This window comes from Erythrobacter cryptus DSM 12079 (assembly GCF_000422985.1).
In the GTDB taxonomy this organism is placed as follows: Bacteria; Pseudomonadota; Alphaproteobacteria; order Sphingomonadales; family Sphingomonadaceae; genus Erythrobacter; species Erythrobacter cryptus.
Map to the genome: position 1 here is coordinate 223,338 of NZ_AUHC01000002.1, position 113,349 is coordinate 336,686.

The 113,349-nt window shown below is 68.6% G+C and carries 101 protein-coding genes, 3 tRNA genes, 1 pseudogene and 2 riboswitches (2 of these 107 running past the window's edge); of the genes and pseudogenes, 66 read left to right on the top strand and 39 right to left on the bottom strand.

Annotated features, from left to right (window positions below):
• The 4 genes in view from ftsE to G524_RS0103940 are tightly spaced (at most 9 nt apart) and all read left to right on the top strand, a layout consistent with a single transcriptional unit that may run on beyond the window.
• Positions 1-111, top strand: partial view of a cell division ATP-binding protein FtsE gene (gene ftsE / locus G524_RS0103925; RefSeq protein ID WP_027442542.1) — the 3' end only. The gene continues 627 nt to the left of window position 1, outside the view; only the last 111 of its 738 coding nucleotides appear in the window; the start codon falls outside the window, past its left edge; the stop codon is at positions 109-111.
• Positions 108-1,070, top strand: coding sequence for a cell division protein FtsX (locus G524_RS0103930; protein WP_084625039.1), 963 nt, complete (start codon positions 108-110; stop codon positions 1,068-1,070). Before ftsE ends, G524_RS0103930 begins: the two co-directional genes overlap by 4 nt.
• A gap of 9 nt (positions 1,071-1,079) precedes the next feature.
• The gene (locus tag G524_RS0103935; RefSeq protein ID WP_027442544.1) at positions 1,080-1,613 is read left to right on the top strand and encodes a YdcF family protein; all 534 of its coding nucleotides are present in this window, start codon (positions 1,080-1,082) and stop codon (positions 1,611-1,613) included.
• The gene (locus tag G524_RS0103940) at positions 1,610-2,314 is read left to right on the top strand and encodes a lysophospholipid acyltransferase family protein (RefSeq protein ID WP_027442545.1); all 705 of its coding nucleotides are present in this window, start codon (positions 1,610-1,612) and stop codon (positions 2,312-2,314) included. The genes G524_RS0103935 and G524_RS0103940 overlap by 4 nt, the downstream gene beginning before the upstream one ends.
• Positions 2,315-2,327: 13 nt before the next feature.
• On the opposite strand, the gene G524_RS0103945 is transcribed toward G524_RS0103940, so the two are convergent.
• Positions 2,328-3,230 carry a prephenate/arogenate dehydrogenase family protein gene (locus G524_RS0103945; protein WP_027442546.1) on the bottom strand — a complete coding sequence of 301 codons (903 nt, stop codon included), beginning with the start codon at positions 3,228-3,230 and terminating at the stop codon, positions 2,328-2,330.
• Positions 3,227-4,342, bottom strand: a complete 1,116-nt coding sequence (locus G524_RS0103950) for a pyridoxal phosphate-dependent aminotransferase (RefSeq protein ID WP_027442547.1) — start codon at positions 4,340-4,342, stop codon at positions 3,227-3,229. The genes G524_RS0103945 and G524_RS0103950 overlap by 4 nt, the downstream gene beginning before the upstream one ends.
• Before the next feature lie 127 nt (positions 4,343-4,469).
• Between G524_RS0103950 and metX the strand changes: the two genes are divergently transcribed.
• Positions 4,470-5,567, top strand: coding sequence for a homoserine O-acetyltransferase MetX (metX, locus tag G524_RS0103955; RefSeq protein ID WP_027442548.1), 1,098 nt, complete (start codon positions 4,470-4,472; stop codon positions 5,565-5,567).
• Positions 5,564-6,151 (top strand): methionine biosynthesis protein MetW, encoded by a 588-nt coding sequence (metW, locus tag G524_RS0103960; RefSeq protein WP_027442549.1) that lies wholly within the window; start codon positions 5,564-5,566, stop codon positions 6,149-6,151. Before metX ends, metW begins: the two co-directional genes overlap by 4 nt.
• Positions 6,152-6,153: 2 nt before the next feature.
• Here the strand turns inward: metW and G524_RS0103965 are convergent, their stop codons facing one another.
• Positions 6,154-6,546, bottom strand: a complete 393-nt coding sequence (locus G524_RS0103965) for a VOC family protein (RefSeq protein ID WP_027442550.1) — start codon at positions 6,544-6,546, stop codon at positions 6,154-6,156.
• A gap of 110 nt (positions 6,547-6,656) precedes the next feature.
• Between G524_RS0103965 and G524_RS0103970 the strand changes: the two genes are divergently transcribed.
• The 4 genes from G524_RS0103970 to G524_RS0103985 all read left to right on the top strand — a co-directional run bounded on the left by G524_RS0103970 (position 6,657) and on the right by G524_RS0103985 (position 10,498).
• On the top strand, positions 6,657-7,004 hold the full coding sequence (locus tag G524_RS0103970) for a hypothetical protein (RefSeq protein ID WP_027442551.1): 348 nt from the start codon (positions 6,657-6,659) through the stop codon (positions 7,002-7,004).
• Positions 7,005-7,071: 67 nt separating this feature from the next.
• Complete coding sequence (locus tag G524_RS0103975; protein WP_027442552.1) at positions 7,072-7,740, top strand: glutathione S-transferase family protein; 669 nt, start codon at positions 7,072-7,074, stop codon at positions 7,738-7,740.
• Between the two features lie 72 nt (positions 7,741-7,812).
• On the top strand, positions 7,813-8,220 hold the full coding sequence (gene msrB, locus G524_RS0103980; RefSeq protein ID WP_211219275.1) for a peptide-methionine (R)-S-oxide reductase MsrB: 408 nt from the start codon (positions 7,813-7,815) through the stop codon (positions 8,218-8,220).
• 130 nt (positions 8,221-8,350) lie between these two features.
• A complete protein-coding gene (locus G524_RS0103985) occupies positions 8,351-10,498 on the top strand; it encodes a transglycosylase domain-containing protein (RefSeq protein ID WP_027442554.1) in 2,148 nt (715 codons plus the stop codon).
• Positions 10,499-10,592: 94 nt separating this feature from the next.
• Here the strand turns inward: G524_RS0103985 and G524_RS0103990 are convergent, their stop codons facing one another.
• From G524_RS0103990 to hflK, 3 genes are all read right to left on the bottom strand, one after another.
• On the bottom strand, positions 10,593-12,122 hold the full coding sequence (locus G524_RS0103990; protein WP_156894002.1) for a Do family serine endopeptidase: 1,530 nt from the start codon (positions 12,120-12,122) through the stop codon (positions 10,593-10,595).
• Positions 12,123-12,301: 179 nt separating this feature from the next.
• On the bottom strand, positions 12,302-13,147 hold the full coding sequence (hflC, locus tag G524_RS0103995; protein ID WP_027442556.1) for a protease modulator HflC: 846 nt from the start codon (positions 13,145-13,147) through the stop codon (positions 12,302-12,304).
• Positions 13,148-13,160: 13 nt separating this feature from the next.
• Positions 13,161-14,240: a protease modulator HflK gene (gene hflK, locus G524_RS0104000; protein WP_027442557.1), complete on the bottom strand. Its 1,080-nt coding sequence runs from the start codon at positions 14,238-14,240 to the stop codon at positions 13,161-13,163.
• 132 nt (positions 14,241-14,372) lie between these two features.
• Between hflK and G524_RS0104005 the strand changes: the two genes are divergently transcribed.
• The 4 genes from G524_RS0104005 (at position 14,373) to G524_RS0104020 (ending at position 20,270) form a co-directional block, all read left to right on the top strand.
• The gene (locus G524_RS0104005) at positions 14,373-15,374 is read left to right on the top strand and encodes an Mrp/NBP35 family ATP-binding protein (RefSeq protein ID WP_051220886.1); all 1,002 of its coding nucleotides are present in this window, start codon (positions 14,373-14,375) and stop codon (positions 15,372-15,374) included.
• Positions 15,375-15,379: 5 nt separating this feature from the next.
• The gene (locus G524_RS0104010) at positions 15,380-17,665 is read left to right on the top strand and encodes a molybdopterin cofactor-binding domain-containing protein (protein WP_027442559.1); all 2,286 of its coding nucleotides are present in this window, start codon (positions 15,380-15,382) and stop codon (positions 17,663-17,665) included.
• 79 nt (positions 17,666-17,744) lie between these two features.
• On the top strand, positions 17,745-18,779 hold the full coding sequence (gene hemH, locus G524_RS0104015; RefSeq protein ID WP_027442560.1) for a ferrochelatase: 1,035 nt from the start codon (positions 17,745-17,747) through the stop codon (positions 18,777-18,779).
• Positions 18,780-18,845: 66 nt separating this feature from the next.
• Positions 18,846-20,270 (top strand): cytochrome P450, encoded by a 1,425-nt coding sequence (locus G524_RS0104020; protein WP_027442561.1) that lies wholly within the window; start codon positions 18,846-18,848, stop codon positions 20,268-20,270.
• 135 nt (positions 20,271-20,405) lie between these two features.
• On the opposite strand, the gene G524_RS16510 is transcribed toward G524_RS0104020, so the two are convergent.
• Positions 20,406-20,564 carry a DUF1674 domain-containing protein gene (locus G524_RS16510; RefSeq protein ID WP_084625042.1) on the bottom strand — a complete coding sequence of 53 codons (159 nt, stop codon included), beginning with the start codon at positions 20,562-20,564 and terminating at the stop codon, positions 20,406-20,408.
• A 57-nt stretch (positions 20,565-20,621) separates the two neighbouring features.
• On the opposite strand from G524_RS16510, the gene G524_RS0104030 reads away from it, so the two are divergent.
• Positions 20,622-21,872: an RsmB/NOP family class I SAM-dependent RNA methyltransferase gene (locus G524_RS0104030; protein WP_027442562.1), complete on the top strand. Its 1,251-nt coding sequence runs from the start codon at positions 20,622-20,624 to the stop codon at positions 21,870-21,872.
• A 195-nt stretch (positions 21,873-22,067) separates the two neighbouring features.
• On the opposite strand, the gene msrA is transcribed toward G524_RS0104030, so the two are convergent.
• Positions 22,068-22,613 carry a peptide-methionine (S)-S-oxide reductase MsrA gene (gene msrA / locus G524_RS0104035; RefSeq protein ID WP_027442563.1) on the bottom strand — a complete coding sequence of 182 codons (546 nt, stop codon included), beginning with the start codon at positions 22,611-22,613 and terminating at the stop codon, positions 22,068-22,070.
• 110 nt (positions 22,614-22,723) lie between these two features.
• On the opposite strand from msrA, the gene G524_RS0104040 reads away from it, so the two are divergent.
• The 4 genes from G524_RS0104040 to G524_RS0104055 all read left to right on the top strand — a co-directional run bounded on the left by G524_RS0104040 (position 22,724) and on the right by G524_RS0104055 (position 25,107).
• On the top strand, positions 22,724-23,605 hold the full coding sequence (locus G524_RS0104040; protein ID WP_027442564.1) for a class I SAM-dependent methyltransferase: 882 nt from the start codon (positions 22,724-22,726) through the stop codon (positions 23,603-23,605).
• 18 nt (positions 23,606-23,623) lie between these two features.
• Positions 23,624-24,502, top strand: a complete 879-nt coding sequence (gene aguB, locus G524_RS0104045; RefSeq protein ID WP_027442565.1) for an N-carbamoylputrescine amidase — start codon at positions 23,624-23,626, stop codon at positions 24,500-24,502.
• Positions 24,477-24,992 (top strand): 2-amino-4-hydroxy-6-hydroxymethyldihydropteridine diphosphokinase, encoded by a 516-nt coding sequence (folK, locus tag G524_RS0104050; protein ID WP_211219285.1) that lies wholly within the window; start codon positions 24,477-24,479, stop codon positions 24,990-24,992. Before aguB ends, folK begins: the two co-directional genes overlap by 26 nt.
• A gap of 39 nt (positions 24,993-25,031) precedes the next feature.
• Positions 25,032-25,107, top strand: a tRNA-Lys gene (locus G524_RS0104055).
• Positions 25,108-25,167: 60 nt separating this feature from the next.
• On the opposite strand, the gene G524_RS0104060 is transcribed toward G524_RS0104055, so the two are convergent.
• Positions 25,168-26,643, bottom strand: a complete 1,476-nt coding sequence (locus tag G524_RS0104060; protein ID WP_027442567.1) for an ADP-ribosylglycohydrolase family protein — start codon at positions 26,641-26,643, stop codon at positions 25,168-25,170.
• A 120-nt stretch (positions 26,644-26,763) separates the two neighbouring features.
• Here G524_RS0104060 and G524_RS0104065 point away from each other — a divergent pair, with 120 nt between their 5' ends.
• Positions 26,764-27,384, top strand: a complete 621-nt coding sequence (locus G524_RS0104065) for a recombinase family protein (protein ID WP_027442568.1) — start codon at positions 26,764-26,766, stop codon at positions 27,382-27,384.
• A 22-nt stretch (positions 27,385-27,406) separates the two neighbouring features.
• On the opposite strand, the gene G524_RS14900 is transcribed toward G524_RS0104065, so the two are convergent.
• A complete protein-coding gene (locus G524_RS14900; protein WP_036857324.1) occupies positions 27,407-27,727 on the bottom strand; it encodes an MliC family protein in 321 nt (106 codons plus the stop codon).
• A 66-nt stretch (positions 27,728-27,793) separates the two neighbouring features.
• Complete coding sequence (locus tag G524_RS14905) at positions 27,794-28,534, bottom strand: queuosine precursor transporter (RefSeq protein ID WP_084625043.1); 741 nt, start codon at positions 28,532-28,534, stop codon at positions 27,794-27,796.
• Positions 28,535-28,774: 240 nt separating this feature from the next.
• On the opposite strand from G524_RS14905, the gene G524_RS0104080 reads away from it, so the two are divergent.
• The 3 genes from G524_RS0104080 (at position 28,775) to G524_RS0104090 (ending at position 34,799) form a co-directional block, all read left to right on the top strand.
• A complete protein-coding gene (locus G524_RS0104080; protein ID WP_245561282.1) occupies positions 28,775-30,253 on the top strand; it encodes a NupC/NupG family nucleoside CNT transporter in 1,479 nt (492 codons plus the stop codon).
• Between the two features lie 41 nt (positions 30,254-30,294).
• On the top strand, positions 30,295-31,248 hold the full coding sequence (locus G524_RS0104085; RefSeq protein ID WP_027442570.1) for an isopenicillin N synthase family dioxygenase: 954 nt from the start codon (positions 30,295-30,297) through the stop codon (positions 31,246-31,248).
• Between the two features lie 260 nt (positions 31,249-31,508).
• Positions 31,509-34,799, top strand: a complete 3,291-nt coding sequence (locus G524_RS0104090; RefSeq protein WP_027442571.1) for a TonB-dependent receptor — start codon at positions 31,509-31,511, stop codon at positions 34,797-34,799.
• 115 nt (positions 34,800-34,914) lie between these two features.
• Here G524_RS0104090 and G524_RS14910 read toward each other — a convergent pair whose 3' ends face one another.
• Positions 34,915-37,767 carry an ATP-binding protein gene (locus tag G524_RS14910; RefSeq protein WP_051220887.1) on the bottom strand — a complete coding sequence of 951 codons (2,853 nt, stop codon included), beginning with the start codon at positions 37,765-37,767 and terminating at the stop codon, positions 34,915-34,917.
• A 434-nt stretch (positions 37,768-38,201) separates the two neighbouring features.
• Here G524_RS14910 and G524_RS0104100 point away from each other — a divergent pair, with 434 nt between their 5' ends.
• The 3 genes from G524_RS0104100 to G524_RS0104110 all read left to right on the top strand — a co-directional run bounded on the left by G524_RS0104100 (position 38,202) and on the right by G524_RS0104110 (position 40,888).
• A complete protein-coding gene (locus tag G524_RS0104100; protein WP_036857402.1) occupies positions 38,202-38,933 on the top strand; it encodes an energy transducer TonB in 732 nt (243 codons plus the stop codon).
• Positions 38,934-39,035: 102 nt separating this feature from the next.
• Positions 39,036-40,079, top strand: coding sequence for a mannose-1-phosphate guanylyltransferase (locus G524_RS0104105; protein WP_027442573.1), 1,044 nt, complete (start codon positions 39,036-39,038; stop codon positions 40,077-40,079).
• 35 nt (positions 40,080-40,114) lie between these two features.
• Positions 40,115-40,888: a class I mannose-6-phosphate isomerase gene (locus G524_RS0104110; protein WP_051220914.1), complete on the top strand. Its 774-nt coding sequence runs from the start codon at positions 40,115-40,117 to the stop codon at positions 40,886-40,888.
• Between the two features lie 102 nt (positions 40,889-40,990).
• Here G524_RS0104110 and G524_RS0104115 read toward each other — a convergent pair whose 3' ends face one another.
• The 5 genes from G524_RS0104115 to G524_RS0104135 form a co-directional block, all read right to left on the bottom strand.
• Entirely contained in the window at positions 40,991-43,555 is a 2,565-nt protein-coding gene (locus tag G524_RS0104115) for an HWE histidine kinase domain-containing protein (protein ID WP_027442575.1), read from the bottom strand.
• Entirely contained in the window at positions 43,552-44,160 is a 609-nt protein-coding gene (locus tag G524_RS14915) for a heme oxygenase-like domain-containing protein (RefSeq protein ID WP_156894004.1), read from the bottom strand. The genes G524_RS0104115 and G524_RS14915 overlap by 4 nt, the downstream gene beginning before the upstream one ends.
• Before the next feature lie 173 nt (positions 44,161-44,333).
• On the bottom strand, positions 44,334-44,633 hold the full coding sequence (locus tag G524_RS0104125; RefSeq protein WP_027442576.1) for a polyhydroxyalkanoic acid system family protein: 300 nt from the start codon (positions 44,631-44,633) through the stop codon (positions 44,334-44,336).
• 4 nt (positions 44,634-44,637) lie between these two features.
• The gene (locus G524_RS0104130; protein ID WP_027442577.1) at positions 44,638-45,453 is read right to left on the bottom strand and encodes a hypothetical protein; all 816 of its coding nucleotides are present in this window, start codon (positions 45,451-45,453) and stop codon (positions 44,638-44,640) included.
• Positions 45,453-46,670, bottom strand: coding sequence for a toxic anion resistance protein (locus tag G524_RS0104135; protein WP_027442578.1), 1,218 nt, complete (start codon positions 46,668-46,670; stop codon positions 45,453-45,455). Before G524_RS0104135 ends, G524_RS0104130 begins: the two co-directional genes overlap by 1 nt.
• A 200-nt stretch (positions 46,671-46,870) precedes the next feature.
• Here G524_RS0104135 and G524_RS14920 point away from each other — a divergent pair, with 200 nt between their 5' ends.
• A complete protein-coding gene (locus G524_RS14920; protein ID WP_051220889.1) occupies positions 46,871-48,382 on the top strand; it encodes a DUF389 domain-containing protein in 1,512 nt (503 codons plus the stop codon).
• A 3-nt stretch (positions 48,383-48,385) separates the two neighbouring features.
• On the opposite strand, the gene G524_RS0104145 is transcribed toward G524_RS14920, so the two are convergent.
• A complete protein-coding gene (locus tag G524_RS0104145) occupies positions 48,386-50,134 on the bottom strand; it encodes a fatty acyl-AMP ligase (RefSeq protein WP_027442579.1) in 1,749 nt (582 codons plus the stop codon).
• A gap of 146 nt (positions 50,135-50,280) precedes the next feature.
• Here G524_RS0104145 and G524_RS0104150 point away from each other — a divergent pair, with 146 nt between their 5' ends.
• The 4 genes and pseudogenes from G524_RS0104150 to G524_RS17335 all read left to right on the top strand — a co-directional run.
• Positions 50,281-50,919 (top strand): RecX family transcriptional regulator, encoded by a 639-nt coding sequence (locus tag G524_RS0104150; RefSeq protein ID WP_027442687.1) that lies wholly within the window; start codon positions 50,281-50,283, stop codon positions 50,917-50,919.
• Positions 50,907-51,446 carry a DUF192 domain-containing protein gene (locus tag G524_RS0104155; protein WP_027442580.1) on the top strand — a complete coding sequence of 180 codons (540 nt, stop codon included), beginning with the start codon at positions 50,907-50,909 and terminating at the stop codon, positions 51,444-51,446. The genes G524_RS0104150 and G524_RS0104155 overlap by 13 nt, the downstream gene beginning before the upstream one ends.
• Positions 51,447-51,523: 77 nt before the next feature.
• Positions 51,524-51,955 (top strand): NADH:ubiquinone oxidoreductase subunit NDUFA12, encoded by a 432-nt coding sequence (locus G524_RS0104160; RefSeq protein ID WP_027442581.1) that lies wholly within the window; start codon positions 51,524-51,526, stop codon positions 51,953-51,955.
• Between the two features lie 171 nt (positions 51,956-52,126).
• Positions 52,127-52,363 (top strand): annotated as a pseudogene (locus G524_RS17335) (DUF2155 domain-containing protein); the annotation flags it as partial.
• 35 nt (positions 52,364-52,398) lie between these two features.
• Here the strand turns inward: G524_RS17335 and aat are convergent.
• Positions 52,399-53,211 carry a leucyl/phenylalanyl-tRNA--protein transferase gene (gene aat / locus G524_RS0104170; RefSeq protein WP_027442583.1) on the bottom strand — a complete coding sequence of 271 codons (813 nt, stop codon included), beginning with the start codon at positions 53,209-53,211 and terminating at the stop codon, positions 52,399-52,401.
• A 90-nt stretch (positions 53,212-53,301) separates the two neighbouring features.
• Here aat and G524_RS0104175 point away from each other — a divergent pair.
• Positions 53,302-53,377: transfer RNA gene (locus tag G524_RS0104175), tRNA-Trp, on the top strand.
• 64 nt (positions 53,378-53,441) lie between these two features.
• Here G524_RS0104175 and G524_RS0104180 read toward each other — a convergent pair.
• Together G524_RS0104180 and G524_RS0104185 are read right to left on the bottom strand one after the other, a co-directional pair.
• Entirely contained in the window at positions 53,442-55,163 is a 1,722-nt protein-coding gene (locus G524_RS0104180; RefSeq protein WP_027442584.1) for an N-acyl-D-amino-acid deacylase family protein, read from the bottom strand.
• A gap of 4 nt (positions 55,164-55,167) precedes the next feature.
• The gene (locus G524_RS0104185; RefSeq protein WP_169447828.1) at positions 55,168-55,593 is read right to left on the bottom strand and encodes an MAPEG family protein; all 426 of its coding nucleotides are present in this window, start codon (positions 55,591-55,593) and stop codon (positions 55,168-55,170) included.
• A gap of 80 nt (positions 55,594-55,673) precedes the next feature.
• Between G524_RS0104185 and G524_RS0104190 the strand changes: the two genes are divergently transcribed.
• The 6 genes from G524_RS0104190 (at position 55,674) to G524_RS0104215 (ending at position 63,459) form a co-directional block, all read left to right on the top strand.
• Positions 55,674-56,570, top strand: a complete 897-nt coding sequence (locus G524_RS0104190) for an NAD(P)H-binding protein (protein WP_027442586.1) — start codon at positions 55,674-55,676, stop codon at positions 56,568-56,570.
• A gap of 75 nt (positions 56,571-56,645) precedes the next feature.
• Complete coding sequence (locus tag G524_RS0104195) at positions 56,646-57,641, top strand: ArsR/SmtB family transcription factor (RefSeq protein WP_027442587.1); 996 nt, start codon at positions 56,646-56,648, stop codon at positions 57,639-57,641.
• Positions 57,638-58,585 (top strand): methylenetetrahydrofolate reductase [NAD(P)H], encoded by a 948-nt coding sequence (metF, locus tag G524_RS0104200; protein WP_027442588.1) that lies wholly within the window; start codon positions 57,638-57,640, stop codon positions 58,583-58,585. The genes G524_RS0104195 and metF overlap by 4 nt, the downstream gene beginning before the upstream one ends.
• Positions 58,582-59,625 (top strand): homocysteine S-methyltransferase family protein, encoded by a 1,044-nt coding sequence (locus G524_RS0104205; RefSeq protein ID WP_027442589.1) that lies wholly within the window; start codon positions 58,582-58,584, stop codon positions 59,623-59,625. Before metF ends, G524_RS0104205 begins: the two co-directional genes overlap by 4 nt.
• 20 nt (positions 59,626-59,645) lie before the next feature.
• Entirely contained in the window at positions 59,646-62,243 is a 2,598-nt protein-coding gene (gene metH, locus G524_RS0104210) for a methionine synthase (protein WP_027442590.1), read from the top strand.
• Positions 62,244-62,274: 31 nt separating this feature from the next.
• Entirely contained in the window at positions 62,275-63,459 is a 1,185-nt protein-coding gene (locus G524_RS0104215; RefSeq protein WP_084625058.1) for a serine hydrolase domain-containing protein, read from the top strand.
• A 238-nt stretch (positions 63,460-63,697) separates the two neighbouring features.
• On the opposite strand, the gene G524_RS0104220 is transcribed toward G524_RS0104215, so the two are convergent.
• On the bottom strand, positions 63,698-64,897 hold the full coding sequence (locus G524_RS0104220) for a cation:proton antiporter (protein ID WP_027442592.1): 1,200 nt from the start codon (positions 64,895-64,897) through the stop codon (positions 63,698-63,700).
• Between the two features lie 139 nt (positions 64,898-65,036).
• Positions 65,037-65,137: riboswitch (glycine riboswitch) on the top strand.
• A gap of 171 nt (positions 65,138-65,308) precedes the next feature.
• On the opposite strand from G524_RS0104220, the gene gcvT reads away from it, so the two are divergent.
• From gcvT to gcvPB, 5 genes are read left to right on the top strand one after another with little or no spacing between them, the layout of a single operon-like run.
• Positions 65,309-66,442 (top strand): glycine cleavage system aminomethyltransferase GcvT, encoded by a 1,134-nt coding sequence (gene gcvT / locus G524_RS0104225; RefSeq protein ID WP_051220892.1) that lies wholly within the window; start codon positions 65,309-65,311, stop codon positions 66,440-66,442.
• A 4-nt stretch (positions 66,443-66,446) separates the two neighbouring features.
• Positions 66,447-66,818, top strand: a complete 372-nt coding sequence (gcvH, locus tag G524_RS0104230; protein ID WP_027442594.1) for a glycine cleavage system protein GcvH — start codon at positions 66,447-66,449, stop codon at positions 66,816-66,818.
• Between the two features lie 13 nt (positions 66,819-66,831).
• On the top strand, positions 66,832-67,668 hold the full coding sequence (locus tag G524_RS14925) for a glycosyltransferase family protein (RefSeq protein ID WP_156894005.1): 837 nt from the start codon (positions 66,832-66,834) through the stop codon (positions 67,666-67,668).
• A gap of 34 nt (positions 67,669-67,702) precedes the next feature.
• Positions 67,703-69,079 (top strand): aminomethyl-transferring glycine dehydrogenase subunit GcvPA, encoded by a 1,377-nt coding sequence (gcvPA, locus tag G524_RS0104240; protein ID WP_027442595.1) that lies wholly within the window; start codon positions 67,703-67,705, stop codon positions 69,077-69,079.
• Positions 69,076-70,638, top strand: coding sequence for an aminomethyl-transferring glycine dehydrogenase subunit GcvPB (gene gcvPB, locus G524_RS0104245; RefSeq protein WP_027442596.1), 1,563 nt, complete (start codon positions 69,076-69,078; stop codon positions 70,636-70,638). Before gcvPA ends, gcvPB begins: the two co-directional genes overlap by 4 nt.
• Here gcvPB and G524_RS14930 read toward each other — a convergent pair whose 3' ends face one another.
• Positions 70,639-71,964 carry a lipopolysaccharide biosynthesis protein gene (locus tag G524_RS14930; protein ID WP_051220894.1) on the bottom strand — a complete coding sequence of 442 codons (1,326 nt, stop codon included), beginning with the start codon at positions 71,962-71,964 and terminating at the stop codon, positions 70,639-70,641.
• Between the two features lie 158 nt (positions 71,965-72,122).
• Here G524_RS14930 and G524_RS0104255 point away from each other — a divergent pair, with 158 nt between their 5' ends.
• On the top strand, positions 72,123-72,857 hold the full coding sequence (locus G524_RS0104255; RefSeq protein WP_027442597.1) for an Nmad3 family putative nucleotide modification protein: 735 nt from the start codon (positions 72,123-72,125) through the stop codon (positions 72,855-72,857).
• A 2-nt stretch (positions 72,858-72,859) separates the two neighbouring features.
• On the opposite strand, the gene G524_RS0104260 is transcribed toward G524_RS0104255, so the two are convergent.
• Together G524_RS0104260 and G524_RS0104265 are read right to left on the bottom strand one after the other, a co-directional pair.
• Positions 72,860-74,353, bottom strand: a complete 1,494-nt coding sequence (locus G524_RS0104260) for a CoA-acylating methylmalonate-semialdehyde dehydrogenase (protein ID WP_027442598.1) — start codon at positions 74,351-74,353, stop codon at positions 72,860-72,862.
• A gap of 128 nt (positions 74,354-74,481) precedes the next feature.
• Positions 74,482-75,267: a citryl-CoA lyase gene (locus tag G524_RS0104265; RefSeq protein WP_027442599.1), complete on the bottom strand. Its 786-nt coding sequence runs from the start codon at positions 75,265-75,267 to the stop codon at positions 74,482-74,484.
• A 90-nt stretch (positions 75,268-75,357) separates the two neighbouring features.
• Between G524_RS0104265 and G524_RS0104270 the strand changes: the two genes are divergently transcribed.
• The 10 genes from G524_RS0104270 to G524_RS0104310 all read left to right on the top strand — a co-directional run bounded on the left by G524_RS0104270 (position 75,358) and on the right by G524_RS0104310 (position 83,575).
• Positions 75,358-76,518 carry a CaiB/BaiF CoA transferase family protein gene (locus tag G524_RS0104270; protein ID WP_027442600.1) on the top strand — a complete coding sequence of 387 codons (1,161 nt, stop codon included), beginning with the start codon at positions 75,358-75,360 and terminating at the stop codon, positions 76,516-76,518.
• Positions 76,499-77,317 carry an IclR family transcriptional regulator domain-containing protein gene (locus tag G524_RS0104275; protein ID WP_027442601.1) on the top strand — a complete coding sequence of 273 codons (819 nt, stop codon included), beginning with the start codon at positions 76,499-76,501 and terminating at the stop codon, positions 77,315-77,317. Before G524_RS0104270 ends, G524_RS0104275 begins: the two co-directional genes overlap by 20 nt.
• A 240-nt stretch (positions 77,318-77,557) precedes the next feature.
• Positions 77,558-77,731 carry a hypothetical protein gene (locus tag G524_RS17165; RefSeq protein WP_245561284.1) on the top strand — a complete coding sequence of 58 codons (174 nt, stop codon included), beginning with the start codon at positions 77,558-77,560 and terminating at the stop codon, positions 77,729-77,731.
• Between the two features lie 18 nt (positions 77,732-77,749).
• Positions 77,750-79,501, top strand: a complete 1,752-nt coding sequence (locus G524_RS14935; RefSeq protein ID WP_281170487.1) for a TonB-dependent receptor — start codon at positions 77,750-77,752, stop codon at positions 79,499-79,501.
• The gene (wrbA, locus tag G524_RS0104285; RefSeq protein ID WP_027442602.1) at positions 79,404-80,006 is read left to right on the top strand and encodes an NAD(P)H:quinone oxidoreductase; all 603 of its coding nucleotides are present in this window, start codon (positions 79,404-79,406) and stop codon (positions 80,004-80,006) included. The genes G524_RS14935 and wrbA overlap by 98 nt, the downstream gene beginning before the upstream one ends.
• 17 nt (positions 80,007-80,023) lie before the next feature.
• The gene (locus G524_RS0104290) at positions 80,024-80,572 is read left to right on the top strand and encodes a VOC family protein (RefSeq protein ID WP_027442603.1); all 549 of its coding nucleotides are present in this window, start codon (positions 80,024-80,026) and stop codon (positions 80,570-80,572) included.
• A gap of 28 nt (positions 80,573-80,600) precedes the next feature.
• The gene (locus tag G524_RS14940; protein WP_027442604.1) at positions 80,601-81,014 is read left to right on the top strand and encodes an alpha/beta fold hydrolase; all 414 of its coding nucleotides are present in this window, start codon (positions 80,601-80,603) and stop codon (positions 81,012-81,014) included.
• Positions 81,001-81,417 (top strand): alpha/beta fold hydrolase, encoded by a 417-nt coding sequence (locus G524_RS16255; RefSeq protein WP_156894006.1) that lies wholly within the window; start codon positions 81,001-81,003, stop codon positions 81,415-81,417. The genes G524_RS14940 and G524_RS16255 overlap by 14 nt, the downstream gene beginning before the upstream one ends.
• On the top strand, positions 81,414-82,553 hold the full coding sequence (locus G524_RS0104305) for a cobalamin-independent methionine synthase II family protein (RefSeq protein ID WP_027442606.1): 1,140 nt from the start codon (positions 81,414-81,416) through the stop codon (positions 82,551-82,553). The genes G524_RS16255 and G524_RS0104305 overlap by 4 nt, the downstream gene beginning before the upstream one ends.
• Positions 82,554-82,603: 50 nt before the next feature.
• Positions 82,604-83,575 carry a zinc transporter ZntB gene (locus tag G524_RS0104310; RefSeq protein WP_027442607.1) on the top strand — a complete coding sequence of 324 codons (972 nt, stop codon included), beginning with the start codon at positions 82,604-82,606 and terminating at the stop codon, positions 83,573-83,575.
• 40 nt (positions 83,576-83,615) lie between these two features.
• Here G524_RS0104310 and G524_RS0104315 read toward each other — a convergent pair.
• Positions 83,616-83,689, bottom strand: a tRNA-Gly gene (locus G524_RS0104315).
• Between the two features lie 416 nt (positions 83,690-84,105).
• Between G524_RS0104315 and G524_RS0104320 the strand changes: the two genes are divergently transcribed.
• On the top strand, positions 84,106-86,739 hold the full coding sequence (locus G524_RS0104320) for a TonB-dependent receptor plug domain-containing protein (protein WP_027442608.1): 2,634 nt from the start codon (positions 84,106-84,108) through the stop codon (positions 86,737-86,739).
• Positions 86,740-86,761: 22 nt separating this feature from the next.
• Here G524_RS0104320 and G524_RS0104325 read toward each other — a convergent pair whose 3' ends face one another.
• From G524_RS0104325 to G524_RS0104335, 3 genes are all read right to left on the bottom strand, one after another.
• Positions 86,762-89,056 (bottom strand): penicillin acylase family protein, encoded by a 2,295-nt coding sequence (locus G524_RS0104325; protein WP_027442609.1) that lies wholly within the window; start codon positions 89,054-89,056, stop codon positions 86,762-86,764.
• 132 nt (positions 89,057-89,188) lie between these two features.
• Positions 89,189-90,172, bottom strand: coding sequence for a TorF family putative porin (locus tag G524_RS0104330; protein ID WP_084625046.1), 984 nt, complete (start codon positions 90,170-90,172; stop codon positions 89,189-89,191).
• 238 nt (positions 90,173-90,410) lie between these two features.
• Positions 90,411-91,205, bottom strand: coding sequence for an SDR family oxidoreductase (locus G524_RS0104335; RefSeq protein ID WP_027442611.1), 795 nt, complete (start codon positions 91,203-91,205; stop codon positions 90,411-90,413).
• Between the two features lie 210 nt (positions 91,206-91,415).
• Here G524_RS0104335 and G524_RS0104340 point away from each other — a divergent pair, with 210 nt between their 5' ends.
• The 6 genes from G524_RS0104340 to G524_RS14950 all read left to right on the top strand — a co-directional run bounded on the left by G524_RS0104340 (position 91,416) and on the right by G524_RS14950 (position 96,164).
• Complete coding sequence (locus tag G524_RS0104340) at positions 91,416-92,456, top strand: phytase (RefSeq protein ID WP_051220896.1); 1,041 nt, start codon at positions 91,416-91,418, stop codon at positions 92,454-92,456.
• 10 nt (positions 92,457-92,466) lie between these two features.
• Positions 92,467-93,834, top strand: coding sequence for an alkaline phosphatase PhoX (locus G524_RS0104345; RefSeq protein WP_027442613.1), 1,368 nt, complete (start codon positions 92,467-92,469; stop codon positions 93,832-93,834).
• A gap of 16 nt (positions 93,835-93,850) precedes the next feature.
• Entirely contained in the window at positions 93,851-94,414 is a 564-nt protein-coding gene (locus G524_RS0104350) for a hypothetical protein (protein ID WP_027442614.1), read from the top strand.
• A 121-nt stretch (positions 94,415-94,535) separates the two neighbouring features.
• On the top strand, positions 94,536-94,997 hold the full coding sequence (locus tag G524_RS0104355) for a Dps family protein (RefSeq protein ID WP_027442615.1): 462 nt from the start codon (positions 94,536-94,538) through the stop codon (positions 94,995-94,997).
• A 70-nt stretch (positions 94,998-95,067) separates the two neighbouring features.
• The gene (locus tag G524_RS0104360) at positions 95,068-95,688 is read left to right on the top strand and encodes a 6-phosphogluconolactonase (RefSeq protein WP_027442616.1); all 621 of its coding nucleotides are present in this window, start codon (positions 95,068-95,070) and stop codon (positions 95,686-95,688) included.
• Complete coding sequence (locus G524_RS14950; protein WP_036857330.1) at positions 95,688-96,164, top strand: NUDIX hydrolase; 477 nt, start codon at positions 95,688-95,690, stop codon at positions 96,162-96,164. The genes G524_RS0104360 and G524_RS14950 overlap by 1 nt, the downstream gene beginning before the upstream one ends.
• On the opposite strand, the gene dinB is transcribed toward G524_RS14950, so the two are convergent.
• A complete protein-coding gene (dinB, locus tag G524_RS0104370; protein ID WP_027442617.1) occupies positions 96,161-97,285 on the bottom strand; it encodes a DNA polymerase IV in 1,125 nt (374 codons plus the stop codon). The two genes, G524_RS14950 and dinB, sit on opposite strands and share 4 nt — an antisense overlap.
• 112 nt (positions 97,286-97,397) lie before the next feature.
• Between dinB and G524_RS0104380 the strand changes: the two genes are divergently transcribed.
• Positions 97,398-98,672 carry a multidrug effflux MFS transporter gene (locus tag G524_RS0104380; protein WP_036857331.1) on the top strand — a complete coding sequence of 425 codons (1,275 nt, stop codon included), beginning with the start codon at positions 97,398-97,400 and terminating at the stop codon, positions 98,670-98,672.
• Here G524_RS0104380 and G524_RS0104385 read toward each other — a convergent pair whose 3' ends face one another.
• From G524_RS0104385 to crtY, 7 genes are all read right to left on the bottom strand, one after another.
• Entirely contained in the window at positions 98,673-100,223 is a 1,551-nt protein-coding gene (locus tag G524_RS0104385) for an acyl-CoA carboxylase subunit beta (protein ID WP_027442619.1), read from the bottom strand.
• Between the two features lie 109 nt (positions 100,224-100,332).
• Entirely contained in the window at positions 100,333-102,213 is a 1,881-nt protein-coding gene (locus tag G524_RS0104390) for an acetyl/propionyl/methylcrotonyl-CoA carboxylase subunit alpha (protein WP_027442620.1), read from the bottom strand.
• Positions 102,210-102,704 (bottom strand): Cif family virulence factor, encoded by a 495-nt coding sequence (locus G524_RS0104395; protein WP_027442621.1) that lies wholly within the window; start codon positions 102,702-102,704, stop codon positions 102,210-102,212. The genes G524_RS0104390 and G524_RS0104395 overlap by 4 nt, the downstream gene beginning before the upstream one ends.
• 106 nt (positions 102,705-102,810) lie before the next feature.
• Positions 102,811-103,785 carry a phytoene/squalene synthase family protein gene (locus tag G524_RS0104400; protein ID WP_027442622.1) on the bottom strand — a complete coding sequence of 325 codons (975 nt, stop codon included), beginning with the start codon at positions 103,783-103,785 and terminating at the stop codon, positions 102,811-102,813.
• Positions 103,786-103,795: 10 nt separating this feature from the next.
• A complete protein-coding gene (locus G524_RS0104405; RefSeq protein ID WP_027442623.1) occupies positions 103,796-104,377 on the bottom strand; it encodes an LOG family protein in 582 nt (193 codons plus the stop codon).
• Complete coding sequence (locus tag G524_RS0104410) at positions 104,374-105,936, bottom strand: phytoene desaturase (protein WP_084625047.1); 1,563 nt, start codon at positions 105,934-105,936, stop codon at positions 104,374-104,376. Before G524_RS0104410 ends, G524_RS0104405 begins: the two co-directional genes overlap by 4 nt.
• Positions 105,933-107,201 (bottom strand): lycopene beta-cyclase CrtY, encoded by a 1,269-nt coding sequence (crtY, locus tag G524_RS0104415; protein ID WP_027442625.1) that lies wholly within the window; start codon positions 107,199-107,201, stop codon positions 105,933-105,935. The genes G524_RS0104410 and crtY overlap by 4 nt, the downstream gene beginning before the upstream one ends.
• Before the next feature lie 148 nt (positions 107,202-107,349).
• Here crtY and G524_RS14955 point away from each other — a divergent pair, with 148 nt between their 5' ends.
• Positions 107,350-108,369: a MipA/OmpV family protein gene (locus tag G524_RS14955; RefSeq protein WP_051220897.1), complete on the top strand. Its 1,020-nt coding sequence runs from the start codon at positions 107,350-107,352 to the stop codon at positions 108,367-108,369.
• 18 nt (positions 108,370-108,387) lie between these two features.
• On the opposite strand, the gene G524_RS0104425 is transcribed toward G524_RS14955, so the two are convergent.
• Positions 108,388-109,143 (bottom strand): DUF2059 domain-containing protein, encoded by a 756-nt coding sequence (locus tag G524_RS0104425; RefSeq protein ID WP_027442626.1) that lies wholly within the window; start codon positions 109,141-109,143, stop codon positions 108,388-108,390.
• 161 nt (positions 109,144-109,304) lie between these two features.
• Between G524_RS0104425 and G524_RS0104430 the strand changes: the two genes are divergently transcribed.
• The 3 genes from G524_RS0104430 (at position 109,305) to G524_RS14960 (ending at position 113,169) form a co-directional block, all read left to right on the top strand.
• Entirely contained in the window at positions 109,305-110,579 is a 1,275-nt protein-coding gene (locus G524_RS0104430; RefSeq protein WP_027442627.1) for a metal-dependent hydrolase family protein, read from the top strand.
• Between the two features lie 34 nt (positions 110,580-110,613).
• Positions 110,614-110,722, top strand: a riboswitch (TPP riboswitch).
• Between the two features lie 45 nt (positions 110,723-110,767).
• A complete protein-coding gene (gene thiC, locus G524_RS0104435; protein ID WP_027442628.1) occupies positions 110,768-112,663 on the top strand; it encodes a phosphomethylpyrimidine synthase ThiC in 1,896 nt (631 codons plus the stop codon).
• 152 nt (positions 112,664-112,815) lie between these two features.
• Positions 112,816-113,169: an HPF/RaiA family ribosome-associated protein gene (locus G524_RS14960; RefSeq protein WP_245561286.1), complete on the top strand. Its 354-nt coding sequence runs from the start codon at positions 112,816-112,818 to the stop codon at positions 113,167-113,169.
• A gap of 23 nt (positions 113,170-113,192) precedes the next feature.
• Here the strand turns inward: G524_RS14960 and G524_RS0104445 are convergent, their stop codons facing one another.
• Positions 113,193-113,349: the 3' portion of an FAD-binding domain-containing protein gene (locus G524_RS0104445; RefSeq protein WP_027442629.1), read on the bottom strand. Its footprint extends 1,094 nt past the window's final position; the window shows 157 of its 1,251 coding nt (coding positions 1,095-1,251); its start codon lies off the right edge, out of view; the stop codon is at positions 113,193-113,195.

A 113,349-nucleotide genomic window follows, 5' to 3' on the forward strand; every position in this document is an offset into this window, starting at 1 on the left:
AAGGTGCCCGATTCGCTGATCATGCGGCTCCACAAGGGCCAGCTTTCCGATCCCACCGGAGCGCTGCGCTATCCGCCGCGCCCGGCCGCGCCCGGCAGGAGCGGGGCATGAGCCTGCCGCCGCGCGCGTCCGAGGAGGCCGCGGCGCTGCCCGAGGGGGGCGAGCCGCAGGCCGCCGCCGCCGCATCGCCGCGCCGTTCGGGCGCCCCGCCGCTGCTGCCGGCGCGGCGCCTTTCCGGGCCGATGCCCTGGGTGATCGCGATCCTCATCGCGCTGGTGGTGATCGCCGCGGCCGGGGGCCTTGCGCTCAAGAACCTTGCCGCCGGGGCGCGCGCCGAGCTTGCCAGCGCGCTCAGCGTGCAGGTGATCGAGCCCAATCCCGAGCTGCGCGCGGCGCGCAGCGCCGAGGCGGTGCGCTTGCTCACCCGGATCGAGGGCGTGCGCGCGGTGCGGCCGGTGAGCGAGGCCGAACTCGTCGCCCTGCTCGAGCCTTGGCTCGGGGCGGGCGCGACCAGCGGCGAGGTGCCGATCCCGGCGCTGATCGATGTCGAACTGGCCGGGCCGGCCAGCGCGGCCGCGATCGCGCGGATCGAGGCGGCGCTGGCCCGGAGCATCCCCGGCGCCCGGGTTGACGCCCAGGCCGCATGGCTGGCGCCGGTCTATGATGCGCTGGCGGCGCTGCAATGGCTTGCGCTCGGCCTCATCGCGCTGGTGGCGCTTGCTGCCATTGCCGCGGTGTGGCTGGCGGCGCGCAGCGCCTTTGGCGGCGCGCGCGAGACGGTCGAGATCATGCACCTGCTCGGCGCCAGCGATCGCCAGATCATCGCCGTGTTCCTGCGCGCGGTGCGCAGCGAGGCGCTGCTCGGCGCAGGCCTTGGCGGGGTGATCGGGGCGGCGGCGGTGTGGCTGCTTGGCCGCCAGTTCGCCGCGCTCGACAGCGGCATGGGGGCGGGCGGGGGCCTGATGCCCGCCGACTGGCTGGTGATCGCGGCGATCCCGCTGGCCGGGGTGGCGCTGGCGCTGGTGACGGCGCGGATCACCATTGCGCTCGCGCTCAAGGACATGCTCTAGGGGCCGGCGATGCTGCGGCGCTTCTTGTCCGTGCTGTTCCTTGCCTGGGCGATCGGCTTTCTCGCCTTCGTCGTGGCCCTGCCGCGCCCGCTCGCCACGCCGCACAAGACCGACGCGGTGATCGTGCTCACCGGCGCGGCCGGGCGCATCGCCCATGGCCTTCACGTGCTCGAGCAGGGCGCGGCGCGCCGGCTGCTGGTCAGCGGGGTCGATCCCGAGGTGCGTCCGGGCGAATTTGCCGCCGAGTTCAAGGTCGCCCCGGGGCTGATGGCCTGCTGCGTGACGCTGGGTTACGGGGCGGTCGACACCCGCTCCAACGCCGCCGAGACCGCGCGGTGGGTGGCCGCAAACAAGGTGCGCTCGCTGAGGCTGGTGACGAGCGACTGGCACATGCGCCGTGCCGCGGGCGAGCTGGAAAGGGCCTTGCCGGAAAATGTGCAGATCCTGCGCGATGCGGTGCCCTCGCAGCCCGATTTCGGCACGCTGCTGCTCGAATATCACAAGTTTCTCGCCAGCCGCGCGGCAGGATTGGTGTCGCTGTGAAGACGCTTGCCGCGGCCGCGCGCTCGCTCGCCTTCTATCTCGTGTTCTATGGCGGCACCGCGCTGCTGGTGCTCGCCGCGCTGGTGGCGGTGAGCCTGCGGCGCGGCTGGCTGCACGCGCTGGTGCGGGTGTGGGGCGCCTTTCACCTGTGGTGCGTGCGCCGCCTTGCCGGGATCGAGGTGGTGATCGAAGGCGCGCTGCCGCGCACAGCGGCGCTCATCGCGATCCGGCACGAAAGCTTCTTCGAGGCGATTGATACTGCCCGGCTGTTTGATCGCCCGGCGGTGTTTGCCAAGCAGGAATTGTTCCGCATTCCCGGCTGGGGCTGGCTGGCGCACCGTTACGGACTCATCCCGGTGGCGCGCGACCGGGGCGCGGTGGCGCTGCGGGCGATGCTTGGCGAGGCCAAGGCGCGCCTGGCCGAGGGCCGGGCGCTGGTGATCTTCCCCGAGGGCACGCGCGTGCCCCATGGCCGGCGCGTGGCCCTGCAGGCGGGCTTTGCCGGGCTTTACAAGCTGCTCGGCCTGCCGGTGGTGCCGATCGCGGTCGATAGCGGGCCGACCTATCACCGCCTGATCAAGCGCCCCGGGCAGATCACCTACAAGGTGGGCGAGACCATCCCGGCGGGCCTGCCGCGCGAGCAGATCGAGGCCCGGGTGGAAGCGGCGATCAACGCGCTCAACCCGCCCCTGCGCCCCTGAGCCGCCCGGCGCTTCAATGCTCGCGCCCGAAATCGGGGCGGCTGTCGTCCTGGCCCTGCTCGATCACCGCGCGGCGGATCGCCCGGGTGCGGGTGAAGAGGTTGAACAGGGTCTCGCCATCGCCCGAGCGGATCGCGCGTTGCAGCGCGGTCAGGTCCTCGACGAAGCGGCCGAGCATTTCCAGCACCGCGGTGCGGTTGGTGAGGAAGACATCACGCCACATCACCGGGTCAGACGCGGCGATGCGGGTGAAATCGCGGAAACCCCCGGCCGAATACTTGATCACCTCGCTCTGCGTCACTTCCTCGAGGTCGCTGGCAGTGCCGACGATGGTATAGGCGATGAGGTGCGGGATATGGCTGGTGACCGCGAGCACCAGATCGTGGTGCGCCGCGTCCATCCGCTCGACCCGCGAGCCGAGCGCGGTCCAGAACCCCGCCACCGCCTCGATCGCTGCTTCATCGGCATCCTCGGAAGGGGTGAGGATGCACCAGCGCCCGGCAAAGAGCGTGGCAAAACCGGCATCCGGCCCGCTCTGTTCGGTGCCGGCCACGGGGTGGGCAGGGACGATGCGAAAGCCGGGCAGGGCCTCGGCCAGCGCCGCGGCCACGGCCTGCTTGGAAGAGCCGACATCGCTGATGATCGCCTGAGGCCCAAGCCCTGCGCGGATGGCGCGGGCGGCCTCACCCATGGCGCCCACCGGCACGCACAAGATCACGAGATCGGCCCCGGCGACTGCCGCCTCGGCGGTCTCGCACACCTCATCCACCAAGCCGCGTGCGGCGGCGCGGGCGCGCACGTCCGGGTTCTGGTCCCAGCCCCTGGTGGCAATCTCGGGCACGCGCGCCTTGACCGCCAGCCCGATCGAGCCGCCGAGCAGGCCAAGGCCAATGATCGCGAGGCGCTCGATCCTCATGCCGGCTCTCCGCACAGGCGCTTGAGGGTGGCGATCACCGCGCGCATGGCCTCGCTTGTGCCGATGGTGATGCGCAGCGCATCGGGCAGGCCCTGCCCCGGCAGGTGGCGCACCGCATAGCCGGCCTCGGCCAGCGCATCGCGCGCAGCCGTGGCGCTCACCTCCCCCTTGAAATGGACGAGCAGGAAATTGGCCTCGCTCGGCGAGGCGCTGATACCGTGGTTGCCAAGCGCCGCGATCGCTTCTGAAAGGCGCGCGCGCTCGCGGGCGTTGTGAGTGCGCGCGGCGGCGACGAAGTCCTGATCGCCCAGCGCTGCCAGTGCCGCCCGCTGCCCGCTGGCCGAGACATTGAAGGCACCGCGCAGGCGGTTGAGGATATCGATGAGCGCGGGCGCGCCGGTCATCCACCCCACCCTTTCGGACGCCAGCCCATAGGCCTTGGAAAAGGTGCGGCTGACGAGCACGTTGTCATGCGCCGCGGCAAGGGCAAAGCCGGCCTGCTGCAAGGCCGGATCGAGATATTCGGCATAGGCCTCGTCAATCACCAGGAGCACGTGCGGCGGCAGGCCGGCGTGGAGGCGCGCCAGCTCTGCCGGGGGCAGGTAGCTGCCCACCGGATTGTTGGGATTGTCGAGCAGCACCACCCGGGTGCGCGCGGTGACCGCGGCGAGCAGATTGTCAACGCTGGCACCAAAGGCGCCCTCGGCAGGCGCGGCCAGCACCGGGGTGGCCCCCACCTTCATGGCAAGGAGCGGATAGAGCGAGAAGGAATAGCGCGCGAACAGCACCTCATCGCCCGGCCCGGCAAAGCCCTGCACCGCGCAGTGCAGCAGCTCGCCCGAGCCGGTGCCGCACACGATCCGCGCCGGATCAAGCCCGTGCAGCGCGGCAAGGCCCTCGCGCAGGGCGCGGGCATCGGGATCGGGATAGTCGGCAGGCGCGTGGCCCTCGCAAAGGGCCGCGAGCGCCGCGGGCGCGGTGCCGAGCGGGTTCTCGTTGGCCGAAAGCTTGACGAGCGGCCGCCCGCTCGCGGTGCGCGACTGGCCCGGCACATAGGGATGGATCGCCGCGATCCAGGGCTTGGGAGTAGGCTGCGAGATTGGCTGCGACATGGGACGAGCGCGATAGCCAGTTTGCCAGGGCGAATACAGCGCGAAAACGTGGGGGGCGGGCGCGCGGGGGCGATGGGCGAGCGGCGATTGACATGCGCCGGGCCCTCCCCCAAGTCGCGCAAGCCCGATGAACAGCGTGCCCCTCTCCAAGGCCTATGCCCTCCCCCACCCGCTGCCGCTCGACAGCGGGCAGGTGCTCGAGGCCTGCCAGATCGCCTATGAGACCTATGGCACCCTCGCGCCGGGCAAGGACAATGCGGTGCTGGTGTGCCACGCGCTCACGGGCGACCAATATGTCGCCAGCCCCCACCCGATCACCGGCAAGCCGGGCTGGTGGGAACGCATGGTCGGGCCGGGAAAGCCGATCGACACCACGCGCCACTTCGTCATCTGCGCCAATGTGATCGGCAGCTGCATGGGCTCGACCGGGCCGATGAGCCTCGCGCCTGATGGCAAGCCCTATGCCATGCGCTTTCCCGTCATCACCATCCGCGACATGGTGCGCGGCCTTGTCGGCCTGCTCGATGGCCTTGGCATTGCCCGCCTCCACGCCGTGGTCGGCGGCTCGATGGGCGGGATGCAGGCCCTGAGCCTTGCCGCCAACTGGCCAACACGCGCCGCGCGGGTGCTGGTGATCGCCTCGACCGCGCGCCATTCGGCCCAGAACATCGCCTTTCACGAGGTCGGCCGCCAGGCGATCATGGCCGATCCGGCCTGGAACGGCGGCGATTACTACGGCGCTTCCGCGCGGCCCGACAATGGCCTTGCCGTGGCGCGCATGGCCGCGCACATCACCTATCTGTCCGAGGCCGGGCTGACCGAAAAGTTCGGCCGCCGCTTGCAGGATCGGGCGGAAAAGGGCTTCGGCTTTGATGCCGAGTTCCAGGTGGAAAGCTACCTGCGCTATCAGGGCAGCGGCTTTACCCGCCGCTTTGACGCCAATTCCTATCTCTACATCACCCGGGCGATGGACTATTTCGATCTGGCCGAGGAGCATGGCGGCAGGCTTGCCAATGCCTTTGCCGGAACGCCGGCGCGCTTCTGCATCGTCAGCTTCGATACCGACTGGCTCTATCCCACTGCCGAGAGCCGCCACATCGTCCATGCCCTAAATGCCGCGGGGGCCAAGGTCAGCTTTGTCGAACTCTCTGCCCCGCACGGGCACGATTCCTTCCTGCTCGAGCACGATCAGCTCGACCGGGTGGTGCAGGGGTTCCTCGCGTGAGCCTGCGATCTGACCTTGCGGTGATCGCCGCCCATGTCGCCCCCGGCAGCCGGGTGCTCGACATCGGCTGCGGCGATGGGGCGCTGATGGCCGAGCTGGAAGCCGCGCGCGGCTGCGATGCGCGCGGGATGGAGCTTGACGGGGCGCTGGTGGAACGCTGCGTCGCGCGCGGCCTTTCGGTGGTGCAGGGCGATGCCAATGTTGACCTTGCCGACTATCCCGACAAGGCCTTCGACTATGCCATCCTCAGCCAGACGCTGCAGACCGCCACCCGGCCCGACCGGATGCTCGAGGAACTGCTGCGCGTCGGCCGGCGGGCCTTTGTGTCCTTCCCCAACTTTGCCCATTGGCGCACCCGCATGGCGCTGCTCATCGGCGGGCGGATGCCGGTGACGCGGGCGCTGCCGCTGACCTGGTATGAAACCGAGAACATCCACCACGTGACGGTGGAGGATTTCCGCGATCTGGCGCGGATGAAGGGCGCGCGGATCGAACGCGCGTGGTTCTTCGCCGGGGACAGGCAGATCGGCGCGCCAGGGGCAAACTGGCGCGCCGAATTCGCGGTGTTTGAATTAAGCCGGTAGGTTCAGCCCGCGCGGTGCAGCATGCACAGCTTGTGGCCATCGAGGTCGCGGACATAGCCGAGGTTGAGCGTGCCCATCGCGCCCGTGCGCGGCCCCGGCGGGTCCTCGATCGAGGTGCCGCCCGCGGCGACAGCAGCATCGTGAAAGGCCTTGACCTGCTCGAGACTGTCGCAGGCAAAGCCGATGGTCGAGCCATTGGCAATGGTGGCCGGTTCGCCATTGATCGGCTCGCTGATGGCGAAGATCCCGCCATTGTGGAACCAGAAGGCGCGCTTGTGCCCGGTGGCGGCCTCGTTGACCATGCCGGGCCCGGCGCCAAGCGTGGCGAGGACCTTGTCATAGAAGTCCTTGGCCCGCGCGAAATCATTGGTGCCGATCATGATGTGGCTGAACATGTGCTCTCGTCTCCTCTCGCAAGACGGGTTGCGGATTAGGACGGATCGGCCCCAGCGGCAATGGCGATTTCGCTGGCGCCTGGCCGGCAAGGCAGGGCATAGGAGGGGCGATGCCGACCAGCCTTCTTGCCGTCCTGCTCGCGCTTCAGGGCACGTCCGCCGCGCCGCCGGCGCTTGCGCCCGATCAGCGCGCGCTGCTGCGCTGCGCCGCGGCCTTTGCGCTGGTGGCCGAGGGCCAGGCGCGCGGGGCCGAGGAGGCGCTGCGCTGGCCGGCGCTAGAGGGGCGCGGGCGCGAATTCTTCGTGCGCGCCCTGGCGCAGGTGATGGATGAGGCCGGGCTGGATCGCGAGGCGATCGCCGCGCACACCCGGGCCGAGGCGCGCGCGCTGAGCGCCGCGGGCGAGGTGGATCGCATCATGCCCTCCTGCCTCACCATGCTGGGGGCTGCCGGGCTGTGATCATCCCCCGCCGGCAGGCGCGCGACCATGGATTTGCCGCGCCATTTGCGGCATGGGGCAAGTCAAGATGTGGCAACTTCACCAATTCCCGCTGTGCCCCTTCAGCCGCAAGATCCGGCTGCTGCTGAGCGAGAAGAACGTCCCCTTCGAGCTTGTCCGCGAATATCCCTGGGCGGCCTCGGAGATGTTCTTCAACCTCAATCCCGCCGGGCGCACCCCGGTGATCGTCAATCCGCAAAAGCAGATCGTCCTCGCTGACAGCCGGGCGATCGCGGAATATTTCGAGGAAACCGTGCCGCGCGCGCCGATGATCAACGGCAGCGCCGCCCAGCGTGCCGAGATCCGCCGGCTGGTGGCGCTGTTCGACGAGAATTTCTACGCCGATGTCACCGCCCCGCTGCTCGCTGAGCGGATGAAGAAGCGCATCCTGCGCCAGCCGCCCGACAGCGGCGCGCTGCGCAGCGCGATGAAGCTGGCGCACGGCCATCTCGACTATCTCGACTGGCTGATCGACAACCGCCCCTGGGTGGCCGGTTCGACCATGAGCCTGGCTGATCTTGCCGCCGCGGCGCAGATTTCGGTCGCCGACTATCTCGGCGGGATCGACTGGAGCGGGCACGAGCAGGCGCGCGGCTGGTATGCGGTGTTCAAGAGCCGCCCGAGCTTCCGCCCGCTGCTGGCCGAGCGGATGGAGGCGATCAAGCCGCCCGCCCACTATGCCCTGCTCGATGGCTAGGACCGGCCGCGCCGCGCTTGCGCATTGCCGGGCGCGCGCCGATATTGGCGGGGCGAGCAGGAGAGCAAGGCGATGATCGAAGACCCCCGCAGCCTCAGCGAGGAGGAATGGCGCGCGCGGCTCACCCCGATGCAGTATCACGTGCTGCGCGAGGCGGGGACGGAACGCGCCTTCACCGGCGAATATGACAAGTTCTTCGAGGAGGGCGAATATCACTGCGCCGCCTGCGGCACGCAGCTGTTCTATTCCACCGCCAAATACAATTCCGGCTGCGGCTGGCCCGCCTTTACCCGCCCGGCAAGCGAAGAGGTGATCGAGGAGCACCGCGACACCTCCTATGGCATGATCCGCACCGAGGTGCGCTGCGCCAAGTGCGGCGGGCACCTTGGCCATGTGTTTCCCGATGGCCCGCCTGAACAGGGGGGCTTTCGCTACTGCATCAATTCCGCCGCGCTGATCTTCACTCCGGCCGAAGGCTGACAGCGCCCCCCACACACACGCCTTGGCCGGGGAGAGCCGCAGGCGCCCGGTTCACCCGCGGAAAGAACGCGCCTATGCAAGGGGCGCAAGGCTGGTCTCTCAGGAGCGCCGCAGCGATTGGGCAGGAATGATGTCGAGACGGGGTGAGCGGCTGAAAGGCAAGCAGGTGCGCGGATCGCGCCGCGCCGCGGCTGCGCGCGCCGGTCAGGGTGCCGCGCCGCCGCCCTCACAGGGATCGGCGCCCTCGCGGCTGCGGCGCTGGCTTACCCGCGCGCTCGCCTGGGGCGCGGGCCTTGCGCTGCTCGCCGCCCTGGTGCTGGCGGTGGCGGTGGGCATGGCCGCCCATTCGCTGCCAAGCTATGCCGCGCTCAAGGCCAGCCAGCCCGGCCAGACCATCGTGATCCGCGCACGCGACGGGCGCGAGCTGATCGAGATCGGCCCAAGCTTTGGCGACTGGCTCGATTATGACGAGATCCCTCAAACCATGATCGATGCCATGATCGCGGTCGAGGACAAGCGCTTCCGCCGGCATTTCGGGGTCGATCCGGTGCGGCTCACCGGCGCGGTGGTGGAATGGCTCACCGGCTCGCGCGCGCGCATCGGCGGCACCTCCACCATCACCCAGCAATTGGCGCGCAACCTGTTTCTCAACAACAACCGCACCCCCGATCGCAAGGCGCGCGAGGCGGTGCTGGCGATGGCGCTCGAATGGAACCTCACCAAGGAGGAGATTCTCGAGCTTTATCTCAACAAGGTCTATTTCGGCGGCGGGGCCTATGGCATCGATTCGGCCAGCCGCAAGTTCTTCAGCCACCCGGCAAACGAGCTGAGCGTGGCCGAGGCGGCGATCATCGCCGGGCTGGTCAAGGCGCCGAGCCAATATTCCCCCACCGCCGATGTCGAGGCCGCGGTGGACCGCGCCAGGGTGGTGCTGCAATTGATGCAGGAACAGGGCTACATCACCCCCGATCAGGCCCGGGTCGATGTCAGCGCGGTGCAATTGAAGCAGCAGGCCGGGCAGAACTCGGTGCGCTATTTCACCGATTGGGTGCTGCCGCAGCTCGATATCATCCTGCCCGAGACCTACGAGCCGATCGAGGTGTGGACCACGCTCGATATCGGGATGCAGCGCGCCGCCACCGCGGCGATCGAGGCCAATACCCCCAAGGGCGCGCAAGGGGCGCTGGTCAGCCTCGATCGCGACGGGGCCATTCTCGCGATGGTGGGCGGCACCGACTATGTCGAAAGCAACTACAACCGTGCCACCACCGCGATGCGCCAGCCCGGTTCGGCCTGGAAGCTCTTCGTCTATCTCGCCGCGCTCGAGGCCGGTTATACGCCCGAGGACAAGGTGGTCGATGCCCCGGTGACGATCGCCGGGTGGAGCCCGCGCAACGCCAATGGCCGCAATATCGGGGAAACCACGCTGCGCGCCGCCTTTGCCTATTCGATCAACACCGTGGCCGCGCAGCTCGGCAACGAGGTGGGCTTTGGCACCGTGGCCTCGATGGCGCGGCGCTTTGGCATTGCCAGCGAGATCGACACCACGCCCGCGATGGTGCTCGGCTCATCCGAGGTGCGGGTGATCGAGATGGTGCAGGCCTTTGCCGGGGTGGCCAACAAGGGCGTGCCGGTCAAACCCTATGGCATCACCCGGGTGGTGGGGGCGAGCGGCGAGGTGCTCTACACCCACGAGGACGCGCGCAGCCCACCCGTCGTGCCCGATTATGTGGTTGCCGGGATGACCGATCTGCTCCAGGCTGCGGTGCAGACCGGCACGGGCAGCGCCGCGCAGATCGGGCGCCCGGTGGCGGGCAAGACCGGCACGACCTCGTCGAACAAGGATGGCTGGTTCATCGGCTTTTCGAGCGGCATCACCACCGGCGTGTGGATGGGGCGCGACGATGCCAAGCCGGTGCCGGGCCTGCAGGGCGGACGCGCTCCGGCCCGCGCCTTTGCTGCCTACATGCGCTATGCCGTCAAGGACCGCCCGGTCGAGGCCTTCGACGTGACGCTCAACCTGCCCGACTGGCAGCTCGAACCCGATCAGGAAGCCCTGCTCGGCGCGCCTGAGGACTATTACTACATCGACGAGGAGGGCAATCTCGTCGAGCCGACCCGGCGCGAGGGCGGCCAGGACGCGGGCAGCGGCGAGGATGCGCCCGCCGCGGCGGGCCCCGAGTTTCTCGAACAGGCCACCGGCGGCACGATCCCGCGCACCCCGCGCCGCAACCCGCCGCCGCAGCCGGCGCCGGCGGGCAAGCCGCCCGAAGACTAGCACGGCGCGCAACCCGCAGCAGAAAGGGGCGCCGGAGCCATGCCCCGCGCGCCCCTTGCCTGTGGCGCGGGCGTGCCTGCCGCCCGCCAGCCGATCAGCGCAGCCGCACCGGCACGAAGATCGGCGGCTGGGTGCGGCGCTGGACCCGCAGCAGCACCGCCTCGCGCCCTTCGGCGCTGGCGGCCCTGATCTGGGCGAGCAGCGCCTCGACCGTGGTGACCGTCTGGTAATTGGCCGACAGGATGATGTCGCCGCGCCGCAGCCCCTTGCGTGCGGCATCCGAATTGGGATCGACCGCGGCGATCACCACCCCCTGGGTATCGGTGGGCACCCCGAGCGAGCGGGCGATCTGAGCGCTCATCGGCATCACCTGCATTCCCAGCTTCTGCTCGATGGTGCTGTCCGAGGTGCCCGGCGCCATCGGCTCATCGCTGTCGGGATCGAAGGTCTCGCTCTGCTGCTGGAGTTCCGCCTCGCTCGGGCGCTTGCCGAGCGTGACCGGGATGGTCAGCCGCTTGCCATCGCGCAGCACCTCGACCGGCACCCGCTCGCCCGGCTGGAGATTGGCGACGAGGAAGGAGACGGTCTGGTCTGCGCTCACCTCCTTGCCGCCGACCTTGGTGATGATGTCGCCCGCGCGCACCCCGGCGCGGCCCGCGGGGCTGGTTTCCTCGACCGATTGCACCAGCTCGCCGCGGCGCTTGGGCAGGCCAAGCGAGGCGGCGAAATCCTCGTCGATGGGCTGCAGCCGCACGCCGAGATAACCGCGCTGGATCTCCTGGCCCTGGCGCAGCTTCTCCACGATCGGCGCGGCGATCTCGGCGGGGATGGCAAAGCCGATCCCCACGCTCCCGCCCGAGGGCGAGAAGATCGCGTTGTTGATGCCGATCACATTGCCGCGCATGTCGAACAGCGGCCCGCCCGAATTGCCGCGGTTGATGCTGGCATCGGTCTGGATGTAGCGGTCATAGGCGCCGCCCTGGCCGGTGTTGCGATAGACCGCCGAGATGATCCCGCTGGTCACCGTGCCGCCAAGGCCGAAGGGGTTGCCGATCGCCACCACCCAATCGCCCACCCGCGCCTTGCTGGAATCGCCGAACTCGACGAAGGGGAAGGTCTTGTTGGCGCGGATCTTGAGCACCGCGAGGTCCGAGGCGGCATCGGCGCCGATCACGTCGGCTTCATATTCGCTGCCATCAGCCAGGGTGACGGTGATCGATTCGAGCTTGGCCCGGGTATCGGGGGGCGAGATCACGTGGTTGTTGGTGACCACCACGCCATCGGCCGAGATGATGAAGCCCGAGCCCAGCGACTGGGCTTCACGGGTTTGTGGCTGTCCGCCGCCGCGGCGGTTGAACAGATCGGCAAAGGGGGTGCCGGCAAAGGGATTGACGCTGACCTCGACGCGCTGGCGCGTGGCGATGTTGACCACCGCCGGGGCGAGCTGGGCGGTGAGATCGGCAAAGCTGGCCGGGGCGCCGGCCACCGGCACCACCCGCTGCATCACCTGATCATCGTTCTGCGCCACCTGCGCGCCGACCGGCGAGCCGGTGATCAGCGAGATGGCCGCGCCGCCCACCAGCAGCGCGCTCGACAGTCCATACACATAGCGCACTTTTTTCACGTCCTCTTGATCCTTATCCTCGTGGCGGAAATGCGCGATCTGGTCGCGCTGTTCCGCAAAGCCTGGCCGGGGCCGACCCGGCACGGTCGGGCACGGCGCTGCAATTGCGCCTTTCCGGGCTGAACGCTGATTGAACGCCGCCGGCATTCGGCGCCCCGCATCAGCGCTTGGTCGAAGCGTCACTTCCGGCCCTTGAACTGGCGGAAATACTCGCTGTCTTCCGAAAGCACCATGGTGCTCTGCCCTTCGCCCGCCAGGAAGGTCTGGCGGTAGCTCTGCATCGCCCGGTAGAAGTCATAGAACTCCGGGTCTTTTCCATAGGCATCGGCATAGATGCGCGCGGCTTCGGCCTTGGCCTCGGCCTGGATGATCTGGGCATCGCGCTGGCCGGCGGCGCGGATGGTGGCGGCTTCCTCCTGCCGGTCGGTCTCCATCCGGGTGAAGGCGGCATCGAGCGGGCGGCCTTCGGGAAGGTCGGCCGCCTTGATCCTGACATCGAGCACCTGCGCGCCATAATTGCGCGCCTGGGCATCGAGCGCGCGGGTGATGTTGGCCATGGCGGTGCCGCGTTCGGCATTGATCAGCGCGGCAAAGGGCCGCCGCCCCAGCTCCTGGCGCAGCACCGAAGTGAGGATCGGCAGGAGCTGGGCCTCGAGCTGGCGCTCGCTCCCGGCGCGTTCGACGAGCTTGACCGGATCGATGATGCGATAGCGCGCATAGGCATCGACCTGGAGGCGCTGCTGATCGTTGGAGAGCACCTGGGTGCGCTCCATGTCGAGATCGAGCACCCGCCGGTCGATCATCTGCACCTGCTCGACAAAGGGGATGCGCCAGTTGAGCCCGGCGCCGGTCTGGCCATAGGGCTGGTTGGGGCGGAACATGTTGAAGATGCGCACCGGCTGCCCGGTGCGGATCACCACCGCCTGGTGGGTTTCGGGCACGATCACGATGCTCGACATCAGCGCCACCGCCAGCACGATGCCGCCGATCAGAAGCGCCTTGGTGTTCCTGAGCAGGCCGTTCATGGCGTTCATCGCGTCACTCTCCTTGCGCCTGGGCCTGCGGCTGGGCGCGGCGCTTGACTTCGGGCAGCGGCAGATAAGGCAGCACGTTGCCGGATTCGACGATGGTCTTGTCGGTGCGCGAGAGCACCGCTTCCATGGTCTCGTAATAGAGCCGCCGGCGCGTCACCTCGGGGGCGAGGCGGTATTCCTCGTAGATGTTGTTGAACTCGGTGGCATCGCCCTGGGCGCGGGCGAGCAGCTGCTGGGCCGCGGCGCGGGCGCGGTTGATCGCGGCATCGGCATCCTGCTGCGCGCTCGAGACGTCCTTGAAGGCTTCTTCCACCCGCGCCGGGGGATCGACCTTGTTGATCTCGATCCCCTGCACCGTGATCCCCGAGCGATAGGCATCGAGCCGCGCCTGCATCGCCGCGCGCACGTCCTGTTCGATCTCGGCCCGGCCCTCGCCGGTGAACACGGTGTCGAGCTTCTGCCGCGCCACCGCCGCGCGCATCGCCGCCTCGGCGATCTCGAGCAGGGCGTTGCGCGGATCGGCGAGCTGATACTTGTAGAGCACGAGGTCGGAGATGTTCCAGCGGATGAGGTAGCTCAAATCAACGAGGTTCTGGTCAGCGGTGAGGATCAGCTTTTCGGTGTTGGTGCCCGGCACTTCCTCGAGCCGCACCTTGCTGACATTTTCCTTCTCGACCACCTGGAGCGGCCAGGGCGCGGTGAAATTGGTGCCCGAATCGAGCTCGTGCGAATATTTGCCCCCCAGCCAGGTCACCACCGCCTGTTCGCCCGGCTGGACGAAGTGGATGCTGGTCGCCCCGATCCACAGCAGCGCCACCGCGCCGAGGATCACCGGCACCCAGCTCTTGCCGCCGGGCCGCTCGGGCAGGCGAAAGCCCGGCCCGCCGGTGCCGCCGCCGCGGCGCGGGCCTTCCGGGCCGCGGCCCTTGAAGATGTCCTCGATACTGGCCGAGCGGCGCTTGCCCGGATCGCCGCCGCCCGGGAGCCACGGGTTGCGCGGGCCGGAGCCTTCGCCCCTGGGCGCGCCATCGCCCGGCTCCTCGCCCTTCTCGGGTGCGCCCCAGGGGTTGTTCTTGCCTGCCATGGCAAGGCCGCGCGCGGCCGCGCCAAGACGTTCTCTCCAGCTCTCCGATCTGTGCATGAAGGCGTTATAGGCATGCGCACACGCGAAAAACAGGGGTTGGCTTGGCGAAATTGGTGGTAGAGGCGCAGGGCCATGACCGAGGCTGACTTGCCCCCCCGCGATCCTGCCGCCGAGGAAGCGCTGATCCGCAGCGCGCTTCCGCCCGAGATCAACCACCGCCTGCGCTCGGCGCGGATCGTCGCGCGCCGCGCGGTGATCGTCGCTGAGGCGGGCGATCTCGACCCGGCGGGGCGGGCCGAGCTCGAGGCGGCGATCCGCGCCGCGCTCGCCCCGCTCGATGGCATTGATGAGGTGCGCATCGCGCTCACCGCCGAGCGGCGGCGGCGGCGCCTCATCGCCGTGGGCAGCGGCAAGGGGGGCGTGGGCAAGTCCACGCTCACCACCAATCTGGCCGTGGCGCTGGCGCGGATGGGGCGCCGGGTGGGGGTGATCGATGGCGATATCTACGGCCCCTCGCAGCCCAAGCTGCTGGCGACCGAGGGGATGAAGCCCGAGGCGCGCGGCGACAAGCTGGTGCCGATCACCAGCCGCCACGGGGTCAAGGTGCTCTCGCTCGGGCATATCGTTGCCCCCGGCAAGGCGCTCGCCTGGCGCGGGCCGATGACCGGCAAGGCCCTGACCCAGCTGATCGAGGCCGATTGGGGCGAGACCGATCTCCTCCTCGTCGATCTGCCCCCCGGAACCGGCGACGTGCAGCTCTCGATGCTCTCGGCGCATCGGCCCGACGGGGCGATCCTGGTCTCGACCCCGCAGGATCTGGCGCTGATCGATGCCGCGCGCGCCGGGCAATTGTTCGAACAGGGCGAGGTGCCGATCATCGGCCTCATTGAGAACATGGCCGGCTATGCCTGCCCCCATTGCGGCGAGATCAGCGATCCCTTCGGCAGCGGCGGGGTGGAGCGCTTTGCCGCCGCGCTCGACATTCCCTTCCTCGGGCGGGTGCCCTTGACGCTCGCCACCCGGATCGCCGGCGATGCTGGAGAGCCGCCCGCGGCGGGCGAGGGCGAGGCGGCCGCGCCCTTCCACGCCATCGCCGCGCGCCTTGCCCGCTGGCTCGATACCGGGAAGGTCTGAAGCCGATGCCGCTCACCCGCCGGGGCATGCTGGTTGGCGCCGCCGCGGGCGGGGGGCTGCTTGTTGCCTGGTGGCTGCTGCCGCGCGAATACCGCAGCCCGCTGATCGCCGCGCGCGACGAACAGGTGTTCGGCGCCTGGCTCAAGATCGCGGCCGATGGCGTGGTGACGGTGGCGGTGCCGCAATGCGAGATGGGGCAGGGGATCACCACCCTCTTGCCGCAGATCGTGGCGGTCGAACTCGGCGCCGACTGGCGGCAGATCGCGGTTGAACCCGCGCCGGTCTCGGGCGCCTATGCCAATGTGCCGCTGGCAGAAAAGTGGGCGCCGCTGTGGGATCCGCTCATCGCCGGGCGCCTGCCGGGGGCCGAGGCGCTGCTGGCTGCGCGCTTTGCCGGGGCCGAGCGCTTCTCGGCCACCGCCGATGGCACCGCGCTTGCCGCCTATGAAGGCCCCTGCCGCGCCGCCGCCGCCACCGCGCGCGCGCTGCTCGCGGAGGAGGCCGCGGCGCGCTGGGGCGTGGCTGCCGAGGAATGCGTGGTTGAAGGCGGCATCGTCAGCCATGGCGACAAGCGCTTGCGGTTTGGCGAAATTGCCGAGGGCGCCGCCCGCCGCACCCCGCCGGATCCCCCGCCGCTCCGGCCCGAGCCGGCGCGCGAGCAGCCTCTGCCGGCCGAGGCCGAGGAGACCCCGGCCTTTCCGCGCATCGATCTGCCCGCCAAGGTCGATGGCTCCTATCGCTTTGCCGGGGACGTGCGCCTGCCCGGCATGGTCTTTGCCTCGATCCGCCACGGTCCGTCGGACGATTCGGTGTTGACCGGCTTCGATGCCAGGGCCGCCGCCGGGATCAGGGGCCTTGCCGGCATTGTCGAGAGCAAGCGCTGGCTCGCCGCCGCTGCGGACACCTGGTGGAGCGCCGAGGCCGCGCTCAAGGCCATGCGCCCGCGCTTTTCGGTCGCCGCGCCGGTGAGCAGCGCCGATATTGCCGCGCGGCTCGGCACCACGCTGACCGCGGGCGAGGGCCACGTGATCGCCGAGAGCGGCTTTGGCCGCGCGGGGATGAAGCGGGTGGACATGGCGCGGCGCTACGAGGTCGAGCCGGCCCATGCCGCCCCGCTCGAGACCGCCAGCGCCACCGCGCGGCTCGTCGACGGGCGGCTCGATCTGTGGATCGCCACCCAGGCGCCCGAACAGGCCCGCCGCGCCGCCGCCCGCGCGATCGGCCTCAAGGCCGAGGACGTGGCGCTCTATCCCATGCCCGCCGGGGGCAGCTTCGATGCGCGGCTCGAGCATGACCATGCGATCGAGATCGCGCTCATTGCCCGCGCGCTGGGCCGCCCGGTGCAGCTGACCTGGCCGCGCCGCGACGAGCTGATCCGCAGCCGCCCGCGCGCTCCGGCCTGGCTGCTCGTCGGTGCGCAGCTTGCCACCACCGGCCCGGCCGAAGGCCAGGGCGCGATCGATGCCCTGCGGCTGCGTATCGCCACCCCGCCGGCGGCCCTCGAGTTCGGGCGGCGGCTGTTTGCGGGCCGCACCACCAGCGCGGCGATGCGCGAGACCAGCGGGCGGAGCGATCCGCTCGCCTGCGAAGGCGCGGTGCCGCCCTATCGCCTGCCGGCGCTGCTGGTCGAACATGTCCCGGTCGAGATCGGCCAGCCGGTCGGGCGGGTGCGCGGCAATGCCCATGGGCCGGCGGTGTTTGCGATCGAGAGCTTCATCGACGAGATCGCCGCGTGCTTCCGCCGCGAGCCGCTGTCCTTCCGCATGGCGATGCTGGGCGATGACGTGCGCCTTGCCGCCTGCCTCCAGCGCGCCGCGCAGCTGGCGGAATGGGATGGCGGCACCGGGCAGAGCGGGCAGGGCCTGGCCTGCGCCCGCATCGGCACCGGGCCCGAGGCTGCGCGCATCGCCTGTGTCGCCACCGCGCGCCAGGGCGAGGGCGGGGTGCGCGTCACCCGCCTTTCGGCCGCGGTCGATATCGGGCGGATCGTCAACCACGATATCGCCCGCCAGCAGATCGAGGGCGGGCTGGTGTTCGGCATGGGCATCGCGCTCGGCGCCCCGCTGCGCTTTCGCGCCGGGCTGCCCGAAATCACCGACTATGCCGGCCTCGGCCTGCCGGGGATCGGCGATTGCCCCGAGATGCGCATCGAGTTGATCGCGAGCGAGGCCCCGCCCGCCGATCCGGGCGAGCTGGGCGCGGTGGTCGCCCCGCCGGCGATTGCCAATGCGCTGTTTTCCGCTACAGGCCTCAGGCTCAGGCGCTTGCCCTTGCTTTCGGACGGCATATGACCGGGACAGATCTGCAACACCCCGTCCGGCGCCGTGCCGAGGGCTGGAAACCAATCGGCGCCCGCGTGTTGGGCAGGCTATGACCTGGCAGCCCCAGCGCCTTCCCGGCGATCATCCCCCGGTTGAAAGCGGCCGGATCGGCGTGTTGCTGATCAATCTCGGCACACCCGATGGGCCCGATCCCGATTCGGTCAAGCGCTATCTCAAGGAGTTCCTGTCCGACACCCGGGTGGTGGAGATCCCCCCGATCATCTGGCAGGTGATCCTGCGCGGCATCATCCTCAACACCCGGCCGCAGAAAAGCGCCAAGGCCTATCAGAAGATCTGGACGAGCCGCGGCTCGCCGCTGGCCGACATCACCGCCCGCCAGGCCGAGGCGATGGCGGGCCGGTTTGGCGAGAAGGTGCTGGTCGATTGGGCGATGCGCTATGGCAATCCCTCGATCGAAAGCCGCCTCACCGCGCTGATGGGCGAGGGCTGCGATCGCATCCTGGTGGCGCCGATGTATCCGCAATATTGCGCCGCCACCACCGCCACGGTGTTCGACGAGATCGCCCGCGTGCTCAAGGCGATGCGCTGGCAGCCGGCGCTGCGCTTCGTGCCGCCCTATCACGACGATCCGCTCTATCTCGGCGCACTGGCCGAGGATCTCACCCGGCAGGTGCGCGCCCTTCCGTTTCGCCCCGAGGTGATGCTCCTGAGCTTCCACGGGATGCCGCAGCAGACGCTGGAGAAGGGCGATCCCTATTATTGCCACTGCATGAAGACCGCGCGCCTGCTGCGCGAGGAACTGGCACAGCGCCCGGAGTTTGCCGGCGTGCGGTTCGAGACCACCTTTCAATCGCGCTTCGGCCCGGCGGCCTGGCTCGAGCCTTCGACCGATGCCACCCTGATCGCCGAGGGCGAGAAAGGCACGCGCCGGCTGGTGGTGGCCGCCCCCGGCTTTGCCGCCGATTGTGTCGAGACGCTGGAAGAACTGGCGATCGAGGGGCGCGATGAGTTTCTCGAAGCGGGCGGCGAGGACTATGCCGTGCTCCAATGCCTCAACACCTCGGATGATGGCCTTGCCATGATCGAGGCGCTGCTGCGGCGTGAGCTTTCGGGGTGGATTTGACCGAGAGGATTATTTACACCAAAGTCAGTTGCACATCCGAACCTTTGCCGGAGCATCGAGACGATCATGGCCACGCTTGCCCAAGCCCCGACCGCTGCCGAATTTGCCGGCGCCGCCCCCTTCGGCGCACCCCGCCACTGGAGCGAGGGGCGCCTTTGCGCGGCTGACCTTGCGCATATCCCGGGCGAGGGCGGCTGGCCGCTGGTGGGCAACACCTTCACCATGCTCGCCGACCCCCATGCCTTTGCCGCGCGGATGATCGCCAAATATGGCAAGGTCTACAAGAACCGCGCCTTTGGCGGCTGGCAGGTGGCGCTGGTGGGCGCCGAGGCCAATGAGCTGGTGCTGTTCAACAAGGACAAGATCTTCTCCTCCGAACAGGGCTGGGGCCCGGTGCTCGACCAGCTTTTCCCGCGCGGGCTGATGCTCATGGATTTCGAGCATCACCGGATCGATCGGCGCGCGCTCTCGATCGCCTTCAAGCCCGAGCCGATGCGCCATTATTCGGGCGCCCTCAACCGCGGCATTGCCCGCACGGTGGAAAGCTGGAAGGAGCCGATCCGGTTCTATCCGGCGATCAAGAAGCTCACCCTCGATCTGGCCGCGGAAAGCTTCATCGGCCTGCCCTGGGGGCCAGAGGCCGACCGAATCAACGAAGCCTTCGTCGATATGGTGCAGGCCTCGGTCGCCCCGATCCGCCGCCCGCTGCCCTTCACCAAGATGAAGAAGGGGGTGGATGGCCGGGCCTTCCTGGTCGATTATTTCACCCGCGAGACCCTGCGCCGCCGCGCCGAGGGCGGGGGGCAGGACATGTTCAGCCAGTTCGCCACCGCCACCCGCGAGGATGGCAGCCTGCTGCCCGTGGATGAGGTGGTCGATCACATGAACTTCCTGATGATGGCCGCGCACGACACCATCACCTCCTCGGCCACCTCGCTCGTCTATTATCTCGCGCTTCACCGCGACTGGCAGGAGCGCCTGCGCGAGGAGGTGTTTGCGGTGACCGGCGGGCCGGATGGCCTGGGCGATCCGCGTCCGCTGGGCTATGACGATCTCGGGCGGCTGGAACTGACCGAAATGGCCTTCAAGGAAGCGCTGCGGATGATCCCGCCGGTGCCCTCGATGCCGCGCCGGGCCTTGAAGGCCTTTGAATTCGGCGGCTATCACATCCCGGCGGGCGCGATGGTGGGGATCAACATCCACTGGACCCACCATGCCGAGGAATATTGGGACGATCCCTATCGCTTCGATCCGATGCGCTTCACGCCTGAAAAGGTGCGCGCGCGGCACAAATATGCCTGGGTGCCCTTTGGCGGGGGGGCGCATATGTGCCTGGGCCTCCACTTTGCCTATATGCAGGTGAAGATCCTCATGGCCCACCTGCTCCAGCGCTACCGGATCGAGGCCGCGCCGGGCTATGCCCCCAAGTGGCAGGCCTGGCCGATCCCGCAGCCCAAGGACGGGCTCAAGGTCACCTTCACCCCGCTCTGAGCGCCCACGCCTGGGCGGGGCCATGTTTCACGTGGAACATCCCCGGGCGGGCAAAGCGTGGGCAGAACTGCGCCAAAGCAGCGCCAAAGCGGCCAGAGAGCTTTGGCGCGCGCGGGGCGCTGCGAGCCGGGAAGGTCAGAAGTCCCAGGCGATCCCGTTCTTCTCCCAATCGCCATAGCGGGTGGGAGAGAGCTTCTCGTCGTTCGTCACCGGCTGCGGCTGGGGCACCGGATCGTTGGTCCAGTGGGCGGGCTTCTTGAACTTGCGGGCAGCTTCGCACTTCTGTGTGGTCATGCCCTGTGAAATGCCCATGCTGGCGCTTTGTTTCAAGCAAGGTTAGGGCCTGATCCCATGGCCCCTCCCCCCGGACTTGCCCCGCGTCGCGCTGCGCTGCGCCTCCTCGATGCCGTGCTGCGCCGGGGTGAGACGCTCGACCTCGCCGAGAGGGCGGCGCTCGCCGATATCCGCAAGGCGCCCGATCGCGCGCTCGCCCGCGCCATCGCCGCCGAGGCGCTGCGCTGGCTTGTCGATCTTGATAGCCTGATCGACAGCGCCACGCCCCAGCGCCTGCCCGATGATGCCAAGGCGCGCATGGTGCTGCGGCTGATGCTGGCCCAGGCGCTGCGGCTCGAGACCCCGCCCCACGCGGTACTGGCCACCGCCCTGCCGCTGCTCGTCGGCGGCCCGCGGCGGCTGGCGCACGGCGTCTTTGCCGCGCTCACCCGGCAGGGCGTGCGCCTGCCCGAGGTGCCGAGCCTGCCCGAGCCCGTGATCGCCCGCTGGGGCGCGGCCAGGGCCGCGGCGATCGCCCCCGGCCTTGCCCTGGCGCCCGAACTCGATCTGGCGCTGCGCGATCCCGCCGAAACCACGGCGCGCGCCGCCCAGCTTGGCGCGATCAGCCTTGCCCCCGGTCATCTGCGCCTGCCGCGCGGCGGCATGGTCGAAGCCCTGCCCGGCTTTGCCGAGGGCGCCTTGTGGGTGCAGGATCTCGCCGCGCAGCTTCCCGCCCGGCTGCTGGGCCGGGGGGCGGGGCGCGCCGCGCTCGACCTGTGCGCCGCGCCGGGGGGCAAGACCATGCAGCTCGCCGCCGCGGGCTGGCAGGTCACCGCGCTCGACATTTCCAAGCGGCGGCTCGATCTGCTCAAGGCCAACCTCAGGCGCACCGGCCTCAAAGCCTCACCAGTGCGCGCCGATGCACTGACCTGGGAGCCGCGCCAGCGCTTCGATGCGATCCTCATCGACGCGCCCTGCAGCGCCACCGGCACCTGCCGCCGCCACCCGGACGTGCTGTACCGCATCGGCGCGCGCCAGATTGCCGACCTCGTCGAACTGCAACGCGCGCTGGTGGCGCGGGCTGCGGGCTGGCTGAACCCCGGCGGGGTGCTGGTCTATGCGGTGTGCTCGCTCGAGGCCGAGGAGGGCGAAGAACAGGCGGCGTGGATAACCGCCCATTGCCCGCTCAGCCCCCTGCCGATCACCGCCGATGAAGTCCCCGCCGGGCTTGCCCCCACGCCCGAGGGCGCCCTGCGCACCCATCCCGGGATGCTGGCCGCGCACGGCGGGCTCGATGGGTTCTTCGTGGCGCGCTGGGTGAAGGCGTAAAGCCAACCTCGTTCCCCCGGACCAGTGGGGCGCGGACGACCCGGCCCGCCAACGGACGGGCCGCAAGGGCGACCGCCCGCCCGCAGGTGCTCGCGCGTAGCGCGAAACGCACCGAGGACGTGCCCGCGGAGGCGGGCACGCAAACAAGAAAGGGGGCCCCGGCTCGTTGGCCGGGGAGACGAGATCGGCTCTAACTCAATCCTTCACATATTTCTGATAGGACTTGCGCAGCTTCATCAGCTTGGGCGGAATCACCGCGAGGCAATAGGGATTGCGCTGGCCTTCGCCCTGCCAATATTCCTGGTGATAGTCCTCGGCCGGATACCATTCCTTGGTCTGCACCCCGCCTTCGAGGCCCTCGATCGTGGTCACCGCCTGCTGGCCATTTTCGGCGTTCCAGCGCGCGATCGCGGCGCGCGCCTCGGCGGCCTGTTCGTCCGAAAGCGGGAAGATCGCGCTGCGATATTGCGTGCCGATGTCATTGCCCTGGCGATTGAGCTGGGTGGGATCGTGGGTGCCCAAGAACACGTCATAGATTTCCGCGAGGCTGATCACCGCCGGATCGAAGGTCACCCGCACCGCCTCGGCATGGCCGGTGGAGCCGGTGCACACCTCCTTGTAGGTGGGGTTGGGCTTGGTGCCGCCAATGTAGCCGCTCTCCACCGCGCTTACTCCCACCACATCGCGGAACACCGCTTCGGTGCACCAGAAGCAGCCGCCCGCCACGATCGCCGTTTGCAGATTGCTCACTCGAAATCTCCTCACGTTTCTGCCACAGATAAGGAAGCTATCCGGGATTGCCAGCCATGGCCGGCCCGGTTCCTTCATCATCTGCGGGAGAGTTCTTCGCCATGACCAAGCCGATCCTTGCCCTTGCCGGCGCGAGCGCGCTTGCCCTTGCCGCGCCGGTGGTGGTGGCCGCGCACGAGGCGCATGGCGCCGGGATGGACGAGGCCCATATCCTTGATACCGCCGCCTTCATGAAGATGCATGGCGAGCAGCTTTCGGCCGCGATCAACCATCCCAGCCGCGCCGCGGACAAGGCCCGCGATCCCTTCCGCCACCCGGCCGAAACGCTCGCCTTTTTCCATGTCGGCCCGCACATGAAGGTGGGCGAATATGCCCCCGGCGGCGGGTGGTATTCGCGCCTGCTCGGCCATTACCTCGGCGGCGAGGGCCAGCTCGTTGGCCTCTTTGCCAACCCGCTTGCCGCCACCACCGATCCGGCGCGCCAGCAGCGCATCCGCGATCAGGCGGCGGGCTTCGGCGCCGAAGTGGCGGGCTATACCGGGCTGCCCGCGGAGCGTTTCAGCGCCATCACGCTCGACAATCTCGAAGGCCACAAGGGCACCTTTGATCGCATCCTCGTGATCCGCGCGCTGCACAACATCATGCGCGCCGGCATCGCCGATACCGAGATCCGCGCGATGCGCGAGCTGCTCAAGGATGATGGGCTCATCGGCATCGTCCAGCACCGCGCCAAGGCCGATGCGCCCTGGTCCTATGCCAATGGCTCGAAGGGCTATCTCAAGCAGCAGGATGTGATTGATTTCATGCGCCTCAATGGCTTTGAACTGGTGGCGGCGAGCGAGGTCAACGCCAATCCCAGGGACAGCGCCGATCACCCTGAAGGCGTGTGGGAAATGCCCCCGGTGCTTTCCACCAAGCGCGAGGACTTGAAGGCTCTGGGCGAGAGCGACCGCATGACTCTCCTGTTCAAGAAGGCCAAGTGATGGGTTAAGGGCGCCGGCATGAGCGCCATCACCCTTGCCGCCCTTCAGCTTGCCCTTGGCGCAGCCGATGAGGCCGAGAACATCGCCGCGGTTGCCGCCCTTGTCGAGGAGGCAGCCGCGCGCGGGGCGCAGCTGATCCTGCCGCCCGAGCTGTTTTCCGGCCCCTATTTCTGCCGCGAGGAGGATGAGGCGCTGTTCGCCCTCGCCCGGCCTGTGGCAGAGCATCCCAGCGTGATCGCCATGCAGGCGCTTGCCGCAAGGCTGAAGGTGGCGATCCCCACCAGCTTCTTCGAGCGCGACGGGCATCACTATTACAACACCCTCGCCATGATCGGCCCGGATGGTGAGATCATGGGCACCTATCGCAAGAGCCACATTCCCGATGGGCCGGGCTATGAGGAGAAATATTATTTCCGCCCCGGCAACAGCGGCTTCAAGGTGTGGGACGTGCCGGGCGAGCAGGGGGCACGCGTGCGCGTGGGCGTGGGCATCTGCTGGGACCAGTGGTATCCCGAATGCGCGCGGGTGATGGCGCTGATGGGGGCCGAGGTGCTGATCTATCCCACCGCGATCGGCTCGGAACCCTATGACGCCGATCTCGATACCAGCCGCATGTGGCGCCGGGCGATGATCGGCCATGCGGTGGCGAACTGCATGCCTGTGGCCGCGGCCAACCGCATCGGCAGCGAAGGGCCGCAAGGGGCAGCGCAGCGCTTCTATGGCCATTCCTTCATCTGCGATGAATGGGGCGATCTGGTGGCGGAATATGGCGCGCACGAAAGCGGGGTGCTGATCGCCCGGCTCGATCTGGCGCGCGCGGCGCGGCACCGGGCGGGCATGGGCTTCTTCCGTGATCGCCGCCCGCAGCTTTATGGCCGGATCGTCGAGGACATCTAGCCTGGCGAGCGCCTACCTCATTGCGCTCGGCAGCAACCGGCGCCACCCGCTCTATGGCGCGCCGGCAGGGGTGGTGCGCGCGGCGCTCGAGGAATGCGCGGCGCTCGGCACCGTCACCGCGCGCGCGCCGGTGGTGGCGAGCGCGCCGATGGGCGCGGCGCGGCGCCGCTTTGCCAATGGCGCATTGGTGCTCGAAAGCGTGCTCGCCCCGCCGGCGCTGCTCGCCGCGCTCAAGCAGATCGAGCGCGCGTTCGGGCGGCGGCGGGGACGGCGCTGGGGTGACCGGGTGCTCGATTGCGACATCATCCTGTGGAGCGGCGGGCGCTGGCGCAGCCGCGGCCTTGCCATCCCCCACCCGGCCTTTCTGGGGCGCAGCTTTGTGCTCGGCCCGGCACGGGCGATCGCGCCGCGCTGGCGCGATCCGGCGAGCGGGCTGACCATCGCCCAGGCCCATGCCCGCTTGACCCGGCGCCGCCCCCTGCCTAGGTGAGCGCGCCTGGCAAGCAAGGTGCGGCCAGCGCCCCAGCGTGGGCCCGTAGCTCAGTAGGCAGAGCAGCTGACTTTTAATCAGCGGGTCACAGGTTCGAATCCTGTCGGGCTCACCATTGCCTTGCCTTTACGGCCTTGCTGGGGGCGACGGCTGATGGCCGCGCGCCTTGGCAGCCTCAGCCCGCCAAGGGGCCAGCCCTTTCGATCAGGCTGTGCGCCATCCCCTCGATCCGAGGCTTCCACGCCAGCATTCCGAGCCACTCCTGCGGGATGCCGCTCGCACCGTAGAGCGCCCCGGCAAGCTGGCCGGCGATGGCGGCGGTGGTGTCGGCATCGCCGCCGAGGTTGGCTGCGAGCAGGATCGCCGAGCGGAAGTCGCTGGTGCGCGCCACCGACCACAGGGCGGCCTCGAGCGAATGGGCGACATAGCCCGAGGAGGCGATCTCGCGGCGCGCCTTGCCGCGCCAGCTGCCCGCCATGATGGCGGCGATCGCGCCGGCATAATCGCCGCTGCGGGGCGAGAGCACCTCGTGGGCCGGCACCCCGGCGATGGCCTTGGCGAGCAGCTCGGCATAGGCAACGCAGGCGCTCACCGCCTCGGGCGCGCCGTGGGTGGTGCGGCTCTGGAGCGCGGCGACGCGGCGCAGCGCCTCGGGATCGCGCCAGAAGCGGATCGCCACCGGCGCAAGGCGCATCAAGGAGCCGTTGCCCGCGGTGTTCGGATCGGTCGCCCCGGCATAGGGATCGCCGCTGCGCTGCCAGCGGTTGAGCGCGTCATTGGTGGTGATGCCGATGTCGAAGCAGGTCTCGGTGCACGAATAGGTGCCCTCGTCGCGCCAATCGACAAAGCGGCGCATCAGGTCTTCGGGATCGAACTCCGCCGCAACATAAAGACTGTCCGCCAGTGCGAGGGCCATGGCCGTGTCGTCGGTCCATTGCCCGGGCTTGAGGCCGAAGGGGCCGCCGCCGATCATGTCGGTGAGCCGCGGATAGCTGCCGCGCGGCTTGAACTCGAGCGTGGTGCCCACCGCATCGCCGACGGCAAGGCCGAGAAGGGCGCCGATGGCGCGATCCCGGATCGCCGCGTCACTCTGGCACGGGGCGCTTTCCTCCACCCTCGCCTGCTGGCGCACATGGGCCTCCTGCGCGGGAGTCTCGATCGCGCCCGGGCGCACCGCGCGCACCGCGGCAATGGCCTCATCGGCCGGCCAGCCCAGTTCCACCAGCAGGCGCACGGCGATGGTGCCGGCCCGGCCCAGCCCGCCCTTGCAATGGACAAGGATGTTGAAGCCGTGCCGCAGCCGCGCCCTGAGGCCCGGCCCATGCACGCGCCAGGTGGCCTCGAAACCGGCATCGGGCACGCTGACGTCCGGGATCGGCAGGTGCAGCCAGTCCATGTGCCGCGCCGCCACCTCGCTGCCGAGGTCTTCAACGCCAAGCGCGCGCATTTCGTGCGGCTCGATCAGGGTGACAACGGCGGCGGCGCCGAAATCCGCGATGACATCAAGATCAAGGCCAAGATCGCGGTCCCAGCCGCCGCTCATCGCGTGGGGCTGCTTCTTGCCGGGGCAGAAGGTGATGCCGATCGTGCCGAAGCCCGGCTGGGGGGTGATCGCGGCGATCTGCAAGGGGTGGGTGTGGCTGGTTCGCATGGCTTTGCTCCGGTTGACGTTTCGCCAGCAGCGCTTGGCTGTGCTAAGGCGCTTATTCAGCCGGGCCCGGTGGGGCGGCGGGTGCTCGGGATTTTCCGGGGGTGGGGGAGCAGCGCGAGGGTGAAGCGCAAGGCCGTGGGCTTCTACTGGACGCTGCCGGTGCCCTGGGCGGGGTTCACCACGCTGCCGGCGGATATCGAGGCGGCCGCCAGGGGGAGCCGCACCATCGCCTATCAACGCGCGCTGATCCACGCCTTTGCCGCGGCGGAGGGATATGCGCTCGTCGAGGAAGCCGCCTTCCTCGAGATCGAACCCGACCGCGGGAGCAGGTTCATCGTGCCGGCGCTGGAGCAGGCCGCGGCGCGGTGCCGCGCGCACGGCGCGATCCTCCTGTTCGTCGAATTTTCGGGCGCGCAGGGCTGGCGCAGCCACGCGCCGATGATGGAGTGGCTGCGCCGGGCCGAGATCGAGGCCCTGCCGATCGCGGCCTCTCCGCTGGTGGTCGCGGGCGAGCTGTTCGATCCCCATGCCCATTTCGCCCGCTGGCGCGCCCGGCAGAAGGAATGGTCGGCGGGCAAACCCGCGCGGCGCGCACAGGCGCTCGCGCGGGCGCGGGCGCTGCGCGCCGAGGGCCTGAGCCATGCCGCCATCGCCCGCCAGCTCGAAAGCGAGGGGCTGCCCAGCCTTTCGGGCAAACCGTGGACTGGCGAGAGCCTGCGGAAGCTGCTCAAGTCCTGCTGAGCGGCCCCACAAGGCCGGCCGCTCACATGCGCGGCACGGCGAGCTTCTGGCAGGTCATCGGCATCATCCGCCCGACCGTCCAGGTTGCCTCATCGCCCTTCGACCAGAACTGGTGGGTCGCGCTCATGTATTTCGCGCCTGAGGCGGCCCCGTCCGCCGGCAGGATCACGGGCGCATTGTCGTTCATCTGCACGCTTACCCGGTTGCCCTTGAGATAATCGACCTTGAGCCGGGTGCCGCCGCCGCAATCATAATAGCTGCTTGCGCCCGGCCCGCCCGCATTGGTCTGGCAGCCGGCCAGCGCGAGCGCGGCAAGCCCCGCGGCGATGATGGCGTGTTTCATGCGATCCCTCCCCCCTTCGCAGTAATGGGCAAGAGGATACACCCCTTCAGGCGGCGCGCAAGGCGTTCAGGCGCCTGGCCGGCGGTCAAGCCAGCGCGCCGCGCGCACGCCAAAGGTGATGAGGAAGGGCACCAGCACGAGGCTGAGCGCGACCTTGGCGAGCACCTGGCCGATGACAAGATCGGTGATGTCGAACTCGCCATAAAAGGCAAGGGTGATGAAGATCACCGAATCGACCGCCTGGCTCAAGGCCGAGGCGATCGCCCCGCGCAGCATCAGCCCGATCGTCCCCTCGCCCGCGCGGCCTCCGCGCAGCCGGTCAAACAGCCAGATGTTGAGCAGCAGCGAGGCGATATAGGCCGCCGGGCCTGCCAGCCACACCCGCCAGGTGGCGCGGTGCACCCGTTCAAAGGCCGCCAGATCCTCGGGCCGGAAGGCCAGCATCTCGGCAGAGGCGGGCAGCGCCAGCACCAGCTGCATCAGCAGCGCGGAAAGCGCGAGCGGCAGGAACCCCCACCACACGATCTTCTGCGCCATCGCCCGCCCATAGAGCTGGGCGAGCGTCGAAGAGATCACCACCAGCAGCAGGAAGGCGAAGATGCCGCTTTCCACCGCCAGCGTGGTGGGCCACAGCCGCACCTGCTTGAACGCCAGCACCCCGGCGAGCACCGTCATCCCGCCATAGACGAGGGTGAAGACGAACAACCCAAGCGGGATCGCAGGGCCGCTTGCCGTGCGATCGGCGAAGGGAGCGATGGCGGGCGCGCTGGGAGGCGCGGCGGGGGGCGCAGGTGGCGTCTCGTTCATGCTGCGGGCCTAGCCAGCCGCGCGGCAAAAGGAAAGCCGCGCCGCTGCCGCTTATCAAGCACCGGGGCGAGGGTGGGGGAAGGGACAGGCCCCAGATCGCCGGGGCTAATCGCGCGATCCGCGCTTGCCAGCGCGCGCTTTAGCTGCCACGCCAGCGGCGATGCGCGTCGGGTGGCAGCCTGGCGCACGTCGCGCCTGCCACATCAACCCACTGTGCCGCGCAAGGGGGGCACCGCTGCCGTGAACGAGAGTTTCGCGTCCACTTTGCTCAGCCTGTTCGGCGTGCTTGCCATTCTCGCGCTGGCCTTTGCCCTGTCATCGGCAAGGCGGCAGATCAATCTGAGGGTGGTGGGCGCCGCCTTCGGCCTCCAGGCGCTCACCGCGTTGGTGGTGTTGCGCACCGACATCGGGGTGGCGGTGATCGGTGGGCTTTCAAACGGGGTGATCGCCCTGCTCGATTATTCCAAGGTCGGCATCACCAGCGTGTTCGGCCCGATGGAGAGCAACCCCTTTGCCAATACCTTCGTGATCGCGGCGCTGCCGGTGATCGTGTTCTTTGCCGCGATCGTCTCGATCCTCTATCACCTCGGCGTCATGCAGCGGCTGGTGCGCTGGGTGGGCGGAGCAATCGGCTGGATCACCGGGATCGGCAAGGTCGAGGCGCTGGGGGCGGCGGCCAATATCTTCGTCGGCCAGTCGGAAAGCCCGCTGGTGGTGCGCCCCTATCTCGCCGCGCTGCCGCCTTCGGGGCTGTTCACGCTGATGAGCGTGGGCATGGCGGGCGTGGCGGGCACGATCCTGGCTGCCTATGCCAGCTTCATCGGCACCGAGGCGGTGCCCTTCCTGCTCGCGGCGGCCTTCATGTCGGCCCCGGGGGGCATCCTCATGGCCAAGATCATCATGCCGGATGATCCCGCCGCCAGCGCCGCGCATGATCACGCGGTGGCCGCCGCGGCGGTGGCGCTCGCCCGGGGCAAGACCAAGCCGCTCACCGAGGCGACGCGGGTGGTGATGTATGACGAGAATGGGCGCGAGGTCGAACTGCCCCAGGCCCGCATCAGCGCGGTTGGCCCGGCGGCGATGGTCGAGAGCGGCAAACCCGACGAGGTGAGCGCGGCCGAGACCTTCGAGGAGGGCCAGCGCCCCGCCAACATCATCGAGGCCGCCGCCCAGGGCACCCAGACGGGGGTGAAGCTGGCGGTGGCGGTGGGCGCGATGGTGATGGTGTTCGTGGCGCTGGTGGCGCTGGCCAACGGGATGCTTGCCGGGATCGGCGGCGCCATCGTGGGCCTGGCCGAGCGCGCCGGCACCCCGCTGGGGCCCGAGGCTGCCGCATGGCTCGAAGGCATGAGTTTCCAGCGGCTGCTGGGCTATCTGTTCGCGCCGGTGATGTTCCTCATCGGCATTGCCGATTGGCAGCAGGCGCAGATCGCCGGGGGGCTGTTCGGCACCAAGATCGTGCTCAACGAATTCGTCGCCTTCATCGATCTCGGCGCGCTCGGCGAGGGCGCGCTCACCCAGCGCAGCAGGGCGATCGTCACCTTTGCCCTGTGCGGCTTTGCCAATTTCTCCTCGATCGCGATCCAGATGGCGGTGACGGGGGGGCTTGCGCCCAACCAGCGCCCGGTGATCGCGCGGCTCGGGCTCAAGGCGCTGGCCGCCGGGAGCCTTGCCAATCTGATGAGCGCGGCGCTCGCCAGCCTGTTCCTGCCGCTTTAGGCCCTTGGCAGCGCCGCGGGCGCAGGTGTAAGGCCGCGGCCATGACCACCACCGCCCCCGAGATCGCCCCCGGCATCGCCAGCGTCTCGCTCGCCCAGCCGCTCGAGACCATCGCCGATGAACTCGGCCGCTCCTTTGCCGAATATGGCTTTGCCGTGGTGCGCGATCACGGCATCCCGGAAGACCTGATCGCCGCGGCCGAAGCTGCCTCAAAGGCGTTTTTTGCTCTGCCCGAGGCGGTCAAGCGCGCCTATCACATCCCCGGCGGCGGCGGGGCGCGCGGCTATACCCCCTTCGGCACCGAGAAGGCCAAGGATGCCGCGGTCTTCGATCTCAAGGAGTTCTGGCATGTCGGGCGCGATCTGCCCGAAGGCCATCCGCTCGCCTCCTACATGGCGCCCAATGTCTGGCCCGCCGAGGTGCCGGGCTTTCGCGAGACCATGCAGGCGCTGTTTGGAGCCTTCGAGACCGCCGGGGGCCGGGTGCTCGAGGCGATCGCGCTCCACCTTGGCCGCCCGCGCGATTTCTTTGCCGCAAGCGTCAAGGACGGCAATTCGGTGATGCGGCTGCTGCACTATCCGCCGCTCGGGGAAGATGCGCCCGAAGGCGCGATCCGCGCCGCCGCGCATGGCGATATCAACACCATCACCCTGCTTTTGGGGGCCGAGGAAGCCGGACTCGAACTGCTCACCCGCAAGGGCGAATGGCTGCCGATCCCGGCGGTCAAGGGCGCGCTGGTGATCAATGTCGGCGACATGCTCGACCGGCTCACCAACGGGCGGCTGCGCTCGACCACGCACCGGGTGGTCAATCCGCGCGGGGAAGCGGCGCGGCGTTCGCGCTATTCGATGCCCTTCTTCCTCCATTTCCGGCCCGATTATGTGATCACCCCTCTGCCCGAATGTGTGGGCGATGACGATCCGGCCCCGCCGCCCGCGCCGATCAGCGCGCATGATTTCCTGCTGCAACGCCTGCGCGAGATCAATCTCGCCTGAGCGCTTGCCGCCCCCCGGCGGCAAGGGGCATGGCGGGCGGCGGGAAAATCCTCAGGGCGTTGCTGCGCTGCAACACCCTGTTTTGAAAAGCCCTGAAAAGCGTGGCTTTTGCGTCGCAGGTCTGGCCAGGTCCGAGGGAATCGCGCGGCCTCATCGCGCCGTTTCATCAAACTGTCACAGAACAGTCGCTTTGGCGCAAGCATCGCGGCCTAGGGCCGCCGGGCATGTGACTCTCTCCATCTTGATCAGGGGCCTCATCCATGAAGCTTAAGTATCTGCTTGCTGCGAGCATTGTCAGCCTCGCTGCGACGACCACCATCGCCACCCCCGCCTTTGCGCAGGAAACCACCTCCTCGGTGCGCGGCACCGTGACCGACGAGAACGGCCAGCCGATCGCCGGGGCGACCGTGGTGATCACCCACGTGCCGTCGGGCACCCGCGCGGTGCAGACCAGCGATGCCGCCGGCGGCTTCAACGCCACCGGGCTTCGCCTTGGCGGCCCCTTCACCGTCAGCGTCGCGGCCGATGGCTATGAATCGGTCGAGCAGGAAATCGGCTTCCTCGCTGCCGGCCAGGCCCAGCGTATCAGCGTCCAACTCGCTGAAGTGGGCAAGACCATCGTGGTCACCGGCGCGCGCACCCGTTCGGCGATCACGCTGGCGACGGGCGCGGCCACCGTGCTCACCGCCCGCGACATCGCCGGGGTGGCGAACATCAACCGCGACATCCGCAACCTTGCCGCGCGCGATCCGCTGGTGACGCTCGATGCCACCAATAATGGTGCGATCAGCATCGCCGGACAGAACAACCGCTTCAACCGCTTCACCGTCGATGGCGTGGCCTTCGGCGACCCCTTCGGCCTTGAATCGGGCGGCCTCGTCTCCAGCCGAGGCCCGGTGCCGCTCGATGCGATCGGCGAATTCTCGGTCGAGGCCGCGCCGGTCGATATCCAGCAGGGCTTCTTCCAGGGCGGCGCGATCAACACCCAATTGAAGTCGGGCGGCAACCGCTTCACCTTCCTTGGCTCGGCCTATTATCAGAACGATGATCTGCGCGGCGATCAGGCGCGCGAGCTGACCCGCGTGGGTTCCTTCGATTCGCAGGTCTATGTGGCGCAGGTCACCGGCCCGATCATCAAGGACAAGCTGTTCTTCGCCGTCACCTACGAGCGCACCCGTGACACCGTGCCGGCCGATGTCGATCCGAGCCAGCTCGGCATCACCCAGGCGCAGATCGACCAGATCAGCTCGATCGCGCAGAACGTCTATAACTTCGACACGCTGGGCGTTGCCAATGACATCGTCGAGAAGGACGACAAGCTCGTCACCAAGCTCGACTGGAACGTCGCCGACGGTCACCGCCTGACCGCGACCTATATCTGGAACGAATCGGCCCAGCTTGCCGGGCAGACCGGCACGGCGCAGATCGTTGCCGCCAACCCGACCTACAACCTGCTGTCGAACAACTACACCCAGGGCGCCAAGAACCACTTCGGCATCATCCAGTCGAACAACCAGTGGTCCGACAGCTTCTCGACCCAGCTGCGCGTCTCCTATGCCGATTACACGCGCCTCCAGGTGCCGGTGGGCGGCAACCGCGATTTCGGCCAGTTCCAGGTCTGCCTCGAGCCGATCGCCTCGGGCAACCCGCTGCAGTGCCCCTCGGGCGTGCGGCGGATCAACTTCGGCCCGGACATCAGCCGCCAGGCCAACGAGCTTGAGAGCCAGAGCCTTGCGGTCGAGTTCCAGGCGACGCTCAAGCTCAACAACCACACGGTCAAGCTGATCGCCGAGCGCCGCCGCCAGGACGTGCGCAACCTCTTTGCCCAGCGCGTCTCGGGCGCCTGGCTGTTCGACGGGATCGACCAGTTCCAGGCTCGCCAGGCTGCGGAAGTGGATATCGCCGTGCCCCTGCGCGGCGGGATCGACACCGTCACCGCCGATTTCCAGAACAACAGCTGGACCTTCGGCATCATGGACACGATCGACGTGACCGACACGCTGACGGTGGTGGCGGGGATGCGCTACGACCTGTTCGACACGCCCGACATCCCCTTTGCCAACATCAACTTCCTGGAGCGCTTCGGCTTCTCGAACACTTCGACGCTCAACGGGCGTGACCTGTTCCAGCCGCGCTTCGGCTTCAACTGGAAGCCGACCGACCGGCTGCAGGTGCGCGGTTCGGCCGGGCTGTTCGGCGGCGGCAACCCGCTGGTGTGGATCTCGAACAACTATTCGAACCCCGGGCCGACGCTGGGCCGGGCGCAGGTGCGCCGCAATGCCGATGGCACCTTCTCGATCGCCGGGATCTCGGGTCTCACCAATGCGCAGGTGCAGGCGATCGGCGCGGCCACGCTCAACAATGTCTCGGGCGGCACCGGCATTCCGCAGTCGCTGATCGATGCGATCCGCACCGCGGGCACCGCGGCGGCGCCGACCAATGCGCTCGATCCCAACTTCGATCCGCCCTCGCAGTGGCGTTTCTCGGGCTCGGTCGATTACGAGGCCGATCTTGGCTTCCTCGGCGATGGCTGGAACCTCGGGGTTGACGTGATCTACTCCAAGGTCGAGGACGCGCTGGAGTGGACCGATCTGCGCTCGGTGGCGACCAATTCCACCCTGCCCGACGGGCGCCGGCGCTACAACATCCTCACCGGTTTCACCGGCACCAACACCGACATCCTGCTGACCAACACCAGCTATGGCGACAGCTGGAACGTGATCGCGCGCTTCAACAAGCGCTGGGATTCGGGCTTCTTCCTCAACGGTTCCTACACCTATCAGAACGTTGACGATCAGAACCCCGGCACCAGCTCGGTGGCGTTCTCGAACTACACCAACACCGTGTTTGCCGATGATCCCAACTTCTCGGCGCAGGGCATCTCGAACTACCAGCGCGATCACCAGTTCCGTCTGGTGGCGGGTTTTGACGGCAACATCTTCGGCGACAACAACACCCGCGTCGAGCTGTTCTACAACGTCCGTTCGGGCCAGCGTTACAGCTACACCTTCATCGATCAGGCCTCGGGCAACAACCGTTCGGCGATCTTCGGGGTTACCGGGCGCAACAACCGCGGCCTGATCTATGTGCCCAATGTCAGCAGCCCGACCGCCGATCCCAGGGTGAGCTATGCCCCGGGCTTCGACTTCGCCGCCTTCCAGGCCTTCGTGCGCAGCTCGGAGCTGGCCGATTACGAAGGCCAGATCGCGCCGAAGAACATCGCCAAGACCCCGTGGGTGCACAAGCTTGACCTTTCGGTCCGGCAGGAACTGCCCTTCGTGCTCGGCGGCAAGATCGAGCTGCTCGCCGATGTCGAGAACGTGCTCAACCTGATCGACAGCGACTGGGGCACCATCCGCCAGGTGGGCTTCCCCTACACCGCGCCGGTGGTGAACGTGCAGTGCGTCCAGAGCGTCGGCGGTGCGGCCACGGCCAACCCCTCGCAGCCTTGCGCGCAGTATGTCTATTCGAACTTCCGCGCGCCGGTCGAAGCGACCCAGATCAATGGTTCGCTCTGGGGCGTGCGCTTCGGGGTGCGGGTCAAGTTCTGATCTTCCCCCCAAGGCCGAAACAACACAGGCTCACGGAAGGGCGGCCCGGCAACGGGTCGCCCTTTCTGTTGTGTGGGGTGCGGTGGGGGCAGGCGCCGCCCGACGGGAGAGCCTTCTAGGAGGTGGGGGCGGTGTGGGCCGCGGCTTCGGCCAGCAGGGCCTCGGCCAGCGCTTCCGGCGCATCCCCGGTGCCTTCGGCCTCGGCCAGCGCGCGTTCGAGCGCGGCGGCGCGGACCCCGAGCGCGGCTTCGCCAAACAGCGCGGCGGTGCCGGCAAGCTTGTGGAGCTGCTGCGCCAGCGCGGCGCGCGCCGCGCTCGGGCCGGCGCCAGCGGCAAGCACCCCACCTGCGAGCGCCGCGGCCACGGCCTCGAGCGTTTCGCGCCGCCGCGCCTGCCAGCGCGCCATCAGCCGCGGCGAGCGGGTGAGCGCGGCGAGCTGCGCGGAGGGGCGCGGCGCGGGGGCGGGGCCTGGCGCACCGGTCTCGACGATCCGGGTGGGCAGCCAGCGCTGCAGCGCCCGGGCCAGCGCGGCGAACCCCACGGGCTTGGCAAGGTGCGCCTGCATCCCGGCCGCCCGGGCCGCGGCTATGTCTTCGGGAAAGGCATTGGCGGTGAGCGCGATCACCGGCAGGAGCCCCGGCCCGATCCCCTCGGCCCGGATCGCACGGGTGGCGGCATAGCCATTGCAGCCGGGCATCTGCACGTCCATCAGCACGAGGTCATAGAGGCGGCCACGCAGCAGCGCGTCGATCACCATCGCGATCGCCTCGTTGCCGTCATGCGCTTCCTCGACCTCCTGCCCGCAGCGCTCGAGCATCTCGCGCAGCAGCACCCGGTTGATGTCGTGATCCTCGGCGAGCAGGATGCGCGAGGCCTTCGGCAGATCGCCCGGCGGGAGCGATTGGGCAGGATCGGGCGCGGGCAGCGGCGGCGGCGCGGGCGGGGCAAGGGTGGCCGGCAGCACCAGGGTGAAGCGCGAGCCGCGGCCCGGGGTGCTTTCCACCTCGATCCGCCCGCCCAGCAGGGTGGCCAGCTGGCGGCTGATCGACAGGCCAAGCCCGGTGCCGCCGAAGCGCCGGGCGGTGTCGGCCTCGCCCTGGGTGAAGGGCTGGAAGATGCTTTCGAGCCGGCCCGGGCTGATGCCGATGCCGCTGTCCTCCACCATCACCCGCACCTCCTGCCCCGCGAGGCACCAGGAAATGCGGACATGGCCCGCCTCGGTGAACTTGACCGCATTGCCGATGAGGTTGAGCGCGATCTGGCGCAGCCGCAGCCCATCGGTCAGCAGCCGGGGGCTGGCCGGGCCAGCCTCCGCGCCCGGGGCGTCTTGCCGGCCGACAAATTCGAGCCGCAGCCCCTTGCGCTCTGCAGCGATGCGGTGCAGCGCTGCGCATTCGGCAAGGCTCGCCTCGAGATCGACCGGGGCGTGATCGATGGTGAACTGGCCGCTTTCGATCTTGGACAGGTCAAGCACGTCGTTGAGGAGCATCATCATCGAGCGGCCCGATTCGACGATCAGCTCGGCAAAGCGGCGTTGCTCGGCGCTGAGCTCGCCCTGCAGCATCAGCTCGGCAAAGCCGAGCACGCCGTTCATCGGGGTGCGGATCTCGTGGCTCATGTTGGCGAGAAACGCGCTCTTGGCCCGGGCCGCCCTTTCGGCGTGGCGGCGGGCGCGGGTGAGCAGTTCTTCCAGCTCGACCCGCTCGGTCACATCGCGTGCGGCCACCACTACGCCTTCGCGCGCGCCGGTTTCAGGGTTGCGGATCACGGTGCAATCGGCCTCGAGAAACACCGGCGTGCCATCGGCCGCATCGGCGAAGCGGCGATAGGTCACGCGCTCGCGCTCGCTGATGCCGCTGGTGAGCCGCGCCATCGCCTCGGTGACGCGGGCGCGGGCCTCGGGGTGGAGCCGCCCGGTCAGCGGCTGGCCGAGATAGGTCTCGGGCGCCGCGCCCATCACCTCGCGCACCGAGGGCGAGGCATAGGTGCACATGCCCGCCAGATCGAAGCGCAGGATCGCATCGCTGATATTGGCAGTGAGCAGATCGATCTCGCGCTTGCCCGCCTCGAGCCGCGCCATGATCCGATCACGCCCGGCAAGGATCGCCGCGACCGGCAGGCCGGTGAGGAAATTGGCGGCGATGAAGGCCTGGAGCAGGTGCAGCTCGGCGATCTCGCCCGCGCCGACCGCGGCGATCGGCCCCTTGCCGGCCCAGGTCATCCCCCCGGCCACCAGCGCCACCCCCGCGACATTGAGCGCGCTGCCGAGGCTGCCGAGGCGAAAGGCATGGAGCAGCGTGATCGGCTGGATCAGGAACATCAGCGGGTAGTGGGTCTGGTTGAAGACCAGGAAGGCGCAAGCCATGCCCCCGGCGAGCAGCGCCAGCGTTTCGGGCGGCGTGGCCGCCCCGCGCGCCAGGGTGCCGCGCGCGCGATCGACCAGCAGCAGCGCGGTGGGCACGATCAGCACCATCGCCGTGCTGGCGGTGAGGAACCAGGCGATCGCCCCGGCGCGCAGGCTCTCGAGGCTGGTGGCATAGGCGGGCGCGGCGATCAGCGCCGACAGCCCCGGCCCCACCAGCCCCCCGGCCCAGATGAAGCGCGCAAGATCACCGAGGCGGTTCATGTCGGGCGCCCGGCGTCCGGGCCGCCGGGTGAGCGCCAGCACCGCGATGAGCTCGACCAGGTGCGCAGCGGCAAAGGCCAGCGCGTGGGCGAGGGGCAGGCCAGACAGGGCATAGGCCGCAAACGCGGCGGCAAGGCAGGCACCAAGGAGGGGCAGCTCGCTTGGCAGGCGGGCGCGCAGCAACAGCGCGAGCGCGCAGGCATTGGGCAGCCAGATCGGGCTGAGCGGCGCCTCGGCCCGGGAAAGCGCCAAGCTGAGCGCGGCGAGCGCGAGATAGGCCGCCCCGGCGATCAGGGCGGCGCCAAGGCTGGCCCGATCGACCGGCCCGGCAGCGATCTCCAACCGCGCCAGACCCCGCGCCCGACCCCGCGCCAGACCCCGCGCCAGACCCCGCGCCAGACCCCGCACGGGCGCCCGCCCAAGCGCCCACCTGACCAATGGCATCAGGGCCGGCACCGCGCGCTGCCCCCGTGAGGCCGCGCTCATCCCGGCTGTTTGCGCGCGCGGCCCCACGGCAGCGGCACAGGCGCCCGCGGGTGCGACGCCCGGGGCTGTCTCACCGGGTCGCGCATGGACGCACCCGTCCCTGCCCGCGCCATTGCCGCAAGCGCGGCACGGCGCGGCATCGGCGCTCGCCCCGTCTGCGCCCCGATCATGGTTCCACGCAAAGGCGATTCCCGGCGCTCCATCGCAATCGACCCGCGCTGTGATATAGGCGCAAGGGACAACCCGCCGCACAAACCGCATCCGCAATGGAGCAATCGCGCCCCGTGAGCATGCCACCGCCGCCCGAGGAGCAAGGCTTTCGCGCTCGCCGCCGGCGGCTGAGCCTGCCGCTGGTTGCGGCGATCGTGCTCTTACATCTCGCTGTGCTCTATGGCCTTACCCGCGCGCTCGCCCCCGATCTCACCGCCAGGGTTGAGCGCGAGGTGATCGCCGCCTTCAGCGTCACCGTCACCGCCCCGCCCGATCCGCCGCCCGAAACCCGCTCCGAAGCGGAGCAGGGTGCGGCGGGCGATCAAGGGCGGAGGGCGACACCCCGGCCCGAGGCCGCCCCATCGCCGCGGGTGGCGGTGCGGCCCGATCCGCCGCTTCCGCGCGTGGCGGCAAGCGGCGCTGCCGCCAGCGCCGGGGCCGCCGATGCCGGCGCTGGCACTGGCGCTGAAGGCAGCGGCGAGGGCCCCGGCAGCGGCGCTTCCGGCAGCGGGCGCGGCGCAGGCCTTGCGACCAAGCCGGTGCACATCTCGGGCCGGATCGACAATGCCCGCGATTTTCCCGTGCCCCCCGGCGGGCGGGCGGCGCGGCGCGGCACCGAGGTGATCGTGCGGGTGATCGTCGGCACCGATGGCCGCGCGCGCAATTGCACCATCTACCGCCCCAGCCCCGATCCCGAGGCGGACCGCATCACCTGCCAGCTGGTCGAGACGCGGCTCGGCTTTCGTCCGGCAACCGATGCCGCGGGCCGACCGGTGCCGGCGCCCTTCTACTGGCGCCAGCAATGGTTCTGATCCTGGCCCGGCCAGCCCCGGGCGCGGCGCAGCCTGCCTCTTGGCGCTGGCATCGCTGGGCGCGCCTGATATAGCGCTGCGGTGCACCAAAGGGGAGGGCACGTGCCGAGCATCCATCCGGTGATCCTGTGCGGCGGCAGCGGCACGCGGCTGTGGCCGATGAGCCGCAAGGCCCGGCCCAAGCCGTTCCTGCCGCTCCTCGGCGAGGAAACCCTGTTCGAGGAGGCGGTTGGGCGCCTTGCCGGCGATGCGCGCTTTGCCCCGCCGCTGGTTGTGGCCGGCGCGGCGCATGCCGATCTCATCACCGCCGCGCTCGGCGCCGCGCCGGGGGCGCGGCTGGTGATCGAGCCGGCGGCGAAGAACACCGCCCCGGCGATCGCGCTCGCCGCCGCGCTGTGCGCGCCCGATGACGTGCTGCTCGTGTGCCCGAGCGACCATCACATCGCCGATGCCGACGCCTTTCGCGCCGCGGCGCTGGCGGCGGCGGCGCTGGCGCGCGAAGGCTGGCTGGTGGCCTTCGGCATCACACCCGATCGGGCCGAGACCGGCTATGGCTATCTGCGCCGGGGCGCGCCGCTGGCCGGGGGCTATGCCATCCGCGAATTCGTCGAGAAGCCTGACGCCGCGCGCGCCGCGGCTTACCTTGCCAGCGGGGAATATAGCTGGAACGGCGGGATCTTCGCCTTTGGCGCTGGGCAACTTCTCGCTGAACTTTCCGCCCATCGCCCGGCCATGGCCGCGCAGGTGGCCGAGGCGGTGGCGGGCGGGCGCTGGGACGGGGCGCGCTTCCACCCGGCCGCGGCGCCCTTTGGCGCGATCGCCGGCGAATCGATCGACTATGCGGTGATGGAAAACACCGCCCGCGCGGCGATGGTGCCGGTCGAGATGGGCTGGTCGGATATCGGCAACTGGGCCGCGCTCGCCGAGGCGCTGGCGCATGAGGCCGATGCGGCGGGCAACATCACCCGCGGCGCAGCGGCTGATCTTCTCGATTGCCGCGGCGTGCTGGCGCTCAGCGATGGCCCGCGCATCTCGGCGGTGGGGCTTGAAGAGGTGTGCATCATCGTTTCGGGCGGCGAGGTGCTGGTGACCACCCGCGCAGGCGCGCAGGCGGTGGGCAAGCTGCCGGGAGCGCAGCACCAGTGAGCGCCGCCTTCCCCGTCCGCCAGCTTGACACCCGGATGGTGGCCAAGGTCTGGGGCCGCGAGACGCTGCCCGCCCCCTTTGCCGCGCCGCCGGGCACGCGCATCGGCGAGATCTGGTTCGAGCCGCCGCCCGAACTGCCCGAGGTGCTGGTCAAATACCTCTTCACCTCGGAAAAGCTCTCGGTGCAGGTGCACCCTTCCGATGCCGAGGCGCGCGCCGGCGAGGCGGGCAAGGAGGAATGCTGGCTGGTGCTCGAGGCCGAGCCGGGGGCGCGCCTTGCGATCGGCTTCACCCGCGAGGTCAGCACCGAGGAGATCGCCGCGGCGGCGCGCGACGGCACGATCGAGGCGTTGCTCGCCTGGCACGCGGCGCGCCCCGGCGATCTGTTCTATCTGCCCGCGGGCACCGTCCATGCCATCGGCCCGGGGCTGGCGCTGGTCGAGGTGCAGCAGGCGAGCGACACCACCTTTCGCCTCTATGATTATGGCCGCCCGCGCGCGCTTCACCTCGACCGTGCGCTCGCGGTGGCGCGGGGCGCCCCCTATCCGGCGCAGCACCGCCGCAGCATCGCCGATGGACAGGTGCTGGTGGATGGGCCGCATTTCCGGCTCGACCGGGTCGAAGGCGTGCCCGATGCGGCGACCCATGCCGCCTATCAAGGGCCGCTGCTGGCGCTGCCGCTTTCCGGCGCGCTGGCCGCGCGCGACGGATCGCTGCGCGCCGCGGCGGGCACCTGCCTTGTGGCTGACGGGCTTGCCAGTCTCGATTTTGCCGCCGCGGGGGTGACGCTGCTCACCCGGGCGGCCTGATACCAAGGGGGCGATGCGCCTCGCGCATCGCCCCTTGGTCAAGCCCGTGCGGCGCTTGCGCATTTCCAGCGCGTGATGCGCCAGCATCTCAGCGCGCTGATATCAGGCATCGGGCAGGAGCCGCGCCAGATCGGCCAGGCCATAGGGCTTCCTCAGCACCGCTGCGGCCCCCAGCCGGGCGAAATCCTCGGTGTCCTCGGCATAGCCGGTGGCAAGCACGAAGCGCACGCCCCCCGCGCGCAGCGCCGCGGCGATGGGTTCGGCCGATTCGCTCCCGAGGTTGAAGTCGATGATCGCCAGCTCGGGCGGGCTGGCGGCAATCGCGGCGAGCGCCTCGGCGACGCTCGCGGCAATCGTGACTTCGGCGACACCCAGCCGCTTGAGGCTTTCGGCGGCATCGAGCGCGATGATGATGCTGTCTTCCACCACCAGCGCGCGCGCGGGGCGGACGAGGGTGGCAGCCGGCGCTGCGGCAGGCGCCGCGGCGGGCGGCGCGGCCGCGGCGGTGGGGGCGGCGGGGGTGGCCGGCTCGGCCGCGCGCGGGGCGAGATGGCGCGCGGGGATGACGAAATCGGCCTCCAGCCCGGTCAGGCGAAAGTTGAGCGTGGCGGTGCCGCCAAGCTCGTGCGGGATCGCCCGGGTGATGATGGTGGAGCCGAAGCCCTCGCGCGCCGGGGCGGTCACCGGCGGGCCGCCGCTTTCGCGCCAGGCGATCGCCAGATCGCCCCTCGCGGTGCGCGCGAGGCTGACGCTGACGCACCCGGCGCGGGCCGAAAGGGCGCCATATTTGGCCGAATTGGTCGCCAGTTCATGCACCACCAGGGCCAGCATGGTATAGGCCGCAGGCACGACCAGCACGTCCTCGCCGGTGAGCCGGAAGCGCGCCGGATCGCCCCCGGTATAGGGGGCAAGTTCTTCGGTGATCAGCCGGGTGAGGCTGGCCGGGCCCCAATTGTGCGCGGTGATGTTGTCATGGGCGGCGGCGAGCGCGGCGATGCGCCCGCCGAGGATAGCGGCAAAGCCCGGCACCGAAAGCGCCTCGGCCTCGGACTGGGCGACGAGCGCGCGGATCAGCGCGAGGATGTTGCGCACCCGGTGATTGAGCTCGGCGATCAGCAGATCCTGCTGCGCGGCGGCGCGCGCGCGCGCGTGCGCGAGATCGGCATTCAGCCGCAGCACCACCTCGATGAGGGTGCGGCGCAGCCCTTCGGCGATCGCGCATTCCTCGGCGCTCCACTCGGCCGAATGGCCGCGCACGGTCTCGACCCAGGCGGCAAAGCTGGCGCGCGGCTGGAGCATCTCGCCCGGGGGCGCGGCGGCCTTGGCCGGATCGCCCGCCCAGGTGACGATCCGCTCGAGCGGGCGGCGCCACAGCACCAGCACCTCGCGCCCGCCATGCGCCAGCGGCAGCACCAGCGCCCCGGTGGCGCGCTCGGCAAAGGCGGCGGCCTCGGCGATCTGTTCGGCCAGCCGGGTGGTGGCCAGCACCGCCCCGCTCAGCGCCGGCGCGAGCAGCGGGGCGATGGCCGCAAATTCGCCCTCCCTGGGGGCGGCGCCGCTGGCGGAGTAGCGGCCCTCGGCCATGAGCGAGAGGCCGTCATGCGCGATCACCCCGCCAAGAAGCTCGGCGATCAGCGGCAGGCTGTCAGCCAGGCTTGCCCCGCCCGAGAGGCGCAGCAGCAGCCGCTCGTTGAGCAGCCGCGCGCGCTCGCGCAGCCGCTCGCTCTCGGCCAGGAGGATGCGGTCGAGCATCAGCGAGAAGGTCTGGCTCAGCACCTCGGCCACGGTGCGCAGCGAATAGGGCGGCAGGCGCGGGGTGCGGTGGTGGCAGGCGATCATCCCCCACAGCCGCTCGTGCCGCACGATCGCGATCGCCAGCGAGGCGCCCACCCCCATGTTGCGCATGTAGGCAAGGTGCATCTTGGAATGGGCGCGCAGCATCGACATCGACAGGTCGAGCGGGGTGTCATCGGGCCCGCGCGCCGGGATGATCGGCACCGGCTCGGCGTTCATGTCGGCGATCACGCGAAAACGGTTGCGGCGGAACAGCTCACGCGCCTGGCGCGGGATATCGGCAGCCGGGTAGCGCAGCCCGAGATAGGGCTCGAGCGCCGTGTCGCGCTCCTCGGCGATCACCTCGCCGCTGTCATCTGGGTGGAAGCGGTAGATCATCACCCGGTCATATCCGGTCATCTGCCGCACCAGCCGCGCCGCGCTGTCGCACAGTTCGGCAAGGCCGGCGGCCTGTTCCAGCCGGGCGATGGCAGGCACGATCAGGCTGACATGATCGGCAAAGGCATCCGCAGCGTGGGGTTCAAGCTCGATGATCTGAAGGCCGCAGCTTGTGTGCAGCGCGCAATCGAAGCGCGCGCCATTGCCGGCAAGGTCGAGCCCGAAGCGCCGGGTGCAGCTGTCCGGCCCAAGCGGCTCGGCAAGCGCGGCGGTGATGGTCTCGAGCGCGGCCGGGGCGAGGATCGTGGCGAGCGGCGTGCCCGCTGCCGGGGTCGCCTCGAGGCCGAGCATGGCACCGAGGTTGGCCGAGGCATGGGCGATCCGCCCCGCGGCATCGGCGGCAATGAGCGCACCGAAGCCCTGGATCGCGGCGATATGGTGGATCGGCTCACGATCGCATTCGGTGAGGGCATCGCCGCGCGGCTGGAGGTTCATGCGCCCACGCCCTGCGCCGCAAGGTCGCCCTGCCCGGCCCGGGCGACATCGAGGAAATGGGCAAAGACCGCCTCTGCCGCAGCGGCGGCGCCCTCGGCCTCGCGCGGCCCGCAAGGCCGCTCGATCCGTGCGCGCAGCGCCTGCCAGAAGGCGAGCATCGCCCTATCGCCGAGGAAGGCGACCGGCCAGGCGCCCGCACCGATGCGGGTGACGGCGCGGGCGATGGCGCGGTTGCCGAGCGCCGATCCGGCAAGCACCCAGGCCACCCCCAGCACGGCGCCGGCCCCGCGCCCCAGGGCCGCGATCCGCGGGGCCGGGGCGGGCGGCGGCGCCGACGCCGCGCCCAGCGCGGCCAGATCGGCGGCGATCAGCGGGGTCTGCGGCGGGGGGTGCAGCGGCGCCGGGGCATGGGCGGCAAGCCAGGCCTCGACCGGCGCGCGGGCGGCGTGCTGAAGCGCGAGGAAGCGGGCATAATCGGCGCGGCTGTGCCAACCCGCCGCAGCCTGCATCGCGGCATCGAGCAGGCCATGCGCGGCCATGGTCGTACCGCGCAGATGCCCCCTCAGATCCGCGGCCCCCGCGGCGTGGTCACTGGCATGCGCCATCGCCACCGTCCTTCCTGCCCGATCTGGCTGCGTCCCGCTCTGCCAGGCGATCCCGAGTGTAAGGCAAATGAGGCGCGAAAAATGTCCAGCCGTAATGACACATGGCGCCGCCCTTGGCAATTGCGGCGCACGGATGCCGGGCGGCGAGGCCGGCGCCCGTCGAGGCCCGGGGCCTACGGCGCGAGGAGGCGCCCGCCTTCCTTGCGCACCGCTGCCTCGAGCGGGGCCTTCATCACGCTCAGCATCAGCGGCAGCTCCATGGTGATCACCACCTCGCCCTCGCGCACCTCGACCGCGCCGGGGATGGCAATGCCCATCACCTCGGCGGTGAGGTCCATGCGGTCCTCGCTCGGCCAGGCGGTCGTCACCCGGGCGAGGCCGGGGGGGAAGAAGCCGGCGATCTCGTCGGCATGGGCGCGCATCCGCCGGCGCACCTCCTCCTTGCCGAGATCGTGGGGCAGGGTGACGCGCATCGCCTTATCGTTCCTTGCCGGTGGGCATGGCCGAGAAATCGGGCAGGGGCACGCCGGTATCGGGCATCGCGGAAGCATCCTCGAGCGCCGCGGCGCCGCCATAGCGATATTCGAGATAGCGGCTCTTGATCGCCAGATCATCGAGCGCGCCCTCGGCAAGGCGGCGGGTGACCCGATCGACCTCGCCTGAAAGCCTCTCGAGGCTTTCAACGAGGCGCGCGTCCGCGGTCTTGCCGGCATATTCCTCGGCGCGCAGGTGTTGGGGGATCTTGCGGTAATTGTCGATCGTCTCGGGGATATATTCGCCCACCAGCTCGCGCACCTCGGCCATGGCCGGGTGATCGGGGGCGACATGGGCCATCTGGCCGGCGAGCGCATCGAGCCGGGCGCCCAATTGGGCGATGATGGCCTGGGCTGCCGGGGGCAGGGCTGCGCGCTGGGCCTCGAGCCACAATTGCGTGCGCGCCACCATCTGGGCGGGATTGCCCTGTTTCAATTCAGTGCGCCGGGGCACCCTGGTGCGCGGCACGAACAGGAAGAACAGCACCGCCGCCACCACCGCCGCTGCCGCCAGCATCACCCCGGCAAAGCCGATCCCGTCGATGATGATGCCGGTGGCGATCACCGCGGCCATGATGGCGAGCAGCGTTGCGCCGAGACCCTTCATCCGCCTGATGAGGTTCTTGCGCTTCAATTCGGCCGAGCCGCGCCCGATGCTGCCGCGCGGGGCGGCCCGGTGGGTGCCGCCCTCCTGCTGGCGGATGAGGCTTTGGCGCGCCTCTTGCAGGATGCGATCGGATTGCGGCGTGCTGTCGGCCATCACTTGTCCAGCGCGAGGAGCGAGGGGGTTTGCGATGCGACCTTGGCCTGCGCCTGGGCCTGGCCTTCGGCGCGGGCGATGTAGCCCTTGGACTTTTCGACCTCGGCGCTGAGCACGTTCACGGTCTGCTTCATCGAATCGAGCGCGCGCACCTTGAAGTCGTCCACCGCGTCCATGGTGTCATAGATGTTCTGGAAGGCGCGCTGGAGCGTTTCGAGCGGGATGGTGCTGGCCGCGGCCTGCTCGTGGATCTGCGCGGTCTGTTCGCGCAGCAGGGTGCTGGTCGAATCGATGATGTCGCTGGTGGTCTGGTTGAGCGCGGTGATCTGGCCGAGCACGAGGCGCTGGTTGGTCATCGCCTGGGCCACGGTCACCGCGGTGCGCAGCGCCCCCACGGTGGTGGTGCTGGCCCGGTCGACGCCCTTGACCAGTTCGACATTGTTCTTCTTGACCAGATCGAGCGCGAGATAGCCCTGCACGCTCACCGCCATTTGCGTCAGCAAGTCCTGGGTGCGCTGGCGGACATAGAACAGCGCCGATTCGCGCAGCGCCTTGGCCTTGGCCGGATCGCTGCTGTCGAGTTCATTCGCCTTGGCCTCGAGCCGCTCGTCGAGCCGCCGGGCGATGTGGATCATCTGCTCAAGCTCGCCCATCGCCGCCCACAGCTTCTGCCGCTCGGTGTCGATCGCGGCGTTATCGAGGTGCAGCTCCTTCTTGCCACTTTCCAGCCGCTTGAGGATTTCGGCGATGTGCCCCTGGGCGCTGGTGTAGCTGTCGAAATAGTTCTTGAGCTTGTTGCCGAAGGGGATGAAGCCCAAGAGCTTGCGCGGGCCGGACAGCTTGCCCTTGCGCCCCGGATCGAGTTCCTCGATTGTGCGGCGCAGCTCGGCCAGATCCTTGCCCACCCCGCTGTCGGCATCCATGGCGCGCACCGGCCGGTCGAGAAAGCGGTTGGACATCGCCGCCGCCGCGCGGATCTGCTCCTGGCCCATGCGGGTGATCTGATCGACCTTCTCGCCGAACTGGGGAGAATTGGCATCGACGCTGACCAGCTCGTTGACGAAGGCATCGACCTTCATGTCGAGCTTGGATTTCTGTTCCTCGCTCACCGGCACCAGCCCCGCGGCCTGCTCGGGCGCCACCTGCGGCACCGGATCGGGCGGAGTGAGCGAGAAGGCGCTCGCGGTGGCAGTCGCGGTCTCGGTTGGCGTGCTCATGCCGGTTGTGCTCCCTTGGCGGCGCCGCGGCGCCCTCTCCATGTGTATTAGTTATCTAAAACACGCCTTTCAAGCGCGCTGCCATGCTAGGCGCGAAGCAGCCTTGCGTCCATCGCGCCGCGGGGCGCTTGGCAAGCCGCCGCGGGCCGTTCTATCCGGGGGGGGACTATCACGGCACAAAGACAAGGGGAAACGAGCCGATGGACAGCACCACCACCAGCAGCGAGGCCGGCGCGGCGCGCATCGGTCTGCTCCGGGCCCTGGCCGGGGTGCGGCGCTGGTGGAAGGCGAGCGTGGTCGGCGCGATCGATCACGTCGAGGTGATCGACCGCCGCAAAGAGGACAGCGCGCTTACCCAGCACTATCTGTTCATGATCGCGATGAGTGCGGGCATAGCGGTTCTCGGCCTGCTCCTGTCCTCGCCCGCGGTGGTGATCGGGGCGATGCTGCTCTCGCCGCTGATGGGGCCGATCATGGGGCTGGGCTTTGCCCTTGCCATCGGCGATTGGGACTGGCTCAAGCTGGCGCTGCGCACCCTGCTGATCGGCAGCGCCATGGCGGTGCTGCTGTGCGCGGTGCTGGTGTTTTTCTCGCCGATCCAGACTGTGACCAGCGAGATCGCGGCGCGCACCCGGCCCAACCTGTTCGATCTGTTCGTCGCGCTGTTCTCCGCCCTGGCCGGGGCCTATGCGATGATCCGCGGGAAGGAGGGCGCGATCGTGGGCGTGGCCATCGCCACCGCGCTGATGCCGCCGCTCGCGGTGGTGGGCTTCGGGCTTGCCACCTTCAACTGGACGGTGTTCTCGGGCGCGCTGCTGCTGTTCGTCACCAACTTCATCACCATCGCGCTCACCGCCTTTGCCATGGCCAAGCTCTACGGCTTTCGCAATGCGCTGAGCGCGCGCAACACGCTTTACCAGAACCTCGCGCTGCTCGCGGTGTTTGCCGGGCTCGCCGTGCCGCTCGGCTTCTCGCTCCAGCAGATCGCCTGGGAGACCAACGCCCAGCGCCTCGTGCGCGACGAATTGCGCGCACACTTTCCGCGTCCGGCGCAGCTCGATGCGGTCGAGATCGACTTTGCCGCCGATCCGCTCGAGATCAGCGCGATCGTGTTCACGCCCGAGATCCGCGGCGAGGCCGAGGCAGCGATCAGCCGGGCGCTGGCGGCGCGGCTGCGGCGCCCGGTCGCGCTGACCTTGACCCAGACCCAGACCGAAACCGGCGCCAGTGCTGCCCAGCGTGCCCAGCTTTCCGCCACCCGGGCGGCCGAGGAAGCCGCTGCGCGCGAGCGCAACCGGGCGCTGGTCGCCCGGCTGGCGCTGGCCGCGGGGGTGGACGAAGGCGAGGTGATGCTCGACCGGGTGCGCCGCCGCGCGCTGGTGCGCGCCCAGCGGCTCGAGGGCGCGGGCCTGCCGGCCTATCGCGCGCTCGAGCAGCGCATTGCCGCAAGCGTGCCCGAATGGCGGATCGAGCTGATCCCGCCCGCCCTGCCACTGTCGGCGAGCATCCCCGGAACGGGCGAGGCGGGCGCGGATGAGGCGCTGGAACTGGTGGGCTGGGCGGCCAAGCGGCTGGGGCGCGGGGTGGTGCTGACCGGCCCGGTCGAGGATGCCGAGGCCGCCGCCGAAACGCTGCGCGCCGAGGGCGTCACCGTTACCACCCGCCCCGGCACGGCGCCGCTGCGCGCCGACTGGGCCGAGGAGCAGCCCTGAGGCTCAGGCCGCAAGGTCGATCGGCACGATCTCGCCCGCAAGGTAGAGCCTCTTGGCCTTGGCGCGGGAGAGCTTGCCCGAGCTGGTGCGCGGCAGGGTGCGCGGCGGCACCAGTTCGACGATGCAGCTCATGCCGGTGACCGAGCGCACCTTGTCGGCGATCTGGTCGCGCAGGCGGATGCGTTCTTGCGGGTCGGAGACCTTGCAATGCACCAGCACCGCCGGGGCTTCCTCGCCGTTTTCCATCTCGATCGCAAAGGCGGCGATGTCGCCGTGGTTGAAGCCGGGCAGCTGCTCTACCGCCCATTCGATATCTTGCGGCCAGTGGTTCTTGCCGTTGATGATGATCATGTCCTTCGCCCGGCCGACGATGAACAGATAGCCATTGGCGGTGTAGCCCATGTCGCCGGTGTCGAGCCAGGTGTGGCCCTTGTCATCGGGCACGAGGCAGGCCTCGGTCGCTTCGGGATTGCGGAAATAGGAATGCATCACCGAGGGCCCGCGGCACCACACCTTGCCGATCTGGTGATCGCCCTTGGGCCGGCCATCCTCGCCGCGGATTTCGACCTCCATGTCGGGCAGGGGCTTGCCGCAATTGACGATCGCGCGGTAGCGCGCCGGGCGCGAGAGATCGCGCGGGGCGCCCGAAAGGCGCTCCTCCTCGACCAGCTCCACCCGGATGCCCTCGCCCGGGGGCATCACCGTCACCGCCAGCACTGCCTCGGCAAGGCCATAGGAGGGGGTAAAGGCGCTGGCCTTGAAGCCCGCCGGGGCAAAGGCGTTGACGAAGTTCTGCATCACGTCCGGGCGGATCATGTCCGCGCCATTGCCCGCCACCCGCCAGCGCGACAGGTCGAAGCGCTCGGCCACGTTGCTCTGGCTGGAGATGCGGCGCGCGCAGATATCGTAGCCGAAGGTGGGCGAATAGGACAGGGTGTTGCCCGGGTTGCGGCTGATCATGTCGAGCCAGGCGAGCGGGCGCCGGGCAAAGGCATCGGGCTTGATGTAATCGCCCGAGACCTGGTTGGCGATCAGCGAGAGCAGGCAGCCGACGAGGCCCATGTCGTGATACCACGGCAGCCAGCTGACGCAGCGATCATTCTGGCCGAGGTTCATCGTCTCGGCATGGCCGTAAAGGTTGTGCAGCAGCGCCCGGTGGGTGACGGCCACCCCGGTGGGAAAGCGGGTCGATCCCGAGGAATACTGGAGGTAGCAGATATCATCCGGGCTGGCCTGCGGCAGTTCGCATTCGGGCGCGGGGCGGGTGGCAAAATCCTGCCAGCTTTGCGCCGCGCAGCCCGCGCGCGCCGCCGCCGCCGCGGCCATTTCGGCGATCTCCTCGGGGTAGAGCAGCAGCTTGGGATCGCAGCTCGTCAGCTGGATCGAAAGCTGCTCGATGAAGTTCTCCTTGCCCCCGAAGGTGGTCGGCAGCGGCAGCGGCACCGGCCAGGCGCCGACATAGACACAGGCGCAGAACAGCGCGGCAAAATCCGGCCCGGTCTCGGCGATCAGCGCCACCCGGTCGGCCTTGCCGATCCCGGCTGCGGCCATGCGCCGCGCCATCATCAGCGCATCGGCGCGCAGTTCGGCATAGGGATAGACCCGCGCGAGCTGGCCCCGCATGTCGTGGAAGTTGAGCCCCTTGCGGCTCTGCGCGGCATAGTCGATCGCCTCGTTGAAGGTTGCAAACTGCGCACGGATTCGCGGCAGTTCGCAGTCGTTCGGCGTCGGCGTGAGAACGGCGTCGGTCATGATTTTTTCAGCGAAACCCGTCAGTTGCAGCGCTTCTCGCGGGGCGTGCCCACGGGCGCTCTGGCTTTACCCCACAAGGCCGGGCATAGTCCGGCCGCGTCCTGATGTTGCGCATTTGATAAGCAAAGTGGCACGAATAAGGCGAAATGGTTTCAGGTAAAGCGAATTCGTCATCCCGCGGTAGCCGAACCGGGCGCCGGGCGCGCGCGCCGCTCGACGAGGCCGCGCTCGGCGATCTGGCGCTGGCCTATGCGGCGCGCTTTGCCACCACCGCGGCCCGGCTCGAGGCCTATCTCGCGCGCAAGATCGCCGAGCGCGGCCTTGCCGAAGGCGCGAAGGTTGATGTGCCCGCGCTCGTGGAGCGGCTGGTGGCGCTCGGCTATGTCGATGATGCGGCCTTTGCGCGGATGCGTGCGCGTGCGCTAGTTCAGCGCGGCTATGGGGCGCGGCGGATCGCGGCGGCGCTGCACCATGCCGGGGTCGCTGCGCCTCTGCGCGCCGCCCATTCCCCGGGCGAGGCGGCGGCGCGCCGGGCGGCGGTGGTGATGGCGAAGAAGCGCCGCCTTGGCCCCTGGGCCAGCAGCGCGCTCGGGGATGGGTCGCCGAGCGATCCGGCGCGCGCGCGCGCGGCGCGCGAAAAAGCCGTTGCCGCGATGCTGCGCGCAGGCCACCATCCCGATCACGTGCGCTTCATCCTTGCCGCCAGCGGCGAGGAGGAGGTGGCCGCATGGCTGGGTGAGGTCGCCCAGGAGGAAGAAGGAATGGGTAAGGCATGGCTAGCTTGATGCGCTCATGGATGGCGATACTGGCGGGCGGGGCGGCGCTGGTGCTCGGCCTTGCCGGTGCGTCCTGTTCGCCGGGGGAAAGCGCCAGCGCACGGGCGCAGGCTTCGGCCCCGGTCGCTGCCGCAGCAGCGCGCCATCCGGTCTCGGGCCTGCCGGTGATCGACCTCGTGGTCGAGCGCGCCGGCCAGCGCCTGCCCTTCCGGGTCGAGGTCGCCGCCAGCCCCGAGGCCCAGGCCCGCGGCCTGATGTTCCGCGATCGGCTTGGCGAGAACGAGGGGATGCTGTTCCCCTCTGCCGTGCCCGAACAGCGCGCCTTCTGGATGAAGAACACGCCGCTCTCGCTCGACATCATCTTCATCGGCCCCGATGGGCGGATCACCAATATCGCTGCCAATACCGTGCCCTATTCGCTCGAGCCGATCCCCTCGGCGGGGCTGACGAGCGCGGTGCTGGAACTGCGCGGCGGGCGCGCCGCGGCGCTGGGGATCGTGCCGGGCGACCGGGTGATCTATAGCCTGCCGCGCTGAGCCAAGGCCGGTGAGCGGCGGGCGGGGGCGCACACGCCCCTTGGCGCTCCCGGGCAAATCGGCTAGGCGCTGCGCCCATGGGAATCCTCAAAGAGATCTTCACCTGGTGGGACGGCGCCACCATCGGCACCCGGCTGTGGGCGGCGCGCGTCGGGGCCGAGCATGTCGGCACCGATGCCTTTGGCAACCGCTATTACCGCGCCCGGCCCAAGGGCAGCGGCGCCAACACCGGCTCCTACACCGGGCGCGAGAAGCGCTGGGTGGTCTATAACGGGCCCAATGATGCGAGCCGCGTGCCGGCCGAATGGCATGGCTGGCTCCATGGCACCTATGACGAGGTGCCCCAAAGCCACCTGCCCCCGCCCAAGGTGTGGGAGGCCGAATACACCCCCAACGCCACTGGCACCGCGGCGGCCTACGTTCCGCAAGGCGCACTTGAACGCGGCGGCAAGCGGGCTCGGGCGGTGGGCGATTACGAGGCCTGGACCCCGGGCAGCGCCGAGGGCTGAGGCGCGCTCGTGGCGCTTCATCGCCTGGCCGCGCCGCTCGCCGGAATGCTCCTGCTCGCCGCTTGTGACGGGGCGAGCAAGCAGGAGGCGGTGCGGGTCAAGCTGGGCGAGGCGAGCCCGGCGCCTGCGGTCGGCGCGCCTGCCCCGGGCAGCGACAATGGCGGCACCCCGATGGCCGAGCGGGTGGCGGTGCTGGGCCTGCTCAACAAGCGCAACAACCTCACCGAGGAGATCCGGTTGAAGCCCGGCGAGGTGCGCGAGATCGGCCCGGTGATCGTCCGCCTGTCCGCCTGCGAGCGCACCGCACCCTGGGAACTGCCGCAGGAGACCGGGGCCTTCGTGCAGGTTGATATCCGCGAGCGCGGCGAGCCGCGGCACCGGCGGGTGTTCTCCGGCTGGCTGTTCAGGGAATCGCCCAGCCTCAATGTGGTCGAACACCCGATCTATGATGTCTGGGTCAAGGATTGCATGATGCGCTTTCCGGGGGAGGAGGGGCCGGCTGCCCCATCGCCTTCACCGGCTGCGACCGCGCGGCCTGTGGCAACGCCCACGCCCACCCCTGCGCCTGCGCCCGCCCCGGCCGCCACGCCCGGCCCAGGGGCATAGCCCTCGGCAAAGCGGCGCCAGGCGGTCCCCAGGCTGATGCGCGGCTGGCCGGCGGCCGCCTCGAGCAGGGCGCGATATTCGGCCTGCGGCAATTCGCGCGCGCCCATCGAGCGCAGATGCTCGGTCATGAACTGGCAGTCGAGCAGCATGTAACCGGCCTCGCGCAGCAGCGCCACCAGCCAGGTGAGCGCCACCTTGCTCGCATCGGCCACCCGGCTGAACATCGATTCGCCGCAGAACACCCGGTCGAAGGTGACACCATAGAGCCCGCCCACCAGCCGCGGCGCGCCGGCCGCATCGGCCTGCCAGCATTCGAGCGAATGGGCATGGCCGGCCCGGTGCAGGGCGAGATAGGATTGCACGATGCGCTCGGAAATCCAGGTTTCGGGATGATCCGGGCGCGGCTCGGCGCAGGCGCGGATCACCGCCTCGAAGGCGCGGTCGATGGTCACGGTGAAGCGGTCGGCGCGCACCACCTTGCGCAGCGAGCGCGAGACATGGAGGCCATCGAGCGGCAGGATCGCGCGCTCGCGCGGCTCGACCCAGAACACCTCGGTGTCCTCGCGCCGGTCCGCCATGGGAAAGATGCCGCTGCGATAGGCCAGCAGCAGGGTCTCGACCGGGATCGGCGGGCGGGGCGGCGCGTGCATCGGCAAGGCATGATACATGGCCGCCCCACGCGAGGCAAAGAGGATTGCCTCGCGCGCCCGCCTCGATTAAGGGGCCGCCTCGGCCAGTGCAGGGGTGTAGCTCAGCTGGTAGAGCATCGGTCTCCAAAACCGAGGGCCACGGGTTCGAATCCTGTCACCCCTGCCAGGCCCTTCCCGGCCAGCCTATCCCACCATCTGCTGCCCGCCGCTGTGGTGCCCGGCGCACCCCCTCACGCCGCGGCGCGCCAGGCGGGGCCGCGCACCAGCTTGCCCGGGCGCGCGCCGGTGCTGGCGTCATCCCGGCGGATCGCCTCGCCCGCAACGAAGGTCGCCACGTAGCCGCTGGCGCGCTGGTGCAGCCGCCGCCCGCCGGCTGGCAGATCGCGCACCACTTCGGGCAGGTGGAGGCGCAGGCGATCAAGATCGATGACGTTGAGATCGGCCCGGCCGCCAGGCGCAATCGTGCCGCGATCAGCAAGGCCCACCGCGCGCGCCGCCTTGGCGCTCAGCATGTGCACCGCCTCGGCCAGATCGAGCCTGAGCGGCCCATCGGTCTTGACGAACTGGGTGAGCAGGTAGGTCGAATAGCTCGCATCGCAGATCGCCCCGTAATGCGCCCCGCCATCGCCAAGGCCGGGCACGCAGTGGGGGTGGCGCAGCATGGTGTGCGCGCTTTCGAGCGAGGCGTTCTCGTAATTGCCGAGCGCGGCGAGGAACAGCCCGCGCCCCTCGGTGGCAAGGATGCGCTCATAGGCCACTTCCTGGGGGGTGCAGCCGCGCGCCGCCGCCTCAGCGGCCATGCTCATCGACGCGGGCGGGGCATAGTCGGGCGGATCGTCGAGCGGGAACAGCCAGCGCCAGTTGCGCGCCAGCTCGTTGAAGGGGTGCCCGGGGGCGAAATCCTCGGTCAGCAAGGCGGCGCGCAAGGCCGGATCGCGCATCGCCGCAACCTGCTCGGGAATCGGAAGATGCGCGATCTTCGCCCAGGAAGGGCACAGCACGAAGGGGTGCACCGTCAGTTCCAGGCCGGCGATCAGCCCGATCGGGCGCGGCATCACCTGCGCGGTCGCACGGGCGCCGCGGGCATTGGTGGCCTCGAGCATCTCGAGCACCCGGCGCCAGCGCGGCGGCGCATCATTGCCCGAGGCAAGGGTGAAGGTGGCCGGGCGGCCCGAGGCGGCGATCACCCGCTCGATCACCTCATATTCCCTGTCCCAGCCGACAAAGGCATCGAGCACCACCTGGAAGGTGCCGGCCCCAGCATCGGCCATGCCGCGGGCGATCGCCTCGAGTTCGGCAATGTCGGCGGCGAAGGTGGGGATGGCATCGCCATCGGCGGTCTTGTGGATCGACAGGCGCGAGGTGGCAAAGCCGATCGCCCCGGCGCGCATCGCCTCGGCGGTAAGGCGGCGCATCAGCGCGAGATCAGCCTCGCGTGCCGGTTCGCGCGCCGCCCCGCGCGCCCCCATGGCATAGACCCGCAAGGGCGAATGGGGCAGGTAGGCGGCCACATCGATGTCGCGCCGCCCGGCGGCCACGCGGTCGAGATATTCGGGGAAGGTCTCCCAGTCCCAGGCCAGCCCCTCGGTCATCACCACGCCGGGGATGTCCTCCACCCCCTCCATCACCTTGACCAGCATCTCCTGGTCCGCGCGGCGGCAGGGGGCAAAGCCGACCCCGCAATTGCCCATCACCGCGGTGGTGACCCCGTGGGACGAGGAGGGCGCGAGCTCCTCGGCCCAGATGCATTGCCCGTCATAATGGGTGTGCACATCGATGAAGCCGGGGGTGACGATCAGCCCGCGGGCATCGATCTCCTCGGCGCCGCGGCCCTCCACCTTGCCGATCGCGGCGATGCGCCCGCCGGCAAGGGCAAGATCGCCGGCGAAAGGCGGTGCCCCGGTGCCATCGACGATGGTGCCGCCGCGGATCACCCAGTCATAATCGGCCATCGCCTCATCCCCCCTTGCCCAGCCGCACCAGCCCGCCGATGAGCGCGCCGAGCACGAAGATATAGATCGGCGGCATCGAGATATAGAGCGGGATCAGCCGCTTTTCGGCCGCGCGGTAATAGCCCAGGGCATAGAGCACGCGCATCGGTGGCCAGATGATGCCGATCGCCGCGGCCCAGATCGGGCTGACGACATAGGCAAACAGCCACAGGCCCGGCAGGAACAGCACCAGGTGTTCGAGCGTGTTGTGATGCGCGCGCACGTGGCGGACATATTCCTCCGGCCCCTCGTGCGAGGGCGCGGGCACCTTGAAGCGCACCCGCGCCAGCCCCGCCTTGAGCAGGGTGAAATAATAGGCGAGCAGCGCCAGCGCACTGACGATGACGACATAGGTGTAGGGATCGCGCATGGTGTGCCTGGTCTCTCCCACGTGGCGGCAAGGCTGGCGCCTGCTCCGCGGCCGGGCAACTGCCACTTTTGTGTCCCGCACGCCTTGGCTAGGGTGGGGCGATGACCCTAGCTGCATCTCCCGCGCGCCGCGTTGTCCTTGCCGGGGCGAGCGGCACCATCGGCAAGGCGGTGGCAGCGGCCCTTGCCGCGGCGGGGCACGAGACCCATGCCCTGGCGCGCGCCGATTTCTCCAGCCCCGCGTTGCTTGCCCAAAGGGTGGCAGCGGCGCGGGCAGAGGTGGTGATCTCCTGCATCGCCTCGCGCAGCGGCGCGCCCAGCGATGCCTGGGCGGTCGATCACGATTCCAACCGCGCGCTGCTGGCCGCGGCCGAGGCGGCAGGCGCGCGCCAGTTCATCCTGCTCTCGGCGATCTGCGTGCAAAAGCCGCGGCTTGCTTTCCAGCACGCCAAGCTCGCCTTCGAGGCGGCGCTTGTCCAAAGCCCGATCACCCATACCATCATCCGCCCAACCGCCTTCTTCAAGTCGCTCTCGGGTCAGGTCGCGCGGGTGCGCGCAGGCAAGCCCTTCCTGCTGTTCGGCGATGGGGAGCTGACTTCCTGCAAGCCGATCAGCGATGCTGACCTTGCGCGCTTCATCCTCGCCGCGATCGACAATCCCGAGGCCGCCGGGCGCATCCTGCCGGTGGGCGGGCCGGGCCCGGCGATCACCCCGCGCGAACAGGGCGAGCTGCTGTTTGCCGCAGCCCGGCGCCCGGCGCGGTTCCGCTCGGTCAGCCCGGGGCTGTTTGCCGCTGCGGCGCGGGTGCTGGGGCTGGGGGCGGGGCTGTCGCCATGGTGCGCGGCCAAGGCCGAATATGCCCGGATCGCGCATTATTATGCCACCGAATCGATGCTGGTATGGGATCCGGCAAGCGGGCGCTATCGCGCCGATCTCACCCCCGAATTCGGCAGCGAGACCCTTTCCGATCATTACCGGCGCCTCATGGCCAAGGGCTAGGCGAGACGCCTTCTGCGCCCGCCGTTACGCAGGCGATTTACAGATATAAAAATATCTTTATATGACTTTGGCGTCATGCTGATCGAGGACATCTTCCGCGCGCTTGCTGATCCCACCCGGCTGCGCATCGCCCGCCTGCTGGGGACGATGGAGCTGGCGGTGGGCGAGCTGGCGCAGGTGCTGGGCCAGAGCCAGCCGCGCGTCTCGCGCCATGTCGGCATCCTGTGCGATGCGGGGCTGGCCGAGCGCCGCCGCGAGGGCAGTTGGGTGTTCCTGCGCCAGAGCGAGGCGCGCGAGGGCCTTGTGGGCGCGGTCCAGCAATTGCTTGCGCTCGCAGAGGCAGAGGAGCCGGGCTTTGCCGCGCAGTGCGAGGCCGATCGGCGCAAGCTCGCCGCGATCCGCGAGGCCCGGGCCGCGGCGGCAGAGCTTTACTTTGCCCGCCACGCCGGGGAGTGGGACGAGCTGCGCGCGCTCCACAGCCCCGATGCCGAGGTCGAGGCGCGGCTTCTCGAGGCGCTCGGCGAGGCGCCGCTCGGCACCCTGCTCGATATCGGCACCGGCACCGGGCGCATGGCCGAGCTTTTCGCCCCCCATGCCGATCGCATCGTCGCGCTCGACAAGAGCCTCGAGATGCTGCGCGTCGCCCGGGCCAAGCTCCAGCACCTGCCAGCCAGCCAGATCGAGCTGGTGCAGGGCGATTTTGTCGATCTGCCCTTTGCCGCGGCGGGGTTTGACACGGTGATCTTGCACCAGGTGCTGCACTTTGCCACCGATCCTGCCCGGGTGCTCGGCGAGGCCGCGCGGGTGCTCAAGGCCGGCGGGCGGATCGCCATCGTCGATTTTGCCAGCCACGACCGCGAGGAGCTGCGCACCCGCCACCAGCACGTGCGGCTGGGCTTTTCCGATCGGCAGATGGCCGCGCTGCTGCGCGCGGCGGGCTTTTCCGCCCCGGCACCGATCGCGCTCGCCGGAGCAAGCCTGGTGGTCAAGATCTGGGTTGCCCGCCGCCGCCCCGGCACCTCGGCTGCTGCCGCGGCGGCTGCCACCCCCGCTCTGGAACCTGCCCCATGACCCCGACGCTTTCCCAGCTGCACGAATACCGCACCGCCACCGATGCCCCGCTGTTTTCGGGCCTGCCGGGCGACGTGGCGGTGAGTTTCGAGTTCTTCCCGCCCAAGAGCGAGGCGATGGAGCGCCAGCTGTGGGACGCGGTGACGCAATTGAAGCCGCTTGAGCCGGCCTTCGTCTCGGTCACCTATGGCGCGGGCGGATCGACCCGCGAGCGCACCCATGCCACGGTGGCGCGGATCATTGCCGAGGCGCGGCTTCCGGCCGCGGCGCACCTTACCTGCGTGGCCGCGAGCAAGGACGAGATCCGCGCCGTGGCCGAACGCTATTGGGAGGCCGGGGTGCGCCACATCGTCGCCCTGCGCGGCGATGCCGGAGAGCCGGGCGCGCCCTTCACCCCGCACCCCGATGGCTATGCCAATGCCGCCGAGCTGGTGGCGGGGCTCAAGGCGATCGCCCCCTTCGACATCTCGGTTGCCGCCTATCCCGAAACCCACCCCGATGCCGCCAGCCCCGAGGCCGATATCGACAACCTCAAGCGCAAGCTCGATGCCGGAGCGAGCCGGGCGATCACCCAGTTCTTCTTTTCGGCCGAAACCTTCTTCCGCTTCCGCGATGCCTGCGCCGCGGCGGGGATTGCCGCCCCGATCCTGCCCGGCATCCTGCCGGTCACCAATGTTGCCCAGGCGCGCAAGTTTGCTTCGGCCTGCGGCGCGGCGATCCCGGCGTGGATGGATGGCCTGTTTGAAGGGCTTGATGAAAAGCCCGCCGCGCGCCAGCTGGTCGCCGCCACCATCGCGGCCGAGCTGTGCCGCCGCCTCTATGCCGGGGGCGTGCGCGATTTCCACTTCTACACGCTCAACCGGCCAGAGCTGGCCTATGCCATCTGCCATCTGCTCGGCAAGCGCCCTCAGAACAGCGACAAAGCCACGGAGACCCCTGCATGAACGCCCGCCAACGCCTGCTTGCCGAAGCTGCCGAGCGCGTGCTGATCTTCGATGGCGCCTTCGGCACCCAGATCCAGCTGCGCAAGCTCACCGAGGCCGACTATGCCGGCGAGCTTGGCCTTGCCGCTGACCAGAAGGGCAACAATGATATCCTCGCGCTCACCCGCCCCGATGTGATCGCCGATATCACCCGCGCCTATCTCGAGGCCGGATCGGATGTGGTCTCGACCAACACCTTCTCGGCCAACCGCATCAGCCAGGCCGATTATCGCGCCGAGCACCTGGTGGGCGAGATCAACCGGGCGAGCGCGCGGATCGCGCGCGGCCTTGCCGATGAATATGCCGCGCGCGATGGCCGCCCCCGCTTTGTCGCCGGCGCGATCGGCCCGACCAACAAGACCTTGTCCTTGAGCCCCGATGTCGAAGACCCGGGCTTTCGCGAGATCGACTTTGATCACTTGGTCGAGGTCTATCACGAACAGGCCGCCGCGCTGGTTGAAGGGGGGGTGGATTTCATTCTCATCGAGACCGTGTTCGATACCTTGAACGCCAAGGCCGGGATCATGGCCGTGCGGCGCCTCGAGCGCGCGCTGGGGCGGGAGATCCCGCTGATGATCTCGATGACCCTCACTGACCTTTCGGGCCGCAATCTTTCGGGCCACACGGTCGAGGCCTTCTGGTATGCGGTGCGCCACGCCCGCCCGCTCACCATCGGTCTCAATTGCAGCTTTGGCGCGGCGCAGCTGCGCCCGCACGTCAAGACCCTCGCCCAGATCGCCGATGCGCTGCTGCTGGTCTATCCCAATGCCGGGCTGCCCAATGAACTGGGCGAATATGACGAGGCGCCCGAGACCACCGCGGCGTTGGTGGCCGATTGGGCGGCGGATGGCCAGGTCAACATGCTGGGCGGCTGTTGCGGTTCGACCCCTCAGCACATCGCCGCGATCGCCCGCGCCGTTGCCGGTGCCCGCCCGCGCGCCATCCCCACGCTCACGCCGGCGATGCGGCTTGCCGGGCTTGAAGCCTTCGTTGCCGCCTGACCATCCCCGAAAGCACCACCGTGACCCTCTCCTCCTCGCGTTTCATCAATATCGGCGAGCGCACCAACGTCACCGGCAGCGCCGCCTTCAAGAAGCTGATCCTCGCGGGCGATTATGCCGCCGCGGTCGAGGTTGCGCGCCAGCAGGTCGAGAACGGCGCGCAGATCATCGATGTCAATATGGACGAAGGCCTGCTCGATGCCGTCCATGCCATGACCACCTTTTTGAAGCTGATCGCCGCCGAGCCCGACATTGCCCGGGTGCCGGTGATGATCGACAGTTCCAAGTGGGAGGTGATCGAGGCCGGGCTCAAATGCGTCAGCGGCAAGCCGATCGTCAATTCGATCAGCCTGAAGGAAGGGGAGGAGACCTTCCTTGCCCAGGCGCGCGCCTGCATGGATTATGGCGCGGCGGTGGTGGTGATGGCCTTCGACGAGCAGGGCCAGGCCGACACCAAGGCGCGCAAGGTGGAGATCTGCAAGCGCGCCTATGACCTCTTGGTCGCCGAGGGCTTCCCGCCCGAGGACATCATCTTCGATCCCAACATCTTTGCCGTGGCCACCGGGATCGAGGAGCACAATTCCTATGCCGTCGATTTCATCGAGGCGGTGCGGACCTTGCGCCAGCTGTGCCCGCACGCGCATTTTTCCGGGGGGCTGTCGAACCTCTCCTTCTCCTTCCGCGGCAACGAGCCGGTGCGCCGGGCGATGCACTCGGTGTTCCTCTATCACGCCATTCCCGCCGGGCTCGACATGGCGATCGTCAACGCCGGGCAGCTTGATGTCTATGACCAGATCGACCCGGTCTTGCGCGAGGCCTGCGAGGACGTGATCCTCAACCGCGATGCGCAAGCGACCGAACGGCTGATCGCGCTGGCCGAAAGCTACAAGGGCAAGAGCGCAGCCGATGACAAGGCCGCGGCCGAATGGCGCGGCTGGCCGGTGGCAAAGCGGCTCGAACATGCGCTCGTCAAGGGCATCGATGCCCATATCATCGAGGACACCGAGGAAGCCCGCCAGCAGGCCGCGCGCCCGATCGAGGTGATCGAAGGCCCGTTGATGGACGGGATGAACGTGGTTGGCGACCTGTTTGGCTCGGGCAAGATGTTCCTGCCGCAGGTGGTCAAATCCGCCCGGGTGATGAAGAAGGCGGTGGCCCATCTCATCCCCTATATCGAGGCGGAAAAGGAGCTGCTGGCGCCAGAGGAGCGCCGCGCCAAGGGCCGGATCGTGATGGCCACGGTCAAGGGCGATGTTCACGATATCGGCAAGAACATCGTCGGCGTGGTGCTGCAATGCAACGGCTATGAGGTGATCGACCTCGGGGTGATGGTGCCCTGGAGCGAGATCCTCAAGGCCGCCAACGACAACCAGGCCGACATGATCGGGCTTTCGGGCCTCATCACCCCCTCGCTCGACGAGATGGTGACCGTGGCCGAGGAAATGCAGCGCGCCGGCATGACCATGCCGCTGCTGATCGGCGGGGCAACCACCAGCAAGGTGCACACCGCCCTCAAGATCGATCCCGCCTATGATGGCCCGGTGATCCACGTGCTCGATGCCAGCCGCGCGGTGGGGGTGGCTGCGCGGCTGCTCTCCGATACCCAGCGCGAGGCCTATGTCGCCGAAGTGGCGGGCGAATATGCCGCGCTGCGCGAGGCGCGCAGCGCCAAGGGGCAAAGCGAGCTGCTGCCGCTCGCCGAGGCGCGCGCGCGCGCCTTTGTCATCGATCCGGCCGAAAAGCCCCCGGCCCCGGCGAGGCCCGGTCTGCACGTGTTTCGCGATTGGGACCTGGCGCAGCTGCGCGGCTTTATCGACTGGACCCCGTTCTTCCGCGCCTGGGAGCTGCACGGCACTTATCCTGCGATCCTCACCGATCCGGTGGTGGGCGAGACCGCAAGCCAGCTCTTTGCCGATGCCAATGCCATGCTCGATCGGATCATTGCCGAAAGGTGGCTCACCGCGCGCGGGGTTGCCGGGCTGTGGCCGTGCCGGCGCGAGGGCGATGACGTGGTGCTCGACAATGGCACGCGCCTTCCCTTCCTGCGCCAGCAGGTGAAAAAATCGCGCGAGCGGGCCAATATGTGCCTTGCCGATTTCATCGATCCGGCAGGCGACTGGATCGGCGGCTTTGCCGTGGCGATCCACGGGATCGAGCCGCACATTGCCCGCTTCCAGGCGGAAAGGGACGATTTTTCCGACATTCTCCTGAAGGCACTGGCTGACCGCCTGGCCGAGGCCTTTGCCGAGGCGCTGCACCAGCACGTGCGCACCACCTTGTGGGCCTATGCCCCGGGCGAACAGCTCACCAACGAGGCGCTGATCCGCGAGGAATATCGCGGCATCCGCCCGGCGCCGGGCTATCCGGCCTGCCCCGATCATTCGTTGAAGCCGATCCTGTTCGATCTGCTCGATGCGCCCGCCAATGCCGGCCTTGCGCTGACCGAGAGCTTTGCCATGCTGCCCACCGCCGCGGTCTCGGGCTTCTATTTCGGTCACCCAGAGTCCGAGTATTTCGGCGTCGCCCGCATCGGGCGCGACCAGCTCGAGGACTATGCCAAGCGCCGCGGGGTGAGCGTCGAGCAGGCGGAACGCTGGCTGAGGCCGAATCTCGATTGACGCGAGGGCTGGTGCGGCGATGATGCGGGCCATGATCCGCCGTCTCGCCGCTGCCCTCGCCTTGATCGCCGCCCCTGCCGCCGCTGAGGTCCACACCCCGTCGCCGCCCGCCACGGTCGTTGTCGCCTTTGACCGCGAGAGCATCCGTCCGCTGATCGTCGAGGGGCTGGCGAACCTTGAAACCGAGCGCCCGGTCGAGGCCAATGATCCGGTGCGGATCGCGAGCATATCCAAGCTGATCATGGCGCTCGCCGCGCTGCGGCTGGTGGACGAGGGCAAGGTCGATCTTGACCGCGATGTTTCGGACTATCTCGGGTGGAAGGTGCGTTCTCCCTTCCACCCCGATGCGCCGGTGACACTCGCGCACCTGCTGTCGCACCGCGCGGGGCTGTCCGACAAGGCCGGTTACAGCATTCCGCTGGGCGAGAGCTTGCAGGCCAAATTCGCTGATCGGGCGGCGTGGCGCGATACGGGCAAGCCGGGGGAGGCGGCGTTCGAATATGCCAATCTCGGATCACCGCTGGTGGCGACGGTGCTAGAGGCGGCCTCGGGCGAACGCTATGATCGCCTCGTCGAGCGGCTGGTGTTCAAGCCTCTGGGCGTGAAGGCCTGCCTCAACTGGATCGGCTGCGGGCCCGAGCTGGAGGCCCGCGCGGTGACGCTCTACCGCCATACCGGCGAGGTTGCCGCCGATGCGCCCGAGCGCCTGCCGCCGGCCTGCACCATCCCCGTGGCCGAAGGAAAGCGTTGCGATCTTGATGCTTACGTCCCCGGCACCAATGCCTCGATCTTCTCGCCCCAGGGCGGGGTGAGGATCGGCATGGTGGACCTCGCGAAGATCGGCCGCGAAGTCATGCGGGGCGGGGATTCCGATTTCCTTCAGCCGCGCGCGCTGGAAAGGCTGGTTCTTTCGCCCGTGCAGGGGCGGACCGGCGCGGCGCAGTTGTTCTGCCATTACGGTCTGGGACTCCAGTTGATCGAATGGTTCGATGATCCCTGCGACGACACGCTGTTCAGCATCGGCAGGCCATGGCTTGGCCACCCCGGAGAGGCCTATGGCCTGCTCTCTGGGCTTTGGTATGAGCCGCGACGCGGGATCGGTTTCGTCTATTTCACCACCCAGAACCCGCCTCCCGAAGGCGGCGAGGACACTGGGAACTTCACCGTGCGCGAAAAGGAATTGATGGCGCGCGCGCTGGAGCTGACGGGAAAGTAGCGGCCACAAATCCCTCCCCATCCTTGCAGGATGGGTAGGGACTCTAGGGGCCGGTTGTTGGAACCTCGGGCCTGCCAAGGCGGCGGGGGCGGGGGTTTTCCTACTCGGCTGGAAGGGCGCAGGATTGCGCCCATGAACCCGCTCGCCCGCCTCTTTTCATGCCCCGCAATGGCGGGTTGGGGGGCGGCGAGAATTCCGCTCCTGGACAGTGTCTCATGTGTCTCCAACAGGGTGCGGCTTACGCCTCGGCCTTCACCCGTGCGCCGAGCTTCGCGATCAAGGGGCTCGCAAAGGGCTTGGTCAGCATCGTGCTTGCCACCGCCATCAGCAGCAGGGCGGTGAAGGTCGTCGGCGTGATCACCTGCTTATCCAGCAGGATATTGGCAAAGATGATCATGATCAGCGCCTTGGTCTGGAGCAGCCAGCCGATGAGGCGCGCCTCGGCCCGGCTCCAGCCGAGCAGGCGTCCGGCGATGTGAACGCCCAGGAGCTTGCCCCCCACCGCCGCGGCGAGCAGCAGCCCGGCCACGGCAAACACGGTGAGTCCGCCGCCTTCCCACTGGGTGCGAAGGCCGGTGGAAAGGAAGAACACCGGCATGATGGTGAGCAGCACCACGTCGCGGAAACGGTCCATCGCCTCGTGGCCGAACCACCTGGCATCGAGCACCACGCCAGCCAGGAAAGCACCGACCATGAAGTGCAGCCCCGCCCAGTCGCCGGCAAAGCCGCACATCGCCAGCCAGATGAGGCCTACTGCCCAGCGATCCGCTGCGCCGATGCGCGCCATCACCCACCGCATCGCCCAGGCGGCAAAGGCAAAGCCGAGGATGAACAACGCCTGGCGCGCCAGCCGGTCGAAATCCAGCAGGATCAACGCCAGAACGCCCCAGATGGCGATGTCATCGAGGCTGGCATAGCGCAGGATGCGCTGGCCAAGCTGTTCGCGCAGGATGCCGAGCTTGTCCATCAGCAGCACGAGGATCGGCAGCGCTGTCACCGCACAGGACATGCCGATGCCGAGCAGCGCCTGCCAATATTCCCCCTTGGGCCCGCGCCAGCCGGGAAATTGCAGGATTATCGCAGCCGCCGCAGTGCCGGCCAGCAGCGGCACGCCCAATGCAAGGCCCGCGGTCAGCCCGGTCTCGCGCCGGTGCTGCCAGGCCTGGCTGAGATCGAGTTCGATTCCTGCGATCCACACGAACAGCATCACCGCCCACCAGGCCACCCCATTCAAGGCCATGATCACGTCCGGGCGGAACACGAAGGCATAGTAATCGGGAAATGCCGCCCCCAGCACCCCCGGGCCGAGCAGGATGCCGCCGACGATCTGCACCACCACCAGCGGCGCCCAGTGATCGGTGCGCCCGAGGCGCCAGACGAGCCAGGGCACCGCGAAGACGATGGCGAGCGCGATCAGGTAGATTTCGGTGATGTTCATCGCCGCGCGGTCTTATTGTCCTTGAAAGCTGTGCGCAAACGGCTTTGCCCCGCGCATCGCGCAGGTGCAGGCGATTGACGCGCTGCAGCATTTGGCGCATGCCCGGCCCGTCTTCCGCAGCGGGTGCGAATCTGCTGCGGGCGGCCGCGCGGGAGAGCCCGTCGGCACCCCTTGGGGTGCTGCGGCGCCGAAGGAGCAACCGCCCCGGAAACTCTCAGGCCACCGGACCGCCCGGTCGCATGACACTCTGGAAAGCGCCCGTGGCAGGTGCCGCGGGCCACCGAAGGGGAGGCAAGGCGCGCTTCGCGTCCCTGCCGAAGCTCTCAGGTCACCCGACAGAGGGGGCAGCGTCATCGCGGGGCCGCGTGGCTCCGTTTGCCTGCCTTCTGATGCCCGGGGGAAGACCTGATCGTGAGCGATCAAGAGACCGACGAGACGCTCGAGGAACTGCCGCTCGCCGCGCTGCCGCTCGATGCCTGGCACCGCGCCCGGGGCGCGCGCATGGTGCCCTTTGCCGGCTATGAGATGCCGATCCAGTACGAAGGCATCATCGCCGAACATCACTGGACACGCAGCCATGCGGGCCTATTTGATGTCTCGCACATGGGCCAGCTGGTGCTTTCGGGCGAGGGGCTCGACGCTGCACTCGAGGCGGTGCTGCCGATCGACCTTTCGACCTTGAAGGCGGGCGCCCAGCGCTATTCGCTGCTGCTCGACGCGGCGGGCGGGGTGCTCGATGATCTGATGGTCTCGCGCCTTGCGGACGGTTCGCTCTACCTCGTGGTCAACGGCGCGACCAAGTGGGACGATATCGCGCTGCTGCGCGAGGACCTGCCCGATGCGATCACGCTCAACCATCTCGATGACCAGGCGCTGCTGGCGCTCCAGGGGCCCGAGGCCGCCGCGGTGCTCGCCCGCCACGTGCCCGAAGTGGCGGGCCTGACCTTCATGCGCTTTGGTCGCTTCGCGCTTGCCGGGCACCCGGTGCAGATCGCCCGGGCGGGCTATACCGGCGAAGATGGCTTCGAGATTTCGCTCCCTGCCGCCGCCGCCGCCGAGATTGCCGACCTGCTCTGCGGCGAACCCGAAGTGAAGCCCATCGGGCTTGGCGCCCGCGATTCGCTCCGGCTCGAGGCCGGACTGCCGCTCTATGGCCATGACCTCTCCCCCGAGACCAGCCCGATCGAGGCGGGGCTTACCTTCGGCATCAACAAGCGCCGCCGCAGCACCGGCGGCTTTCCGGGCGCCGAACGGATCATCCGCGAGATCAATCAAGGCACGCAGCGCAAGTGGGTCGGCCTCCGGCTCGAAGGGCGCCTGCCCGCGCGCGAGGGCGTGCAGGTCTTTGCGGGAGCCGCCCAGATCGGCACCGTCACCAGCGGCGGCTTTTCGCCCACACTCGGTGTGCCGATCGCCATGGCCTATGTCGCCAGCGCTCATGCCGCCCCCGGCACCGCGCTCGAGGTGGAGGTGCGGGGCAAGCGCCTTGCCGCCACCGTGGTTGCCACCCCCTTTGTCCCGCACCGCTACCATCGAGGGAGCTGATCAAATGCCGCGCTACTACACCGACGAACACGAGTGGATCGAGGTCGAGGACGATGTCGCCACCGTCGGCATCACCGATTATGCCCAGGGCCAATTGGGCGATATCGTCTATGTCGAACTGCCCGAAGTCGGGGCGCTGATCGAACGGGGCAAGGATGCCGCGGTGGTCGAGAGCGTCAAGGCCGCCTCGGATGTCTATGCCCCGATCACCGGCGAGATCACCGAGATCAACCCGGCGCTTGAGGACAACCCGGCGCTGGTCAATTCCAGCCCCGAGGACGAGGGCTGGTTCTTCCGCATGACCATCGCCGATGCGGGCGAGCTTGACGCGCTGATGGACGAGGAGGGCTACAAGGCCTTCATCGACAGCCTTTGAGCCGCACCCGCCCGTGAGCGCCGCCCCCGCCCCCCAAGCTGCCAGCCTGATGGTTGCCACCCCGCTCTATACCGGGGCCGCGGCGGACTATCTGCGCAGTATCATCGGCCTGGTGGGCGCGGCCGAGCGAGCGGGGCTGGGCTGCCGTTTTGCCTGGCTGAGCAACAATCCGCTGATCGACCGGGCAAGAAACGCGCTGGTCGCTGCCTTCCTGCAGAGCGAGGCGCGCTACCTCGTCTTCATCGATGGCGATATCGGCTTTGATCCCGATCAGCTCATCGGCCTCATCGCGCGGATGGAGGCTGATCCCGCGCTGGCGGTGGTGGGCGCGCCCTGCCCCAAGCGGCGGATCAACTGGAACCTCGTTGCCGCCGCCGCGGAACGTGGCCTTGCCGCTGGCAATCCGGCCGCGCTCGAGCGCTTCTCCGGGGTGTTCGCGCTCGATCTGGTCGATCCCAAGGGGCAGTTCCGCCTCGATCAGCCGATCGAGCTGTCCCGCATCGGCACCGGGCTGATGGCGATCCGCCGCGAGGTGATCGCCGCCCTCATCGCGCGCCACCCCGAGCTGCGCTATGCCCCCGACCAGCTTGATCGTGACAGCGGGCTGGTGGGCGATCATCTCCACGCGTTGTTCCAGCCGCTGATCGATCCCGATACCGGGCACCTGCTTTCCGACGATTACGCCTTCTGTCACCGGGTGCGCGCGGCGGGCTTTCGCATCTGGCTCGCCCCGTGGATGCGCACCAGCCACACCGGCCCGGCGCGCTTTGCCGGGGCGCTGGCCGATCTTGCCGCGCTTGGCACTGCACCGCTCGCCGCGCCGCCCGAGCCGCCCCCGCCCCCCGCCTGATCCTCTCCCGCCCAGCCAAGGAAAGCCACCCACCATGCGCTACCTTCCCCTCACCGATGCCGACCGCCAGGCGATGCTCGCCCGGATCGGGGCGGCCAGCATCGATGACCTGTTCATCGATGTGCCCGAGGCCGCCCGGCTCGACGGGCCGATCCCCGGCCTGCCGCTGCATGCCAGCGAGATGGCGGTCGAACGCCACATGAAGGCGCTGGCGGCAAAGAACCTGGTGGCGGGCGAGGTGCCCTTCTTCCTCGGCGCCGGGGCCTATCGCCACCACGTGCCGGCCAGTGTCGATGCGATCATCCAGCGCGGCGAGTTCCTCACCGCCTACACCCCCTACCAGCCGGAAATCGCGCAAGGCACGCTGCAGATGCTGTTCGAGTTCCAGACCCAGGTCGCGCGGCTCTATGGCTGCGCGGTCGCCAATGCCTCGCTCTATGACGGCTCGACCGCGTGCTGGGAGGCGGTGGCGATGGCGACCCGCATCACCCGGCGCAAGCGCGCGGTGCTCTCGGGCGCGCTGCATCCCCACTATGCCCAGGTGGTCAAGACCATGGCGCATTTCACCGGCGATACCATCGCCGATGCTCTGCCGGCGATCACGCCCGAGCCCGATCTTGCCGGCCTCATCGCCCGGATCGATGAGGAGACCGCCTGCGTGGTGGTGCAATATCCCGATATCTTGGGGCGCATCAGCGATCTCACCCCCGTGGCCGAAGCCGCCCATGCCCGGGGCGCGCTGCTGGTGGTGGTCAACACCGAGCCGGTGGCCCTCGGCGCGATCAAGGCACCGGGCGAGATGGGCGCGGATATCGTGGTGGGCGAGGGCCAGGCGCTCGGTGTTGGCCTCCAATTCGGCGGGCCTTACCTTGGCCTGTTTGCCGTGCGTGATCCCAAGCACGTGCGCCAGATGCCGGGGCGGCTGTGCGGCGAGACCGTGGATGCCGAGGGCAAGCGCGGCTTCGTGCTGACGCTTTCCACCCGCGAACAGCACATCCGCCGCGAGAAGGCGACGAGCAATATCTGCACCAATTCGGGCCTGTGCGCGCTCGCCTTCTCGGTCCACATGACGTTGCTGGGCGAGAAGGGGCTGCGCCAGCTTGCGGCCGAGAACCATCGGCTGGCCTGTCTTGCTGCCGATCGGCTGGCACGCGTGCCGGGCGTCGAGGTGCTCAACCAGGCCTTCTTCAACGAGTTCACGCTGATGCTCGGCGGCAAGCCGGCGCGCCAGATCGTGCGCGATCTGGCGGATCGCGGGGTGCTCGGCGGGGTCTCGCTCGGGCGGCTCTATCCGGGCGTCGCAGCGCTCGAACATGCGCTGCTCGTCGCCGTCACCGAGACCACCAGCGAAGAAGATATCGAACGGCTCGCCTGCGAGCTTGAGGCCAGCATCAAGGAGACCGCGCAATGAACGCCCCCAACAAGAGCGGCTGGAAGCCCGAGATGCCGGCGGCTGATGAAGGGCTGGCGGGTCTGGCGGCGCCCACCACCACCGGCAACCGCGCGCTGATGCTGGAAGAGCCGCTGCTCTTCGAGATCGGCCGGGCCGATGTGACGGGCGTCGATCTGCCCGAGCCCGACCCCGGTGCGCCGAGCCGCCTCGCTGGCCTTGCCCGCAGCGCGCCGATCGGGCTGGTTGGCCTCACCGAGCCGGAAACCGTGCGCCACTACACCCGCCTGTCGCGCCAGAATTATGGCATTGATCTTGGCTTCTTCCCGCTCGGCTCGTGCACGATGAAGCACAATCCACGCCTCAACGAGAAGATCGCGCGGCTGCCGGGCTTTGCCGATATCCACCCGCTCAGTCCCCAGAACGCGGTGCAGGGCGCGCTCGAGGTGATCCACCAGCTGGGTGAATGGCTGTGCAAGCTCACCGGCATGCCCGCCGTCGCCATGAGTCCCAAGGCCGGCGCCCATGGCGAGCTGTGCGGGATCCTTGCGATCCGTGCCGCGCACGAGGCCCGCGGCGATGCGCGCGAGGTGGTGCTGGTGCCCGAAAGCGCCCATGGCACCAACCCGGCGACCGCGGCCTTTGCCAATTACCGGGTCGAGAACATCCCGGCGACGGTTGAGGGGCGGGTCGATCTCGCCGCGCTCGAGGCCCGCCTCGGCCCCGATGTTGCCGCGGTGATGATCACCAATCCCAACACCTGCGGATTGTTCGAGAAGGATTTCCGCAGGATCGCCGATGCGGTCCATGCCGCGGGCGGCTATGTCTATTGCGACGGGGCCAATTTCAACGCCATCGTCGGCAAGGTGCGTCCCGGCGATCTTGGTGTTGATGCCATGCACATCAACCTGCACAAGACCTTCTCCACCCCGCATGGCGGCGGCGGGCCGGGGGCGGGGCCGGTGGTGCTGTCCGAGGCGCTGGCGCCCTATGCCCCCTTGCCCTTCATCCGCCGCCGGGCCGAGACCGGGGAGTTCTACCTCGTCGAGGAGGAGGACAGCGCCGAGCGCGGCCCCAGCCTTGGGCGCATGACGGCTTTCCACGGGCAGATGGGGATGTTCACCCGCGCGCTCGCCTATATCCTCAGCCACGGGGCCGATGGGCTGAAGCAGGTGGCCGAGGATGCGGTCTTGAACGCCAATTACATCCTGCGCAGCATGGAGGACATTCTCCATGCGCCCTTCGCTGCCAGCGGCCCGTGCATGCACGAGGCGCTGTTTGGCGACAAGGACTTTGCCAATGGGCTTTCCACGCTCGATGTCGCCAAGGGGCTGATCGACGAGGGCTATCACCCGATGACGGTCTATTTCCCGCTGGTGGTGCACGGGGCCATGCTGGTCGAGCCGACCGAAACCGAGAGCAAGGCCGCGATCGACCAGTTCATCGCCGCCTTCCGCGCAGTGGTGCGCCGCGCGCTGGCGGGGGATGAGAGCCTGAAGCAGGCGCCGCGCTTTGCCCCGCGCCGGCGGCTCGATGAGACCGCGGCGGCACGCAAGCCCAGGCTCGCCTACGAGGGGTGATCAGCGCTCGGGCGGCGGAGCGGCGGCGGCCGGCTGGGCTGCCGCTTCCTCCTCTGCGTCCGGCTCGACCACGAGGCGGATCTGGCTCAAGTTCAGGATCGCGATGTAAAAGCCGATCACCGCAAGGCTGCTCGATCCCAGCAGCGCGAAGGCCGCGCCCTTGGCCCCGTTCCAGGCGATCGCGGCATCGAGCAGCACCAGCGCCAGCAGCGTCGGTACCGCGCGCACGATGAAGGCGATATGCGCCTTGCCGGCCGAAACCAGCAGCGATTCGAGGCTCGCACCCACCAGTTCGACCGCCCCGGCAATGGCAAGGATCACCATCGCCCAGTAGAACACGCCGAAATCCTCGCCCGCGACGAGTTCGAGCCCGATGCGCCCGAAGGCAAGCGCGGTAACCACCGCGATCACCCCGCCCACCGCGGCGATATTGGCCATGCGCCGGGTGATGGTGAGCGCGTTCTGGCGCGAATGGACGAGTTCGGGCAGGATCGCCTTGCTCACCGTCTGGGCCAGGCTGATGAGCGCCTGACCCAGCTGGCTGGCGACGCGGAAGCCCCCGGCAAGCGCCGCCCCGCCGAAGGTGCCCACCAGCAGGATGATGACCTGCTTGCCCGCGACCGAGAGGCTGCCCGAAAGATTGGTGGAGACCACGAAGCGCCAGGTATCGCGGTGGCGCGAGGGGATGGACTTGAGGCTGATCGCCGCAAGGCTGATCGGCTGCACCCGCGCCGCTGCCACCCACAAGGCCGCGGCGACCGCGATCTCCGAGGCGGCATAGGCGAGGATGAAGCCGGTGACATTGGGCATGAAGACAAGCGCCAGCGCCGCGCCCAGCGTGCGCACTATGGGCTGCACCGCCTCGGCCATGGCAGCCCGGCCATACTGAAAATGCAGCCGCAGGATGCCGGTGGGCGTGGTGCGGATCGCCGCGAGGCTGATGGCGCAATAGGCAAAGGCAAGACCCAGCAGGTCGCGCGGCACCTCGAGCCACCAGGGCGCGCTGGCGATCACCGCGCCGGCGAGTGCGAGGCCGAGCGCCACCGAGACGAAATCGAGCGCCATGGCAAAGCCGGTTGCCTCGCGCGCCTTGTCGGGATCGACGCTGCCGCCATCGCCATTGGCGCCCCAGCGCACGATGAATTGCCAGGTCTGGAAATTGGCAAGCCCGGTGATCGCCTGGCCCAGCGCCACGATCAGCGCGAAATGGCCAAAGCCCTGGGTGCCGAGGGTGCGCGCGGCAATGGCAAGATAGACAAGGCTGAGCACCGCGTTGAACCCGCGCCCGCCCAAAAGCCAGCCCATATTGGCAAACACCCGCTTCATGATCCTGCTAGGTCAGCCGTTGGGTGCAGCCTCGGCACGCCGGGCGGGAAGGGGCGGGGTGTGCATGGTGCGGCGCCCTTAGCCGCTTGGGACGGCAAAAGCCAAGCGCCGAAGTTGCCGCTTGCGCAAGCAGCCCGGTTGCAGGATGCCTGCCAGCCATGCGGATCGTGCTGTCACGCAAGGGGTTTGACATGGCATCGGGCGGAGGGCCTTCGCCGATCGTGGATGGGCGTCCGGTCAGCCTGCCGATCCCCGACAGCAAGGGCCTCTCGCCGGTCACCTATGGCGCGCTCGGGCTGGGGGCGCTGGTGGCGCGGGCGAGCGGCGGGCGGCTGGGCGCGGGCGATGCCTGCCACCACGATCCGCTGTTCACCGCCGATGGCCAGGCCATCCTCGGCCAGTGCCATGCCGCCGAGGGCCACCTGGCGCGCCAGGGCGTGGGGGTGGGGGATGTGTTCCTGTTCTTCGGCCTGTTCGACAGTCCGGACGAAGGCCGCCACCACCGCATCTTCGGCTATCTGAAGGTCGCGAGGGTGATCGACGTGGCGACTGCCGATGCTGCTGTCCTTGCCCCCTTTCGCGCGCTTGGCCACCCCCATGCCTTTGGCCTTCATGCCGGCAATGACCGGCTCTATCTCGGGCCGGGCGCGGCAGCGCGCCGCGCGCATCCCGGGCTGCGGCTGACCGCGCTGGGAGCGCGGCCAAGCCTCTGGCGCGTGCCCGGCTTCTTTGCGCGCACCGGGCTTTCCTATCACGCCAATCCGGCGCGCTGGGGGGCGGAGGGGCAGCTCAAGGCCGCCTCGCGCGGGCAGGAATTCGTTGCCGAGGTGGGCTCGGATGCCGAGGCGCGCGCCTGGCTTGCTCAGGTGATCGCGGCCATCACAGCGGACTGAGGCTAGCCCATGGTGGGGATGACGAAGGCGTTGGAGCCATCCCCGCCGCCATCGGGCCAGCGCTGGGTGATCTTCTTGCTCTTCGTCCAGAAGCGCATCCCCTCAACGCCATATTGGTCGATATCGCCAAAGCCCGAGCGCTTCCAACCGCCGAAGGAGTGATAGGCCACCGGCACCGGGATCGGCACATTGATGCCGACCATGCCGACATTGACCCTGGCGGCAAATTCGCGCGCGGCATGGCCGTTGCGGGTGAAGATCGCCACACCATTACCATATTGGTGCTGCGAGGGCAGGCGCAGCGCCTCCTCGAAGTCAGCCGCGCGCACGATCTGGAGCACCGGGCCGAAGATCTCCTCCTGATAGGATTTCATCTGCGGCGTCACCCGGTCGATCAGCGTCGGGCCGACGAAAAAGCCCTTCTCATGCCCCTGAAGGGTGAAGCCGCGCCCGTCGATCACGATCTCGGCGCCCTCCTGTTCGGCCGTGGTGATCCACTGCTCGATGCGCGCCTTGTGCTCTGGCGTCACCACCGGGCCATAATGTGCATCGGGATCGCTCGACACACCGATCCTGAGCGCATGGATTGCCGGGATCAGCAGTTCTTTCAATCGCTCGGCGGTCTCTGCGCCCACCGGCACCACCACGGGCAGCGCCATGCAGCGCTCGCCCGCCGAGCCGTAGGCCGCGCCGACCAGATCGCTCACCACCTGATCCATATCGGCATCGGGCATCACGATCCCGTGGTTCTTGGCCCCGCCAAAGGCCTGCACCCTTTTGCCCAGCGCGCTGCCGCGGGCATAGATGTAGTGGGCAATGTCGGAGGAGCCGACAAAGCTGATCGCCGGGATGTCCGGGTGGTCGATGATCGCATCGACCATCTCCTTGTCGCCATGGACGACCTGGAGCAGCCCCTCGGGCGCTCCGGCCTTGAGGAACAGCTCAGCCAGGCGCACCGGCACGCTGGGGTCGCGCTCGGAGGGTTTCAGGATAAAGGCATTGCCCGCAGCGCACGCCATGCCGAACATCCACATCGGGATCATCGCCGGGAAATTGAACGGGGTGATGCCCGCGCCCACGCCAAGCGGCTGGCGCCAGGAATAGACATCGATCCCCGGCCCAGCGCCATGGGTGTATTCGCCCTTCATGATCTGCGGAATGCCGCAGGCATATTCGATCACTTCGAGGCCGCGCTGGATATCGCCCTTGGCATCGGCGATGGTCTTGCCGTGCTCGCTCGAAAGCAGCTCGGCAAGGCTTTGCATCTCGGCCTCGACCAGCGCCTTGAAGGCAAACATCACCCGCGCGCGGCGCTGCGGGTTGGTGACGGCCCATTGCGGCTGGACGCGCTTGGCGCTTTCCACCGCGCGGGCAAGCAGCGCCGCATCGCCAAGCGCAACCTCGGCCTGGACCTCGCCGGTCGAAGGGTTCCAGACCTGGTGCTTTCGGGTTGCGGGCGGGGTTTCGCCAAGGATGAAATGGTCGATCTGGCGCAAGCTGTGCGGCATGGGGGAGGCTCTCCTGTCCGGCCTTCCCTTTGGCGCCCAAGCCGCGCCCATGCAAGGCCCGCCGGAGGCCGCGGCTCCCCTCAAAAGTGCTTAAACGGGGCACGGCGTGGCGGCGTTCAGGCGGTCGGCGCGAAGGCGATGCGCGCTGCCGCCGCGCCCGACATGATGAAGCCGATCGGGCGCTCGGCCTCCTCGTTGAGGTGCGCGATCAGGCTGGCGGTGCGCGCGAGCAGCGAAATGCCCTTTAGCGCGGCGAGCGGGAAGCCAGCATCGAGCATCACCGCCGGGATCGCGCCGTTGACATTGATCGGCAAGGCGCGCCCGATTGCCTCGGGCAGCACCGCCTCGATGGTGCGCAGCATGGCGATGTGCTTGCCCTCCATCCCGTGCTCCCTTGCGAGCGCCAGCAGCCGGTGGGCGCGCGGATCGCCGGCGGAGTGCTGGGAGTGGCCAAAGCCCGGGATCGCCTGCTTCTCGGCCCTGAGCGCCTTGACCGCGGCGCTGGCGGCCTGAGCGGGATCGGCCCCGCTCGCCTCGGCCTCGGCAACCACCCTGGCATAGAAGCGCCCGGCCACCTCGGCGCTGCCCAGCACCACGCTGCCGCAGCCCAGCAGGCCCGCGGCCACGGCGCCGTGGAAGGCCTCGGGCGCCGCGGCAAAGGTCATGCGCGCTGCCACCACCGAGGGCACGAGGCCATGCTCGGCGATCGCGCAGAGCACCGCATTGGCAAGCGCCTGCTGCGCCTTGCTCGGCATCGCGCCGGTGACGAGCAGCCAGAAATAGCTGGTGAAGTCGAGCTCGCCGATCACCTCGCTGCACAGGACCTTGCCGCGCACGGTGATGCTGGCCTCATCCGAAGTGCAGATCGAGCTGACGGCATTGTCCTGCTTGCCGATGCGCATGGTGCGGCCTTTCGATAATCGAAGTAAATGTCGTTATGCGAAGTCTATGGAGGGCCGTGCCAGGCAAGGCAAGCAAATGGGATCACGGGGATGACCGCTCGGCCACTCGCAGGCGTCAGCGTGCTCGAAATGGGCACCTTCATCACCGGCCCGGCGGCAGGGATGCTGCTGGCCGACATGGGCGCCGAGGTGATCAAGATCGAGCAGCCCGGCACCGGCGATCCCTTCCGCGCCTTCAAGGGCGGGCTCTATTCGCCCCATTTCCAGACCTATAACCGCAACAAGCGCTCGATCACCATCGATCCCAAGAAGCCCGACGATCTCGCCGTGCTCGACCGGCTGGTCGAGGATGCGGACGTGTTCATCCAGAACTTCCGCCCCGGGGTGGCGCAGCGGCTCTATGTCGATGCCGCGCGGCTCCAGGCGATCAATCCGCGGCTCGTCTATGCCTCGATCTCGGGCTTCGGCAGCGAGTGGCCGGACCGGGATCGTCCGGCCTTCGACACCGTGGCCCAGGCCGCGAGCGGCTTTTTGAGACTGCTCGTCAATCCCGAGCATCCCCGCGTCGTCGGCCCGGCGATCGCCGATGCCATGACCGGCTTCTACACCGCGCTCGGCATTCTTGCCGCGCTCAACGAGCGCCACACCACGGGCAAGGGCCGGGTGGTGGAAACCTCGATGTTCGAGGCCATGTGCCACTTCAACCTCGATGATTTCACCCATCTGCTTTCGGCGGGCGAGGTGATGGGGCCCTATTCGAGGCCCCATGTCTCGCAAAGCTATGTGTTCCGCTGCGAGGACGGCAAGTGGCTGGCGCTGCACATGTCCTCGCCGCCGAAGTTCTGGGAGAACCTCGCCAGTGCGGTCGAGCGGCCCGACATGTTGTCCTTGCCCGCCTTTGCCACGCGCGAGGCGCGCATCGCCCATTACGAGGATGTGGTCGGCTTCCTCGCCCCGATCTTTGCCACGCGCCCGCGCGCGGAATGGTGCGAGCGGCTGACCCGGCTTGAGGTGCCCAATTCGCCCGTGCATGACAGCGCCGAGGTGCTCGCCACCGAGCAGGCCCGCGTGCTCGGCCTCGAGGTCAGCGATCCCGATGGCCCGCACGGCCCCTTCCGCACGATCCGCTTTCCCGTGAGCTTCGATGGCGCGCGGATGGACAGCGTCACCGCGCCCCCGGTATTGGGGGCTGACGATGTGGCTGTCCGCCGCAGCATCGAAAGGCCAGTGCATGGGATTCGAAGGGTCTGAGCCGGGAGGGAGCAAGAACCCCGAATATCTCTCTACGCTCGAGCGGGGCCTGCGCGTGCTCAAGGCGTTCGACGAGGATCACCCCGAGATGACCCTCTCCGAAGTCGCGGCGCGCACCGGCCTGCCTCCGGCGGTGGCGCGGCGGTGCCTGATCACCCTGGTCGATTTGGGCTATATCGGCCAGCACGATCGCCGCTTCCTGCTGCGCCCCGCGGTGCTGACGATTGGTTCGGCCTTCCTCGCCTCGATGCAGATCGAGCAGGTGGTGCTGCCGCCGCTCCAGCACCTGCGCGACCAGACCGGCGACAGCGCCAGCCTCGCGGTGCTCTCGGGCAGCGACATCCTCTATGTCGCCCATGTCTCGACCGACCGGCGCTTTCGCGTCGCCGCCGGGGTGGGCACGCGCTTTCCCTTCCACGCCACCTCGATGGGCAAGGCCATGGCCGCGCACCTGCCCGCTGCCGAGCGGGAGGCCCTGCTTTCCCGCGCGCCCTTCCCGCGCTTCACCGAGCGCACCGTGACCGAGCCGGCGGCGATGGCCGAGCGGCTCGCGCTGGTGGCCGAGCGCGGCTATGATTCGGCGCTCGACGAGCTTGATTATGGCATCGTCTCGGTGGCGGTGCCGATCTTCGGACGGGCCGGCGCGGTGATCGCGGCGATCAATTGTTCCACCTCGACCACGCGCATCTCGCAGGACGAGCTGGTGCGCACCCGCCTGCCGCTGCTGCGCGCTGCGGCCGGCGAGATCGAGGCAGCGCTGAAGCGCTGGCCCGCGCTCGAGGCCTCGCTGCGCCCCTGAGCGCGCCGCGCGCCGCGCGATGCACTGCCCGGCACGGGCCCTACCACCTCGGACTGGCAACCGCGCTGGCGCCCCGGCGGCGACGTACAGCGCTGCGCGTTGTTGGCGCGCGTGACCGCAAGGCCACAGCCACAAGATTTCGCATATCGAAGTTAAAGTCGCATTACGAAGTTTCTAACCGACATTGCGGGAGGGGTCGCATAAAGCGCGGCGCAAATGCGCCCAGAAGGGGAGAGAAGCATGATCCAACCCGGCACCCGCCGTGCAGGCCCTGGCGTGATCGCGCGCGCCGGCCGCAGCCGTGTGAGCACCCTTGCCAGCACCCTCGCGCTCGCCGCCGCGGCGCTGGCCACCGCGCCGCTCGCGGCGCAGGAGAGCGCGACCGAGCCGGCCGAGGAAGGGCTTGGCGAGTAAGGCATCATCGTCACCGGTCTGCGCCGTTCCGCCGCGCTCGAGGATGCGCCGGTGGCGATCACCGCCTTCGATTCGCAGGCGATCCAGAACGCCGGGATCGAGCGCCCGGGCGATTTCATCGCGCTCACCCCCAATGTCACGCTGGTCGAGGCCCAGAACGCCGGCAACGCCTTCGTCATCATCCGCGGCATCACCCAGAACCGCACTTCCGAACCCAGCGTCGCGGTGATCGTCGATGGGGTGCAGCAGGTGAACCCGGCGCAGTTCAACCAGGATCTGTTCGACATCGAGCAGATCGAGGTGCTCAAGGGCCCGCAGGGCGGGCTTTACGGCCGCAACGCCATCGGCGGGGCGATCATCATCACCACCAAGAAGCCGACCGACGAATTTTCCGGTAACATCACCGCCGGGATCGACAATGGCTTTGGCTATTTCCTGCGCGGCGGGATCACCGGGCCGCTGGCCGAGAAAGTCAAGTTCCGCATCGCCGGATCTTGGTATGACACCGAGGGCTTCATCCCCAACACCTTCCTCGGCGAGGATGTCGATCCGGTCGAGGATTTCTCGCTGCGCGCCAACCTGCTCGTCGAGGCTTCGGACCGGTTGGCCTTCGACCTGCGCGGGTCCTTGAACCAGCTGCGCACCCAGGGCCTCTATTACAACATCGTCGGTGATGTGAACACGGTGGCCCCGGGCAGGGTCAACAACCCCGGTCAGAATGACCGCGACATCTACAACCTTGCCCTGCGCATCGAATATGCCGGTGACAACGCGCCGTTCACCTCGGTCTCCTCCTATGACACGCTCGAGGAGATCCTCACCGGCGATGCCTTCGACTTCCTGCCGGTGGTGCCCGGCGTGCCCCAGGTGCAGAGCGGCGAGGTGCGCACCGCGGTGTTCGACGACTGGCAGCCCAAGCTCACGCTCACCTGGACGCCCGATCCTGACCTCACCATCTATGGCGGCTTTTCGCGCGGCTTCCGCTCGGGCGGCTTCAACCAGACCGGGGTGGGGGCCGAGGCGATCAACAACAACATCGTCAGCGTGGGCGATATCTTCCGCGCCGAGACCGCCGACACCTTCGAGATCGGCGCCAAGGGGCGGATCGGCCCGGTGCGCCTCGCCGGCGCGGCCTATACCACGCTCTCGAAGAACTCCTATTTCTTCGTCTTCCTCGCCCAGTCCTCGACCCAGAACCGCGGCAATATCCCCAAGACCCGGATCAACGGCTTCGAGCTTGAGGCGAGCGCGCGGCGTGCCCCCCATTTCGATGTCAATGCCGCGATCGGGGTGACCGACGGCGAGATCAAGGAATTTCCCGATCCCACGGTGATCGGCAACGAAGCGCCGCAGATCAGCCGCTATACCCTCAATCTCGGCGCGCAATATTCAGGGCCGCTTTCGGGCGATGTCGATGGGCTGCTGCGGATCGACTATCGCCGCACCGGGCGCACCTGGTGGGAACCCTTCAACACCACCGTGCGCCAACCGGTCGATGTGGTCGATGCACGCGCGGGGGTGACGATCGGCGGCGTGTCGATCACCGCCTTTGCGCAAAACCTGTTCGACGAGACCTACAATGCCGAATTCTCTCCCGGAGGCTTCGTCTTCCGCGCCCGGCCGCGGCGCTTCGGGGTGGAAGTGGGCTACAGGTTCTATGCGGAGCAAGACGATGACCAAGGTGCTGGTGCTCTACTATTCGAGCTATGGCCATATCGAGGCGATGGCCGCCGCCGTGGCCGAGGGCGCAGCGAGCGTCCCCGGCACTGAGGTCGTGGTCAAGCGCGTGCCCGAGCTGGTGCCCGAGGAGGTCGCAAGAGGTGCGGGGATGAAGACCGATCAGGCCGCGCCGATCGCCAGCCCCGAGGAGCTTGCCGATTATGATGCGATCATCTTCGGCACGCCCACGCGCTTCGGCAACATGGCCGCGCAGATGCGCAATTTCCTCGATCAGACCGGGGGGCTGTGGTTCCAGCGCAAGCTGGTCGGCAAGGTCGGCAGCGTGTTCGTTTCCACCGCCAGCCAGCACGGCGGGCAGGAAACCACGATCACCTCGTTCCACACCACCCTGTTGCACCACGGAATGGTGATCGTCGGCCTGCCCTATACCTTTGCCGGCAATTCGGAGATGGGCGAGATCAGCGGCGGCACCCCCTATGGCGCCTCGACGCTGGCCGGCAATGATGGCGGCCGCATGCCCAGCGACAACGAGCTGGCCGGCGCGCGTTTCCAGGGGGCGCATGTCGCCGCGATCGCGGCCAAGCTGGCCGCCTGAGGATGAAGGGAGAGACGATGATGACGAGGATCCTGGCCAATCGCCTGCACCACACCGCCTATGTCACCAAGGATCTCGAGGCGACGCGCGCCTTCTATGAGGACGTGCTCGGCTTCCCGCTGATGGCCACCTATTGCGAGAAGGACGAGCTGTTCGGCAAGGAGCGCACCTATTGCCACTGCTTCTTCGAGCTCGCCGATGGCAGCGCGCTCGCCTTCTTCCAGTTTGCCGATCCTGCCGACCAGGCCGAGTTCGGCTCCGAAATCCCCTCCAGCCCCTTCATCCACATCGCGCTGCATGTCGATGCCGAGGGCCAAGCCGAGCTTGCCCGGCGCATTGCCGCTGCCGGGCTCACCGAGCCGCAGACCTATGTGCTCGAGCATGGCTATTGCCGCTCGCTCTATGTCACCGATCCCAACGGCATGATCCTCGAGTTCACCTGCGACGATCCGCGCGCCGCCCCGCTCGATGCCGAGCGCCGGGCCAGCGCCCATGCCGAGCTCAAGCGCTGGCTGGCGGGCGATCACCGCAACAACAATCCCTTCCGCGCCGCCGAAGCGGCCTGACCGGGCGGGGGCGGGCGTGCAAGGCAGGATGCTCTCTGCGCGCCTGCCCGATCCGGCCGCGCTCGAGCACGGCGAGGTCGCGGTGGCGGGCGGCACGGTGCCGATCGCCATGGCCGGCGAGGGGCCGCCGCTGATCCTGCTCCACGGCTGGAGCCTCGATCACCGCATGTGGCGCCCGCAGGTGGCGGGCCTTGCGCGCCGCTTCTTCCTCATCATGCCCGATCGGCGCGGCTGCGGACGCGCCAGCGCGCCGCCCGATCTGCTGCGCGAAGCCGACGGTGTGATCGCGATTGCCGACTTTCTCGGGCTCGATCGCTTTGCCCTTGCCGGGCTGTCGCGCGGGGCGGTGGTGGCGCTCGATGTCGCGCGGCGCCACCGCGCGCGGCTCAGAGCCCTTGCGGTTTCGGGGGGCGCCGCTGCCGGCGCTGGTGCCGCGCGATGAGGCGATCGATCTGGCCCGCTTCACCGCGCTGGCGGCCGCGGGCGATCTTGCGCAGCTGCGCGCCGAATGGGCCGCCCATCCGCTGATGCAGACCCGCAGCCCCGAGGCCGCGGCTTTGGTGGCTGAAATACTCGCCGATTATGATGCGCGCGATCTCCTCGCGCCCTCGGCCATGCCTGGCTTCCCGCGCGAGGTGCTCGCCAGCCTGATGATGCCGGTGCTGAGCATGACCGGGGCGGATGACACGCCCTGGCGGCGGGCCTGCGCGCGCGCCTTTGCCGCCATCGCCCCGCGCGCCCGCCACCTTGAATTGCCTGGCGCCGGCCACCTTGCCAATCTCGACAATCCCGGCGCCTTCAACGATGCGCTTGCCGGCTTCTCCCACACGGGGGTCTTGTCATGAGCGAACAGCGCTTTCTCACCACCCATGTCGGCAGCCTGCCGCGCCCGGACGCGCTGCTCGATCTGGTCTTCACGCGCGAATCGGGCGAGGTGGTGAGCGAGGCCGCCTTCGAGGCCGCCTTCGAGGCCGCGGTCGAGGAAGCCACCGCCCATGTCGTCAGGCGCCAGATCGAGGCGGGCCTTGCCATCATCAATGATGGCGAGCAGTCGAAGCCTTCCTATGCCACCTATATCAAGCACCGTCTCTCGGGCTTTGGTGGCGAGGCGGGGCAATATGAATTCGCCGATCTTGAGGCCTTCCCCGGGGCCAAGGCCCAGGTGTTCGGCAACAAGGGCCGCGCCAGGCGTTCCGCGCCCGCCTGCACCGCGCCGATCGAGGTGATCGACATGGAAGCCCCGCGAAAGGATGCCGAGCGCCTGAAGCGCCTCGCGGGTGGCCATGCCACCTTCATGTCCGCCGCCTCGCCGGGGGTGACCGCGCTGTTCTTTTCCAACCAGTTTTATACAAGCGACGAGGAATATGTCTTTGCCCTCGCCGAGGGGCTGCGCCACGAATACGAGACCATCGCCGCGGCGGGCATCACCCTGCAGGTCGATTGCCCCGATCTTGCCATGGGCCGCCACGTGCAGTTCACGCACCTCAGCCTCGAAGACTTCCGCAAGCGCATCGGCATGAATGTCGCCGCCTTGAACCACGCGCTGCGCAACATCCCCGCCGAACAGCTGCGCATGCACCTGTGCTGGGGCAATTACCCGGGGCCGCACCACTGCGATGTCGCCCTGGGCGAGATTGCCGATATCGTCTGGCAAGCCAAGCCGCAGACCGTGCTGCTCGAGGGGGCCAATCCCCGCCATGCGCACGAATTTGCCTTCTTTGCCGATCACCCGCTGCCCGATGACAAGATCCTCTGCCCCGGCATGGTCGAGCCGCAAAGCCCCTATATCGAGCACCCCGAACTCATCGCCCAGCGCATCGGCCGCTATGCCGATCTGCTCGGGGCCGAAGGGGTGATGGCGGGGGTGGATTGCGGCTTTTCGGTCCATGCGGGCAGCAATGTCCTCGATCGCGAGGTGGTCTGGGCCAAGCTCGCCGCGCTGGCCGAAGGTGCGGCCATCGCCAGCGCGCGCTATTTCTGAAAGGCGCCGCCGCTTGCCGCCCACTGCCCGGCGCGGCTAACACGGCCGGGATGACCGCGCCGCCAACACCCTTCACGCTCCATGCCACCCTGGTCGAGAATGGCACGGTGCGCCGCCTCGATCCGCACGCGGCGGCGCTCTATGCCGGGCCGGGGTTTGTCTGGCTTCATGTCGAAGGGGCGGCCGGGGCGAGCCTTGCCGATCTGCCGGCCCATGTCCCGCCGATGGCGGCCAATGCCCTGCTGGCGAGCGAGACCCGCCCGCGCTGCGATGCGGTGGATGCGGGCGCGCTCATCAACCTGCGCGGCACCGCGGCCGATACCATGCAGGACAGCGACGGATTGGTCTCGATCCGCGTGTGGGTCGAGGCGCGGCGGGTGACCTCGGTCAGCCGCCACCGCCTCGCCGCGCTCGGCAAGGTCGAGGCGGCGGTTGCGGCCGGGCGGATCGTCGATGGCGGGGATTTCGTCGCCGCGCTGGCGCAGGCGATTTCGGGCGTGCTCGATCCCGAAGTCGCCGCGCTCGGCGATGCGCTCGATGATTGCGAGGAGATGCTCGACGGGGGCGATATCTACGCGCTGCGCCGTCAGATCGCGCGGCTGCGCAGCCAGGCGATCGTGCTGCGCCGCTTTGTCGCGCCCGATCGTGATGCCCTGGGGGCGATGGCGCAGCTCGATTTTCCCTGGATCAGCAAGGAAGACCGGCTGCACCTGCGCGAGGCGGCGGATCGCTTTGCCCGCATGGCCGAGGAACTGGAGGCGGTGCGCGAGCGTGCCGCGCTGCTGCACGAGCAGCTCACCGATCTGCGCGCCGAGATGATCGACAAGCGCAGCCTGGCGATTGCGGTGGTGGCCTTCATCTTCCTGCCGCTCACCTTCATCACCGGGCTTCTGGGCATGAATGTCGAGGGCATCCCCTATGCCAGCCACCCCTGGGCCTTCTGGGGCGTGGTTGCCTTCTGCGTTCTGGTGGGCCTTGCGGTGCTGGGCTGGTTTGCCCTGCGCCAATGGCTCAACGACTGAGCCGCAACACGGCCATCCCCCGGGCCGCACAGCAAGGCGCTGGAGCGGGTGAAGGGAATCGAACCCTCGTCGTAAGCTTGGGAAGCTTCTGCTCTACCATTGAGCTACACCCGCATTGCGCGCGCCATTGCGGCCGGCAGGGCGCAAGCTCCTTGCCGCGGAGCGGGCGCTTGGTCAACGGGTTTTTGCAAGAGCAAAGAGGCCACCGCCGGCCCGCCCGCAAGGCGCGCGATGCCGAGGCGTCCCACCTTGCATCTGCGCCCGGCTGGCCGGTCAAGCGCTCTTGTTGCGCTGCAGCAAGGAACGCGCGCCTTGGCTCGGGGCGCGGCTTCATCGCCGATGCGGCATGGGAGCCTGTGCGATCAGGCCAAAGGCGGAGGGGCGGATGTTGTCATAAAACGCCTGAATCCTGTGGCGCTTGTGCAACATCCTTCCTGCAATCGTGTGCAAACCCAAGGTTTTCTGCAGATCGATGGCACTCGCGTGGCATGGCTGCGTTGCAAACATGGCAACAACAAGGGGTAGCCTTCATGCGTTTTCGTACCTTGCTTCTCGCCTCTCTGGTGATCCCGGCGGCTCCGGCCCTCGCGCAGGATGCCGAAGCCGCAGTCGAGGAGAGCGGCCAGCCGATCATCGTCACCGGCTCGCGCCGAGCAGACCGCACCGTGGGGGACAGCGCCGTGCCGATCGACGTAATCGGGGCCGAGCAGCTCCAGAACTCGGGCTTGACCGAGACCGCGCGGCTGCTGCGCGATCTGGTGCCCAGCCTCAACTTCCCCCAGCCCTCGATCACCGATGGCACCGACGTGATCCGCCCGGCCACGCTGCGCGGCCTTGGTGCGGACCAGACGCTGGTGCTGATCAATGGCAAGCGCCGTCATGTTTCGGCGCTGCTCAACATCAACGGCTCGGTCGGACGCGGCACGCAGGCGGTTGATCTTAACTTCATTCCGTCCTCCGCGATCCGCCAGGTCGAGGTGCTGCGCGATGGGGCCGCGGCGCAATATGGTTCGGACGCGATCGCCGGGGTCATCAACTTCCAGCTCAATAATGCCAGCCAAGGCGCGCGCTTTGCCGCCACCTATGGCGGCTATGTCACCGCGATTGATGGGGTCAACAAGATCACCGGGCTGGCGCTTGATGCCAATGGTCGGCCGACCTTCGCGCCCGATGGCACGCTCGCTGTGGTCGATACCGGCAAGAAGCTCAATGTGAGCGACGGGGGGGTGCTCACGCTCAGTTCCAATTTCGGCCTGCCGCTCGGCGATGGGGGCTTTGTCAACCTCACCGCCGAATATCGCGACCGCGACGATACCAACCGCACCGGATATGACCGGCGACCGCAATATAATATCGTGGGCGGGGTGCTTGATCCGCGCGAGCTCACCTTCAACCGTCGCTCGCACCGCTATGGTGACGCGCGGGTGGAAGATTTCTCGCTGTTCGCCAACTCCGGCCTGCCGGTTGGCGATGGGATCGAGCTTTACGCCTTTGGCGGCTATGGTGAGCGGCGCGGCAATTCGGCCGGGTTCTATCGCCGCGCCTCTGACACGCGCAATGTCATCGCCATCTATCCTGATGGCTTTTTGCCCGAGATCGATACGCTGACCAAGGACTGGGCGATCACCGGCGGTATTCGCGGCGAGCTGGCTGGATGGGATTTCGACCTGTCGACCCAATATGGCCGCAACAAGGTCAATTTCCGGGTGCTCAACTCGGTCAATGCCTCGCTGGGTGCGGCCAGCCCGACCGAGTTCAGGGCCGGGGGGCTGGTTTACAGCCAGTGGATCAGCAACTTCGATGTCACCCGCGAGATCGAGAGGCTATTCACGCGCACCACGCTGGCCTTCGGGCTGGAATATCGGCGCGAGACCTTCCAGGTGCGCCCGGGTGAGCCGGACAGCTTCCGCGCCGGGCCGGTGACCATCAACCAGAACAACCCGCTCAACTCCAGCACTGCCGGGGCGGCGCCGGGCAGCCAGGTGTTCCCCGGTTTTCAGCCGACCATCGGCGGGGTTTCGGTGGTGGATGTCAACGCGCGCAACAATGTCTCGGCCTATGTCGAGCTGGATATTGACCTCATCCCGCAATGGAATTTGCAACTGGCCGGTCGTTATGAGGACTATTCGGATTTCGGCAGCGACTGGAATGGCAAGCTGGCCACGCGCTTCGAGCTGGCCGAGTGGCTGGCGCTGCGCGGTGCGGTCTCGACCGGCTTTCGCGCACCGGGCCTTGCGCAACAGTTCTTTGCTGCATCGGCAACCAACAATGTCGCCGGCGTGCTGGTCGATGCGGTGACATTGCCGGTCGGCAACCCGGTGGCGCAGGCCCTTGGCGCCTCACCGCTCAAGGCCGAAACCGCGGTCAACTGGTCGCTGGGCGCAGTGCTTTCGCCGGTGGATGGCTTGAACCTCACGGTCGACTGGTTCCAGATCGACATTGATGACCGCATCGTGCTGACCGAAAACCTCACCGCCACCCGCGATGCCAATGGCAATCCCAGCGGCAGCGGCACCGGCAGGGCGATCGCGCAAATCCTCAATGATGCGGGCTTTACCAACATTTCGGCGGCGCGGTTCTTCATCAACGGGATCGACACCCGCACCCGCGGGATCGATGCGATTGCCACCTATTCGCTCCCGGTGGGCAGCGAGGGCAAGCTCAACCTCACGGCCGGCTACAACTGGACCGACAACAAGATCACCGGCCGCAATGCCGTGCCCGGCGCGCTCAACCAGGTGCCGGGGATCGTCCTGTTCGGGCGGCTCGAATCGCTGCGGATCGAGGAAGGCCAGCCGCGCAACCGGATCAATCTCGGGTTGGACTATAGCCAGAACTGGGCTTCGCTGACGCTGCGTGCCAACCGCTTCGGTCGGGTGCTCTCGCCGGGCAATGATCCCTTCACCGATCTGGTGATTGATCCTGACTGGGTGGTGGATGCCGAAGTCCGCGTCGAACCGATCACCGGGCTCGAGGTGGCGGTGGGGGCGAACAACCTGTTCGACCAATATCCCACGGCCAATCCCACCGGGGTGGGCACCGATCCGGTGACCGGGGCGCCGCGCAACTATTCGGCCAACAACTACTTCCTGCCGTTCTCGAGCTTTTCACCCTACGGCTTCAATGGTCGCTTCCTCTATGCGCGGGTGAGCTACCAGTTCTGATCAAGGCGCGGCGCGGCGGGCCTCATTCGGCGATCCGCCGCGCCGGGCCGAGCGCCTGGGCGGCGATCTCCTGGCGGTGGAAGGGCAGGCGGTGCCAGCGCTTGGCGGCATAGGCGCGGGTCTGATCGGCAAAGTGGGGTGAGGCCGGATTGGTGGACTGGGCGTAGCTCAGGATCGCCTCGGCCACGGGCCCTCTCTCATCGAAGCTGACGATCTGGATGTAGCTGGTGCCATGCACCGGCACCAGGGCCCCGCCGCCGGGCAAGGGGCGGGCGTCCTGATGATTGAGCACTCCGGCCGTGCCCGGGCCGCCGTGAATCGGGATGCGCTCTGCCCCCACAGGTCGGATCTGGACCGTGCCCCAGGGGGCATCGAGCGCGATCTGCGCGGCGTCAAGCTCCTCGACCGCCTCGCCGAGCACGGCCAGCAACCTCGCTTCCAGCTTCTCGCTCGCAAGGTCGCGCGGGGTGTGGAGCGGATCGACAGGGTCGAAAGGCACCGCCCACAACCCGGGAAGCTTGGCCGCCCGCGCCCAGAAGGCGCGGAACAGCGCCGCACCGCGGCTGTCGATCTCGAAGCGACGATCCCACCCCTTGATCGCCGCACAGCCGCGCGCCGCCGCCGCTTCCGGCGCTTCGGCCCGGGCGCACAGCGCGAGCAGATCGTCCAGCACCAAATCAGCCGCCAGGCTCTTGTTGGCGAAGACCAGCATCTTGGCGGCGGCATGATCGATTGGGCCGGCAGCCAGCAGCGCCTCGGTCTCGATGAAGTTCGAGCGGCTGCGCAGGCTGAGTTCGGCGCGGTGGCGCCCGAGGATCGGCGAGAGCGGCGCATGCGGCGCGCGCGGATTGGCAAGCCAGTAACTGTCGTTTGAGTTGGTGAGATAGTCGCGGCGGATCGTGGCTGCCTGATCGGCAGCGGGCATCAGTCCGGGGACTGGCGTGTCGGCGGCCACGTCCCAGGCACAGACGCTGCGGGTTCCGTCGAGCAGGGTGACGAGCGGGGCCAGCAGCGCCGAAAAAGGCGTGGCGCAGGCGGCGACCTTTTCCGCCGAGACGTTGGGCACGGCGGTGATATCGGCGATCAGCGCCTCGCCCTTGCGATCGGCAGCGATGGTGTTGACCCAGGGAATGCCGAGCGTCGCGCTCACCGCCGCCTTGATCTCTACGACACTGCGCGCCTTGCCGATGGCGAGCCAGGTGGCAATCCCCCGGGAATTGCCGCGGTTGGCATCCATCAGCGCATAGGCATTGGTGGCGCTCCAGGTAAGGCCGTTCTGCGGGGCGGCCACCACCGGGCCGAAGCGGGTGGTGTAAAGCGTGCGGGTGAGCGGCGGCGTGCCTTCGGGCATGGGCACGGTGATGCGCCGCGGCTCCATCGCGATGGACTGGCCATCGACGAGGTAGCGGGTGGGGTCAGCCGGATCGAGCGCAAGCTGGTAGAGCGTGAAATGCCGGGCAGCGGTGACGGTGTGGGTCCAGGCCACATCGCGGTTGAAGCCCAGCGTCGGGATCGGGCTGCCGGCGATGCCCACGCCCATCACGTCATAGCCATCCGGCCCGGTGACATGCATCTGCCAGAACCGGCTTGGCCCGTTCCAGGGAAAGTGCGGATTGCCGATCAGGAGCCCGCGCCCATCGGCGGTGGCCTCGCCGCCGAAGGCCCAGCCATTGCTGCCAAGCCCCAGTTCGCCCGGACGCGGCAGCGCGGCCGGGGTGCCGCGCGCGGCCTGCGGCGGGGTGGCTCCGGGCGGCGCGGCATTGGCAAGCGCCGGGGCGAGCGCCAGCGAACTGGCGAGCAGCATCTGCTTTTCGGTCAGGCGCAGCACGTCATCAAGGGTGATCGGGCGCACCCAGGCCTTGCCCCGGCATTCGGCGGGCACGCGCTCGTGGCCGAGGTCGCGCAGATGGCGGTTGTAGCCGGCGACATAGCCCTCGGCGAGCTGGCGCACCGCGCGTGGCTGCTGCGCCGCGGCGGCGCGCAGCGCCGGCAGATCGATCGCGGCGCGAAAGAACAGGTCCGAGGAAAGGTTGTCGACCTCCTGAAACCCCAGCACCGCCTTGCCCTCGGGGCCGAAGAAGCGCGAGCGCTCTCCTGCCACGGTGGCGAATTCCTCGGCCAGCAGGCACAGATTGTCCTCGGCATAGGCATAGGCCACGCCGTAGCCGACCGAGCGCCAGTCACGCGCCTCGATATGGGGGATTCCATAGGTGGTGCGGGTGATGCGTGCCTCGAGGCGCGGCTTGGCCGCCAGGCCCGGCCCCATCGCCAGCGCCAGAGCAGCCGCCGCGGCGGCCCATCCAAAGGTGCCCTTCATGTCCCGTCCCTCATGCGCGCGCCCGTGATCAGCGCTTCGGCTGGGGAGCCTAGGCGATCAGACCGCGCATGGCAAAGGGGCGCCCCGCCGCTTGGCAGAGCGCCCCCGATAAAGTGCCCGCGGGCCGCGGCTTCAGAACGAGGCCGTGACCGAGACCACCACGGTTGCGTCGGCGATCTCGTTGCCCGCCAGGGTGGCGAAGTTGGGCAGGAGATAGGCGCTTTCGGCGCGCGAGATATCGGTATCGACATAGGCGACCGAGAGCGTCAGCCCCTCGATCGGACTGAGATCGGCGCCCAGCGACCAATCGAAATAGGTGCCGGTGGGGGCGATGCTGGTGCCGTTGGGGCCGAGCCCGCGGTTGCCATCGGAATAGCCGATATGGGCCTTGAGGCTGAACGGGGTATCGGGGATGCCATAAACCGCATCGGCAGCCAGATAGAGGTTGTCCTCCTTGTCGCCCGGATCGTTGGGCGTGCCCGCCGCGGCGGCAGCGCCGGTGAAGAACACCCGGCCGAGCGCCTGCTGCTGCGGCGCATAGGCAACCGTGCCGGTGAGCGAGAGCGGCCCGACATCGCCCGAAAGCTTGGCATAGAACTCGACGAAATCGGTTTCGTCCGCCCCGCTCGGATACATGAACCAGGTGCCGCCGATATCGAGCGTGCCTTCACCCACCGGGAAGGCGAAGCCGGCGAAGATGTCGAGCTCCATATTGGCCCCGCCGAAGGTGCCCCAGCCGGCGAGGTTGGAGGCCCAGGTGCCGATATAGGCACCGCTCGAATGGCTGATGGTAAAGCCGCCCTGGATCGCCATCCCCTCGTCGGACTGCGAGACCCCGCGGAAGCGGTAGTCCGAAGTCAGCGTGGCGCTGCCAGAGATGGTGATTTCCGATTCGGCTTCGTCTTCGGCGCGGCTGGCCACGGCCAGATCGACCGGGGCGATGGCGCGCAGCGTGGCCGGGACTTCGCTTTCGCTTGCGCCGGTCTCGATGGCGGGGCCAGCCGGGGAGATGCTGCCTGCTGCGGCCTCATCCACGGTTTCAGCGGCATAGGCAGGCGCGGCAAGCCCGGCGAGGAGGGCGACGGCCGAGGCGGCCGAGGCGAAACGGATCAACATAAGGAACGCTCCATGAAGAGGGTTGGATCGTTCCACCTGCGGGTCGTGGAACGCCTCTGTTGATCATCGGGCGTTTCTCACGACTGACCGATTGCGTTTACCGCATTGCAGCAACGGCACAAATCTTTTGCGGTAAGCCGCAAGTGCTTTCCTTTTGTTGCGTTGCAATCTTGCATCACTTGCATCATCGGCCCAGTCGATCCGGCCCGGGTTGGCCAGGTCGCGAATCGTCCCACGCCTATTTCGGCGGCATCCTGATCGCGCCGTCGAGCCGGAACTGGTGGCCGTTGATATAGCTGTTGCGCGCGATTTCGAGCACCAGCGAGGCAAATTCCTCCGGCTCGCCGAGGCGCTTGGGGAAGGGCACCGAGGCGTTGAGCGCGGCCCACATCGCCGGGTTGCGATCCTTCATCCCCAGCATCAGCGGGGTGGCGAAGATCCCTGGCATCACCGAATTGACGCGGATGCCGAGGTCCATGAGGTCGCGCGCCATCGGCAGCACCATCCCGTTCACCCCGGCCTTGCAGCTGCCATAGATCACCTGGCCGATCTGCCCGTCCTGCGCGGTGACGCTGGCGGTCAGGATGATGCAGCCGCGCTCGCCATCTTCGTTGAGCGCAGGGGCATTGGCCATGCCCAGCGCCGAGATCGAGGCGACGCGGTAGCTCGCCACCAGGATGCCTTCGGCGCCGAAGGCAAAATCCTCGGTCGGAAGGCGGCGATAGGCGCCGGCCTCCTTGTCCCAGCCCAGCGTCTTGCCGCGGCGCGAGGCCATGGCGCAGTGGAGCGTCACGCGCTCTTGCCCGTTGGCGGCGCGGGCCGCGGCAAAGCCGGCCTCGACCGAGGCCTCGTCCATGATATCGACATGGTGGAAGGTGCCGCCGATCGCTGCGGCATGGGCTGCGCCGGCCTCGTCATTGATGTCGAAGATCGCCACCTTCATGCCCGCAGCGGCAAAGGCCGCCGCGCTCGCCTTGCCCAGTCCGCTCGCTCCGCCGGTGACCACCGCCGCCATGCCCGGTTCGATCTTCATTGCCTGCTCTCCCTTGTGTGTGCTTGCCGATGGGCTAGGCCCAATGCCCGCCCACCAGCACCTGTGCAATTGGTGAATCGCGCGCGGGTGGGCGAGGGGAGAGCGCCCGCAATTGTCATCAAAGCTTTATGCCATGGTCATGCCGCTGTTATGGAGCCCGCCTAGGGCAAGGCGTGCCTTTGGTCGGCGCCAGGAAGGAACACGAGAATCATGACCATGCGCCCTTTTCACGGCTTTGCCCTGCTTAGCCTCGGACTTGCGGCGGCCTGCGCCACGGTTCCGCCGATCACCGGCGATCCGGCGGTGGAGGTTGTGGCCGTGGCCGAGACCCCGCCGGTTGGCACCGCCAGGGGCGATGCCGCCGACGATCCGGCGATCTGGCGCAATCCGGTCGATCCGGCGGCGAGCCTCGTGGTCGGCACCGACAAGAAGGCCGGGCTTTATGTCTATGATCTCAAGGGCGCGCAGAGGAGCTTTCTGGCAGCGCCGGGGCTCAACAATGTCGATCTCATCGAGCTTCAGGATGGCCGGGTGCTGGTGGCGGCGAGCGACCGCAGCGATCTTGCCACTGTCAACCTGTTCCTCGCGCTGCTCGACACCGCCACCGGGCAACTTGCTCCGGCCGGGCGCATCGCCGTCGGCCCGGGTGAGGGCTATGGCATCTGCATGATCAAGCCTGATGAGGGTGATGCGATCATCGCCTTTTCCGCACCCAAGGAGGGCACGATCTACCAGACCCGCATCACCATGGTGAACGGGGTCTTTGCCGGCACCACCACCACGCTCGCTCAGGTGCCGACCCAGACCGAAGGCTGCATCGCCGATCCGCGCACCGGTGCGCTCTATATCGGCGAGGAGGATGCCGGCATCTGGGCGATCGACATTGCCAGCGGGGCCAAGCGCATGGTCGCGCCGATCGACAACCGTATGCTGGTGGCCGATGTCGAGGGCCTTGCCATCGCCCCGGAAGGCAAGGACGGCGGCTATCTCGTCGCCTCCTCGCAGGGCGACAATGCCTATGCCGTCTTCCGCCTGCCCGGCATGGAGCCGGTGGGCCGCTTCCGCATCGCCAGGGGCGCCTTCGGCAGCGTCGAGGAGACCGACGGGATCGAGCTCGACAACCGCGGTTTCGGCGCCGATTTTCCCGCTGGCCTGTTCATCGCCCAGGACGGGATGAACGCGCCCCAGGCCCAGAATTTCAAATATGTCCGCTGGGACGCGGTGCTTGAAGCGCTGGGCGCGCGCCGATAGGGCTTGGCCCATGACCATGCCCGCCGCGCCCTTCGCGCCCCACCGCCGCAGCTTTCTTGGCGCCACCGCCTCGGCCTTTGCCGCACTTGCTGCGAGCGGCTGCATGACCCGCAGCGCCGATGGCGCTACTGCCCGCGCCAGCGCCAGTCCCGATCCCGGCGGTTTTGCCGGCTATGGCCCGCTGCTTCCTGATCCTGCCGGGCTGATAAATCTGCCGCGCGGCTTTTCCTACCGGGTGATCTCGCGCCTCGGGGACAGGATGGATGATGGCGGCACGGTGCCCGACCGCGCCGATGGCATGGGCTGCTTTGATCTTGGCGATGGCACCATCGCGCTGGTGCGCAACCACGAGCTTCAGCCTCGCCACGATGGCGGCGGGCCGATCGCCAGGGGCTATGGCACGCGCGGCGGCGTGGTGCTGCCGGGGGGCACCACCACCATCGTGCTCGATGCCGAGACCCTTGCGATCCGCCGCCAGTTCCGCAGCCTTGGCGGCACCATCCGCAATTGCGCCGGCGGCATCACCCCGTGGGGCACCTGGCTGACCTGCGAGGAGGCCCCCACCGGCCCCGGCCAGCGCGGCGGGGAGGGCCTCGAGCAGGATCACGGCTGGGTGTTCGAAGTGCCGGCAGCGGCGCGCGGGCTCGTCGAGGCCCGGCCGCTCAAGGCCATGGGCCGCTTCAACCACGAGGCCGCCGCGGTCGATCCGGCCACCGGCGTTGTCTATATGACCGAGGATCGCGACGATTCGGTGCTCTATCGCTTCATCCCCCGCGTGCCCGGGCAGCTCGCCGAGGGCGGGCGGCTCCAGGCAATGGTGATCGAGGGCCTTGCCGACACGCGCAACTGGGCCGCGCCGCTGATGCCGGTGGGGCGCAGCTATCCGGTGCGCTGGATCGACCTCGATGAAGTCGAAGCGCCGAAGGACGATCTGCGCCAGCGCGCCGCCGCGCGCGGCGCGGCGCTGGTCGCGCGCGGGGAGGGGCTGCACATGGGCGAAAACGCGGTGTTCGCCTGCGCCACCAATGGCGGGGCGGCGCGGCTCGGGCAGATCCTCAAGCTCACACCCGGCCTTGCCGGAGCGCCCGACCAGGTCGAACTGTTCTTCGAGAGCGAAAGGCCCGATCAGTTCAATTATGGCGACAACCTCACCGTTGCCCCCAATGGCCACCTCATCGTCTGCGAGGACCAATATACCGAGGTGACCGACAACCACATTCGCGGCATCACGCCCGCGGGGCGCGCCTACAACCTTGCGCGCATCGCCATCCAGGCCGAGCTTGCCGGGGCGTGCTTTTCGCCCGATGGCAGGTGGCTGTTCGTCAACGCCTATTCGCCCACGATGACGCTGGCGATCACCGGCCCCTGGGCGGCCTGAGCGCGCCAGGGCAGGCGTGGACAGCTTTCTTCTCGCCCTGCTTCTGGTCTTTGTCCTGGCGCTTGGCGGGCGTGACCAGCGCCTGGTTGCCCAGCTTTCCGAGGCGCTGGGGCCCTCTGTGCTGCTGCTCGCGGTCGGCTGCGCTGTTGCCGCCGTGAGCGCCGGGGTGATGGCCTGGCTCGGGAGCGAGATTGCCGCGCTCCTGCCACGCCGCGCGGCGCGGATGCTGGTGGCCTTCGCGCTCGGCTTTGCCGCGCTGGAACTGGCCCTGCCGGTGCGCCTTGTGCCCCTGCGCGAGCCGACCCGCTCGCTCGGCGCGCTTGCGATCGTGCTCCTTGCCCGCCAGCTTGGCGATGCGGCGCGCTTTGGCGTCTTTGCCCTGGCGGCGGGCGCGGCCCTTCCGCTTGGCCCCGGGCTGGGCGGAGCGCTCGGCGGCGCGGGCGCGCTGGCGCTGGGCTGGAGCCTTGGCGCTACAGACCTCGCGCGCTGGCCGCTCGCGCTGATCCGCCGCCTCATCGCCGGCCTTCTGCTTGTTGCGGCAATACTGATCGGATTGAACGCGCGTTACGCGATGCTGTGATCGATCCTTTCGATCATTGAAAATGGGATAATTCCGAAACCAAATCCTCGCTGAATCATTATATTAACCTACAGCAAAAATTGCGCAGATGTGCCGCAATTGCAAAGATACGGAGGAATATATGGCTGATGCCAACACCAATTCGAGGGCCGCTCTGGTGGCCGAGCTCAACGGTCTGCTTGCCGATCATTTCGCCCTGTTCGTCAAGACCAAGAATTTCCACTGGCATGTCAGGGGGCCGCGTTTTCGCGATCTTCACCTCTTGTTCGACGAACAGGCGCTCGAAGTGCGCGATCAGATCGACATCATCGCCGAAAGGGTGCGCAAGCTCGATGCCGAAACCCTGACCTCACTGGGCACGCTCGCCAAGGCAACGCAGATCGCCGATCAGGACAGTGCGAAGCTTTCGGCCGAGGACATGATCGCCGAACTGCTCGCCGACAACCAGAAGCTGGTGGCGCGGCTCAAGGCGATGAAGCCGCTCGCTGAACAGGCCGGCGACAATGCCACCGACGGGTTGATCGACGATTGGACCGACATGGCCGAACAGCGCGTGTGGTTCTTGCGCGCACTGCTGGGCTGAGCCGCGCCCGGCTGGCGAAAAGCGCGGCCGAGCGATTGCCGCGCCCGGGCGGGCTGCTATGCTGGGCGCCATGGACGGGATCAGCATCATCGAAAGCGCCCCTGCGGGCGCCATTTCTGCCTGGCTGGCGGCGCGGCTCGCAGCGGCCGGGGGTGGGGCGCTGACGATTCCGGGCGGCAGCACCCCTTTTCCGATACTCGAGGCGCTGATCGCGGCGGGCAGCGTCGATTGGCGCGCTTTTGACGTCTGGCCCAATGATGATCGGCTGGTGGCCGAGGATCACGAGGCCTCGAACACCGGGCGCATCCGCAAGCTGCTGGCGCCCTTGGGGGCACGGATCGTCGCGCTCGATGAGGCGCTCACACCGCCACATTTCGCGCTCACCTGGCTCGGCATGGGGGCCGATGGGCACATCGCCTCGCTGTTTCCCAACACCGATCCACGCGCCGACGATCCGCGCCGCATCATCCGCATCACCCCCGATCCGCTGCCGGCCCATGCGCCGTTCGATCGCATCACGCTCACCATCCCCGCGCTGGTGGACAGCGATGCGATCGTCTTCACCCTCGGCGGGGCAGCGGACAAGCGCGCCGTGCTTGAGGCGGCGCGGCGCGGCGAGAATGATCTGCCGATCGCCCGCCTGCTCGTCGCGGCAAGGGCGCGCGGCCTTCCTGTCACCGTCTTTGCCTGATGCCGCTGCGTCTGCCCGCCCCGCTCCACCGCGCGCTGATGCCGCTTGCCCACGTTCTGCGCCACCGCTGGCGGCGCTGGCGCCGGGTGCCGATTGCCGGGGTCAGCGTGATCGTCACCAATCTTGCCGGCGATGTGCTGCTGCTCAAGCATTCCTATGGCCCGCGCGAATGGGGCCTGCCGGGGGGCGGCCTGCGGGCCGGCGAGGATCCCATCGCGGCAGCCCGGCGCGAGGTGCGCGAGGAACTGGGGATCGAGCTTGCACGGATCGAGCCGGTGGCCCGGCTCGAGGAGGAGCTGTCCGGATCGCCCCACACCGCCCATGTCTTTGCCGCGGTGTGCGACCAGCACCCCCGGCCCGACCGGCGCGAGGTGATCGAGGCGCGCTTCTTTCCTTCCCACTCGCTGCCCGAACCGCTTGGCGCTGTCACCCGGGCGCGGATTTCGGCCTGGCGGGCGCGGGGGCTGCGCGATTAGAGCAGGCTGAGCTGCGCCGCGTCGCGCGGGCGCGGCCTCGTATCGGCCCCCTCGAGCGCGGAGAGCGCCAGCCCCATCAGCCGGATCGGTCGTGGCAGCGGCAGCTGCGGACCGAGCAGCGCGCGCGCCGCATCGGCAAGCGCGCGCCTGCTGGAGAGGGGCTGGGGCAGGGTGACGGCGCGGGTGCACAGGCGAAAATCGGTAAAGCGCAGCTTGAGCGTCACCCGGCGCCCGCGCGCGCCTGCCGCAGTGATGCGTTCCCACAGGATATCCACAATCTCGTCCAGCCGCGCGTGCAGCGCCTCAGCGCCCACGACATCGGCGGCAAAGGTGCGTTCGGCCCCGATCGATTTCCTGATCCGGTGCGGCTCGACCGGGCGCAGGTCGATGCCGCGCGCGGCGCGATAGAGATAATCGGCCATGCTGCCGAAATGCGCGCGCAGGAAGGCGATGTCCTTGGCCGCCAGATCAGCCCCGGTGTGGATGCCGAGCGCCCGCATCCGCTCCTCGGCCTTGGGGCCGACCCCATGAAAGCGCCTGATCGGCAGGCCCGCGACAAAGGCCGCGCCCTCGCCCGGGCGGATCACGCACAGGCCATCGGGCTTGTTCTGGTCGCTCGCCAGCTTGGCGAGAAACTTGTTGTAGCTGACCCCGGCGCTGGCGGTCAGCCCGGTGCGGGCGCGGATGCCCTGGCGGATGAGCTCGGCAATCCGCGTGGCGCTGCCGATGCCGAGCCGGTCGGCGGTGACATCGAGATAGGCCTCATCAAGGCTGAGCGGCTCGATCAGATCGGTGAACTGGGCAAAGACCGCGCGGATCGCGCGGCTCGCCTCCCTGTATGCCTCGAAGCGCGGGGGCACAAAGACGAGATCGGGGCACAGCCGCCGCGCCGTGGCCGAGGGCATGGCGCTTCGCACCCCAAAGCGGCGCGCCTCATAGCTTGCCGCAGCCACCACGCCGCGCCCGCTCGCCCCGCCCACCGCCACCGGGCGCCCGCGCAGTTCAGGATGATCGCGCTGCTCGACGCTGGCGAAGAAGGCATCCATGTCGACATGGATGATTTTCCTGAGGCCCGGCGCGGCGGCGCTGTCATCTTCATGGGGCGGCAGAGCCTGTGCCATCGGGATGCGAAAATAGCGGCTTGGGCAGCGCGAAGGAAGGATTGCTGGAACGATCGGCAAGGCCTGCCATTTTGTGCACATGCGAAAGGAACATTGGTCAAGCGGGGAACCGATGGGCAAGGGCGCCGGCGTGCCCGGCCCCTCTGCCCCGATTCCCGCCGCCCGCGCGGGCCAGCGCCCGCCTCTGGGTGAGCGCGAGCTTTTGTGGATGATGGCGATGCTGATGGCGCTCAATGCCTTTGGCATCGATGCGATCCTGCCCGCGCTCGATGCGCTGGCGGACGACCTTGGCGTTGCCGGCAATGCGCGGCAATTCGTGATCGGGGTCTATCTGTTGACCGGGGGGATCGGCTCGCTGGTTCCGGGCGCGCTGGCTGATCGCTTCGGGCGCCGGCCGATCCTGCTCGGCGCGGTGGCGATCTATGTCGCGCTCTCGGCCGCCTCGGCGCTCGCGCCGTCCTATGACGCGCTGATCGCGCTGCGCGCGGCGCAGGGCTTCTTTGCCGCGGCGATCATCGCCCTGCCGCCCGCAATCATCCGCGACCGCGTGGGCGGAGACCGCATGGCGCGGATGATGAGCCTGATCTTCGTCATCTTCCTGATGGTGCCCGCGATCGCGCCGAGCATTGGCGAGGCGATCCTTCAGCTTGGCAGCTGGCGCGCGATCTTTGCCGCCATGGCGCTCCTTGGCATTGCGGTGGGCCTGTGGGTGCATCTGCGCCTGCCCGAAAGCCTTGCGCCAGCGCATCGCCAGCCGATCCGTCCCGGCGCGATTGCCGCCAACATGCTGCGCGCGCTCTCCACCCCCAGCGTCACCGGCTATGTGCTGGGCAGCGCGCTGGTGTTCGGGGCGCTGTTCGGCTTCATCAACTCGGCCCAGCAGCTCATCAGCCACACCTTCGGCGCCGGGCCGATCTTCCCGCTGGTGTTTGCCGCCTGCGCCGGATCGATGGCACTGGCAAGCTGGTCAAATTCGCGCATCGTCGAGCGTTTCGGCGCGCGGCGGGTGAGCCATACGGCGCTGTTCGCCTTCATCGCGGTGAGCAGCGCGCAGGTGATCTTCGCCTTCCAGCCGCACGAAGCGCTGTGGCAATTCGCGCCGCTGATGGCGATCAACATGGCGCTTTTGGGCTTTATCGGCAGCAATTTCGGGGCGATCGCCATGACCCCGTTCTTTGCCATCGCCGGGGCGGCGAGCAGCGCGCATGGCTTTGTCCGCATGACCATGGCGGCGCTCCTGGGCGGGGCAATCGGCTATGCCTATGATGGCACCGCAAGGCCGCTGGCGCTGGCGCTGCTGGCCTCGGGCCTTGCCTGTCTTGTCCTGGTGCTGTGGAGCGAGAAGGGGCGCCTGTTCGGCCCTTCGGATGCCGAGCTCGCGCGCTAGCTAGTCCGCGCCCAGCCGCCGCCAGGCGAGCGCGGCAAATTCGCACAGGAGCGGCCGGGTGTCGCGCGGGTCGATGATGTCCTCGACATTGAACCGTTCGGCCGAGCGGAAGGGCGAGGTGACGCGGGCGAGCCGGGCGCGGATGCTGGCGAGCAGGGCCTCAGGGTCCTCGGCGGCTTCGAGCTCGGCCTTGTAGGCGACCTCGAGCCCGCCGGCGATCGGCAGGCTGCCCCAGTCCCCGCTCGGCCAGCAATAGCGATATTGGTAGCGATCAGCGTTGCTCATCGCGCTGCCGGCAATGCCATAGGCGCGGCGCAGCACCACTGACGCAAGCGGCACGGTGGCGCGGTAGATCGCGTTCATGGCGTTGACGCCATAGCGGATGGTGCCGGCCATCTCCGCCTCGCGCCCGATCATGAAGCCGGGATTGTCCACCAGGTGGACGATCGGCAGGCGGAACAGATCGGCGAGCCTGACGAAGCGCTCGACCTTCTCGGAGGTCTTGGCCTCCCACGAGCCGCCAAGGTAGCTGGGATCCGAGGCGATGACGCAGACCGGCCAGCCATCCAAGCGGGCGAGCGCGGTGATCGCGGCGCGGCCCCAGTGGCGGCCGATCTCGAACACCGTGCCGGCATCGAACACCATCTCGAGGCAGCGGCGCATCGAATAGACCTGCTTGGGATCGCGCGGCACGAGCGAAAGCAGCGCCTCCTCGCGCCGGTCGGCAGGGTCGCCCGTCTCCACCCGGCGGGCCTGCTGGCCGACATATTCGGGCATGAAGCCAAGGAAATAGCGCGCCCGGGCAAAGGCTTCGGCCTCGCTTGCCACCTCGTCATCGACCACCCCGTTGCGGGTGTGGATGGCGCTGCCGCCGAGCGCTTCCTTGGCCTCCTCGTGGCTGGCGGCCTCGCCCTTCCAGGCATCGCCGAGGCCATCGACCACGGCCGGGCCAGCGGCAAAGAGCTGTGAGAGGCCCTTGACCATGATCGAATAGTGGCTCGCCACAGTGCGCGCCGCGCCCAGGCCCGCGGTCGGCCCCAGCGCCAGGGCGACCACCGGCACGGTCTCGAGGTTTGTCACCACATCGCTCCAGCCAGGCACGGCGGGGATATAGGTGGCGCCGATCTGCTCAAGCGTCTTGACGCTGCCGCCCCCGCCGGTGCCGTCGATCATGCGGATGATGGGGAGCTTGAGTTCATGCGCCATCATCTCGGCCTGCACCATCTTGCGCGCGATCCCGGCATCGGCCGCCCCGCCGCGGATGGTGAAATCGTCGGCGGTGGCGACCACGGGGCGCCCGTTGATGAGCGCCTTGCCGAACAGGAAGGGGGCAGGGGTCAGGCTGGCAAGCTCGCCCTTCTCGTCATAGGCGCCGCGCCCGGCGATCTTGCCGATCTCGCGGAAGGAGCCGGGATCGCACAGCGCGGCAAGGCGAGCGCGGGCATCCATCTTGCCGCGCGCGTGCTGGCGGGCGACCTTGTCCGGCCCGCCCATCGCCTCTGCCAGCGCCTCGCGGCGGCGCAGCTCCTCAAGTTCCTTGGCCCAGGTCATCGATTCCGTTCCCTCGCGGGCAGGGGTTAGGGGATGGGTGTTGCTCCGTCGAGAGGGCGCAGCCCCCAACCCCCGGCCCCGCCCCGAGGGGAGGGGAGATTGGCGCGCCTCATTCCCCCGCCGGCACCACGTGGGCAAGCACCGCCTCGACCTCGACCTGCGCGCCGGGCCTGACGGCCAGCCCCTCGACCCGGCCATCGCAGGGCGCGGCAAGGGCGTGTTCCATCTTCATCGCCTCGAGCACGATGAGCCGCTGCCCGGCGGTGACGGCCTCGCCTTCCGCAACATCGACCGCAATCACCTTGCCCGGCATCGGGGCAAGGATGGCGCCATCGGCGGCCGAAGCCTGGCCGCTGCCTTCGTGGCGCGGCAGGGTGACGATCTGGTCGTCCCCATCGACGATCATCAGCACCCCCTCGCGCGTCTCCAGCCACCACGGGGTGTTGGCCTGGCCGGAAAAATCGGGGGTGAAGCGCTGGGGCTTGCCGTTGAGCGCAACCGTGACGGGGCTGTCGGCCTCGCGGTTGAGGCGGAAGTTGAACAGCGTGCGCAGCATCGGATCCCCATCCTCGCCGGGGGCAAGCAGCGCGCGCGCCGCGCCCGAAAGGGCCCGGGCATTGGGAAGCGGGCGCGCCAGCAGCGCCTCGCCGCGGGCGCCGATCAGCCCGGTGGTCATCGCCCCGGCGCGCACCTCTGCATCGGCCAGCAGCCTGACGAGAAAGCCCTTGTTGGTGCGCACCGGCCAGACCTGCGTGCGCCTGAGCGCCGCATCGAGCCGGGCGATGGCACCGCTGCGCGTGGGCGCGTGGGCGATCAGCTTGGCGATCATCGGGTCATAGAAGGGGGTGATGGCATCGCCTTCGCTCACCCCGGTGTCGATCCGCACATCGCCGCCAAGTTCGAGCCTTTCGAGCCTGCCGGTGCTGGGCAGAAAGCCCTTCTCGCTGTCCTCGGCATAGAGCCGCGCCTCGATGGCATGGCCCTTGATCGTAAGCTCCTCCTGTCGCTTGGGCAGCGGCTCGCCGCTTGCGACACGCAATTGCCATTCGACGAGGTCAACTCCGGTGATCGCCTCGGTGACGGGGTGTTCCACCTGCAGCCGGGTGTTCATCTCCATGAAGAATATGCGATCGGCGTGCAGGCCTTCCGAGGCATCGGCGATGAATTCGATCGTGCCCGCGCCCTCGTAATCGACCGCCTTGGCGGCGCGCACGGCGGCAGCGCAGATCGCCTCGCGGGTGGCCGCGTCCATGCCGGGGGCGGGGGCTTCCTCGATCACCTTCTGGTGGCGGCGCTGCAAGGAGCAATCGCGCTCGAACAGGTGGACGATATTGCCGTGGGCATCGCCGAACACCTGCACCTCAATATGGCGGGGCGCGGTGATCCACTTTTCGAGGAGCACCTCGTCATTGCCGAAGCTGGCCTTGGCCTCGCGGCGGCAGGATTCGAGTGCGGCGGCGAAATCGGCAGGCGCGTCGACCTTGCGCATCCCCTTGCCGCCGCCGCCCGCGACCGCCTTGATGAGGACGGGATAGCCGATGGCCTCGGCCTCCTTTGTGAGCCGTTCCACCGATTGGTCCGAGCCGTCATAGCCCGGCGTCACCGGCACGCCTGCGCTGCGCATCAGCTGCTTGGCTGCGTCCTTGAGGCCCATCGCGCGGATGCTGGCAGGCTTGGGGCCGACCCAGATCAGCCCTGCATCAATCACCGCCTGCGCGAAGTCGGCGTTCTCCGATAGGAACCCGTACCCCGGATGGATCGCATCCGCCCCGGTCTGCTTCGCTGCGGCAATGATCTTCGCGCCGACGAGATAGCTTTCCGCCGCAGGAGAGGGCCCGATATGCACCGCCTCGTCGGCGCTCCGCACGTGCAGTGACTTGGCATCGGCATCCGAATAGGCCGCGACAGTAGCAATCCCCATGGCCCGCGCGGTGCGCATGATCCGGCAGGCGATCTCGCCGCGGTTGGCGATCAGCAGTTTGGTGATCATTGCCCGGCCCCGGCTCCGCCCTCCTGCGGGCAGCGCGTTGGAGGCTCCATGGTGAAGCTGGCATTGGCGACCTTCCAGCCGCTCTCGGTTTTCACCAGGCTCAGCGCATTGATCCCGCAATGCGACAATTCGCTGTTCCTGAGGAAGCGATAGGGGCCCCAGACCTGCGCCATGTCGCCATCGACCAGCACCTTGGTGATGGTCATCTGCTCGATGAAGCGGCCCTGGCGGCCGAGCCATTGTTCGAGGTGCCGCGCCACCGGCACGGCATCGATCCGCGGGGCCATGGGGTTCATGCGGTTGTGGACGAAGATCACACCCTCAGGGATCATGTGCGCAGCGAGCACGGTGCGATCCGGATTGCCGATCGCCTCGAGAAAGGCCTCGGTCGCCGCGGTCACTTGCGCGGTCTCATCGGCGGCGTCGGACGGCGGGGTGGCGGCGAGCGGCGCGGCGATCAGGGCAGCGGCAGCAGCGGGAAGGGCTTTCATGCCTGCCGGATTAGTCTGAGTTCCCGACAAAATAAACCTCTGCTTCCCTGGCCCTACCCAAGTCGCCGTGGCTTTCCTGTTCGCGCAGGGGCGGCGGGGTTGCGGGTCAACCCGGGGGCAAGGGGGAGGGGGCCGCGGGGCGGAAATCGGCGATCCCCCAATCGATCCCGCCCTTGGGCATCTTCTCGCGATTGATCGCGGCGGAAAGGAAGGCGCGCGCGCCGTGCAGCGCCTTTTCCCAGCGCGGCACATAGGTGCGGCTGTTCCACGCTGCCGCGCCGCGGGCGCGCACTTTGCGCCCGATCGCGCCATAGATGCGCGCCGCCGCAAGCACCGCCCAGCGACTGCGGAACGGCAGGCGTGCCGCGCCCACACGCGCTGCCGCTTCGTGCTTTTCCACCAGCGCCACCAGCCGCGCGGCCATTTCCGCCAGTTCCTCGCGGTGGTGCGGCTTGGTGTGCTGGCCCGGCTCGATATCCTGTTCCACCAGCCATTCGATCGGCAGATAGCAGCGCCCGGCCGCATCATCCTCGACGATATCGCGGGCGATGTTGGAAAGCTGGAAGGCAAGGCCAAGGTCATTGGCGCGGTCGAGCGTTTCCTGATCCTCGGGCGAGACGCCCATCACCACTGCCATCATCACCCCCACTGCGCCTGCAACGTGATAGCAATAGCGTAAAAGATCGGCCTCGGTGCGCGGGCGCCAGTCCTCGGCATCGAGCTGGAAGCCGGCGATCACGTCCTCGGCCATCTGGGGGGTGAGCCCGACCTCGGCGGCCACCACGCCAAGGCAATCGAAGGCCGGATCGCCGGTGGGCTTGCCGGCAAAGGCAAGCGCGGTGAGGCGGCGGATATGGGCCAGCCGCGCGGCAAGGTCGGACTGGTCGCCCAGTTCGCCCCCCATCACCTGGTTGTCGGCAATGTCATCGGCCCTGCGGCACCAGGCATAGAGCAGCCAGGCGCGCTCGCGCGTTTCCTTGTCGAACAGGCGCGCTGCGGCGGAAAAGCTCTGCGAGCCGCGCTTGATCGAGAGGCGGGCATGATCGACCAGCGCGGCGCGAGTGGCTGCGTCAACCGCCATGGGGACTTTCCTAAAGCTCCTCGGCCTTCATCCGGAAGATCGGGGTGTGCGGCTGATAGGCCGCCATCTTGGCCAGCAGTTCGTGGATCGAGGTGGCGGCGATCAGGATATTCTGGTGTGCCGGCCGGACAAAGCCGACCGCACCCATATACGCGTTGAAGGCGAGCAGGTGATCATAAAAGCCGAAGGCATTGAGCAGGCCCACCGGTTTGGCGTGATAGCCAAGCTGCGACCAGCTCATCGCCTCCCACAGCTCGTCCATGGTGCCGACCCCGCCGGGAAGGGTGACAAAACCATCCGAAAGATCGGTAAAGCACTGCTTACGCTCGTGCATGCCCGAGACGGTGACGAGTTCATCGCAGTCGTGATTGGCAACTTCGGCGCGCACCAGGCTTTCGGGGATGATGCCGATGACATGGCCGCCCGCGTCCTTGGCCCCGCGCGCCACCGCGCCCATGAGGCCGAGCCTGCCCCCGCCATAGACGAGCCCGATGCCGCGCGCGGCCAGTTCCGCCCCGACATCATAGGCCAGCTGGATATAGCGCGGATCGGCAGGTGAAGCCGAACCGCAATAGACCGCCAGACGCTTCACATGCTCACCTTTGCCAGATCTTCGAGCATCAGCCCCGCGGTGGCCTTGGCGCTGCCGACCACGCCGGGGATGCCTGCGCCCGGGTGCGTGCCCGCGCCGACGAGATAGAAGTTCTCGATCACATCATCGCGGTTGTGCCCGCGCAGCCAGGCGCTTTGCCACAGCACGGGTTCGAGGCTGAAGGCGCTGCCCAAATGGGCATTGAGATCGGCCTTGAAGTCGCTCGGGGCATAGGAGAACTTGGTGACGATGCGCGAGTGGATGTCGGGGATCAGCCGCCGGCCAAGCTCATCGAGGATCATCTTTTCAAGGCGGGGGCCGACCTCGTCCCAATCGAGCGGCATCTTGCCCATGTGGCTCACCGGTACCAGCGCATAGAAGGTGCTCTTGCCCGCCGGCGCCATCGAGGGATCGGTGACGGTGGGGTGGTGGAGATAGATGGCGAAATCCTCGGGCACCACGCCGTTCTTGTAGATGTCATCGAGCAGGCCCTTGTAGCGCCGGGCAAAGAGGATCATGTGGTGGGGGATGCCGGGCCAGGTGCCCTCGAGCCCGAAATGCACCACGAAGAGCGAAGGCGAGAAGCGCTTGCGTGCCAGAGATCGCGCCATCTGCTGCCCGCGCGCGCTCCCCGAAAGCAGGTCCTTGTAGGAATGCATGATATCGGCGTTGCTGGCGACCGCATCGAAACGCGCGCGCCAGCCGCTTTGCGTTTCCACCTCGTGGGCACGGGTGCCCAGCGTGTGCACCTGCACCACCGGATCGGCAAGGCGAATGGTGCCGCCCAGCCGCTCGAAATGGCGCACCATCCCGGCGATCAGGCGGTTGGTGCCGCCGCGCGCCCACCACACCCCGCCGTCTTTCTCGAGCTTGTGGATGAGGGCATAGATGCTGCTGGTGGTCATCGGGTTGCCGCCCACCAGCAGGGTGTGAAAGCTCAGCGCCTCGCGCAGCTTCTCGTTCTCGACGAAGCTTGAAACCATGCCATAGACGCTGCGCCAGGCCTGTTCCTTGATGAGCGCCGGGGCGGCCTTGAGCATCGACTTGAAGTCGAGGAACGGCACGGTGCCGAGCTTGAGATAGCCCTCCTTGTAAACCCTCGCCGAATATTCGAGAAAGCGGGCATAGCCGGCCACATCGGCCGGGTTGAGCCGGGCGATCTCGGCGTTGAGGCTTTCCTCGTCGTTGGAATAGTCGAAATTGGTGCCGTCGGGCCAGTTGAGCCGGTAGAAGGGCATCACCTTCATCAGCTCGACATCCTCGGCGATGTCGTGGCCGGTGAGCGCCCAGAGTTCCTTGAGGCAGGGCGGATCGGTGATCACCGTCGGCCCGGCATCGAAGGTAAAGCCATCCTTCTCCCAGAAATAGGCGCGCCCGCCGGGCTTGTCGCGCGCTTCGATCACGGTGGTGGCAATGCCGGCGGATTGCAGGCGGATGGCGAGCGCCATCCCGCCAAAGCCCGATCCGATCACGCAGGCGCGCTTGCCGGCATAGCGCTGCGCCAGCGCCGGGTTGATCCCGCGCGGGGCCCCAAGGTTGAGCTTCACATCGGCGTTCATGCCGGGGTCTCCAATGTCTGAAGTCTGGTCTCGAGCGGCCTGCCCGAGGAGAACAGCGCGCCGATCGCGCGCGAGATAGCTACGGGCGGCTTGCCGGTGAGGATGCGCAGCCGGTCAGCCCAGGTCGAGCGGCCGGCATAGAAGCGCTCGACCAGCGCGCCGCGCAGGGCATAGAAATGCTCGAACACCACCACCCGCTTGCCCGGCTCGGCCGCCTCGAACAGCATCCGGCTAAGCATGCGGTAATAGGCCATGGCGCGCCAGTGGCGTCGGGCGCGGGCGAGGCAGAAGGCGGCAAGTTCACTGCCGGTGAGCCCCGGGCGCGCCGCGATCAGCCGGGCGATGGCGAGCGCATTGCTGACCGCAAAGGGCAGGGTGTAGCTGGTGAGCGGGTGCGAAAAGCCGCCCCGCGCGCCCGCCAGCGCCACCCCGGGGATGGTCACTTCTGCGAGCGCAGCGGCAAAATCCCCGCCCGAGATCACCGGCAGGATGCCCGCTTCCTCGTCGATCACCTCGCCCTCCCAGCCGTTGCTCCTGGCATAGGCGGCGATCCGGCCCTTCAAGACGCCAGCATCCATCCTTGGCTGGTCGGCATAGTAGGTGTCCTCGACGAAGACCTCGGTTGCCGAGAGCGGCAGGACATAGACGAAGCGATAGGCTTCGCCATTGCCATGGGGCGCCAGCTGCGCGACGCTCGCATCCATGATCACCGGGCGGGTGAGGCCGTGGGGCGTGTTGCAGCGGATATGCTGGCCGAGGAACACCTGCCAGCCGCCGGCAAGCGCCTTCGAGGGCTGGAACGGGCGGCAATCGAGCACGCAGCGCGCGGCAAGGCGCCTGCCATCGCCGAGCGTCACCCCGCCGGCATCGAGCGCCTGTGCCCGCGCCGCGAGCATCACCCGCTCGGCCGGCAGCTCGGCCATCAGCGCGCGGTGGAACTCGGCGCTGGCGAGCGAGCGATAGGCGGTGGGCAGGGTGCGGCCAAGCCGCGGGAAGGTGATGTCATAGCCCTCCTCCCAGCCACTGAGGGCAAAGCCCGCCATCAGGCCGCGCTCGCGCTCGGGAATATCGGTCTCGAACCAGCTCCAGCGGTGATGGGCGCCGAGCGTGCGCCCGGCCTCGATCAGCAGGAAGCGGCACGCGGGGGCATGGCGGTGGAGCGCGAGCGCAATCAGCCCGCCGGCAAGCCCGCCGCCGACGATGACGACATCATGCCGCGCCTGCGCGGTGCCGGCCTCGGCAGGGTTGGGGGGTGAATCGACCATCGCGGCTCCAGCCCTAGGCGAGGGCGCGGCAATCGGCAATCGCCGCGCGGCCGCAAGGAAATGTTGCAACATTAACCGGAAACAATGCCAACCTTGCGCGTTTGCCCGGCCAAGCCTCCTGTTGCTGCCCTTTCGCCATGAGGATCAAATGCCCCTCGCCCGCCGCTGTTCCGCCGCTGCGCTCGGCGCTGTCCTTTTCGCTTGGCTGAGCGCCCCTGCCGCCGCTGCTCACTCCGCCGCGGCCGAAGCGGCCGAGGCCCCTGCCGGTGCCGATCCCGCCCCCGCCGCCCAGAGCCTTCCCGCGCCTGCGCCTGCCCCTCAACCTGCCCCCGCCCCCGCCCCCGCCCCTGCCCCTGCGCCTGCCCCCGCCGCTGCGCCGCCCTTTGCCTTTGCAAAGCCGGTGTTCGATGAGACCTGGGCGACCATCGGCCTCGGGGTTGGCCTGGTGCCGAGCTATATCGGCTCGGACAATTACATCGCCTTTCCCCTGCCGCTGATCGCCGGGCGCGTGGGCGGGGTGGGGATCAGCCCCAATGGCCCGGGCTTCGTGCTCGATCTCAACTCGACCCGGCCCGCGCTTGCCCCGGCCAAGGGGCCGCGGCTGGCGATTGGCCCGGCCTTTCGCTTTCGCAATGATCGCGATGACCAGATCGAGGACGCGGTGGTCGCGCGCGCCGGGCGGCTCGATGTTGCGCTCGAGGCTGGGGGCAATGTCGCGCTCGCCTGGCGAGGGGTGGCCCGCCCGCTCGACCAGCTCAGCCTTGGCGTGCAGGCGCGCTGGGACGTGCTCGGCGCGCATGAGGGCATGGTGATCGAGCCGCAGATCGCCTACCGCACCCCGATCGGCCGGGCGGTGAACCTGCAGGTGCAGATTGGCGCCGAATTCGTCGATGATGACTTTGCCGACTATTACTTCACCCTCACCCCGGCCCAGGCAGCCGCAAGCGGCCTCACCGCATTTCGGGCCGAGGGCGGCCTTGCCCGCATCGGCGCCTTTTCCATCCTTTCCTATGATCTTGACCGCAACCTCCTCAACGGCGGCTGGAGCCTGACCATGCTGGGCGGCTATTCGCGCCTCATCGGCGATGCCGCCGATACGCCCTTCACCGCCGCGCGCGGCGATGCCAACCAGTTCCTCCTTGGTCTCGGCGCGGCCTATACCTTCTAGGCCCGCCGCGCGGCGCGCTCAGGGCGCGGGAAAGCGGCTGGTGAACACGCGTTCGACCACCCCGGCCACCGCGGCGTTTTCTTCCGCGGTGAGCGGCTCGTTTTCCATCTTCACCCGGATCTGCTGCATCTCCGGCCCGATCTGCTGGAGCTTGAGCAGCGCCGGGGTGTCACGCGCGGCTCGACCTATGGCCACCAAGTCCTCCTCGCTCAGCTGTCCCACCCCGCTTGCCAGCGCATTGCCGATATCGGCGCGCACCTGATCGGCGGTGATCGGCTGACCGGCGGTGACCCCCGAGAGAGTCGCCTGCGGCCGATAGGCGCTGGTGACATTGCCGACGAGGCGCCGCCCGAGATCCGAGCGGTAGAAGGCGGTCACGCTCTCGGCCTCCGCGGGGGTGAGGTGGCGCGCGACGAGCGCGATCATCTGCGGGCGGTAGAGCGCCTGCACCCGGCGGTTCTGCTGCGCCAGCACCGGGCGCAGGCCGGCGGCGATCTCGGCGATGAGGCCGGGACTGGCCGCCTCGACGGCGGCAAATTCGGGCACCGCGGCAAATTGCTGGGCGAGCGCGGCAACCGTGTTGCCGATCACCTGCTCTTGATCGACCGTCGCCTCGATCGTGGCGATGAGATCGGCATAGGCGGGATGCTGCGGCTCGGCTGCCGCGGCACCCGGGGCGCCCTGGGCAAGGGCGGGCGCGGGCAGGCCAAGCGCGGCGAACGCGGCCAGCGCCGCTGCGAGCGGCAGGCGCAAGGACGGGAAAAATCGCATCATGTGAGATCACCTGCGGCAGGATCGCGGAACATGCCGGAGCATAGCTGCACCGGCGCGGCTGCCCAAGGACATTCGCACCGTGCAAAGGCGGCGCATTGGCGCGCTTGCCAGTGACGCACCGCCGCGGCATCAGGCAGGCAAGAGGATTGAGGAGAGAGGCGATGCACATTGGGGCAAAGGCACTTGCGGCGCTGCTCGGCGCCGCGCTGGCGGCAGCGCCGCTCGCGGCCGAGACCGTGGCGATCCGCGCCGGCAGCGTCATCGTCGATGCCGCGGCCGAGCCGAGCGGCCCGGCGACGATCCTGATCGCAGACGGGCGCATCGTCTCGATCACCCCCGGCCACGGCGAGGTGGCTGCCGATCGGACCATCGATCTTGCCGGCAAGACCGTGCTGCCCGGGCTGATCGACCTCCACACCCATCTTACCGGCGATCCCGGCGGGGATTTCTGGAAGGAGGCGACCGAGCCGGATGAATGGGACGTGGTGGTGGGGGCCAAGAACGCCCGGCTCACCGTGCTGGCGGGCTTTACCACGGTGCGCGAGGCGGGCAGCGGGCGCGAAACCGCCTTTGCCTTGCGCCGCGGCACCGCCGAGGGCCTGGTGCCGGGCCCGCGGATCATCGCCGCCGGGCCGCCGCTGGCGATCATTGGCGGGCATGGTGACACCAATGGTTTCCGCCCCGAGGTCAACGAATTGCTCGACCGCGGCTTTACCTGCACCGGCCCGGTCGAATGTGCGGCCAAGGTGCGCCTTGCCAGCCAGAACGGGGCAGACGTGATCAAGATCACCGCCACCGGCGGGGTGCTCAGCCAGCAGGGGCGCGGGCTCGAGGCACATTTCACCTTCGAGGAGATGAAGGCGATTGCCGATACCGCGCACAGCCTCGGCCTCAAGGTGATGGCCCATGCCCACGGCGCGCGCGGGATCGAGCTGTCGGCGCGGGCGGGGATCGATTCGATTGAACACGGCACCTATCTCGACGAAGCAGCCGCGCGCGCGATGAAGGCCAGTGGCAGCGTGCTGGTGCCGACGCTGATGGCGCTCCAGGGCGTTTCCGAGGGGCTCGGCAAGGGGGTCTATACCCCGGTGGTCGAGGCGAAGATCCGCGCGGTCCAGCCGCTGATGGATTCGCTCGTGCGCCGCGCCCGGCAATTCGGCGTCACGGTTGCCTTCGGCACCGATGCCGGGGTCTATCAGCATGGCCGCAACGCCGAGGAACTGGCGCTGATGCGCGCCCAGGGGATGAGCGACCGCGAAGTGCTCGCCAGCGCCACCACCGTGGCGGCCAGGGTGCTGGGCATGGAAAGCCAGATCGGCCGCCTCGCGCCCGGCTATTCGGCCGATATCATCGCGGTCGACGGCAACCCGCTCACCGATATCCGGGTGCTGGAAAAGGTCGGCTTCGTGATGGTGCGCGGGCGGGTGATCGAGTGAGGCTCGACACCCGCGCCGAAAGCGCCTAACCTTTACGCCATCCCCGGGGAGCCTGCTTTGGCTGAGAGGGATGGGTAAGCACCATCCGACCCGTTGAACCTGAACCTGTTAGCACAGGCGGAGGGAGTGGGCTGGCCAAGGTGCCCCAAAGTCCCGCGCTCCCCTCGCCCTGAAGGAGAGCGCGCAGCATGGCCGACATCAACAGCCCCTTCGAGATTGGCGTCACGACCGGGCCGATCCGCGGCAGCCGCAAGATCCATGTCGAAACACGCCCCGGCAGCGGCATCCGCGTGGCGATGCGCGAGATCGACCTCGAGGGCGGCGAGCCGCCGGTGCGGGTCTATGACACTTCGGGTCCCTACACCGATCCTGCCGCCACCATCGATATCCGCGCCGGCCTGCCTGCGCTGCGGCGCGACTGGATCATGGCGCGCGGCGATGTCGAGGACTATCCGGGCCGCGAGGTCAGGCCCGAGGACAATGGCCGCCTGGGGCCGGATCGCAGCGGCGGGGTGCCGCCGTTCCCTCATGCCATCAAGCGCCCGCTGCGCGCGAAGGCCGGCATGAACGTGACGCAAATGCACTATGCCCGGCGCGGCATCATCACCCCCGAGATGGAATATGTCGCCGCGCGCGAGAACCTCGGGCGTGAAATTGCCCGCGAGCTGGCGCGCGAGCGCCTTGCCGACGGGCAAAGCTGGGGCGCGGCGATCCCCGAGGCGATCACCCCCGAATTCGTGCGCGACGAGGTGGCGCGCGGGCGGGCGATCATCCCTTCCAACATCAACCACCCCGAAAGCGAACCGATGGCGATCGGGCGCAATTTCCTCGTCAAGATCAACGCCAATATCGGCAATTCCGCCGTGGCGTCCGACGTGGCGAGCGAGGTGGACAAGCTGGTCTGGGCGATCCGCTGGGGGGCGGACACGGTGATGGACCTTTCCACCGGGCGCAACATCCACGACACCCGCGAATGGATCATCCGCAACAGCCCCGTTCCGATCGGCACCGTGCCGATCTATCAGGCGCTCGAGAAGGTCGGCGGGGTGGCCGAGGAGCTGACCTGGGAGATCTTCCGCGACACCCTGATCGAGCAGGCCGAGCAGGGGGTGGACTATTTCACCATCCATGCCGGGGTGCGTCTGGCCTATATCCCGCTCACCGCCAGGCGCGTCACCGGGATTGTCAGCCGCGGCGGCTCGATCATGGCCAAGTGGTGCCTTGCCCACCACAAGGAGAACTTCCTCTACGAGCATTTCGACGAGATCACCGAGATCATGAAGACCTATGACATCGCCTATTCGCTGGGCGATGGTCTGCGTCCCGGTTCGATCGCCGATGCCAATGACGAGGCCCAGTTTGCCGAGCTTTACACCTTGGGCGAGCTGACGAAGCGCGCCTGGGAGCAGGACGTGCAGGTGATGGTCGAAGGGCCGGGCCATGTGCCGATGCACAAGATCAAGGCGAACATGGACAAGCAGCTTGCCGCCTGCGGCGAGGCGCCGTTCTACACGCTCGGGCCGCTGGTGACCGACATTGCCCCGGGCTATGACCACATCACCAGCGGCATCGGCGCGGCGATGATCGGCTGGTTCGGCACCGCGATGCTGTGCTACGTCACCCCCAAGGAGCACCTTGGCCTTCCCGATCGGGATGATGTGAAGGTGGGCGTCGTCACCTACAAGCTTGCCGCCCACGCGGCTGACCTTGCCAAGGGCCATCCGGCGGCGCGCGAGCGCGACGATGCCCTGTCCAAGGCGCGCTTCGAGTTCCGCTGGCGCGACCAGTTCAACCTCAGCCTCGATCCCGACACGGCCGAGCAGTATCACGACCAGACGCTCCCGGCTGAGGGCGCGAAGTCAGCCCATTTCTGCTCGATGTGCGGGCCCAAGTTCTGCTCGATGAAGATCACCCAGGAAGTGCGCGACTTTGCCGCGCGGCAGAATGCCGGGGCGGACAACTTTCTCGCCGCCAGCGCGGTGGATGAGGCCGAGGCCGAGCAGGGGATGGCCGAGATGAGCGCGAAGTTCCGCGAGGTGGGCGGGCAACTCTATGTCGGCGCCGGGGACAGGGAGCATGACTGACACTCCATGACTTTCACGGGGGCGCAGCCTGGCGGTTTGGTGAGCCTGCCCGCGCCCCCGCGCCGCCCTCGCGCACGCCCGGGGTGGAAGCCGGGCCAGGTACTCCCCATATTACTGTTTGGTGACAGGGACTGAGAGACAAGGAGACAGCCATGAGCATCATGCAGTTCCAGTTCAACTCCGACAGTTCGGTGATGGGCACCGCCGATGTGGCCGCGCGGATCGAGGCGCATGTGCGCGCGCGCCTTGCGCGCTTTGCCGATCGGCTGACCCGGGTTGAAGTCCATGTCAGCGATGTCAATGGCCGCAAGCATGGCGCCGATGACAAGCATTGCACCATCGAGGCGCGCCCGCGCGGCGCGCGCCCGATCGGGGTGACGGGCAAGGCCGGCGATGTCGATACCGCGGCGCGGATCGCCGCCAATACTCTCGCCGAACGGCTCGAGCGCATGTTCGGCAAGGCCGCCCGCCACCGCCACGACCCTTCCCCTGACAAGCAGATGTAAGCGGGCGGGCCTCAGCGCGCGGCTCAGTTCCCGCGCGCGCCGACGCCCACATCAAGCCCGCAGCCGTGCAGGATTGCCGGGATCGCCTTGGCCACGGCGAAGAAGCCGGCCTTGGCGTGCGGCCAGGTCGCCCGTTCAATGTTGCCGAGGAGCGGGATGAGGCGCCCTGTCGCGGCGAGC

Coding starts and splice junctions, on each gene's coding strand:
- G524_RS0104355 (WP_027442615.1), top strand. CDS start 94,536: ATGGCTGATGCCAACACCAATTCGAGGGCCGCTCTGGTGGCCGAGCTC.
- G524_RS0104190 (WP_027442586.1), top strand. CDS start 55,674: ATGACCCTAGCTGCATCTCCCGCGCGCCGCGTTGTCCTTGCCGGGGCG.
- G524_RS0104215 (WP_084625058.1), top strand. CDS start 62,275: ATGATCCGCCGTCTCGCCGCTGCCCTCGCCTTGATCGCCGCCCCTGCC.
- G524_RS0104205 (WP_027442589.1), top strand. CDS start 58,582: ATGAACGCCCGCCAACGCCTGCTTGCCGAAGCTGCCGAGCGCGTGCTG.
- G524_RS16510 (WP_084625042.1), bottom strand. CDS start 20,564: ATGACCACACAGAAGTGCGAAGCTGCCCGCAAGTTCAAGAAGCCCGCC.
- G524_RS14960 (WP_245561286.1), top strand. CDS start 112,816: ATGAGCATCATGCAGTTCCAGTTCAACTCCGACAGTTCGGTGATGGGC.
- G524_RS0104305 (WP_027442606.1), top strand. CDS start 81,414: ATGAGCGAACAGCGCTTTCTCACCACCCATGTCGGCAGCCTGCCGCGC.
- G524_RS0104290 (WP_027442603.1), top strand. CDS start 80,024: ATGATGACGAGGATCCTGGCCAATCGCCTGCACCACACCGCCTATGTC.
- dinB (WP_027442617.1), bottom strand. CDS start 97,285: ATGGCACAGGCTCTGCCGCCCCATGAAGATGACAGCGCCGCCGCGCCG.
- G524_RS0104020 (WP_027442561.1), top strand. CDS start 18,846: ATGGCCACGCTTGCCCAAGCCCCGACCGCTGCCGAATTTGCCGGCGCC.
- G524_RS14900 (WP_036857324.1), bottom strand. CDS start 27,727: ATGAAACACGCCATCATCGCCGCGGGGCTTGCCGCGCTCGCGCTGGCC.
- G524_RS0104360 (WP_027442616.1), top strand. CDS start 95,068: ATGGACGGGATCAGCATCATCGAAAGCGCCCCTGCGGGCGCCATTTCT.
- G524_RS0104320 (WP_027442608.1), top strand. CDS start 84,106: ATGCGTTTTCGTACCTTGCTTCTCGCCTCTCTGGTGATCCCGGCGGCT.
- G524_RS0104110 (WP_051220914.1), top strand. CDS start 40,115: ATGGTGGCCAAGGTCTGGGGCCGCGAGACGCTGCCCGCCCCCTTTGCC.
- hflK (WP_027442557.1), bottom strand. CDS start 14,240: ATGGCAGGCAAGAACAACCCCTGGGGCGCACCCGAGAAGGGCGAGGAG.
- G524_RS0104100 (WP_036857402.1), top strand. CDS start 38,202: ATGCCACCGCCGCCCGAGGAGCAAGGCTTTCGCGCTCGCCGCCGGCGG.
- G524_RS0104310 (WP_027442607.1), top strand. CDS start 82,604: ATGACCGCGCCGCCAACACCCTTCACGCTCCATGCCACCCTGGTCGAG.
- G524_RS0104345 (WP_027442613.1), top strand. CDS start 92,467: ATGACCATGCCCGCCGCGCCCTTCGCGCCCCACCGCCGCAGCTTTCTT.
- G524_RS14950 (WP_036857330.1), top strand. CDS start 95,688: ATGCCGCTGCGTCTGCCCGCCCCGCTCCACCGCGCGCTGATGCCGCTT.
- G524_RS0104125 (WP_027442576.1), bottom strand. CDS start 44,633: ATGCGCGTCACCCTGCCCCACGATCTCGGCAAGGAGGAGGTGCGCCGG.
- G524_RS0104395 (WP_027442621.1), bottom strand. CDS start 102,704: ATGAAAGCCCTTCCCGCTGCTGCCGCTGCCCTGATCGCCGCGCCGCTC.
- G524_RS14930 (WP_051220894.1), bottom strand. CDS start 71,964: ATGAAGCGGGTGTTTGCCAATATGGGCTGGCTTTTGGGCGGGCGCGGG.
- msrB (WP_211219275.1), top strand. CDS start 7,813: ATGATCGAAGACCCCCGCAGCCTCAGCGAGGAGGAATGGCGCGCGCGG.
- G524_RS0104145 (WP_027442579.1), bottom strand. CDS start 50,134: ATGACCGACGCCGTTCTCACGCCGACGCCGAACGACTGCGAACTGCCG.
- G524_RS0104155 (WP_027442580.1), top strand. CDS start 50,907: ATGGCTAGCTTGATGCGCTCATGGATGGCGATACTGGCGGGCGGGGCG.
- G524_RS0104195 (WP_027442587.1), top strand. CDS start 56,646: ATGCTGATCGAGGACATCTTCCGCGCGCTTGCTGATCCCACCCGGCTG.
- G524_RS0104255 (WP_027442597.1), top strand. CDS start 72,123: ATGCGGATCGTGCTGTCACGCAAGGGGTTTGACATGGCATCGGGCGGA.
- metX (WP_027442548.1), top strand. CDS start 4,470: ATGAACAGCGTGCCCCTCTCCAAGGCCTATGCCCTCCCCCACCCGCTG.
- G524_RS0103965 (WP_027442550.1), bottom strand. CDS start 6,546: ATGTTCAGCCACATCATGATCGGCACCAATGATTTCGCGCGGGCCAAG.
- G524_RS0104270 (WP_027442600.1), top strand. CDS start 75,358: ATGACCGCTCGGCCACTCGCAGGCGTCAGCGTGCTCGAAATGGGCACC.
- G524_RS0104340 (WP_051220896.1), top strand. CDS start 91,416: ATGACCATGCGCCCTTTTCACGGCTTTGCCCTGCTTAGCCTCGGACTT.
- G524_RS0103975 (WP_027442552.1), top strand. CDS start 7,072: ATGTGGCAACTTCACCAATTCCCGCTGTGCCCCTTCAGCCGCAAGATC.
- G524_RS0104005 (WP_051220886.1), top strand. CDS start 14,373: ATGACCGAGGCTGACTTGCCCCCCCGCGATCCTGCCGCCGAGGAAGCG.
- crtY (WP_027442625.1), bottom strand. CDS start 107,201: ATGGTCGATTCACCCCCCAACCCTGCCGAGGCCGGCACCGCGCAGGCG.
- G524_RS0104160 (WP_027442581.1), top strand. CDS start 51,524: ATGGGAATCCTCAAAGAGATCTTCACCTGGTGGGACGGCGCCACCATC.
- G524_RS14955 (WP_051220897.1), top strand. CDS start 107,350: ATGCCCCTCGCCCGCCGCTGTTCCGCCGCTGCGCTCGGCGCTGTCCTT.
- G524_RS14915 (WP_156894004.1), bottom strand. CDS start 44,160: ATGGCGCATGCCAGTGACCACGCCGCGGGGGCCGCGGATCTGAGGGGG.
- metF (WP_027442588.1), top strand. CDS start 57,638: ATGACCCCGACGCTTTCCCAGCTGCACGAATACCGCACCGCCACCGAT.
- G524_RS0104040 (WP_027442564.1), top strand. CDS start 22,724: ATGACCAAGCCGATCCTTGCCCTTGCCGGCGCGAGCGCGCTTGCCCTT.
- G524_RS14940 (WP_027442604.1), top strand. CDS start 80,601: ATGCTCTCTGCGCGCCTGCCCGATCCGGCCGCGCTCGAGCACGGCGAG.
- G524_RS0104275 (WP_027442601.1), top strand. CDS start 76,499: ATGGGATTCGAAGGGTCTGAGCCGGGAGGGAGCAAGAACCCCGAATAT.
- G524_RS0104385 (WP_027442619.1), bottom strand. CDS start 100,223: ATGACCTGGGCCAAGGAACTTGAGGAGCTGCGCCGCCGCGAGGCGCTG.
- G524_RS0104130 (WP_027442577.1), bottom strand. CDS start 45,453: ATGGCCGACAGCACGCCGCAATCCGATCGCATCCTGCAAGAGGCGCGC.
- G524_RS0104330 (WP_084625046.1), bottom strand. CDS start 90,172: ATGTTGATCCGTTTCGCCTCGGCCGCCTCGGCCGTCGCCCTCCTCGCC.
- G524_RS0103945 (WP_027442546.1), bottom strand. CDS start 3,230: ATGAGGATCGAGCGCCTCGCGATCATTGGCCTTGGCCTGCTCGGCGGC.
- thiC (WP_027442628.1), top strand. CDS start 110,768: ATGGCCGACATCAACAGCCCCTTCGAGATTGGCGTCACGACCGGGCCG.
- G524_RS14920 (WP_051220889.1), top strand. CDS start 46,871: ATGGACAGCACCACCACCAGCAGCGAGGCCGGCGCGGCGCGCATCGGT.
- G524_RS0104030 (WP_027442562.1), top strand. CDS start 20,622: ATGGCCCCTCCCCCCGGACTTGCCCCGCGTCGCGCTGCGCTGCGCCTC.
- G524_RS0104335 (WP_027442611.1), bottom strand. CDS start 91,205: ATGAAGATCGAACCGGGCATGGCGGCGGTGGTCACCGGCGGAGCGAGC.
- G524_RS14905 (WP_084625043.1), bottom strand. CDS start 28,534: ATGAACGAGACGCCACCTGCGCCCCCCGCCGCGCCTCCCAGCGCGCCC.
- G524_RS0104060 (WP_027442567.1), bottom strand. CDS start 26,643: ATGCGAACCAGCCACACCCACCCCTTGCAGATCGCCGCGATCACCCCC.
- G524_RS0104135 (WP_027442578.1), bottom strand. CDS start 46,670: ATGAGCACGCCAACCGAGACCGCGACTGCCACCGCGAGCGCCTTCTCG.
- wrbA (WP_027442602.1), top strand. CDS start 79,404: ATGACCAAGGTGCTGGTGCTCTACTATTCGAGCTATGGCCATATCGAG.
- aat (WP_027442583.1), bottom strand. CDS start 53,211: ATGCACGCGCCGCCCCGCCCGCCGATCCCGGTCGAGACCCTGCTGCTG.
- aguB (WP_027442565.1), top strand. CDS start 23,624: ATGAGCGCCATCACCCTTGCCGCCCTTCAGCTTGCCCTTGGCGCAGCC.
- G524_RS0104430 (WP_027442627.1), top strand. CDS start 109,305: ATGCACATTGGGGCAAAGGCACTTGCGGCGCTGCTCGGCGCCGCGCTG.
- G524_RS0103985 (WP_027442554.1), top strand. CDS start 8,351: ATGTCGAGACGGGGTGAGCGGCTGAAAGGCAAGCAGGTGCGCGGATCG.
- G524_RS0104400 (WP_027442622.1), bottom strand. CDS start 103,785: ATGGCGGTTGACGCAGCCACTCGCGCCGCGCTGGTCGATCATGCCCGC.
- G524_RS0104090 (WP_027442571.1), top strand. CDS start 31,509: ATGAAGCTTAAGTATCTGCTTGCTGCGAGCATTGTCAGCCTCGCTGCG.
- G524_RS0104425 (WP_027442626.1), bottom strand. CDS start 109,143: ATGATGCGATTTTTCCCGTCCTTGCGCCTGCCGCTCGCAGCGGCGCTG.
- G524_RS0103930 (WP_084625039.1), top strand. CDS start 108: ATGAGCCTGCCGCCGCGCGCGTCCGAGGAGGCCGCGGCGCTGCCCGAG.
- G524_RS0104410 (WP_084625047.1), bottom strand. CDS start 105,936: ATGAACGCCGATGTGAAGCTCAACCTTGGGGCCCCGCGCGGGATCAAC.
- hemH (WP_027442560.1), top strand. CDS start 17,745: ATGACCTGGCAGCCCCAGCGCCTTCCCGGCGATCATCCCCCGGTTGAA.
- G524_RS0104085 (WP_027442570.1), top strand. CDS start 30,295: ATGACCACCACCGCCCCCGAGATCGCCCCCGGCATCGCCAGCGTCTCG.
- gcvPA (WP_027442595.1), top strand. CDS start 67,703: ATGCGCTACCTTCCCCTCACCGATGCCGACCGCCAGGCGATGCTCGCC.
- hflC (WP_027442556.1), bottom strand. CDS start 13,147: ATGAACGGCCTGCTCAGGAACACCAAGGCGCTTCTGATCGGCGGCATC.
- G524_RS0104115 (WP_027442575.1), bottom strand. CDS start 43,555: ATGAACCTCCAGCCGCGCGGCGATGCCCTCACCGAATGCGATCGTGAG.
- G524_RS0104010 (WP_027442559.1), top strand. CDS start 15,380: ATGCCGCTCACCCGCCGGGGCATGCTGGTTGGCGCCGCCGCGGGCGGG.
- G524_RS0104380 (WP_036857331.1), top strand. CDS start 97,398: ATGGGCAAGGGCGCCGGCGTGCCCGGCCCCTCTGCCCCGATTCCCGCC.
- G524_RS0104150 (WP_027442687.1), top strand. CDS start 50,281: ATGGTTTCAGGTAAAGCGAATTCGTCATCCCGCGGTAGCCGAACCGGG.
- G524_RS0104265 (WP_027442599.1), bottom strand. CDS start 75,267: ATGCGCATCGGCAAGCAGGACAATGCCGTCAGCTCGATCTGCACTTCG.
- G524_RS17165 (WP_245561284.1), top strand. CDS start 77,558: ATGATCCAACCCGGCACCCGCCGTGCAGGCCCTGGCGTGATCGCGCGC.
- G524_RS0103950 (WP_027442547.1), bottom strand. CDS start 4,342: ATGTCGCAGCCAATCTCGCAGCCTACTCCCAAGCCCTGGATCGCGGCG.
- gcvPB (WP_027442596.1), top strand. CDS start 69,076: ATGAACGCCCCCAACAAGAGCGGCTGGAAGCCCGAGATGCCGGCGGCT.
- gcvH (WP_027442594.1), top strand. CDS start 66,447: ATGCCGCGCTACTACACCGACGAACACGAGTGGATCGAGGTCGAGGAC.
- G524_RS0104180 (WP_027442584.1), bottom strand. CDS start 55,163: ATGGCCGATTATGACTGGGTGATCCGCGGCGGCACCATCGTCGATGGC.
- G524_RS0104220 (WP_027442592.1), bottom strand. CDS start 64,897: ATGAACATCACCGAAATCTACCTGATCGCGCTCGCCATCGTCTTCGCG.
- G524_RS0103935 (WP_027442544.1), top strand. CDS start 1,080: ATGCTGCGGCGCTTCTTGTCCGTGCTGTTCCTTGCCTGGGCGATCGGC.
- folK (WP_211219285.1), top strand. CDS start 24,477: ATGGCCGGATCGTCGAGGACATCTAGCCTGGCGAGCGCCTACCTCATT.
- G524_RS0104390 (WP_027442620.1), bottom strand. CDS start 102,213: ATGATCACCAAACTGCTGATCGCCAACCGCGGCGAGATCGCCTGCCGG.
- G524_RS0104325 (WP_027442609.1), bottom strand. CDS start 89,056: ATGAAGGGCACCTTTGGATGGGCCGCCGCGGCGGCTGCTCTGGCGCTG.
- G524_RS0103970 (WP_027442551.1), top strand. CDS start 6,657: ATGCCGACCAGCCTTCTTGCCGTCCTGCTCGCGCTTCAGGGCACGTCC.